Annotated in this window: 92 protein-coding genes and 2 tRNA genes; 31 read left to right on the top strand and 63 right to left on the bottom strand. The window is 56.8% G+C overall.

From position 1 onward, the window contains the following. Positions 1-262: 262 nt before the first annotated feature. The 7 genes from Q0X47_RS02970 to rpsL form a co-directional block, all read right to left on the bottom strand. Positions 263-1,249, bottom strand: a complete 987-nt coding sequence (locus tag Q0X47_RS02970) for an ABC transporter substrate-binding protein (protein WP_297722747.1) — start codon at positions 1,247-1,249, stop codon at positions 263-265. A 121-nt stretch (positions 1,250-1,370) separates the two neighbouring features. Beyond that, complete coding sequence (locus tag Q0X47_RS02975; RefSeq protein WP_297722749.1) at positions 1,371-2,996, bottom strand: aldehyde dehydrogenase family protein; 1,626 nt, start codon at positions 2,994-2,996, stop codon at positions 1,371-1,373. A 91-nt stretch (positions 2,997-3,087) separates the two neighbouring features. Beyond that, entirely contained in the window at positions 3,088-4,710 is a 1,623-nt protein-coding gene (locus Q0X47_RS02980; protein ID WP_297722751.1) for an aldehyde dehydrogenase, read from the bottom strand. Positions 4,711-4,870: 160 nt separating this feature from the next. Continuing rightward, a complete protein-coding gene (gene tuf / locus Q0X47_RS02985; protein ID WP_297722753.1) occupies positions 4,871-6,067 on the bottom strand; it encodes an elongation factor Tu in 1,197 nt (398 codons plus the stop codon). 208 nt (positions 6,068-6,275) lie between these two features. Further along, positions 6,276-8,408, bottom strand: a complete 2,133-nt coding sequence (fusA, locus tag Q0X47_RS02990) for an elongation factor G (protein WP_297722755.1) — start codon at positions 8,406-8,408, stop codon at positions 6,276-6,278. Positions 8,409-8,507: 99 nt separating this feature from the next. After that, positions 8,508-8,978 (bottom strand): 30S ribosomal protein S7, encoded by a 471-nt coding sequence (rpsG, locus tag Q0X47_RS02995; protein ID WP_296179357.1) that lies wholly within the window; start codon positions 8,976-8,978, stop codon positions 8,508-8,510. A gap of 2 nt (positions 8,979-8,980) precedes the next feature. Then, positions 8,981-9,355: a 30S ribosomal protein S12 gene (gene rpsL, locus Q0X47_RS03000; RefSeq protein WP_004008363.1), complete on the bottom strand. Its 375-nt coding sequence runs from the start codon at positions 9,353-9,355 to the stop codon at positions 8,981-8,983. Between the two features lie 289 nt (positions 9,356-9,644). Between rpsL and Q0X47_RS03005 the strand changes: the two genes are divergently transcribed. Together Q0X47_RS03005 and Q0X47_RS03010 are read left to right on the top strand one after the other, a co-directional pair. Continuing rightward, positions 9,645-10,604 carry a CPBP family intramembrane glutamic endopeptidase gene (locus tag Q0X47_RS03005; RefSeq protein WP_297722757.1) on the top strand — a complete coding sequence of 320 codons (960 nt, stop codon included), beginning with the start codon at positions 9,645-9,647 and terminating at the stop codon, positions 10,602-10,604. Between the two features lie 98 nt (positions 10,605-10,702). Further along, entirely contained in the window at positions 10,703-11,671 is a 969-nt protein-coding gene (locus tag Q0X47_RS03010) for a DUF808 domain-containing protein (RefSeq protein ID WP_297722759.1), read from the top strand. A 24-nt stretch (positions 11,672-11,695) separates the two neighbouring features. On the opposite strand, the gene disA is transcribed toward Q0X47_RS03010, so the two are convergent. Further along, entirely contained in the window at positions 11,696-12,769 is a 1,074-nt protein-coding gene (disA, locus tag Q0X47_RS03015) for a DNA integrity scanning diadenylate cyclase DisA (protein ID WP_297722761.1), read from the bottom strand. A gap of 4 nt (positions 12,770-12,773) precedes the next feature. Further along, positions 12,774-13,586, bottom strand: a complete 813-nt coding sequence (locus Q0X47_RS03020) for a hypothetical protein (RefSeq protein WP_297722763.1) — start codon at positions 13,584-13,586, stop codon at positions 12,774-12,776. A gap of 84 nt (positions 13,587-13,670) precedes the next feature. Between Q0X47_RS03020 and Q0X47_RS03025 the strand changes: the two genes are divergently transcribed. Next, the gene (locus tag Q0X47_RS03025) at positions 13,671-14,180 is read left to right on the top strand and encodes a hypothetical protein (RefSeq protein ID WP_297722765.1); all 510 of its coding nucleotides are present in this window, start codon (positions 13,671-13,673) and stop codon (positions 14,178-14,180) included. A 37-nt stretch (positions 14,181-14,217) separates the two neighbouring features. Here the strand turns inward: Q0X47_RS03025 and Q0X47_RS03030 are convergent, their stop codons facing one another. From Q0X47_RS03030 to ftsH, 5 genes are all read right to left on the bottom strand, one after another. Beyond that, a complete protein-coding gene (locus tag Q0X47_RS03030; RefSeq protein WP_297722767.1) occupies positions 14,218-14,700 on the bottom strand; it encodes a DUF3180 domain-containing protein in 483 nt (160 codons plus the stop codon). Further along, positions 14,700-16,001 carry a 2-amino-4-hydroxy-6-hydroxymethyldihydropteridine diphosphokinase gene (gene folK, locus Q0X47_RS03035; protein WP_297722769.1) on the bottom strand — a complete coding sequence of 434 codons (1,302 nt, stop codon included), beginning with the start codon at positions 15,999-16,001 and terminating at the stop codon, positions 14,700-14,702. The genes Q0X47_RS03030 and folK overlap by 1 nt, the downstream gene beginning before the upstream one ends. A 15-nt stretch (positions 16,002-16,016) precedes the next feature. Continuing rightward, positions 16,017-16,907 carry a dihydropteroate synthase gene (folP, locus tag Q0X47_RS03040; RefSeq protein WP_367178281.1) on the bottom strand — a complete coding sequence of 297 codons (891 nt, stop codon included), beginning with the start codon at positions 16,905-16,907 and terminating at the stop codon, positions 16,017-16,019. Positions 16,908-16,971: 64 nt separating this feature from the next. Continuing rightward, positions 16,972-17,547 carry a GTP cyclohydrolase I FolE gene (folE, locus tag Q0X47_RS03045; protein ID WP_297722773.1) on the bottom strand — a complete coding sequence of 192 codons (576 nt, stop codon included), beginning with the start codon at positions 17,545-17,547 and terminating at the stop codon, positions 16,972-16,974. Next, entirely contained in the window at positions 17,544-19,823 is a 2,280-nt protein-coding gene (gene ftsH, locus Q0X47_RS03050; protein ID WP_297722775.1) for an ATP-dependent zinc metalloprotease FtsH, read from the bottom strand. Before ftsH ends, folE begins: the two co-directional genes overlap by 4 nt. A 54-nt stretch (positions 19,824-19,877) precedes the next feature. On the opposite strand from ftsH, the gene Q0X47_RS03055 reads away from it, so the two are divergent. Further along, positions 19,878-21,137 carry a glycosyltransferase gene (locus Q0X47_RS03055; protein WP_297722777.1) on the top strand — a complete coding sequence of 420 codons (1,260 nt, stop codon included), beginning with the start codon at positions 19,878-19,880 and terminating at the stop codon, positions 21,135-21,137. Positions 21,138-21,145: 8 nt separating this feature from the next. Here the strand turns inward: Q0X47_RS03055 and hpt are convergent, their stop codons facing one another. The 4 genes from hpt to rho all read right to left on the bottom strand — a co-directional run bounded on the left by hpt (position 21,146) and on the right by rho (position 26,393). Then, entirely contained in the window at positions 21,146-21,700 is a 555-nt protein-coding gene (hpt, locus tag Q0X47_RS03060; protein ID WP_297722779.1) for a hypoxanthine phosphoribosyltransferase, read from the bottom strand. A 103-nt stretch (positions 21,701-21,803) separates the two neighbouring features. Next, positions 21,804-23,063: a tRNA lysidine(34) synthetase TilS gene (tilS, locus tag Q0X47_RS03065; protein WP_297722781.1), complete on the bottom strand. Its 1,260-nt coding sequence runs from the start codon at positions 23,061-23,063 to the stop codon at positions 21,804-21,806. A gap of 12 nt (positions 23,064-23,075) precedes the next feature. Further along, on the bottom strand, positions 23,076-24,437 hold the full coding sequence (locus tag Q0X47_RS03070; RefSeq protein WP_297722783.1) for an NlpC/P60 family protein: 1,362 nt from the start codon (positions 24,435-24,437) through the stop codon (positions 23,076-23,078). Positions 24,438-24,671: 234 nt separating this feature from the next. Further along, positions 24,672-26,393: a transcription termination factor Rho gene (rho, locus tag Q0X47_RS03075; RefSeq protein WP_297722785.1), complete on the bottom strand. Its 1,722-nt coding sequence runs from the start codon at positions 26,391-26,393 to the stop codon at positions 24,672-24,674. 384 nt (positions 26,394-26,777) lie between these two features. Here rho and Q0X47_RS03080 point away from each other — a divergent pair, with 384 nt between their 5' ends. The 5 genes from Q0X47_RS03080 (at position 26,778) to Q0X47_RS03100 (ending at position 32,169) form a co-directional block, all read left to right on the top strand. Continuing rightward, a complete protein-coding gene (locus Q0X47_RS03080; RefSeq protein WP_297722786.1) occupies positions 26,778-27,968 on the top strand; it encodes an ABC transporter substrate-binding protein in 1,191 nt (396 codons plus the stop codon). Positions 27,969-28,062: 94 nt separating this feature from the next. Next, the gene (locus tag Q0X47_RS03085; protein WP_297722788.1) at positions 28,063-28,947 is read left to right on the top strand and encodes a branched-chain amino acid ABC transporter permease; all 885 of its coding nucleotides are present in this window, start codon (positions 28,063-28,065) and stop codon (positions 28,945-28,947) included. A 3-nt stretch (positions 28,948-28,950) separates the two neighbouring features. After that, entirely contained in the window at positions 28,951-30,831 is a 1,881-nt protein-coding gene (locus tag Q0X47_RS03090) for an ABC transporter permease subunit (protein ID WP_297722790.1), read from the top strand. Then, positions 30,824-31,528 (top strand): ABC transporter ATP-binding protein, encoded by a 705-nt coding sequence (locus tag Q0X47_RS03095; RefSeq protein ID WP_297722792.1) that lies wholly within the window; start codon positions 30,824-30,826, stop codon positions 31,526-31,528. Before Q0X47_RS03090 ends, Q0X47_RS03095 begins: the two co-directional genes overlap by 8 nt. A gap of 20 nt (positions 31,529-31,548) precedes the next feature. Next, on the top strand, positions 31,549-32,169 hold the full coding sequence (locus Q0X47_RS03100; protein ID WP_297722794.1) for a CBS and ACT domain-containing protein: 621 nt from the start codon (positions 31,549-31,551) through the stop codon (positions 32,167-32,169). Positions 32,170-32,295: 126 nt separating this feature from the next. On the opposite strand, the gene thrB is transcribed toward Q0X47_RS03100, so the two are convergent. The 13 genes from thrB to Q0X47_RS03165 form a co-directional block, all read right to left on the bottom strand. Further along, positions 32,296-33,201, bottom strand: a complete 906-nt coding sequence (gene thrB, locus Q0X47_RS03105) for a homoserine kinase (RefSeq protein WP_297722796.1) — start codon at positions 33,199-33,201, stop codon at positions 32,296-32,298. A 69-nt stretch (positions 33,202-33,270) separates the two neighbouring features. Next, positions 33,271-34,410 carry a threonine synthase gene (gene thrC / locus Q0X47_RS03110; RefSeq protein ID WP_297722798.1) on the bottom strand — a complete coding sequence of 380 codons (1,140 nt, stop codon included), beginning with the start codon at positions 34,408-34,410 and terminating at the stop codon, positions 33,271-33,273. A gap of 87 nt (positions 34,411-34,497) precedes the next feature. Next, on the bottom strand, positions 34,498-35,802 hold the full coding sequence (locus Q0X47_RS03115) for a homoserine dehydrogenase (protein ID WP_297722800.1): 1,305 nt from the start codon (positions 35,800-35,802) through the stop codon (positions 34,498-34,500). A 24-nt stretch (positions 35,803-35,826) separates the two neighbouring features. Beyond that, positions 35,827-37,413, bottom strand: coding sequence for a diaminopimelate decarboxylase (gene lysA / locus Q0X47_RS03120; protein WP_297722802.1), 1,587 nt, complete (start codon positions 37,411-37,413; stop codon positions 35,827-35,829). 49 nt (positions 37,414-37,462) lie between these two features. Continuing rightward, positions 37,463-39,142 carry an arginine--tRNA ligase gene (gene argS / locus Q0X47_RS03125; protein ID WP_297722805.1) on the bottom strand — a complete coding sequence of 560 codons (1,680 nt, stop codon included), beginning with the start codon at positions 39,140-39,142 and terminating at the stop codon, positions 37,463-37,465. 109 nt (positions 39,143-39,251) lie between these two features. After that, positions 39,252-39,324 (bottom strand) — tRNA-Arg (locus Q0X47_RS03130). Positions 39,325-39,375: 51 nt separating this feature from the next. Then, complete coding sequence (locus tag Q0X47_RS03135) at positions 39,376-40,632, bottom strand: Nramp family divalent metal transporter (protein ID WP_297722807.1); 1,257 nt, start codon at positions 40,630-40,632, stop codon at positions 39,376-39,378. Positions 40,633-40,702: 70 nt separating this feature from the next. Next, positions 40,703-41,092 (bottom strand): hypothetical protein, encoded by a 390-nt coding sequence (locus Q0X47_RS03140; RefSeq protein WP_297722808.1) that lies wholly within the window; start codon positions 41,090-41,092, stop codon positions 40,703-40,705. 142 nt (positions 41,093-41,234) lie between these two features. Then, complete coding sequence (locus tag Q0X47_RS03145; RefSeq protein ID WP_297722810.1) at positions 41,235-42,125, bottom strand: glycerophosphodiester phosphodiesterase family protein; 891 nt, start codon at positions 42,123-42,125, stop codon at positions 41,235-41,237. Between the two features lie 84 nt (positions 42,126-42,209). Next, the gene (locus tag Q0X47_RS03150) at positions 42,210-43,034 is read right to left on the bottom strand and encodes a M23 family metallopeptidase (protein ID WP_297722812.1); all 825 of its coding nucleotides are present in this window, start codon (positions 43,032-43,034) and stop codon (positions 42,210-42,212) included. 189 nt (positions 43,035-43,223) lie between these two features. After that, positions 43,224-44,258 carry a hemolysin family protein gene (locus Q0X47_RS03155; RefSeq protein ID WP_297722814.1) on the bottom strand — a complete coding sequence of 345 codons (1,035 nt, stop codon included), beginning with the start codon at positions 44,256-44,258 and terminating at the stop codon, positions 43,224-43,226. Further along, positions 44,251-45,618 (bottom strand): hemolysin family protein, encoded by a 1,368-nt coding sequence (locus tag Q0X47_RS03160; protein WP_297722816.1) that lies wholly within the window; start codon positions 45,616-45,618, stop codon positions 44,251-44,253. The genes Q0X47_RS03155 and Q0X47_RS03160 overlap by 8 nt, the downstream gene beginning before the upstream one ends. Positions 45,619-45,736: 118 nt before the next feature. Further along, positions 45,737-46,198 carry a DoxX family protein gene (locus tag Q0X47_RS03165; RefSeq protein ID WP_297722818.1) on the bottom strand — a complete coding sequence of 154 codons (462 nt, stop codon included), beginning with the start codon at positions 46,196-46,198 and terminating at the stop codon, positions 45,737-45,739. Positions 46,199-46,405: 207 nt separating this feature from the next. On the opposite strand from Q0X47_RS03165, the gene Q0X47_RS03170 reads away from it, so the two are divergent. Both Q0X47_RS03170 and Q0X47_RS03175 read left to right on the top strand, forming a co-directional pair. Continuing rightward, on the top strand, positions 46,406-46,990 hold the full coding sequence (locus Q0X47_RS03170; protein WP_297722821.1) for a sigma-70 family RNA polymerase sigma factor: 585 nt from the start codon (positions 46,406-46,408) through the stop codon (positions 46,988-46,990). After that, positions 46,987-47,262, top strand: a complete 276-nt coding sequence (locus Q0X47_RS03175; RefSeq protein WP_297722823.1) for a zf-HC2 domain-containing protein — start codon at positions 46,987-46,989, stop codon at positions 47,260-47,262. The genes Q0X47_RS03170 and Q0X47_RS03175 overlap by 4 nt, the downstream gene beginning before the upstream one ends. A 302-nt stretch (positions 47,263-47,564) precedes the next feature. Here Q0X47_RS03175 and Q0X47_RS03180 read toward each other — a convergent pair whose 3' ends face one another. From Q0X47_RS03180 to aroA, 3 genes are all read right to left on the bottom strand, one after another. After that, positions 47,565-51,290: a multifunctional oxoglutarate decarboxylase/oxoglutarate dehydrogenase thiamine pyrophosphate-binding subunit/dihydrolipoyllysine-residue succinyltransferase subunit gene (locus Q0X47_RS03180; RefSeq protein WP_297722825.1), complete on the bottom strand. Its 3,726-nt coding sequence runs from the start codon at positions 51,288-51,290 to the stop codon at positions 47,565-47,567. A 150-nt stretch (positions 51,291-51,440) separates the two neighbouring features. Continuing rightward, positions 51,441-52,499 (bottom strand): ribosome small subunit-dependent GTPase A, encoded by a 1,059-nt coding sequence (locus Q0X47_RS03185; protein ID WP_297722826.1) that lies wholly within the window; start codon positions 52,497-52,499, stop codon positions 51,441-51,443. After that, a complete protein-coding gene (gene aroA, locus Q0X47_RS03190) occupies positions 52,496-53,881 on the bottom strand; it encodes a 3-phosphoshikimate 1-carboxyvinyltransferase (RefSeq protein WP_297722828.1) in 1,386 nt (461 codons plus the stop codon). The genes Q0X47_RS03185 and aroA overlap by 4 nt, the downstream gene beginning before the upstream one ends. A gap of 68 nt (positions 53,882-53,949) precedes the next feature. On the opposite strand from aroA, the gene Q0X47_RS03195 reads away from it, so the two are divergent. Genes Q0X47_RS03195 through Q0X47_RS03205 form a run of 3 tightly spaced genes read left to right on the top strand, consistent with a single transcriptional unit; the run spans position 53,950 to position 59,228 of the window. Then, positions 53,950-54,744 carry an inositol monophosphatase family protein gene (locus Q0X47_RS03195; RefSeq protein ID WP_297722830.1) on the top strand — a complete coding sequence of 265 codons (795 nt, stop codon included), beginning with the start codon at positions 53,950-53,952 and terminating at the stop codon, positions 54,742-54,744. A 60-nt stretch (positions 54,745-54,804) separates the two neighbouring features. Then, the gene (locus Q0X47_RS03200; protein ID WP_297722832.1) at positions 54,805-56,055 is read left to right on the top strand and encodes an exonuclease SbcCD subunit D; all 1,251 of its coding nucleotides are present in this window, start codon (positions 54,805-54,807) and stop codon (positions 56,053-56,055) included. Then, on the top strand, positions 56,052-59,228 hold the full coding sequence (locus Q0X47_RS03205; protein ID WP_297722834.1) for an SMC family ATPase: 3,177 nt from the start codon (positions 56,052-56,054) through the stop codon (positions 59,226-59,228). The genes Q0X47_RS03200 and Q0X47_RS03205 overlap by 4 nt, the downstream gene beginning before the upstream one ends. Here Q0X47_RS03205 and Q0X47_RS03210 read toward each other — a convergent pair. From Q0X47_RS03210 to Q0X47_RS03220, 3 genes are read right to left on the bottom strand one after another with little or no spacing between them, the layout of a single operon-like run. Continuing rightward, positions 59,225-59,761, bottom strand: a complete 537-nt coding sequence (locus Q0X47_RS03210; RefSeq protein WP_297722836.1) for a DUF6912 family protein — start codon at positions 59,759-59,761, stop codon at positions 59,225-59,227. The two genes, Q0X47_RS03205 and Q0X47_RS03210, sit on opposite strands and share 4 nt — an antisense overlap. Continuing rightward, positions 59,754-61,082 (bottom strand): ATPase, encoded by a 1,329-nt coding sequence (locus Q0X47_RS03215; RefSeq protein ID WP_297722838.1) that lies wholly within the window; start codon positions 61,080-61,082, stop codon positions 59,754-59,756. Before Q0X47_RS03215 ends, Q0X47_RS03210 begins: the two co-directional genes overlap by 8 nt. Continuing rightward, entirely contained in the window at positions 61,079-61,642 is a 564-nt protein-coding gene (locus tag Q0X47_RS03220; RefSeq protein ID WP_297722841.1) for an SAF domain-containing protein, read from the bottom strand. Before Q0X47_RS03220 ends, Q0X47_RS03215 begins: the two co-directional genes overlap by 4 nt. Positions 61,643-61,820: 178 nt before the next feature. On the opposite strand from Q0X47_RS03220, the gene Q0X47_RS03225 reads away from it, so the two are divergent. After that, complete coding sequence (locus Q0X47_RS03225) at positions 61,821-62,039, top strand: helix-turn-helix domain-containing protein (protein WP_297722843.1); 219 nt, start codon at positions 61,821-61,823, stop codon at positions 62,037-62,039. A 67-nt stretch (positions 62,040-62,106) separates the two neighbouring features. Here the strand turns inward: Q0X47_RS03225 and Q0X47_RS03230 are convergent, their stop codons facing one another. Then, entirely contained in the window at positions 62,107-62,616 is a 510-nt protein-coding gene (locus tag Q0X47_RS03230; RefSeq protein ID WP_297722855.1) for a hypothetical protein, read from the bottom strand. Between the two features lie 185 nt (positions 62,617-62,801). Here Q0X47_RS03230 and Q0X47_RS03235 point away from each other — a divergent pair, with 185 nt between their 5' ends. Then, on the top strand, positions 62,802-63,620 hold the full coding sequence (locus tag Q0X47_RS03235) for an Rv3235 family protein (protein ID WP_297722857.1): 819 nt from the start codon (positions 62,802-62,804) through the stop codon (positions 63,618-63,620). Positions 63,621-63,630: 10 nt separating this feature from the next. On the opposite strand, the gene secA is transcribed toward Q0X47_RS03235, so the two are convergent. The 6 genes from secA to mtrA form a co-directional block, all read right to left on the bottom strand. Then, a complete protein-coding gene (gene secA / locus Q0X47_RS03240) occupies positions 63,631-66,471 on the bottom strand; it encodes a preprotein translocase subunit SecA (RefSeq protein ID WP_297722859.1) in 2,841 nt (946 codons plus the stop codon). Positions 66,472-66,720: 249 nt separating this feature from the next. Further along, complete coding sequence (gene raiA / locus Q0X47_RS03245) at positions 66,721-67,344, bottom strand: ribosome hibernation-promoting factor, HPF/YfiA family (RefSeq protein WP_297722861.1); 624 nt, start codon at positions 67,342-67,344, stop codon at positions 66,721-66,723. Positions 67,345-67,508: 164 nt separating this feature from the next. Further along, complete coding sequence (locus Q0X47_RS03250; RefSeq protein WP_297722863.1) at positions 67,509-68,288, bottom strand: ComF family protein; 780 nt, start codon at positions 68,286-68,288, stop codon at positions 67,509-67,511. Positions 68,289-68,306: 18 nt separating this feature from the next. Beyond that, the gene (locus Q0X47_RS03255) at positions 68,307-69,983 is read right to left on the bottom strand and encodes an LpqB family beta-propeller domain-containing protein (protein WP_297722864.1); all 1,677 of its coding nucleotides are present in this window, start codon (positions 69,981-69,983) and stop codon (positions 68,307-68,309) included. Next, positions 69,977-71,641, bottom strand: coding sequence for an MtrAB system histidine kinase MtrB (gene mtrB, locus Q0X47_RS03260; RefSeq protein ID WP_367178282.1), 1,665 nt, complete (start codon positions 71,639-71,641; stop codon positions 69,977-69,979). The genes Q0X47_RS03255 and mtrB overlap by 7 nt, the downstream gene beginning before the upstream one ends. Before the next feature lie 80 nt (positions 71,642-71,721). Then, positions 71,722-72,405: an MtrAB system response regulator MtrA gene (mtrA, locus tag Q0X47_RS03265; protein WP_297722868.1), complete on the bottom strand. Its 684-nt coding sequence runs from the start codon at positions 72,403-72,405 to the stop codon at positions 71,722-71,724. Between the two features lie 139 nt (positions 72,406-72,544). Here mtrA and Q0X47_RS03270 point away from each other — a divergent pair, with 139 nt between their 5' ends. From Q0X47_RS03270 to Q0X47_RS03290, 5 genes are read left to right on the top strand one after another with little or no spacing between them, the layout of a single operon-like run. Next, entirely contained in the window at positions 72,545-73,837 is a 1,293-nt protein-coding gene (locus Q0X47_RS03270) for a hypothetical protein (RefSeq protein ID WP_297722870.1), read from the top strand. A 32-nt stretch (positions 73,838-73,869) separates the two neighbouring features. Continuing rightward, complete coding sequence (locus tag Q0X47_RS03275) at positions 73,870-74,607, top strand: DUF4129 domain-containing protein (protein ID WP_297722872.1); 738 nt, start codon at positions 73,870-73,872, stop codon at positions 74,605-74,607. Beyond that, positions 74,607-75,764: a DUF4350 domain-containing protein gene (locus Q0X47_RS03280; RefSeq protein ID WP_297722874.1), complete on the top strand. Its 1,158-nt coding sequence runs from the start codon at positions 74,607-74,609 to the stop codon at positions 75,762-75,764. Before Q0X47_RS03275 ends, Q0X47_RS03280 begins: the two co-directional genes overlap by 1 nt. Next, entirely contained in the window at positions 75,765-76,724 is a 960-nt protein-coding gene (locus tag Q0X47_RS03285; protein WP_297722876.1) for a MoxR family ATPase, read from the top strand. It begins immediately after the preceding gene. Positions 76,725-76,776: 52 nt separating this feature from the next. Next, positions 76,777-78,111 (top strand): DUF58 domain-containing protein, encoded by a 1,335-nt coding sequence (locus tag Q0X47_RS03290; protein WP_297722878.1) that lies wholly within the window; start codon positions 76,777-76,779, stop codon positions 78,109-78,111. An 8-nt stretch (positions 78,112-78,119) separates the two neighbouring features. Here the strand turns inward: Q0X47_RS03290 and Q0X47_RS03295 are convergent, their stop codons facing one another. Further along, complete coding sequence (locus tag Q0X47_RS03295) at positions 78,120-78,617, bottom strand: metallopeptidase family protein (RefSeq protein WP_297722880.1); 498 nt, start codon at positions 78,615-78,617, stop codon at positions 78,120-78,122. A 162-nt stretch (positions 78,618-78,779) separates the two neighbouring features. Here Q0X47_RS03295 and Q0X47_RS03300 point away from each other — a divergent pair, with 162 nt between their 5' ends. Beyond that, positions 78,780-79,211 (top strand): DUF3499 domain-containing protein, encoded by a 432-nt coding sequence (locus Q0X47_RS03300; RefSeq protein ID WP_297722882.1) that lies wholly within the window; start codon positions 78,780-78,782, stop codon positions 79,209-79,211. Between the two features lie 48 nt (positions 79,212-79,259). Here Q0X47_RS03300 and Q0X47_RS03305 read toward each other — a convergent pair whose 3' ends face one another. Further along, positions 79,260-79,775 carry an inorganic diphosphatase gene (locus Q0X47_RS03305; RefSeq protein WP_297722934.1) on the bottom strand — a complete coding sequence of 172 codons (516 nt, stop codon included), beginning with the start codon at positions 79,773-79,775 and terminating at the stop codon, positions 79,260-79,262. Positions 79,776-79,961: 186 nt separating this feature from the next. Here Q0X47_RS03305 and Q0X47_RS03310 point away from each other — a divergent pair, with 186 nt between their 5' ends. The 6 genes from Q0X47_RS03310 (at position 79,962) to Q0X47_RS03335 (ending at position 89,477) form a co-directional block, all read left to right on the top strand. Next, positions 79,962-81,644 (top strand): D-alanyl-D-alanine carboxypeptidase/D-alanyl-D-alanine-endopeptidase, encoded by a 1,683-nt coding sequence (locus tag Q0X47_RS03310; protein ID WP_297722884.1) that lies wholly within the window; start codon positions 79,962-79,964, stop codon positions 81,642-81,644. A gap of 231 nt (positions 81,645-81,875) precedes the next feature. After that, entirely contained in the window at positions 81,876-83,249 is a 1,374-nt protein-coding gene (locus Q0X47_RS03315; RefSeq protein WP_297722886.1) for an O-acetylhomoserine aminocarboxypropyltransferase/cysteine synthase family protein, read from the top strand. A gap of 33 nt (positions 83,250-83,282) precedes the next feature. After that, entirely contained in the window at positions 83,283-84,302 is a 1,020-nt protein-coding gene (locus tag Q0X47_RS03320) for a methylenetetrahydrofolate reductase (protein ID WP_297722888.1), read from the top strand. A gap of 90 nt (positions 84,303-84,392) precedes the next feature. Next, positions 84,393-86,708, top strand: coding sequence for a 5-methyltetrahydropteroyltriglutamate--homocysteine S-methyltransferase (gene metE / locus Q0X47_RS03325; RefSeq protein WP_297722890.1), 2,316 nt, complete (start codon positions 84,393-84,395; stop codon positions 86,706-86,708). Positions 86,709-86,738: 30 nt separating this feature from the next. Continuing rightward, entirely contained in the window at positions 86,739-87,872 is a 1,134-nt protein-coding gene (locus tag Q0X47_RS03330) for a homoserine O-acetyltransferase (RefSeq protein ID WP_297722891.1), read from the top strand. Between the two features lie 135 nt (positions 87,873-88,007). Beyond that, on the top strand, positions 88,008-89,477 hold the full coding sequence (locus Q0X47_RS03335; RefSeq protein ID WP_297722893.1) for an alpha/beta hydrolase: 1,470 nt from the start codon (positions 88,008-88,010) through the stop codon (positions 89,475-89,477). 45 nt (positions 89,478-89,522) lie between these two features. Here the strand turns inward: Q0X47_RS03335 and Q0X47_RS03340 are convergent, their stop codons facing one another. The 11 genes from Q0X47_RS03340 to Q0X47_RS03390 all read right to left on the bottom strand — a co-directional run bounded on the left by Q0X47_RS03340 (position 89,523) and on the right by Q0X47_RS03390 (position 103,934). Next, positions 89,523-89,846 (bottom strand): hypothetical protein, encoded by a 324-nt coding sequence (locus Q0X47_RS03340; protein WP_297722895.1) that lies wholly within the window; start codon positions 89,844-89,846, stop codon positions 89,523-89,525. A 9-nt stretch (positions 89,847-89,855) separates the two neighbouring features. Next, on the bottom strand, positions 89,856-92,177 hold the full coding sequence (feoB, locus tag Q0X47_RS03345; protein WP_297722897.1) for a ferrous iron transport protein B: 2,322 nt from the start codon (positions 92,175-92,177) through the stop codon (positions 89,856-89,858). A gap of 7 nt (positions 92,178-92,184) precedes the next feature. After that, positions 92,185-92,574 carry a FeoA family protein gene (locus tag Q0X47_RS03350; protein WP_297722899.1) on the bottom strand — a complete coding sequence of 130 codons (390 nt, stop codon included), beginning with the start codon at positions 92,572-92,574 and terminating at the stop codon, positions 92,185-92,187. 143 nt (positions 92,575-92,717) lie between these two features. Beyond that, positions 92,718-95,450 carry a pyruvate, phosphate dikinase gene (ppdK, locus tag Q0X47_RS03355; protein WP_297722901.1) on the bottom strand — a complete coding sequence of 911 codons (2,733 nt, stop codon included), beginning with the start codon at positions 95,448-95,450 and terminating at the stop codon, positions 92,718-92,720. A 282-nt stretch (positions 95,451-95,732) separates the two neighbouring features. Further along, on the bottom strand, positions 95,733-97,376 hold the full coding sequence (locus Q0X47_RS03360) for a hypothetical protein (protein ID WP_297722903.1): 1,644 nt from the start codon (positions 97,374-97,376) through the stop codon (positions 95,733-95,735). 155 nt (positions 97,377-97,531) lie between these two features. Beyond that, positions 97,532-98,032, bottom strand: coding sequence for an RNA polymerase sigma factor (locus tag Q0X47_RS03365; protein ID WP_297722905.1), 501 nt, complete (start codon positions 98,030-98,032; stop codon positions 97,532-97,534). A gap of 175 nt (positions 98,033-98,207) precedes the next feature. Further along, positions 98,208-100,862 carry an ATP-dependent Clp protease ATP-binding subunit gene (locus tag Q0X47_RS03370; protein ID WP_297722908.1) on the bottom strand — a complete coding sequence of 885 codons (2,655 nt, stop codon included), beginning with the start codon at positions 100,860-100,862 and terminating at the stop codon, positions 98,208-98,210. Positions 100,863-100,939: 77 nt separating this feature from the next. After that, positions 100,940-101,422, bottom strand: a complete 483-nt coding sequence (gene dtd / locus Q0X47_RS03375; RefSeq protein WP_297722910.1) for a D-aminoacyl-tRNA deacylase — start codon at positions 101,420-101,422, stop codon at positions 100,940-100,942. Between the two features lie 49 nt (positions 101,423-101,471). Beyond that, positions 101,472-101,828 carry a DUF2516 family protein gene (locus Q0X47_RS03380; RefSeq protein ID WP_297722912.1) on the bottom strand — a complete coding sequence of 119 codons (357 nt, stop codon included), beginning with the start codon at positions 101,826-101,828 and terminating at the stop codon, positions 101,472-101,474. A gap of 1 nt (position 101,829) precedes the next feature. After that, positions 101,830-102,936 (bottom strand): folate-binding protein YgfZ, encoded by a 1,107-nt coding sequence (locus Q0X47_RS03385; protein WP_297722914.1) that lies wholly within the window; start codon positions 102,934-102,936, stop codon positions 101,830-101,832. A gap of 47 nt (positions 102,937-102,983) precedes the next feature. Then, entirely contained in the window at positions 102,984-103,934 is a 951-nt protein-coding gene (locus tag Q0X47_RS03390; protein WP_297722916.1) for a beta-carotene 15,15'-monooxygenase, read from the bottom strand. Positions 103,935-104,383: 449 nt separating this feature from the next. Here Q0X47_RS03390 and Q0X47_RS03395 point away from each other — a divergent pair, with 449 nt between their 5' ends. Further along, positions 104,384-105,004 (top strand): DUF47 domain-containing protein, encoded by a 621-nt coding sequence (locus Q0X47_RS03395; protein ID WP_297722918.1) that lies wholly within the window; start codon positions 104,384-104,386, stop codon positions 105,002-105,004. A 12-nt stretch (positions 105,005-105,016) separates the two neighbouring features. After that, the gene (locus Q0X47_RS03400) at positions 105,017-106,051 is read left to right on the top strand and encodes an inorganic phosphate transporter (protein WP_297722920.1); all 1,035 of its coding nucleotides are present in this window, start codon (positions 105,017-105,019) and stop codon (positions 106,049-106,051) included. A 73-nt stretch (positions 106,052-106,124) separates the two neighbouring features. On the opposite strand, the gene Q0X47_RS03405 is transcribed toward Q0X47_RS03400, so the two are convergent. The 3 genes from Q0X47_RS03405 to Q0X47_RS03415 all read right to left on the bottom strand — a co-directional run bounded on the left by Q0X47_RS03405 (position 106,125) and on the right by Q0X47_RS03415 (position 110,450). Beyond that, on the bottom strand, positions 106,125-107,114 hold the full coding sequence (locus tag Q0X47_RS03405) for an NUDIX domain-containing protein (protein ID WP_297722922.1): 990 nt from the start codon (positions 107,112-107,114) through the stop codon (positions 106,125-106,127). Between the two features lie 118 nt (positions 107,115-107,232). Next, complete coding sequence (locus tag Q0X47_RS03410) at positions 107,233-109,719, bottom strand: RNA degradosome polyphosphate kinase (protein WP_297722924.1); 2,487 nt, start codon at positions 109,717-109,719, stop codon at positions 107,233-107,235. Between the two features lie 95 nt (positions 109,720-109,814). Continuing rightward, positions 109,815-110,450 (bottom strand): hypothetical protein, encoded by a 636-nt coding sequence (locus Q0X47_RS03415; RefSeq protein ID WP_297722926.1) that lies wholly within the window; start codon positions 110,448-110,450, stop codon positions 109,815-109,817. A 257-nt stretch (positions 110,451-110,707) separates the two neighbouring features. On the opposite strand from Q0X47_RS03415, the gene Q0X47_RS03420 reads away from it, so the two are divergent. Then, positions 110,708-110,780: transfer RNA gene (locus Q0X47_RS03420), tRNA-Lys, on the top strand. A 406-nt stretch (positions 110,781-111,186) separates the two neighbouring features. Here Q0X47_RS03420 and Q0X47_RS03425 read toward each other — a convergent pair. From Q0X47_RS03425 to Q0X47_RS03435, 3 genes are all read right to left on the bottom strand, one after another. Then, positions 111,187-111,399: a molybdopterin-binding protein gene (locus Q0X47_RS03425; RefSeq protein ID WP_297722928.1), complete on the bottom strand. Its 213-nt coding sequence runs from the start codon at positions 111,397-111,399 to the stop codon at positions 111,187-111,189. A 288-nt stretch (positions 111,400-111,687) separates the two neighbouring features. After that, positions 111,688-111,822, bottom strand: a complete 135-nt coding sequence (locus Q0X47_RS03430; RefSeq protein WP_297722930.1) for a type IIL restriction-modification enzyme MmeI — start codon at positions 111,820-111,822, stop codon at positions 111,688-111,690. A gap of 10 nt (positions 111,823-111,832) precedes the next feature. Then, positions 111,833-112,297: a DNA methyltransferase gene (locus Q0X47_RS03435; RefSeq protein WP_297722932.1), complete on the bottom strand. Its 465-nt coding sequence runs from the start codon at positions 112,295-112,297 to the stop codon at positions 111,833-111,835. Positions 112,298-112,449 lie beyond the last annotated feature (152 nt).

The raw sequence follows: 112,449 nt of genomic DNA on the forward strand, positions 1-112,449 counted from the left end.
CGAGGATTCTGAATGTGAGGTACACCCCCAAGGCCATCAGCCCATAAATCAGGCCCAGCTCCACCGCACCAATCATATTTTTTCAAATCCTTACGTGTATTCCCAAGGTTCCCCGGTTACGTTCTCGGGGTCGCTCACCCACTAATTAAAACACGAGCCTGACACCCCAGCCAAAATAGGGCCGCGGAAACCTGCGCCTTTCCAACATCGCAACAGCCCACCCCGCTTTTAGGCAGGATGGGCTGTTGTCAAAACACTTCGGTTACTGGTAAACCACCTTGTCGGCTTTAGCCGAAAGCTCAGCGGGAATCGGGTGTCCCTGCTTCTTGGCGGCCTCCGGGTTTATCACCAATAACGGAGTTTTTTGGGCTTCCACCGGCATAGTTGCGGGTTTAGCCTCGCCCTTTAAGATTTTTATCGCCATTTCTCCGGTCTGGTGGCCCAAGGTTGTGTAATCCAGACCTAGCGTCAAAGCCGCACCGTTACTGACCGAACTGGACTCACCAGCCACCGTAAGGATGCCCTTTTCCTCTGCCACCTGCAGCACGGAATCCAACGCGGCTACCACGGTGTTATCGGTAGGAATGAAAATGGCATCGACACCGGTCAGGGTCTGAGCGGCCTGCTGAACTTCGGCGGTATTGGTGATGGTTTTTTCCACCACTTCCAACCCTTGTTTCTTAGCTTCCGCTTTCGCCAATTTGACTTGTACCTGCGAGTTTACCTCTCCGGAGGAATAGATAATGCCCACCTTGTGAGCATCGGGAATCACCTGTTTAACCAGGTCAATCTGTTTAGCCACCGGATTCATATCCGTGGTGCCGGTCACATTGGAACCAGGCTCTTCGTTAGACTTCACCAGCTCCGCGGCCACCGGGTCTGTCACCGCGGTGAACAGTACCGGGGTATCGACCACGTTCTGGGCAATGGACTGAGCCATGGGGGTGGCGATAGCAAACACCAAATCATAATCGCCCGCAGCGTACTTGGAAGCGACGGAGTTCACGTTGGTCTGATCCCCTTGGGCATTGGAAGTGTCATAGGTGACATCCAATCCAGCTTCGCTCAAAGCGGCTTTAAATCCGGCTACCGCCTCGTCCAAGGGCGGGAAACTGGCGTACTGGGCAATGGCGACTTTGTATTTGCCATCGCCGCTGGCAGCACCGCCCTTGGCCCCGTCTGAAGATGAGCAACCTGCCAACGCCAAAGCGGCCATACCGACAACTATTGAGGCAATTATTCTACGCATCAGGAAAATCCTTCGTTTTGGTGAATATTGAAACTCACCATAGCGCTATTCACCTTTTGAAAAAAACTCGTCTCATATATCGAACAGCGGAATCGGCGGGAACCTGACCAGAAAGCAAAAATTACACTGGGCCGACGAATCGGTCTCGCATCCACCGGAAGATAGCCCTGATTCCATCCGCCACCACCGTGTCGGTCACGTTACGTGACATCCAAGAATAAAACCCCATAAAAGCGAAGGTCAAGCGTTCCGTCCAGTTCCCCGAGCGCCAGTCCTTAGGCACCCAGGAAATGCCCTTCAAACGTGCGGCCGAAAAGACTTGTGTATATTGCAAAATCGCTTCCATGCCGTGACGAATTCCCTGACCGCTTTCGCCTTTACCCTGAATCGGCGCTTTCCACGACATATCCATCGAGAAATATGTATCGTTGACGCTGACCGTCGCGAACTCCGCATTGTTAATCAGATTGCGCACGAAATCGATGTCGCGAGTAAAGACGGAGGCGGAGTCAATCACTCGCGACCCCGTCACCAGGCGAACCACATTCGTAACGTCTTTAAAAGGCAGCAGCGCTACGACCGGTCCATACACTTCCGTTTCCAACAGGTTCAATTCCGTGGGCAAATCCGCCACGATGGTCGGTTCAAAGAAAGTCGGGCTAATCTCGGGACGCGGATGGGAACCCGTCAGTACTCGGGCGCCGTTATCGCGAGCCAGTTTCAATACTTTTTCACAATTCTTGACTCGGTCAGGGTACATCATGGAACCCATAGTGGCGTGTGGATTGGTATATCGCCCGACCCGGATTTGTTCCTGGGTATATTGGACCAACATCTGCTCAAATGGTTCGCGCACCGCTTCATGCACAAAAATAACCTCGATAGAGTTTGTGGATTGCCCAGCACTCAGAAAAGCCGAACGGGCGCAGGCTTTCGCCGCGTCCCACAATTTTGCGTCCTCCATCACCAACGCGATTTTTTTGACTGCTCCAAAGCAAGATATGGGCACCGAGTGGCGTGCACACTCCATCGAGATTCGTTGACACATCCGGTTCGGTCCGATGGCCGTGACATAGTCAAGGGCCGGAATGAACTTCATCCCGAACTGCGAAGATTCCGAGACCACAATGCGCCACACGTCCGCCGGCATCCCCGCGTCCACCAGCACTGCTTTCATCAATAAGGCTCCCAGAGCCGCCTGGGGAGTCACAAAGTTGACCACCGCATTGCCGGCCATGATGGGGTTCAAAATATCGCAGACCATCGAAATTGGGTTGTCCGCGGAAGTGAACATTCCCACTACCCCCACCGGGCGGCACCAAATTCGATAGGTTGACCGGGGTACCGCCCCCGCACCCCGACGTGGTTTCCCCAGATACTTCAAATTCCGCTTTATGCCGCGTACCTGGGTAATCATGTAAAAATACTCTGAAGATGCATCCAGCCAGGATTTCCCACTCAACAGCTGATTGAGCCCGATAATCGGTTCGTAATGGCGTACAACTCGTTTCAAAAATCGGTACAGAATGCGCGAACGTGTGTATATGCTCTCTTGTGACCACTGCTCGCTTACGGCATGAGCCCGGAGCACGGATTGTTCCCCATCAGAGAAGGTGGAGCAATGCAGGGTTCCGAAGGGTTCCCATGTCTGGACGTTATACACCGGGGCGTCGGCACCGCTCTCGCCGCGCCCGGCAATGAGCAGGGCGGTCATGAACTTGTCGTCGATGCCCTTGGGGTATTCCATTGTCTCCTCCCTCCTCGTGTAGTCTACTGTTTCATTTCCCGAGCTCGCCCGGAACCGTTACCCTTCGGCGCGCGGTGAGACCGTTGCGGTTCTATACCGGGCCGTGAATCCGATCCCTAATGTGGTGCCTCATATTGCGCCACGCATAAGCAAATACGGTATCCGTAAGCAGAATCGAGGCAATTACCGCGGCACGGCTGGAGAAAAAGCTCCACCGTTCCATCCGGTTACCGGGCTGGAGATCGTTTGAAATCCAGGGATGACCTTCTTGCCTCGCCACGGATTGAATGCGGGAATACTGCAGAATCGACTCCACCCCGTGACGGATACCAGACCCGGTACTCCTGATACCTTGAATCGGGGCTTGCCACGTCGAATACAAACTCATGTAGGAGTCGTTGATGACTACCGTTGCGCCGTCAGCCGCGTGGATGAAATCGCGCATCGTGAACTCGGATCCGGTGTACAGATAGATACAGTAACTGTGCCGAGAGGTGCCCAAGAACCGCGACACTTCTGTTAGGTCTTGGAAAGGCTGCAGATAGATGAGGGGGCCGTGGACTTCATTCTCACAGATTGCGGCGTCTTGCGGCACTCTGGCGAGGATGGTCGGTTCAAAGAAGGACGGTCCCAAGTCTGGGGCAGCGCTGCCGCCTAAGACTAGCTCGGCTCCTCGTTGGACCGCGTCGTCCACAAGTTCTTGAATGGTTTGCGCCCGCTGCGGGGTCAGCATAGAACCCAAGGTGGTGTCAGCAGAATCCAGAGAACCAATAGTGACCTGGTCAGACACGAAATCTTTCAAAGCGAGTTTAAAGTAATCAAAAATCGATTCCTGCACCCAGATGATCTCGGCGCTGTTCACAGTTTGCCCCGCGTGCTGGAAACCGGCGCGGGCCATGGCCCGGACCGCATGATCAAAACGGCAATCGTCGCAAATTACCCCCACGTTGAGTACTTGCAGGAAACCTTTGAAAGGAATCCGGTATTCCTGGCAAACTCTTGAAATCCTGCGTCCCAGCTTTTCCGAGCCCAGAACCGAAACCATATCCAGACCAGGAATGACGGCGCGCCCCGCTTTTGAAGTGGCGTCCGGAATGATTTTCCACAAGCCGTAAGGCATCCCCGCATCCACCAGCATGGCGTGCATCAGTACAGCACCCAAGGCCGCCTGGGGAGTCACAAAGTTGACCACCGCATTGCCTGCCGCAATCGCCTGCAAGACATCGTTGACGGAAGAGAGTGGCCAGTCAGGCGAGGTGAAAATCCCCACTGTACCCAAAGGCCGGTGGTGAACACGCCACCGCGAACCAGGCAGCACTCCTCGGCCGGCCCTGCGTTTGCCCAGCTTACGGCTGCAATATTTGATGTTTTGCGCGGTGGACAGAACGTCGAGGAATTCTTCGTGGGCGTCAATCAGTGACTTGCCGCTGAGCATCTGAGCCAGGGCAACCATTTCGTTTTGGAATTTCCACACTGACTGGGAAAAACGAGCTAAAACTTTGGCGCGCCCATAGGGGCCCATTTCTGTCCAGACCACCTGTGCCGCCTGCACAGTCATCAGAGATTCCTGGGCGTCTTCGGGAGAAGCCGTAGCGACCCGGGTCAGTAACCTTCCGGATTCCACATCGACCACGTCCTTGCGGGGACCGTGCATCCAGGACAAGAATTCTGCCAAGGTGGCAAAGAATCTGTCATCCAAGACATCTGAATGCACCGCGACCCCTCTCCGTAAGTCGACCGTAAGTTACGAACAGCTCTTTGAATTATAGCTAAGACGGAAAGCCAGTATGGTCTTTGCCAAGGTTTAGGTTTAAAGCGGGGTGGGCAGGAAACCGAAGTTTCCTGCCCACCGCTGTGTAATTGACCGCAAGTGATTACGCGATAATCTTGGTCACCTTGCCGGAACCAACGGTACGGCCGCCTTCGCGGATAGCGAAGCCGAGGCCTTCTTCCATAGCGATAGGCTGAATCAATTCCACGCTGATTTCAGTGGTGTCGCCAGGCATAACCATTTCGGTGCCTTCGGGCAGGTGGATAACACCGGTCACGTCGGTGGTGCGGAAGAAGAACTGCGGGCGGTAGCCATCGTAGAAGGACTTGTGACGTCCGCCTTCATCCTTCTTCAAGATGTAGACCTTGCCCTCGAACTTGGTGTGCGGGGTCACGGAACCAGGAATGCAGACAACCTGACCGCGCTCGACCTCTTCACGCTTGGTACCGCGCAGCAGCAGACCACAGTTCTCGCCGGCGTAGGCCTCGTCCATGGACTTGTGGAACATCTCGATACCAGTGACGGTGGTCTTTTGCGTAGGACGAATACCCACGATTTCGACTTCGGCGTTCAACGGCAACTTGCCGCGCTCCACACGACCGGTTACCACGGTGCCGCGGCCGGTAATGGTGAAGACGTCTTCGATAGGCATCAAGAACGGCTTGTCGAGGTCGCGAACGGGCTCAGGAATGTAGGTGTCAACCGCCTCCATGAGCTCTTCAATCTTCTTGGTCCACTCGGCGTCGCCTTCCAGAGCCTTCAGAGCGGACACGTGGATAATCGGACAGTCCCGATCGAAGCCTTGCTTCTCCAGGTCATCGCGAATCTCGTCCTCCACGATTTCCAGCATGTCTTCGTCCACATCCGAGGAATCGCACTTGTTCAAAGCGACCAGGATGGAGGGCACGCCGACCTGCTTGGCCAACAGGATGTGCTCTTTGGTCTGAGCCATCGGGCCATCGGTGGCAGCCACCACGAGGATAGCGCCGTCCATCTGCGCAGCGCCGGTAATCATGTTCTTGATGTAGTCGGCGTGGCCAGGGGCGTCCACGTGAGCGTAATGACGGTTGGGGGTTTCGTATTCAACGTGAGAAACGTTGATGGTGATGCCGCGCTGACGTTCCTCAGGAGCGTTATCCACCTGATCGAAGGGTGTGAACTTGTTTGCGGGCAAATCCGGATACTTCTCAGCCAACACCTTGGTGATAGCTGCAGTCAAAGTAGTCTTGCCGTGGTCAACGTGACCAATGGTGCCGACGTTAACGTGCGGCTTGTCATGAGTATAAGTGCCTTGTGCCACTTCTTTCTTTCCTCCTGGACTTTAGGTAGTTTTGCTCCGTAATAAATAAGCAGATGTCAGATTACCACTATCTTACGGATTTTCCTACCTGGGTTTTTCTTGATTTTTCTTCTTGCGGATTTTGCGGCTTTTTCCTGAAGCGTTCCCGGCGCCCTTCGGGACGCACCCGGCAAACGCGCCGGGAACACTGTGAATAGGAAAAGAACCCTTATGCACCGCGGTTATTGGCGATGATTTCTTCGGAAATCGAACGCGGAACCTCGGCGTAGGAATCGAACTGCATGGTGAACACCGCACGACCCTGCGTCTTGGAACGCAGGTCGCCGATGTAACCAAACATTTCTGACAACGGCACCTTGGCACGAATAACCTTCACGCCCTGGCCGTCATTCATGGAAGCAATGTTGCCACGGCGGGAGTTCAGGTCGCCGATGACATCGCCCATGTACTCCTCAGGAGTACGGACTTCCACATCCATGATGGGTTCCAAGATGACGGGATTCGCCTTCTTGGCGCCTTCCTTGAACACCATGTTGCCGGCAATCTTGAAAGCCATTTCCGAGGAGTCGACTTCGTGGTAAGCACCGTCCTCCAACGTTGCTTTCACGTCCACCATCGGGTATCCAGCCAAAACGCCGGATTCCATAGCCTCGCGGATGCCTGCGTCAACGGAAGGAATGTATTCGCGCGGAACACGACCCCCGGTGACCTTGTCTTCGAAAGCGTAGGTGTTACCCTCGGCCCGTTCTTCCTCGCTCAACGGCTCGAACGTGACCAGCACCTTCGCGAACTGGCCGGAACCACCGGTCTGTTTCTTGTGGGTGTATTCGACCTTCTCGACCTTCTTCTTGATGGTCTCACGGTAAGCCACCATGGGTTTGCCGACGTTAGCTTCCACCTTGAACTCGCGCTTCATCCGATCCACGATGATGTCCAAGTGCAACTCGCCCATACCGCCGATAACGGTCTGTCCGGTTTCCTCGTCCAGACGCACGGTAAAGGTCGGGTCTTCCTCGGCCAGTTTCTGAATGGCAATGCCCATCTTTTCCTGGTCGGCCTTTGACTTCGGTTCCACCGCCACGTGAATCACGGGTTCGGGGAAGGTCATGGATTCCAGCACAATCGGCTTGTCGATAGCACACAGCGTGTCGCCGGTGGTGGTCTCTTTCAAACCGATAAAGGCATAGATGTGACCAGCGTGAGCGACTTCCACCGGATTCTCGTGGTTGGAGTGCATCTGGAACAGCTTGCCCACGCGCTCTTTCTTTCCCTTAGTGGAGTTGTAGATCTGGGTGCCTTGCTCGGCTTTCCCGGAGTACACGCGCACGTAGGTCAGCTTGCCGTAGAACGGGTGCACGGCCACCTTGAAAGCCAAAGCAGCAAAGGGCTCGTTCTCGTCAGGCTTGCGGGATTCGGTTTCGCCTTCCTCCTCGTGACCGGGACGGAAACCGCGAACCTCCTCAACATCCAGCGGGCAGGGCAGGTAGTCGATGACCCCATCCAAGCAGGGCTGCACACCCTTGTTCTTAAAAGCGGAGCCGCCATAGACCGGGTAAATCTCGGAACGGACGGTGCGCGCCCGGATTCCTTGCTTAATCTGGTCAACGCTCAGCTCACCGTTCTCGAGGTAGGCCTCCATCAGCTCGTCGCTGGCCTCAGCAGCCTCTTCGGTAGCGGTCTCCAGGTACTTGGCGGCCTTTTCCTGGTATTCCGCGGGAATGTCTTTGTACTCGACAACGGCGCCCTTGGTTTCGTTACCGTCAGCGTCTTTCTCGGGGAAGTACACGGCTTGCTGACGCAAAACGTCGACGACACCGACAAAGTCGGATTCCGCACCCATCGGGAAAGTCATCACTACCGGACGAGCCCCCAAGCGGTCAATGATGGTCTGAACCGAAAAGTCGAAGTCCGCACCCAGCTTGTCCATCTTGTTGATGAAGCAGATACGCGGCACGTTGTACTTGTCAGCCTGGCGCCACACGGTTTCGGACTGCGGTTCCACGCCTTCCTTACCGTCAAACACCGCTACCGCTCCGTCCAAGACGCGCAGGGAACGTTCCACCTCAACGGTGAAGTCCACGTGTCCGGGAGTGTCGATGATGTTGATTTGATTGTTGTTCCAAAAACAGGTCGTGGCCGCGGAGGTAATGGTGATACCGCGTTCTTGTTCCTGTTCCATCCAGTCCATAGTCGAAGCGCCATCGTGCGTTTCACCGATCTTGTAGTTAATACCGGTGTAGAACAGGATGCGTTCCGTCGTGGTCGTCTTACCAGCATCGATGTGTGCCATGATGCCAATGTTGCGGACCTTCTTAAGGTCAGTTAGCACGTCAAGTGCCACGGGCGTGTCCCTTCGTTAGTATTTGTTATTTCTTAGTAATTCTATAAGTCACTCGGTGCGGGTTACATCCGGAACTTACAGGCAGCGACTGCCCGGCGACTACCAGCGGTAGTGGGCAAAGGCGCGGTTAGCTTCAGCCATCTTGTGAACGTCCTCACGGCGCTTCACCGCGGCACCCAAGCCGTTGGAAGCATCCAAAATTTCGTTCATGAGCCGTTCGGTCATGGTCTTTTCACGACGCTGACGGGAGAAATCCACCAGCCAACGCAGCGCCAAAGTGGTCGCGCGAGAGGCTTTGACTTCCACCGGAACCTGGTAGGTTGCCCCACCGACACGACGGGAACGAACCTCCAAGTGCGGACGAATATTCTCCATAGCGCGCTTGAGCACCACGATGGGGTCCTGCTCGGTCTTGTGAGCCACACCTTGCAGCGCACCATAGACGATGCTCTGAGCCACGGACTTTTTCCCGTCCAACAGGACGCGATTGACGAGCTGGGTGACCAGCGGAGAGTTGTACACCGGGTCAGCAATGAGTGGGCGCTTAGGCGCCGGTCCTTTACGAGGCATTCTTACTTCTTCTCCTTCTTTGCACCGTACTTGGAGCGACCCTGTTTACGGTCGCGCACACCCTGGGTATCGAGAGCGCCGCGCACAATGTGGTAGCGCACACCCGGGAGGTCCTTCACACGGCCACCGCGCACCAGCACGATGGAGTGTTCCTGAAGGTTATGGCCAACGCCGGGAATGTAGGCGCTGACTTCGATGCCGGAAGAAAGACGCACACGAGCGACTTTGCGCAGAGCCGAGTTCGGCTTCTTCGGGGTGGTGGTGTACACACGAGTGCACACGCCACGACGCTGCGGAGAGCCTGCCAAGGCCGGGGTCTTGGACTTCGTGCGCTTGCTGGTACGTCCTTGGTGGACAAGTTGTTCAATAGTTGGCACAGTAACTCCGTTTCTTGAATTTGCTTGGAATCTAAGGCTTTGTAGCCGCCCCGCGGACATAGCTGTACCGTCCGGGGGCCGGTCCGCCTTCCTTTGGTCCTTGGTTCAAGAACGGCATTTCAGGTTGCGTCCGGAGCTCGAACGGAGCGAGCCCGCTGTTCGCGCGAGTTTCTTCGCGCGACTCTGGGTGACTAAAAACAGACACCAAAAAACCATCTTACCAAAACTGCGAACCCGCGACAAAACCAGTCGGTGCGCGGGACAAATCCGGCTGCACTAAAATGAAACCGTGAGCGAAGACCAGCCCAAACCTCAGCCCCCCGAGCCCATCGAACCCGCTGCGGACAGTCCCTTTCTGGCCGCAAGTGCCGCCAAGGAACGCCTCGCCGGGGAAAAGGGCGTGTGGATGCAAGCGACTTTGCTGCCCATGGCGCTGATTGGGGTGTACCTAGTGGTCATCGGTTTGGCAACGAATATATACGGTGCCGTGGCGGGCACCGGTAGCTCCCCCGAGAAAATTTTTGAAGCGCCCTTAGCTCTGGGGCTTTGCGGCCTGATTCTGTGCGTCGCGGAAATTGCCGCCTACCGCCTCCTGGTGGGCTTGTTTGCGAAGCGCCGGGTTACGGAGCTGGCTGCCAAGCCGGCACTGCCCGAAACCCTGGCGGGAATCGCGACGGGGGCGGGGCTGGTGAGCCTGCCGATGCTAATCCTGTGGGCCAGCGGACATTGGAATCTGACCCAGGTCAGTATCGAACCCGGCGTGGGTCTGGGCATAGCCATGGGTCTAGTGTCCTGCGTGTGGGAAGAGCTGCTGTTCCGCGGGGTGATGGTGCGGCTTTTTGACCGAGCCTGGGGGCCGGTGTGGGCCATCACCATGTCCACCGTGGTGTTCGGAGGACTGCACCTGATGAATCCCGGCATGACGGGAATGGGAGTTATCGCCCTGGCACTCAGTGGCGGGCCTCTGCTGGGAGCCGCCTACCTGTGGAAACACCGACTATGGTTCCCCATCGGACTGCATTTTGGATGGAACGCGATGCAGGGCTCCTTTTGGGGGTCGGTCGTGTCCGGTACCGGTGAGCAACACGGGCTGTTGCAAGGTACCTTTGTCGGTCCCGAATGGATTACCGGCGGCAGCGTCGGGGTGGAGGGTTCTTTCCTGACCGCCATCGTTTGCCTGGTCGCTACGACGCTCATCGTGCTACAGATGCGCCGCCACCCTGAAAACCCGGATTTGCCGCAGAAATGAGTGGATTAACTGGGATAACTCGACAGGTTAATGCTTTCACTGGTCGCGATTTTCGGGCAGTTGCGTTTAGACTGTAAACCGATTTGGGGAGGTAATTTTTGTCTGCAGGGTTGGTGGCGTTACTGGACGATGTGGCGGCTTTGGCGAAAGCCGCGGCCACTTCACTTGACGATGTGACAGGAGTGGCGGCCCGAGCCAGCGGCAAGGCGGTTGGGGTCGTGATTGACGATACCGCCGTCACTCCTCAGTACGTAGCGAGGATTGCCCCGAAGCGAGAACTTCCGGTCATCGCCAAGATTGCCCGCGGCTCAATCATCAATAAAGCCGTAATCCTGGTGGTTTCGTTGCTGTTGAATTATTTTCTGCCCGCCGCCCTGACCCCCATCTTGATGGTGGGAGGGGCATATTTGTGCTTTGAGGGTGCCGAAAAAACTTTGGGGCAGATTTTTCACCACCAGACTGGCGCTGCTCACGACACGCCAACCTCAACTAATGCCGCGGAGGAAGAAAAACGCATTGTCCGCGGCGCCACCCGCACGGATCTCATCTTGTCCACCGAAATTATGGTGGTGGCCCTAAACGAGGTCCGCACGCAGAGCCTAGCGATGCAAATCGGGGCCCTAATCGTGGTGGCTTTCCTGATAACGGCGCTGGTTTATGGGGTGGTAGCGCTACTGGTAAAGATGGATGACGTGGGCTTGGCATTGAGCCGCACCCACCACAAGGTCTCTCAGGCTACCGGACGGTTTCTGATTCGCCTGATGCCCGCTATCCTCAAGATTCTCTCCATAGTCGGGGTCGCGGCGATGTTGTGGGTGGGAGGACATCTGTTCTTTAGCGGACTAGCTGAAGTGGGGATGCCTCTCATTTTTGGATTCATGCAGGTTTGTGGTCAGGCGGTGGCGAGTTCTGTACCGGTAGCCAGCGCGGCAGGTGCTTGGCTCACGGAAACCGTATTAGCTATGTTGCTAGGATTTGTTCTCGGTGCCATGGTGACGGTAACGGTTTGGGGTATTAGCGCCATCGTAAAGCGAATCCAGCGGAAAAATCCTCCGGAAGAACTCTAGTGAGGCTCCGCCGCTACAGCGGGATTAGGAGTGCGAGGCAATCCGTTCCAGAGCCGAGTTTTCCACGACCTGTTCCAAACTGTCGTGAATAATCTGGGCGCGCCCCGGCCCAACCCCTTCGATTTCCATCAGTTCTTCGGTGGAAACCTCTAGCAGCTCGGACAAAGTCCCCCACCGGCGCGTAATCGCCTCAACAATATGGGCGGGAAGCCGCGGAATCCGCGCCAACATCCGCAAACCGCGGGCACTCAAAGGAATCTCGAGGATTTCCGAGCCCATTCCACTCACCCCGATGATGCGGGCCACCAGGCTCAAATCCAACAGTTCCGCATCATCCAGTTCGCCTAGGCGATTCACCACCTTTTCCTCTGAGTATTCATCGGGAATGTAGTCACGAATCAACAGGGAACGGTTCACCGCAAAGCCGCGCATCAGCTCTGCTTGCTGCATTTTCAATAGACGCCCATGTTCGCCCAACTGAATCAGCATATCCGACACTTCATGTCCGACCCGACGCACCATTTCTTGACGTTGCACCACCAGCGCCACGTCACGGGCGGTAACCATGTCGTCGATTTCCATAGTGGTCAGCAGGTCTGAGACTTCGTTTAAACGAATCCGATATTTTTCCAAGGTGTCAATCGCCAGAGACGCACGAGTCAGCAGGGTTTCCGGGTCTTCCAGCACGTAGCGTTTATTGCCCAGATACAGCGAAATAGCCCGTAGGGAATGCGATACGGCAATGACCGGGTTGCCGCTTTGCACCGCGACACGGTGAGCCGTGCGGTGGCGCATCCCGGATTCGGTCGTGGGAATGGAGGGGTCAGGAAGCAGCTGGACGTTTGCGCGACGAATTCGCCATTTGTTCGGGTCGATAATGACCGCGCCGTCCATTTTGCACAGTTCGCGCAGCCGTGTGGCCGAGAAATCAATGTCGAACTCAAAACCGTCGGAACAAATCCTTCTGATGTGATCCTCATAGCCCAACACCACCAAGGCACCGGCATGAGCCCGGATGACTCGGTCGAGTCCATCGCGCAGCTCGGTGCCCGGAGCCAGCATGGTAATCACTTCCCGGAATCTCTGCGCGTCGTTCATGGTTTTATCCTACTGTTTTCGTGGGGTTTTCGTGACTGGTTTCCGGCGAGCTTTCCGGCGCGGCGCTGGGGGCAGGGGGCGGCTCCTGCAGGGCAAATACTGTTTCTGGTCCGCTAACGGCTCCGTTCCATACCGCGTTGAGGCGATAGGTCCCCGCCACGGCAGCCTGGCTGGCGGGTGAACAATCCGCGTTATGCACCAGACCGTCCCAGCTCAGGTTCTGTTTCCAAGTCATGCCTCGGTCCAGCAACAGTTGCCGGGTCGGGGCGTCGACGGGCTGGCATTTGGTCGAGTTGTAAATGATTTGGTTGCCCGAAATAATCTGCATCCCCACCTTCGCGGGGTCAATCATCACGGTACAAGCAGTTTTGCCCGCGTTGTGCAGGGTCATCTCGGCTTGGTCCCCGGCCCCGACATTGATTACCGCACTGGGGTGGGTCAGTGTGATTTCCAAGGATTTGTCCGGGCAGGGCTGCGGAGCGGGGAAAGTGCGTTCTTCCATTCGAATCTGATAGGCCTTGGCTTCGGCCGCTTGGGCGGCTTGCCATCGGGTAAAAGCGGCCGCGACCTCGCGAATCACCAGCACCATTCCCACGATGGCCAGAATTACAATCGCTAGGGCAATCAGGCGATTGCGCCGAATTTGGGCCTCAGTGTACTTTGGCGGACGCGGCTTTCCATGGTTTTTCGGCGTTTTTCCGGCGGTTCCCGACTGTGTTTTACGTGCTGTGGCGGTTCCGGACTTCCCGCCGTTTCGGGACACCGTAGAACGCGGCTGTCTATCCGCGCGTTGTCTGTCTGTGTCAGTGTCCACCATGCTCCTAAGTTACGGCTTAGAAACGCAAAACCCGAAAGTCCACGCCGTTAGTTGCTAGAATTTTGTCAAAACGAAGGAGTTTTCATGAGCGCGTCGACAAGGCACCAGTCCTCCGGCAGGGGTTCACGTAGCCAGATTGTGACCCCCCACCAACTCGCAATCACCGGCATCGGTTCCCTGCTTACTTTTGCCTGGTACGCCTCTCCGGATCTTTTCACGGAAAAAAAACCGCGAGCTTTGGTGCGCTTGGGCATCATTCCCGCTTTGACAGCTTTGACCGCTTTGGTGGCGCGGGATACCGTCACCGCGGTACGCGATGACATCGCCTCGGAAAGCCCCGACCAAGAGGCTTGGGAAATGACCAGCGACAACGTGAAATTCGATCCCAAGAATCTGGATTGGCGCGTGTTGATGCTGCTGGGAGCTTTCGGAACGGTATTGCTGGGTTGCAGTATTTGGCTGGAATTCTGGCTGTTTCGCCGGGGTGAACGCCGCCGTCTGTCCGGGGTGAAACTGGCTCATACCCGCCAAGCCATCCCTATCTCCCTGCTGTTTGCCGCGGGTTACCTGGTTGACGACGCGCAGACGAACTGATTGTCAGCGCCGGTTCGAGAGGCAGTTGCCCGCCTGTCTAAGCAGCTTCCGGGGTCGCTCCAGACGAGGATTGAGATTTCGGATCCTCCGGGTCGATAGTGCAGATTTTTTCGATGATCAGCCCGGTTAGCACCATCAATGTCGCGCCGATAACCGCCACAATCTTTCTCCACAGCGTCTCTGCCAGAGCATCGTTTCCCAAGTTCACCAGTATAAAGATGGACTGCGCCCCGAAATAGCCCAGGAAAATGGCCCCGGTGTGCGACAGGGCGAGAGACAGTGCCGCCACCCGAGCGGCCCCCACCGCACTCATCCAAGTCTCCTGACGCTTCTTGAGCCTATGAACGTGCGCCGCCAACCACCCGCTCAAGAGGGAAATAATCAGGGCAACCAAACCGAATTCCACACCGTCACGCGGCAGCGAGGCGCCTTGGTTATACAGGAAGTTCAGCAACGCGGCGCTGAGGCATCCCACCACCACGGTCAGGAGCACCAGTACGACGGGTTTTGTGTGGCTCATCAGTGCCGCCGCTTCCTGACACGCTTCCACTGTGGGGCTGGGACTGCGGGCCGCACGAAGGAAAGTGAGTTCGCGGTCGGAGGGGTGGAATCTTGGCGAATAATGTCGATTTCGGTGTCGTTGTCGACCACGCGAGGCCGGGCGTCCGCGCCGGGCAGGGCGGCTTGCCAAGACGGCAGACCGAAACCGTCCCAGTCCCTGCCCTCCGGCTCGCCCCGCGGGGAGCCTTCGGGCGCGTTCGGGAAATCGGGGACAGAAGGGCGGTCCGGCGCGCTCTGTTCCGGCTTCGTTTCCGGGTCGGTCACCAGCCAATCCGTCCACAGGTTCACGATTCCGTTGGCGTCCTCCGCCCAGGCCGCGAGTTGAGAGACGGAGCGACCTTCCAGAGTCGCGTGCGGGTCAAGCTGGGACCAAGGCACCAAGACAAAAGCTCGTGCGGAGGCCCGCGGGTGGGGCAAGGTCAGGCGCGAATCGTCAGAAGTTACCCCTTCAACGTCAATCACGTCAACATCCAAAGACCGCGCTGCCCAGCGATAGGGACGCTCCCGCCCGTGAGTATCCTCGAGATGATGCGCCAAATCTAACAGCTCGACCGCAGACAAACGCGACCACACTTGCACCACCGCGTTGTAATAATCCGGTTGTGGGGCGGCGCCGGGCTGCAGCACCGGACGAGTCCTAGCTAGGGGCGAGACCTCCACCCGTTCGAACTCCGGGGCCGCCTGCAGGGCGGCCACCACCTCTCGCAGTGTTCCCAGCGGATTGCCCAAGTTCGCACCCAAAGCCAAAACTGCGGGGCGGGCCTGCTCGGGGCGTAAGGTCAGGTTGGCGGGATAATCAGCTAGGTGCGCTGCAAAATCCGCCTGCGTGCGCAAGATGCGTATCGCCACGTCTTCGAATTGCACATCCATGCAGGCATGAGGCTTATGCAAGGTGACTTGAACCGCCGCAATGCGCGAATCCTCCAGCACAGACAGGGCGATGTGTGTAGCCAGACGCTCAATCAGGGAGGCGCTTTTCCCTTCAATGACCGCGACAATCTTTTCAGCCACGACTGAGTAATCGACGGTGTGGGCGACGTCATCCGAGCTGGCGGCCCGGCGGGAATCGAACCACAGAGTTAGGTCGACCGAAAAATCCTGGGGAGCGTGATGCTCTGATTCCAAAACTCCGTGAATGCCCCGCGCGAAAATCCCGCGCAGCGTGATGGAATCAAGCCCGTCCAAACTGTCAACCACGTCAACAGAACGCCCAAGGACATCTCGCGGAGAATCTGGTCCGGGAGCATGGTGTAAAGTCATCTGTAAAACTGCCTCTCAACAGGGATGATGGTGGTCATCAAGGAGAGCCGCCGCCCTGACAGCCACCGCTGCCGGAGCCACGTTGTGTACACGCACCGCCCAAACCCTGTGCAGCGCGCAGTACATGGAAACTGCCGCGGTGGCATCGTCGCGAGGATGGCGGTCACTGGCCGCCGTCTCCAAATCCGCTAAATATCGTTTTCGTGACGGACCGATAAGCACCGGGTAGCCACGGTGTAAAAACACGTCTAGGTTCGCCAGCACCTCCCAGTCCTGCTCACCGACCTTGGAAAACCCCAGGCCGGGATCGATGATGACCCGGCGCATATCAATACCGCTGTGGCGCATGAGTTCCAGGCGCGCCTCCACCTCATGCCAGGTTTCCCCAGCCACATCGTCATAGACGGCCAACTCGTTGGCCATCTCTGGACTGCCCCGCCAGTGCTGGCAAATATAGCTCAGCTGCGGGTAGCGCAGCTGTAGCTCAGCCACCGTGGCAAACATGGAGTCGTCCACGATTCCGCCCGAGACATCGTTGATGATGCTGGCTCCCGCTTCCGCGGCCGCCTGGGCAGTTTTCGCGTGCAGGGTATCCACCGAGACAGTCACGCCGGCCGCTACCAACTTTGTGATGACCGGCAGGACACGGGTGATTTCTTCCTCAACTTCCACAGGTTTGCGACCCGGCGCGGTCGATTCGCCGCCCACGTCAACCAGGTCAGCTCCCTGCTCCGTCATTTCCAGGGCGTGAGCCACCGCCCGGCTCGAATCAAGCCATTTTCCGCCGTCCGAAAAAGAATTCGGGGTTACGTTCAAAACCCCCATCACCAGGGTGCGCTGGGGGTGCAGATAATCCGGCAACGCTGGTGCCGATGGGGCGGGCTGGGTCCCGACTGAAACAGCCATCATATGCCTCTCTCTCCCTTTTTTCTGGACCGGCCCGGGCAACCCGAACCGAGTCCACGGCGTCCTAGTCCGCAGACAAAATGAGACTCATCGCTTCAGAACGAGTTGTGCTGGAGTGTTCCATCACCCCGCGCACCGCGGAAGTCGTGGTGCGAGCCCCCGGCTTCTTTACCCCGCGCACCGTCATGCACATATGTTCGGCCTGCAGCACCACGATGACCCCCTGCGGCTGGAGCACCTGCCACACCGCGTCAGCGATTTGCTGGGTCAGGCGTTCTTGCACCTGCAAACGGTGAGCGTACCCGTCCACCAGCCGCGCTAGCTTGGACAGTCCCGTAATCCGTTTTCCCTGCGGGATATAGCCCACGTGCGCCAGGCCCACGAACGGCAGCAGGTGGTGTTCACACATAGAGTTGAACGGGATGTCTTTGACCAAAACAAGGTCGTTGTGCTCCACCGGAAACATTCGCTCCAGATGCTTACGCGGGTCCTCTCGGTAGCCTTGCAGCAGCTCCGCAAAAGAGCGGGCCATCCGGTCCGGAGTTTCACGCAAGCCCTCACGGTCGGGGTCTTCCCCCACCGCCACCAACAGATCCCGGATAGCCCGGGTCACCCCTTCGGGGTCATAGGTCGCGTTCATTCGTTTTCATCCTCACTAGGTGCTGGCACAGGTTCCTCATTCGGGTTTTCGTTCGGAGGCAGCGGGTCAGTGTCGTCGAGAATGCGCACCTCGTGCTCTATCCTGACCGGCGGAATCGGCAGGCTCAAATCAGCCGGAGTTGCGTCGTTCGGTTGTGAACCTGCCGGGTTTTCCTCGGACTTCACTTCCCCCTGCCCAAATGGCACGGTTCCCCCGAGCCCAGAATCCGCCAACGGGCGGTCGGCGCCATCCAAAGCGAAACCTTCTCCTGACTCAGCGCTGGCTTTGGCGTTACGAATTCTCACGGCTTCCGGAATCTCGATGGGTCCCCGGTCGTGAGAGGTTAGCCCTTCATAAGACTGCCAGACGGTGCGGCGCGGGGCTTTCTTAACATCTTTAAAGATAACGTCCAAGGCTTTCTCGTCCAGAGTTTCTTCCTCCAGCAAACGGCGTGCCAGCGTATCCAAAATGTCACGATTCTCGGTAATGATGGACCAGGCTTCCCGCGTGGCGGCTTCCATCAAATCTTGCACCTCCGCGTCGATAGCATGGGCGGTGGAATCGGAATACTCTTGCGCTTTACCATATTCCATGCCCACAAAAGGTTCATCGTGGGAGCTGCCGTAACGAACCGCCCCCAGCCCGGCCGACAAGCCCCAGCGGGTCACCATCTTGCGGGCGATAGCGGTGGCATTTTCAATGTCATTAGACGCCCCGGTAGAGGGATCTTGAAACACAATTTCCTCTACGACTCGCCCTCCCATAGCGTAAACCAGCTGGTCCAACAGCTGGTTACGGGTCTCGGAATAGCGATCCTCGGTGGGCATGACCATGGTGTAGCCCAAGGCATGTCCACGGGGCAGAATCGTCACTTTCGTCACGGGGTCGGAATAGTTCGATGCCGCGGCGCACAAGGCGTGACCACCCTCGTGGTAGGCAGTGACCAGTTTGTCGTGGTCGTTCATAATCCGGGAATGCTTCTGGGGCCCGGCAATAACCCGATCCACCGCTTCATCGAGATCGTGAGCGGTAATAACTTCCCGACTGTGACGTGCCGCAAGCAAAGCCGCTTCGTTCAAAACATTGGCCAAATCCGCGCCGGTGAATCCCGGGGAGCGCTTGGCCAGTGATTTCATATCCACCTCGGGAGCCAGGGGCTTGTTCTTGGAGTGAACCGCTAAAATCGCTTCGCGTCCCTTTAAATCCGGGGCTTCAACCGCCACCTGACGGTCAAAACGACCGGGGCGCAGCAAAGCCGGATCGAGCACATCGGCACGGTTCGTAGCGGCAATCATAATGACGTTGGTGCGTTCGTCGAATCCGTCCATCTCTACCAGCAGCTGGTTCAAGGTTTGTTCACGTTCATCGTGACCCCCACCCAAGCCGGTGCCGCGGTGACGACCTACCGCGTCAATCTCGTCAACAAAAATGATGGCCGGAGCCGCCGCCCGCGCCTGCTCAAACAAATCCCGCACTCGGGAGGCACCCATACCTACGAACATCTCGACGAACTCGGAACCGCTCATCGAAAAGAACGGCACCCCGGCTTCTCCGGCAACCGCGCGAGCCAACAGGGTCTTACCGGTGCCGGGAGGACCGTAGAGCAGCACCCCCTTGGGAATTTTCGCCCCGAGCTTGTGGAACTTTTCGGGCTCCGCCAGGAACTCTTTGATTTCCTCCAATTCCTCCACAGCCTCTTTGACGCCCGCAACGTCTGCGAACGTCACTTTCGTTTCGTCCTCTTTGTTGAACATTCGAGGCTTGGCTCGACCCATTCCGAGGGGACCCATCCCCCCGCCCATGCGCGAAACAAACCAGAAAAACACCACAAAGATGATAATCATCGGCACCATCAAAGTGAGCATGGACTCCCACCAGGAGGACACCGGATAGATAGAATCGAAACCCTTCTTTGGTTTCGCGTCAGCTACCGCGTTCGCAACCGTCTCCGCTTGGGGACGAACATAAGAAAAAGAAACCTTTTTACCCGCGTCCGCATTCGGTTTCATCCCGAAAGGACCGTCTTTGGGCAGATAAACCCGCGGACGTTGGTAGGACTTGGTCAACTCCATACTGACGGTCTGGGTGCCATCGTTGATAACGACTTTTTCAACGGTGCTGCCCCGCAACAACGTCAAACCTTCGTCGGTGGTAATGCGAGTGGGACCGCCTTGGGCAGAAAAAACCATGAAAGCCACAATTATTGCGATGACTACAAAGGCCGCGATGCCGCCAGAGATTTGTTTTTTCTTTGGAGTTTTATTCGTCTTGTCCATGTTCACTTTTCCGTTATCCGGTACAACACCTTAAGCCTACCAAACAGCTATAAAATGGATGCATTCCCCCAGTTTTACGCCAACTATAAAGAGAGCATCATGAAGATTGTTATCGCGGCTGATTCTTATCCCCCAGACGTGAGTGGGAATGCGATTTTTTCTCAGAACTTAGCTCGCGGGCTGCGTGCTCGGGGTCACAGCGTTCACATAATCGCTCCTTCCCCGGTTTCCCGACCGTATATCACCAACGTTGCGGGTATTTCCGAGCATCGGATGCGCTCCCACGAATTTGCCTATCTCCGGGGTCTCACGCTGAGCGTGCCTTGGGAAATTAACAGCACCGTGCGCCGGATTCTGCAGGGTATAAACCCCGATGTAGTACACGTGCAATCCCACCTCAGTGTGGGCCGGGTTGTGTGCAAATACGCCAACGAATTGGGGCTGCCGTTGGTCGTGACAAACCACTTCACCCCGGAAAACCTTCTTGACCGCATCTCTTGCTGCGTACCAAAGTTCATCGGCAAGCTGCTGGCGGATATGGCCTGGTGGGACCTGGCAAATGTGTTTCAACGAGCTGATCGCCTGGTCGCTCCCAGCCCTGCCGCTATCGCGGTCATGAAAGAACACGCACATCTGGGCGGTGGCATCTCCATCAGCAACGGGGTGAATCTGCCTGTGTACCAAGCTGCCGCTCAAAAGGCTGAAAAAGACCCAATCCCCCACCTTCTGTACGTGGGACGCCTAGAAAAACAGAAACACGTGGACGACATCATCACCGCTTTGGCCCTGCTGCAGCCCTCCACCAAACTGCACTTTGACATTGTGGGAACTGGCACGAAAAAGGAAGATTTGCGGCGGAAAGCTGCGGAACTACGGGTCATAGACCGGGTTACTTTCCATGGTTACCTGGACGACGATGCCCTCATTGAGATGTATGCACGCAGCGATATTTTTGTCAATGCCTCCACTGGGGAACTGCAGTCTTTGGCGACTTTGGAGGCACTGAGTTCGGGGATTCCGGTAATCTTGGCTAATGCGGTAGGGCTGCCGCACTTGGTGAGTCCCGGTGTCAACGGCTACCTGTTCCAGCCCGGAGATGTCGAGGCTCTCTCCGATTACCTGGAAGACCTGGCTTTGAATGAGCAAAAACGCAAGTTTATGGGCAAGATGAGCCTAGATATAGCCAAACCCCACGACTTTGAAAAAACTCTGGACAACTACGAAGCCCTGTACCGCTCTGCCCAGGAAGAAAACGCGAAAGTGCGCCAGCATCTGGACGCCATCGATCCCGACTACGTATTCCCCCAGGAATAGCCGCGCGACTACTTTTCGTAAACGTGGGGCGCTAAAAGCCCGATAAACGGCAGGTTGCGGTAGTGTTCGGCATAATCCAGGCCGTATCCGACCACGAATTCGTTGGGGATATCGAAACCGACGTAGCGCGGATTGACTACCGCTTTGGCGGCATCGGGTTTACGCAACAAAGTCGCAATATTCAGCGAGGCACACCCCCGAGTGCGCAGGTTTGCCTCCAGCCAAGACAGGGTCAAGCCGGAATCGATGATGTCCTCCACGATTAAGACGTGCCGATCTTTAATATCGGTGTCCAGATCCTTCAAAATCCGCACCACCCCGGAAGATTTCGTCCCGGAACCGTAGGAGGACACCGCCATCCAGTCCATCTGTATATGCGAGTGCAGTTTCCGCGCCAAGTCTGCCATCACCATGACCGCCCCGCGCAGCACCCCCACCAGCAGGATTTCATGGCCCGCGTAGTCTTTGTCAATGACGGCCGCCATCTGGGCGAGCCTGGTTTGAATCTGTTCCTCGGTCAATAAGACCCGTTCCATGTCTGCGCCCATGTCTGCAGCGTCCATCAGATGCCTCCCTCAAGTTGCAGGTCCATTCTAAAAGTTTTCCCGCAGGTCTGTGTCTATTTTAGGCCCTCCCCCGACATTGCCTAAATTGTCATTTTTTCGGTTAATCCGAACGGCTTTCTGGGGAGGAGCCGTCAGAGCAGTCGCTAGAACGGCCGACAAATTCCAAGAAGTTCCCCCGGCGGGTCACGGTAACCCCGGGCAAGGCGAGGGAACCTTGTCCATGCCAGTCATGAATCAGGCCCACTACGCCACGCAGGTGGGCTGCAGTGAGGGAATCCACCCTCGCCCCCGCTAACAGGCTCGCTCGGCGTACCACCCGGCGCAGGACCGGGGCGGAATAGCGGATTAGGTCGTGGGATTTGTATCCCTCAATGACCGTGAGGTCTAGTTTCACACTGTCCCCCGGTTCCCCATCGCCGGGCTCGTCGCTCAGCACTTCCCAAAAGACCTCTCCCGCGAGCATTTCCAGTATGGTGTCATCCGCGGCGGCCTGACCAGCCAGACGTGCCAAAGCGGGAGCGGGGTCTTGACCGAGCGCGGACGCGAGAGCGGGCATAACCTGTTCGCGGATGGCAGCACGAGGTAACGGCTGGCCAGCGGCAGTTTTCACGGGGCCTTCCATCCGGTTGCTCGGATCGTTGACGGCTACGAGCCCGGCCTGCTCACAAGCGGCTTGGGTGAGTTCCCGCCGGATTCCCAGCAATGGACGCGCTAGGCTCAAATCCACCGCGGCATCAGCACCGGAATCCTCCTCTCTCCAGGCAAAACGTAAGGGTAGGCCGGTTTGGCAATCCAAGGACTCAAACTCTCTCATGGCCGCAATGGAACGTAGCGAAGATCCCCGCGCCAAACGTAACAAGACGGTTTCGGCCTGGTCATCCAGCGTATGCCCGGTGAGAATAACCGCGCGCGCCTTCCCCTGGGCTTTGGCCTCGGCGAAGGCGGCTCGTGCCAGCAATCCCCAGCGCAACAGGCGAGCCTCTCCCTCCGGCCCGTTTGCGCCCCCGCCGCTTTCGCCCCGCAACACCATCGCCGAAGAAAACCCCAGATCGCGAGCGCACTGGACGGCAGCTTGCGATTCTGCGGCGGATTCGGGTCGCCAGCCGTGGTCTACCGTGAGGCAACTCACGTCCCACGGGCGCGGGTGACACAGGGCGACGCGAACCAGCGCCGCCGCTAGACTCAGCGAATCAGGACCACCCGAAAGCGCCAGGCACAGCAGAGTATCATCCGGGGAACCTATTGATTGCAGCACGCGGCGCACCGCGAGCTGAATTTCTCCTAGAGCCCCCCCGGCATCGCGCTGCCAAAGGCGCGTTTCGGCACCCTCAGGGCCAACAAAGGGCGGCAGAGAACTCATGGACGCATTCTATTAGAGGCGCGCCACGAAAGGCATAATCTTGTTCTGGTTATAGAAGTTGAAAGTGCCCACCGAGCTACCGGGTCTAGGCGCCATCAGGATGGTGTTGCCGCCGGAGTAAATCGCCACGTGGTAGACCCCGTTACCAGTTCCGTTATTGGACCAAAACACCAAATCTCCCGGCTGTTTTTGGCTGAAAGGAACATTGGCATAGGCGTTGTATTGGGCGGCGGCGGAACGCTGTACTCCTTTGCCGAGTTCTCTCATCCCCGCGTAAACCAGTCCGGAACAGTCATAACCGTTCGGTCCGGTTCCACCCCAAACGTAAGGGAGGCCCGTTTTTGTTTTGGCCCATTCCAGCAGAGCCGGCCCGTATCCCCCACTCGCGGCCCTGCTGGGGGGCGCCGCAGGCTGAGGGGCGGGAGCGGGTTGCCCTGTCGGCTGTACCGGTGCAGCGTTAGACGGCGAGACCGCATCAGACGGTTGCTCCGCGGCGGCCCGCTGGCGAGCCTGGCGATCCGCCTGCGCTCTTGCGGCCTGTTCACGGGCTTTTTGGTCTGCCGCTTGCTGGGCCGCCCGAGCCGCTGCCTGCTGGGCTGCCAGAGCCTCTTGTTCTTGACGTTTGCGCTGCGCCGCGGCTGCCAGGGCAGCTTGGCGTTCCTGCTCGACTTTTTCCTGTCGGGCTTTTTCTTCCGCAATCGTCACTTCGCGTTCCCGCGCCAGCTCGACAATGATTTTTTCCCGCTGAGATTCGAGTTTCTTTAACTCGTCCAAGGCGTCTTGGGCCTGGGCGCGAGCGGTTTTTTCGGTAGTGGCCAAGCTGGCTGCAGCATCTTTCTTAGCTTTGGCGGCGCGATTGGCCTTGTCACGCAAAACTTCGGCGACATTTTGCAGCGCCATCAAGCCCTGAGTTTGGCTGTCTGCCTGATTGCCCAGAGCATCGGTGGCGGCTTCTTTCAAAGCGGCGTCACGGAAGGCGTCGGATTCGGTAATAGCTGCCAAATCGGACAATCCACTGCTGTTTTGGCGATACATCGCCACAGCCAGCCGACCCAGCTTGGCTTTGGCCGCATCGGCTTCCCGCTTCGCCGCCTGGGCTTTTTTCGCGCTTTCGCTGGCTTTGGCAGTGGCAGCATTGAGAGCATCCGTAGCCTCGGCAAAATCTTCGGCCGTTTGGGCATAGTTTAACTGGGCTTCATCGACTTTCACCCGGTTGCGGGCAATAGCGCTTTCCAGTTGGGCTATGCGATCTGGTTTTGCGCTGGGAGCACCCACAGCCAAGGGAATTGCTCCCATCCCCAGCGTCATAGCCACAGCCACACTCATTGCCGCCAAGCGACGTTTCAATCGTCCAAACTGGTCTGCGTTATTCAAAGCCTGCCTCCCTTAACAGCTTCTCTAACTCTAACCACATCAATCGGCAGTTTTCAACAGATTTAACGATTCTAGACAAGAATCACTTCTTTCACAATAGCCTCAACTTTCACTTCGGTAACAACAGTAACATTTGTCCTGACAAATGCCGGGGGTTGTCGGCACCGCCCCACCGAAAAAAGGTTCCCCTCCCGCACAAAACGCGAGAGGGGAACCTTGTGAAAAGTGAAAAACCTATTCCGCAGGCGTCGTCTTGGCGACTGCCATCAGGAACTCGGCATTGGTCTGGGTATCTTTCAGCTTCTGGAGCACCACGCCGGCGGCTTGTTCCAGTTCCAGAGACGCCAGCACTCGACGTAGCCGCCACAGCACGCTCAGCTCCTCCTTCGTGAACAGCACTTCCTCGTGGCGAGTACCCGAAGCGTTGACATCCACCGCCGGATACAAACGTTTTTCGGCCAGTTCGCGAGACAGCCGCAATTCCATATTGCCGGTACCTTTGAATTCCTCAAAGATGACCTCATCCATCTTGGAACCAGTTTCAACCAAAGCGGTGGCGATAATCGTCAAGGAACCGCCGTTTTCAACATTGCGGGCGGCGCCAAAGAAACGCTTGGGCGGATACAGAGCAGACGCATCCACGCCGCCAGAGAGAATCCGGCCCGAAGCCGGGGCAGCCAGGTTGTAAGCACGCCCCAAACGAGTGATGGAATCCAGCAGCACCACGACGTCCCCGCCTAGCTCCACCAGGCGCTTGGCCCGCTCAATCGCGAGTTCCGCCACCGTAGTGTGTTCCGAGGCAGGACGATCGAAAGTCGAGGCAATAACCTCGCCCTTGACCGTGCGCTGCATATCGGTGACTTCCTCCGGGCGTTCGTCCACCAGAACCACCATGATGTGAACTTCGGGGTTGTTGATGGAAATCGCGTTGGCAATTTGCTGCAGGATGATGGTCTTGCCGGCCTTCGGCGGAGACACAATCAAGCCGCGCTGACCCTTGCCGATGGGAGCCATCAGGTCAATAATCCGTGGAGCCAGCACCTTCGAAGATGTCTCCAATCGCAACTGTTCATCGGGATACAGCGGGGTCAGCTTGGAAAACTCGATTCGTTGCGAAGCCTCCTCGATGCTCTGCCCGTTGATGGACTCCAGATGGACCAAAGCGTTGTGCTTGACACGACGTTCCTCGCCTTCACGAGGCTTGCGCACGGCTCCCACAATCGCGTCGCCGGGACGCAGTCCCCACCGGCGCACTTGACCCAAAGTCACGTAGACATCGTTGGGGCCGGGCAGGTATCCGGAGGTCCGCACAAAGGCGTGGTTCTCTTTCACGTCCAAGATACCGGCGATAGGCAGCAACTCTTCCGGGCTGATTTCTTCGCCGCTGTTGTTATTGTCGTTGTCATCCCGGTCGCGGCCACGGTTGCGGTTGCGATTTCGGCCGCGGCGATCGTTGCGGTTGCGCCGGTCATAGCGTTCGCTCCGGTCGTCTTGAGTCTGTTCGCGCCGGGCGCTGGCCCCTTGAGCTACCGCCTCCAACTGGGGGTTGTTCTCGGTAACAGACTCGGTGTCATCATGGCTGCGGTGGTGGCGCGAGGGCGCGGCCCCGAGGTCGTGCTCCAACGCCGCCTTCACGTCAAGAGTGGCCGTGTTTGCGGAATTTTCTTCCGCACTAGGTTCGCCCGCCGGAGCGGAAACCCGACGGTGACGACGCGCCGTACGCGCTTGACCCGCGGAGGAAGTAGTTTCTTTCTCACCGTCACGTTCCACATCCTGAGACGATTCCCGCGTCGCAGTTTTTTGGGAGGCGGGCGCGGAATCTCCAGATTTCTGTTTTTCAATAATCGCTTCAATAAGTTGCGGTTTTCGGGCCTGCGAAATGCCTTTAATGCCCAGCGACTTTGCCAGTTCGCGCAGTTCCGAAAGCTTCATAGCAGCCAGTTGATTGTCGTTCACAAGTGTCCTTATCTCAAAGGTTAATGGGTAAAACTCGCGCAACGTTCCAAATTAAGAAGGTTCGCAAGCAGACCGACTCAAGAATACGAATCGGGTTTGGCCCGGAAGATATCTACGGACCCGCGGCTAAGCCGTGTTGATAAAATCATACCTCCGCGCTAAGGTTTCAACAAAACGAGTATCAACTTCGTGAGCGTGACCCCGTCATGACCCGGACCACACAATGGTCTATCAGGAACGGAAGCTACAGCAGCAACGCAACTTCGGGGCACTAGGGAGTGGTTTCCGCCGCTTCATGCGTTATTTTCACATTCAATGCTTTTGCGGAACTGGATTTTTATCTCCCCATCCGAAAAACTTCATTATTCAAAGAAAGGCACTCTAATGAAACGCATAATTGCAGCTGCTGCAATTTCAGCACTAACCTTGGTCGGCATGACGGCCTGCACTCAGCCCAGCTCAGGACCCACTGGCGGCGGTAACGCTGCCACCGGAGACACGATTAAAATCGGCGTGAACTACGAACTTTCCGGGGCTGTAGCCACCTACGGTAAACAAAATGTTGACGGCATCCAAATGGCGGTTGATGAAATCAACGCCAAGGGCGGTGTCAAAGGTAAAAAGATTGAAATTGTAAAATACGATTCCAAGTCAGAGCCGGCCGAAGCCACCACTCTGGCCACCAAGTTGATGAGCCAGGACAAGGTCCTTACCATGATTGGTCCGGCGACCTCCGGCTCCTTCAAAGCGGTTATCCCCGCTGGTAACCAGAATAAAGTTCCGGTTATTTCCGGATCTGCCACCGCGGACGACGTGACCGTCACCGGCGGCAAGGTCCAACCATTTGCTTTCCGCACCTGCTTCTCCGATTCCTACCAGGGCGGCGTGATGGCTCAATACGCCGCTGTAAAGTTGGGAGCCAAGACCGCGGTCATTATGGGGGACACCTCCTCTGACTACGCTAAAGGCCTGGCCAAGAACTTTAAGGAAAACTTCACCAAATCTGGCGGTTCGGTCGTGGCGGAAGAAGGCTACGTGGCTGGTGACACCGATTTCAAGGCGACCTTGACCAACATCAAGGGCAAGGATTTCGATGTACTCTATATCCCCGGCTACTACCAGGAAGTCGGCCTCATCATCAAGCAGGCCCGCGAACTGGGCATTGACGCCAAGATTCTGGGAGGCGACGGCTTTGACTCCCCCACTCTGCTGGAACTGGCCGGCGCTCCGGCGTTGAACAACGTGTTCTTTACCTCGCACTACTCGGCGTTGGATACTTCCAACACGAAACTCCAAGACTTCATCAAGACCTACAAGGATAAGTTCGGCGAGGATCCGTCCTCGTTCAACGCCCTGGGTTACGACACGGCTTACTTCGTGGCCAAGGCGATTGATGAAGCGAAGGAGCTGACCGGTCCGGCTATTGCCGAAGCAATGGCTAACGCTAAAGGCTTCGAAGGCGTGACCGGTTCGTTCGACATGGATCCCAAGACCCACGACCCGATTAAGACGGCGGTCGTGGTTTCCCTGAAGGACGGTGTCCAGGACTCCGCTGAGGCCTACGCCTTAAAGTAATCGAGCGTTTCCCAAGGGCGGGGCGGCCCGTTGACCTGAATCTTCACCGGGTTCGGGGCCCCCGCCCTCGGGATCTCGAGAAAGAACACTCCTCATGGATTTGATACTGCAACAGCTGATTAACGGCCTGTCGCTGGGGAGTATCTATGCGCTCATCGCGTTGGGATACACCATGGTCTACGGCATCATTCAGCTCATCAATTTCGCTCACGGCGACGTCCTGATGGTCGGGGCCTACGTCGGTTTCGCCGGAATGGTCCTGCTGCACCTCGACCCATTCACCTCCTTGCTGGCGGCAATGATTATCTGCGCAATTCTGGGGATGCTGATTGAGCGTTTGGCCTATAAGCCGCTGCGCCACTCGACCCGAATTGCCGTGCTGATTACCGCTATCGGTATGTCCCTGCTGATTGAGTACGTAATGATGTACTTTGTCGGGGCTGAAGCCCGCGCCTACCCCGCCCAAACCGGCTGGCTGGGAGCCAGTTACCGCTTCGGTGGAGTGAGCCTGTCCATGATTCAAATCATCATCGTGGTGGTTTCCGTGGTCCTGATGATTGTCCTACAGTTCATCATTAAGAAAACCCGCATAGGTAAAGCCATGCGCGCGGTCAGTCAGGACCAAGATGCCGCCAAACTCATGGGAATCAGCGTGGATAACACGATTTCCTTCACTTTTGCCCTCGGTTCCGCTTTGGCTGGTGCCGCCGGGGTGCTGTGGGGACTGTACTACACTTCGATTACCCCGCTAATGGGCATTATGCCAGGCTTGAAAGCCTTTGTGGCCGCTGTTTTAGGCGGTATCGGGTTGATTCCAGGAGCGTTGGTGGGCGGCTACCTGGTCGGCTTTTTAGAGACGATTGTGAACTCTCTGGGTCTGTCTACATTCCGTGACGCAGCTGTGTTCATGGTGCTGATTATCGTGCTCATCTTTAAGCCTGCCGGTATCCTCGGCAAGAACGTACAGGAGAAGGTCTGAACCATGAAACCTGGAATAAAAAGTATCGTTGTACAAGCCGTCATTCTCGCGGTGCTTTGGGGGTTGGGATACGCCCTCATCGCGGTGGGGGTCATCGACTCTTACATCTTTAACACTATGGTCACCATCTGCGTGAACATCATCCTGGCGGTGTCGTTGAACCTCGTCACCGGGTTTACCGGGCAATTCTCTCTGGGCCACGCCGGATTCATGGCGGTAGGAGCCTATTCCACCGGCCTCATCGTCACCGCGATTCCTACCTACGGCGGTTTCTTCCTAGGGCTGTTCATCGGCGGACTTTTCGCCGCCGCCATCGGTTTCCTCATCGGTTTGCCGACCCTGCGTCTGAAGGGCGACTACCTGGCTATCGCCACCCTGGGGCTGGCCGAGATTATCCGCGTACTGCTGTTGAACCTGGAATTTTCCGGCGGGGCTGCCGGGCTGTTCATCCAACTGCAGTTCACGGACTGGAACATCCTGTTCATCCTCACGGCGGGCACCATCCTGCTGATTCGTAACTTCCTGAACTCCCGTCACGGTCACTCCTGCATCGCGGTACGCGAGGACGAAATCGCCGCTGAATCCCTCGGCGTTTACTCCACCCGGATTAAGACCCTGGCTTTCGTGGTCGGTTCTTTCTTTGGAGCCATCGGGGGCGGCCTGTACATCGGCAACTTCTTCTTTGTGAAGCCGGACCTGTTCAACTTCATGATGTCCATAAACATCCTGGTTATCGTGGTTTTGGGCGGTTTGGGTTCGCTGACCGGCTCGATCATCGCCGCCATCTTGCTGGCGGTGGTCTCGACCCTGCTCCAACCCTTCCCTGAAATCCGGATGATTCTCTACGCCTTGGTTTTGGTCATCCTCATGGTGTTCCGTCCTCAGGGTCTGTTGGGCACCAAGGAACTGACCTTTAAAGTTTTTGGCCGGTTGTTCCGCAAGCCAACCGGCGAGAATAAACCGGAAAATGGCAGTGCCCTGTCTTCTCCCTCAACTGCGAAGACTCCCGTGCAGACACCCCGCGCCGAGGCTAGTGCCGAAACCGGGAAAGAACCCGCCACCACCGAGCCCCCGACAGAGGAGCAACGTACTCACGCCATCTTGGACGTGCGCCGCCTGACGCGACACTTCGGTGGCCTCGCCGCACTCACGGACGTCGATATGTATCTGCAGCCCGGTGAGCTAATCGGCCTGATTGGGCCCAACGGAGCAGGGAAAACCACCGTTTTCAACCTGCTGACCGGGGTCTATCCCCCCTCCTCGGGCACCATAGCTTTCCGCCCTGACCCGCAGGGCGAGGACGTCTCTATTGCCGGCAAGAAACCCTTTGTGATTTCTCGCTGCGGCATCGCCCGCACTTTCCAAAATATCCGCTTGTTCAAGGACCTCACGGTGTTGGACAACGTGGTTTTCGCCATGGAACAGAGGGAAAAGTATTCCCTCCTGGCGTCCTTTTTCCATCTGCCGTCCTGGTCCAAGTCGCGTCAGCGCGTCTACGAAGAGTCTATGCAGCTACTGCAGATGATGGACCTCGCTGAAAAAGCCGATGAATCCGCTCGGAACCTGTCCTACGGTGAACAGCGCCACCTGGAGATTGCTCGCGCCCTAGCGACTAACCCGCAGCTGCTGCTGCTGGACGAGCCGGCGGCGGGAATGAACCCGGCCGAAACCGCCCAGCTGACCGAGTTAATTGAGATGCTGCGCCAACGCTATCACCTCACCATCTTGCTCATTGAACACGATATGTCTCTGGTGATGACCATCTGTGAGCGCCTCTACGTGCTCGATCACGGCGTGGTCATCGCTTCCGGCACGCCTCAGGAAGTTCGTAACAATCCGAAGGTTATCGAGGCCTATCTGGGCCAGGAGGTGGAAAATGTTTGAGATCAAAGACCTCAAGGTTTCCTTCGGCGGCATCCAGGCTCTCAAGGGCATTTCCCTGCGCGTGGAAGAAGGCGAAATCGTCACTCTGATTGGCGCCAACGGAGCCGGTAAAACCACGACGCTGCGTACCTCCTCCGGTCTGGAACGTCCTCTGGAAGGCTCGATTTGGCTCGACGGCAAGGAAATCACCAAGTCCCCGCCGCGTTCGCGAGTACGTCACGGCTTGGTTCACGTCCCCGAGGGCCGTCGGGTGTTCCCCGGAATGACCGTGATGGAAAACCTCGACTTGGGTGCCTACATGCGCAAAGACCGGAGCGGTACCGCCGCGGACCTGAAAATGGTTTTTGAGCGGTTCCCAGTTTTGGCTGACCGGAAAAATCAGCTGGCGGGGACCTTGAGCGGCGGCGAACAGCAGATGCTCGCTATGGGCCGCGGGCTGATGGCCAAACCGCGAGTACTGCTCTTGGACGAACCGTCTATGGGCTTGGCTCCGCTGTTTGTCCAAGAAATTTTTGACATCATCGTCAAGATTCAAGAAATGGGAACTACGATTTTATTAGTCGAGCAAAACGCCAACATGGCTTTGCAGATTGCCTCACGCGCCTACGTGATGGAAACCGGCAAGATTGTGTTGCAAGGCGATGCCGCAGAGTTGCTAACTAGTGACGAAGTTAAGCATGCCTACCTAGGAGGATAACCATGTTTGTGAAATGGCGAATGACAGCCAACCCTTTTACCATCGATTCGGGCGTCACCGTACCCGATGCCATCGAACTGATGCAGACACACAACATCACGAAGCTACCGGTATTGCGTGACGGCAAACTGTGCGGCGTCGTTTCGCAGTCGGACATCAACCGGGCCTTGCCCTCTGACGCGACTTCCCTGTCTTTTGGCGAAGTGGCCTACCTGTTGTCCAAACTGAAAATCTATAAGATTATGCAAAAGAATCCCCCCACCATCTCGGCCGATGCCATGCTGGAGGAGGCCGCCATCGTCATGCGCGACTCGAAAGTCGAGATTCTGCCGGTCATGGACGAGGACAAGGTCGTCGGGGTCATTACCGAATCTGACGTCCTCGATGCCTTTATCGACATTAACGGGGCTCGTGAGCCCGGAACCCGCCTGGTCATTGAAGCTGACGACCAGCCCGGGGTGATGAGCCGCCTAGCGCGGGTCACCGGGGAACTCGAGACCAACATCACCCATATTGCGGTGTACCGCACCGGGATGGAGAGTTCTTTCGTGCTTTTGGGCGTGAACACCGTAAATACCACCGACCTGGAAGAGGCGTTCACTAAGGCCGGATTCCAGGTGCGTTACGTCCTCAGACGCTGAAGCGTCGTTCATCTCCAAAAATCTCCCTACCCCGTCATTGCCTTTCTTGGCGGGGTAGGGTCTTGTTCACAAGTTCGGGGGTGCCTGTATCTGGGGCCGGATTGCCACTGGGGTGGTTCCCCGTGGTTACCTGACGATGATTCCCTGCGGCGCCACCGGCAATTCTCGCGGTTTCCAGCCCAGGTGTTCGAGGTCTTGGCGGGTGGCAGGGTCCAGATGGTCGAAAACTATCACGGTGGGCCCGGCACCACTGATGGCGGCGGGAGCGCCCGCAGCCCGCAGTCGGTCTACTAATTCCAGAGACTGGGGCATACCCTCACGGCGATATTCCTGATGCAGCCGATCCTCGGTAGCGAAAAACAGCAGTTCGGGATATTTCGCCAAGGCCAGGGGCAGCAGCGCAGCGCGTCCGGCGTTGAAAGCCGCGTCCCGATGTGGAACCGACTCGGGTAACAGCCCGCGTGCCTTGGAGGTGGCGAGTTCAAATTCCGGAATCAGCACAGTGAGTTGCACTTGTGGGGAAACCTCGAAATGCTGCGCATAGGCTCGCGGCGTACTCCGGTCCACACTCGGTTCCATCCAGCCCACCACGGCGCCCCCGTACACTGCCGGGGCGGCGTTGTCAGGGTGGCCTTCCATCTGGACCGCGAGTTGAAAAATAGCATCGGTATCCAAGACTCCTGGCTCCAGCAAAGCCCCGGCAGCGGCCAATCCGGAAACAAGTGCCGCGGACGATGAACCCAGCCCGCGGCCGTGCGGAACCCGGTTCACGCAATGCATCTCGATCCCAATCTGAGAGGCCCCCACAGATTCCAACCCGGCTCGCAGAGCCTGCACGACCATGTTGGTTTCATCCTCCGGTACTTTGCCGGCACCTTCGCCTTCTACAGTGACGTGAGTCGCTCCGGTGGTGGCCCGCACGCTGACTTCATCGCGCAGTTCCAAGGCGAGCCCCAAAGCGTCAAATCCCGGCCCCAGATTGGCCGAAGAGGCAGGCACGCTGACCGTTACTTCGTCACGCACAAAATTCATGGCAATTCCTTAAGTTCGGTGGTCTTGCGCCCAGTCTGTAACAACACCGGCCCGGAGGGGACGGTACTGTTACAGGCCAAGTTCCCGTACTGCGGCCTGCAGGCTGGGTTCGATTACGGACGGAGTCACGTTGCCTTTCGCTTCCATCGCGGTAGCGGTGTCTTTCAAACCGTTACCGGTCAAGGTACAGGCAATCCGCACTCCTCCAGGTACTTTGCCCTGCTCGGCCAACGCCAACAGACCCGCTATCGGGGCAGCGCTGGCCGGCTCACAAAACACTCCGACTTCCGCGGCGATAATGGACTGGGCCTGCATAATGGCTGCGTCGCTGACAGCGGTAATCAACCCGCCGGAGTCGTCACGAGCGGCGGTGGCATAGTCCCAAGACGCGGGGTTGCCAATCCGGATTGCAGTAGCGATGGTTTCGGGGTTCTCGATGGGGTGCCCCGCCACGAAAGGCGCGGCTCCGGTGGCTTGAATCCCCCACATTCGAGGCAACTTGGTGGTTTGCGGCTTCAATTTCAGCGCTGAATCCTCAATTGAAGAAGCAACTTTCCGTCCGAAATACTCGTTATATCCCATCCAATAGGCGCTGATATTTCCGGCGTTACCCACCGGCAGGCAGTGAATATCCGGAGCATCGCCCAAGGCGTCACAGATTTCAAAAGCGGCGGTCTTTTGTCCCTGCAGACGGTAGGGGTTAATCGAGTTGACCAAATCTACCGGGTACTTTTCCGTCAGTTCCCGGGTGATTCGCAAGCAGTCGTCAAAGTTTCCGTCCACGGCGATAAGCTTGGCTCCGTGCATCACGGCCTGAGTCAGCTTGCCCAGAGCAATCTTTCCGGCTGGCAAAATGACCGCGCATCCCACTCCTGCCGCGACTGAATAAGCAGCCGCGGAAGCTGAGGTGTTGCCGGTAGAAGCGCAGGCCACCATCCGGGTGCCTGCCGCCTTCACTTTCGTCATGGCCATAGTCATGCCCCGGTCTTTGAACGAACCGGTGGGGTTGGCGCCCTCAAACTTCACATAAACTTCGGTACCGGTGGTGTCTACGCCGGCTTTTTCACTCAAAGCGCCGATACGATGTTCCACGCGGCGCGCCCGAATCAAGGGGGTATTGCCCTCAAACAGGGTCACAACGGGGTCGCCTGGTTCCAAGGGAAGTCGATTCCGGTATTCTTCCAGCAGACCGCTCCACATCTGTGCCATGTTTTGGTTGCTCCTTATTCGCGGTTCCGATAACCTCAACAATTTTTCGCCATCGGCTGTGCCGGTGTCACGAAAAATTCGAGGTTCTCATTGGTCTTCCTCAATGGACATCTCTGAGGCGATTTTATGCACTAATGGTGATTTCGCCAAAGCGGCGATAATCCCATCATGCTTAGAATTCTGTGCCAGATGGGTCGAAATGACCAACGTCGCTTCATCGGGTGCGGTCTCGGTCGGTGGCTGGGTCAAAGACGCGATAGAGACTTCCCCAGCGGCAAAGATTTTGGCGATTTCCGCCAGCATCCCAATCCGGTCGGCTACCTGCAAACGTATCTGACGGCAGGTTTCCACCCGTCCCGGGTCGCAAATCGGCAGGTCCGCATACACGCTCTCGCGAGGGGCATGCCCTCCGGAGACCAGGTGGTTAGCTCCTGCCACCACATCAGAAAGTACCGCGGAGGCAGTAGGAGCTCCGCCTGCGCCCGCCCCATAAAACATGAGCCGGCCGGCAAACTCGGTTTCCAAAACTATGGCGTTGTAGGGTCCGGTGATGCCCGCCAGTGGGTGGCTCTTTGGCACCAGGGTCGGTTCCACGCCGAGGGCGATTTGTTCCTCTCCATCAACGGTGACCCTTTGGGCGCGAGCCAACAGTTTCACCGCGTACCCGGACTCTGTAGCCTGTCGAATGTCCGAGGCGCTTACCTCGGTAATTCCCTTCACCGGGACATCTTCTAGGTTCACCCGGGTGTGGAAAGCCAGAGAGGCCAAGATAGCGCACTTGGCTGCCGCATCGTGACCGCCTACGTCAGCCGTGGGATCCGCCTCGGCATAGCCGAGCTCTTGAGCCTGGTGCAGGGCCTGTTCATAAGACCAGCCCTGGGTGGTCATCTGGTCGAGAATGTAGTTGGTGGTGCCGTTGACGATACCCAGAACTTTGTTGATTCGGTCCCCGGTCAAGGATTCCCGCAGTCCATAAACCACGGGAACCGCCCCTGCCACCGCGGCTTCAAAGTACAGGTTCGCGTCGGTTTTAGCGGCGGCCTCGTACAGGTCCGGGCCGTATTGCGCGAGCACCGCTTTGTTGCCGGTCACCACGGTTTTGCCCGCTTTTAGAGTTTTCAACATGGCACTGCGAGCCGGTTCCAGGCCTCCCATTAGTTCGATGACCAGGTCGGCGGAGTCAATCACCGCGTCAATATCGGTGGTCAACAGATTTTGGTCCAAGCCCTCCCGAGCCTTGCTGGTGTCGCGGACTGCAACGCCGCTGAGCACCAGGTTCGCTCCCGCCCGAGCCGCAAGTTCCTGCTGTTGGTCACGCAAAATGCGCGCGACTTGCAGCCCCACCGTGCCAGCACCCAGCAGTCCAATCTTGACGTCTTGCTTTTGCGCCATCGTTGTTTCCCTTTCGGTGTCCATTTACACGTTCACTGTATCAGCAGACCGAGTGTCTAAAATTTTGCGGTACTCTGGGTCAAAATGAGCCAGCATCGCCTCGACAGTTTCCGGCTCCAAGAGCCATTTTGTAATGACCGTTCCAGTATTGTCTTGATTGACCCCCAGCACTCCCGGGCGCGTAAACCAGTTATAGTTCGAGCTCATGGCCCACCCATAGGCTCCTGTAGCTGGTACCGCCAGCAGGTCGCCCTCGGTCAAGTCTGTTGGCAAAGCCACGTCTTTAACCACAATGTCACCCGATTCACAGTGGGAACCCACCACGCGGCAGGCTGCCAGCGGTGCCGTCGAACGTCGGTTGGCCAAAGCAATTGTGTAGTTGGCGCCATACAGAGCGGGACGGATATTGTCGCTCATCCCGCCGTCTATCGACACGTAGCGACGATAGCGGAAGTTACCGTCTCGACCTTGGGCCACTGGCTGATCCTTGATATTGACCACTCGGTACAAAGTAATGGTGCTGGGGCCAGCAATAGCCCGTCCTGGTTCCACCGAAACCCGCGGGAAAGGCTGTTCTAACTCATCGCAGGTATTTTGTATCACTTGGTACAGTCCGGCAGCGAAGTCGGCGGCACTTGGCGCGGGATTATCGGCAGAGGTATAGGCGATGCCGTAACCGCCCCCCAGGTCAATTTCTGGAATGAGATAACCGGTGGTTTGCTTCACCAGAGACCGAAATTCCAGAATTTTCCGAGCCGCGGCACAAAAACCGTCAAGATTGACTATCTGGGAGCCGATGTGAGAATGCAGACCGCTCAGCTCCAAACGCTCGTCAGCCAAAATGGACTGCACCACGCGCAGGGCCGGAGAATCGGAGGCGGATGCTGCATAGCGGGAAGAACCGGCGGCGTCAGTCGGTTCAAAACCGTGAGCCCCGGGTGTGAGGGACAGCCCGAACTTTTGGTCTTCGTGGGCGGTAGCAATAAATTCGTGACCGCCGGCGTGAACTCCCGTGGTAATCCGCACCATCAGCGGCACCCGGCTTTGGGGCGCCGAATCGTCCAAGATGCGCTGAATCCGCCGGACTTCGGCGGGGGAATCAACGATAATCCGCCCCAGGCGCGCCTCGATTGCTCGACGCAGCAGCTCGGGGGATTTTCCGTTCCCGTGCAAACCAATCAAACTCGGTTTACAACCCGAAGCCAGCGCCAACGCCATTTCTCCGGCTGAAGCCGTATCCAAACCGAGTCCTGCCCCAGCCGCCAAGCGGGCTATTTCCACACATAGGAAGGCTTTTCCGGCATAATGTACCTGCACCTCATGCTCACCAAACGCTGCGGTGAAAGCCTCACGAAAAGCCTTGAGACGGGCTCGAAAATCCGCCATGTCCAGCACAAAAATCGGGGTTTGTCCGCCCCGACCTGCCGCCTGCGGAGCCTGACTCAACAGCTCGCTGAGGCCTCGCCCGTGCAGAGTCATTTCTCCCTGCGAGCCGCGCTTGAGCCCACTGGGCCACAAATCAGGGCTCGTCTGGGGGTCTGGGGCAGCCCAATTTTCCAAATCAGGCTCCCCAGGATGCAAACGTGCCGGGTCATCAGCCGCCAAATCCACCGTCAGTTCCTTCCTTACGTGGCGCGGCTTTCTCGAAGAACGGTGCCGCTCACATCCGTTCGGGTGCAACCACACCCAACAGGTCCAAACCGTTACGCAGGACCTGGCCAACAGCGTTGTTCAGCGCCAGCAGCGCCGCGTGCTCGGCCGTCACCGGCTCATCACCAGCGGGGGTGACACGGCGCTTGCCGTACCAAGTGTGGTAAGCCCCCGCCAGGTTCTCCAAGTAGCGAGGCACCAGGTGCGTGGCGTTTTCGGCCGCGGCCGTCGCCGCTACCGACGGGAATTGCGCCAGCACGCCGATAAGCGCCGCATCCGCCGGATCGCTGAGCTCCGCGGGGTCAAATCCTGCCTCGCAAGAAACCCCGTGTTCAGCAGCATTCTTGGCCACGTTAGCGGTGCGGGCGTGCGCATACTGAACGTAGTAAACAGGATTTTCGTTGGTATGCGAAGCCAACACATCAAGGTCGATAGCCAGCTGGGTATCCATCGAGGAACGCACCAGGGCGTAACGCGCCGCGTCAACGCCTACGGCTTCCACGAAGTCCTCCAGCGTGACAATATCTCCGGCACGCTTGCTCATACGCACCGGTTCACCGTTCTTAAACAGGTTCACCAGCTGCCCGATGATAATCTGCATATTCTCGCCCGGCTTGTCGCCGTAAGCGGCGCACATTGCCATCATGCGTCCAACGTAACCGTGGTGGTCAGCCCCAAACAGGAATACGGTGCGATCGGCTCCGCGCCGGCGCTTGTCCTGATAGTAGGCCACGTCAGAGGCGAAGTAGGAGGCATTGCCGTCAGACTTAATGACCACGCGGTCTTTATCGTCTCCGTGTTTGGTTGTCAGCAGCCAGGTCGCGCCGTCTTTTTCGGCCACCTCGCCACGCTCACGCAAGTAATCCAGCGCCTTGGTGACTGCCCCGGTTTCATAGAGGGAATTTTCGTGGAAGAACACATCGAATTCGGTACGGAAACCGCGCAGTGATTCTTTAATTTCATCGAACATCATTTCGACGCCATGAGAACGGAAGTATTCTTGGGCGGCTGCATCATCCAGAGTTACCGGATCGGGGTCGCCCGCAGCTTTCGCTTCGGCTTGGACCTTGGCCGCAATGTCTGCAATATATTGCCCGCCGTAGCCGTCTTCGGGGGTTTCCTGGCCACGAGCCGCCGCCAGCAAAGAAACCGCAAAGCGGTCGATTTGGGTACCGTGATCGTTAAAGTAGTACTCACGTGTGACTTTCGCCCCGCCAAACTTGTACAGACGCGCCAGGGAGTCCCCAACGGCGGCCCAGCGAGCGCCGCCAATGTGCAGTGGTCCGGTCGGGTTGGCCGACACATACTCCAGGTTGATATGAATTCCTTTGAGGCTTTCACCGCGCCCATATTCGTTACCGGAGGCCAGAATCTCAGCTACCAAAGCACCGGCGGCTCCGGCCTCGAGACGGATATTGATGAACCCCGGACCGGCGACTTCCGCGGAAGATACCCCGTCAATCTGAGCGATGGCGGAAGCGAAGATTTCTGCCAGTTCCCGTGGGTTCTTACCCACGGATTTGCCCAGCTGCAAGGCGATGTTCGTCGCCCAATCCCCATGGTCTCGGTTCTTGGGACGCTCCACGCGTACCTTTTCGGCCAAAACGCCGTCTGCCAAAACGATATTATTTTCCGCCGCTGCGGTGCCAAGTTGCGCAATTATGCGCTGAGTTAATTCTTCAGGAGTCACCCCACCAGCCTAACGTTTCGTCGAGAGTACATTCAAATTGGTTCGTTCGGGTGAAAATTATGGGAAACAACGCCATGTCCATTGAGTGAGCGTACCGCTCGCGATTCAGCGCCCCGGATGGGATTCGAACCCACGACCTTTTGCTCCGGAGGCAAACACTCTATCCACTGAGCTACCGGGGCATACTGTAATCAGCTCCAACAGTTTACCGCTTTGCTTCCAGAAGGTAAATTTTAGCCCCCAAAGCCCAGCACTAACAGCACCAAAAGTCCCAGGTTCAGAGCCACAATCAAGGCTGCCACCACGATGTTAATTGCCAGCAGCCATTTGGGATCAGCAAACGGTCCCATAAGGTTCTTTTTCGATGTATAGATAACCAGAGGTAGCAGCGCAAAAGGAATTCCTAGGGACAGCAGCGCCTGGCTGAGCACCAGCGCCCAGGTGGGATCAAAACCGAACGCCAAGATAGCCAATCCCGGTATCAAGGTCACCACGCGCCGCGCCAGTAGCGGAACGCGAATGTGCAGCAAACCGGCCATAATCTCTGAACCTGCATAAGCTCCCACCGAAGTGGAGGCCAATCCCGAAGCCAGCAACCCGACTGCAAACACCGTAGCCACCCCGCCACCAAGAGCGACGGCTATGACGTGGTAAGCACCCTCGATAGTGTCCGTGTCCTCCTGTCCAGTTCCGGGGCCGTGCAACGAGGCGGCAGCCAGCAGTACCAGGGCAATGTTGACCGAACCGGCCACCAGCAACGCCCAGAACACATCCAGTTTCGTCGCCCGAAGGAGTCTGCGCTTGTGGTCGTCCGTGTGCTCCGAACCGTGACGGTCTTTTGTTAGGGAAGAATGCAGGTAAATCGCGTGTGGCATCACGGTGGCGCCGAGCATGGAGGCCGCCACTAGTACCGAGTCAGCGCTAGGGAATGTAGGCCGCAGTCCCGCCACAGCAGCTTGCCAGGAGGGCGGCGCGACCACCAGTCCGCCCACGAAACCCAGGGTGATGACCAGGAGCAGAGCGATGATGACTCGTTCAAACACAATCTGACCGGAAGTATTTTGTAAAAACAGCAGCCCTAAAGACACCACACCGATTATCAAGCCGCCCACCAGCAAGGGAGTTCCAAACAACAGGTTGAGGGCGATGGCTCCGCCGATGACTTCGGCCAGGTCGGTGGCACCCGCCACAATTTCGGCTTGAATCCAAAAGGCGAGTCGCCCCGGTCGGCGCAAACGGTCGCCCAGGACCTGCGGCAGGGACCGGCCGGTGACAATTCCAAATTTTGCGCTCTCATATTGCACCAGCATGGCCATCAAGTTAGCCAGCACCAACACCCACACTAACGCGTAACCGTAGCGAGCTCCAGCAGTGATATTAGCAGCAACGTTACCCGGATCCACGTAGGCTACAGCGGCTACGAAAGCCGGCCCCATCAGGGCAACCAGAGACTTTTGAGGGGTTTTCGGTTCGTCGGAAAGGTAAGGCATACCTACACCTTACGCGAAACTGCTAGGCAGTCAAACCCCGACGAGAAACGCGGAGGTAGAGAAGGGAAACTTAGGCTTCAGTGTCCAAGGCTCGACCCACCGAGCCGTTGCCGAGCATGGCGCGCATGGAAGTAAAGGTGGCGATGCGGTCGTGTTGGCTCAGCGGCTGCGGGCGACGCATCAGGAGTTGCTGGCTTTGCGAATGGGTGGCGGAGGCAGAAACCTGGTTGACCCGAGATTCAGCCAAAGTCAGAGCAAACAGAGAGGCAGAATCAGCTCCGGGTTCGATGACCTCGCCGGTGACGGACTTAATGAGGTCACGGTCGCCGCGGGAAAGGTGGGACAGCACCCACTGAGTGTGTTCGTCGACAACGGTCTGAGCCCCACGCAACACATCGCTGCTTTGGCGCTGCTTCGCGACCACAGCTGCTAAACGAACTGCCGAGCGCTGCTGTTCCATTGCCTAACCTCTCTTTGTAAGTATGTCGATATCAGTAATCTACCAGTTACCTTCGTCAGCTCCAAGGGAATTCTTAGCTTTTTCTGATATTTATTTCAGAATTTGCTAAGTATTCCTTGTTATTTCAACCAATTTTTGGTATTTAGCTGGAAGAATCCTTAGTGCGGGTTTGGGCTAATGTACTGACAATATCGGTGTAAATCCCATCAATTCCAAGGGAAACTAAACGTCGATATGACGTAGTGTCATTCACCGTCCACACATAAACCGGACAGCCCAGGGTGTGCGCTGCCGCCACAAACCGCGGGGTCACGATGTTTATTTCCCGGATACTTTCCGGCACGGCCAGAGCGCAGTGAAAGTCTCTGAGCAGGCGCGGCACTATGCCGACGCGGTAGAGCCGTTCCAAATGACGTTTTTCCGCTAACCCCACCATTACGCGGCGCGTTTTGGCTTCAATTTGAGCCATCGTTTCGGTTCCCCGTTCCGGGGAGAAAAAAGTTTCCGGGGGAATTTCTACGCTGCGAATCTCCGGGTGGATTGGCCGCACCAAACCGGCGGCAGCTACCCCCAGGAGCCGCGCAATGTCTCGCGCTCCGGGCAAATATCCGCACACCGGCCCGAGGCACCGGGCCATTCGCCAGACTCGCCGGGCAGAAAAAGACCCTAATGCAAGACGTCCCAGGTCGCGGCGCCCCTGTAAAACGCGCAGTGCCCCCGGTACGACCGCATCGGTTTTCGCGTCGATATTTAGGTAAATTTCGGGGTAACGATCGAGGAATTCTTCCAGACTCAAAGGCTGCTCGCCGTTAGGCAGCCGGTGTCTGCACAGCTCAGCCCACGAAACTTCGGCAATAGCAATTTCCCCATCCACCGCGTGCCACAGCGGGTCGTGGCTGATTACGGGAGCCCCGTCGGTGGTGGCGTGAATATCAGTTTCCAACCCGGCAACCGCCTGGCAAGAAACAGCCCAGTCGAAGGCAGCTCGTGAATTCTCCGGAACCGAGCACCCCAGAGCCGTGCTGGCGGACACTGCCGCTCCGCGATGAGCCAACAATACTGGCCGATGGCGAGAAACGGGAAAAACAGGAGCGGGTCGCAAAATCAGGCTATAAATCTAGGAGCAAATCTGATTGATGAACCTGGCGCCATGACGCTTCATCCAACCCATAGGCTCGACGGATTCCTTGTCAGGGTTGCGAATTTCAAAATGCAAGTGAGGTCCGGTGGAACGGCCAGTCGAGCCCACGCCAGCGATAACATCTCCGGCTTTCACCTTTTCGCCCTCATGCACATAAATTCCATTGCTATACATATGCAGGTAACGAGAATAGAACACTTCGCCATCCCAAACATGCTTGACGGTAATAATGCCGGTGGAACCCTGCATTCCCGCTTCCGTCACAATTCCGTCAGCTACCGCGTGGATATTCGTACCGGTGGGGGCGGAAAGATCAACGCCCTCGTGCATCAGTCGAGTTCCCGTCACCGGATTGACTCGCATCCCCCACGGGGAAGTAAACGTGTAGCTTCCCGACAGCAGTGGCCACAGCAATAGTTCTTCCTCCGGAGCGGCGGAAGCGTCGCCGTTAGCGGAGCCCTGCGCGGCACACTGGCCCAATGCGGAGGCTTCCACCACACGGGAGCGCGAGCTGGCGGGAACCGCGTTTAAGTCGGAGTCGTAATCGGTAGCGCCGCTGGCCTTAGCCACGACGGAGAGCAAAGTCTGATTGGTGCTGAAATCAAAATTCGGAGAGGCAATGGACAGATTCGGAGAAACCATCCCGGAAAGCGGAGCGACGACGGTGATAGCCGAAACCACGCCCAGCAACACTAGGCGCGGCGCATTGAAAACTTGTGCTTCTTTACGGATGCGCGCGGACTGAGCGCGATTGCGCAATTCGCGTGCTTCCCGACGAGTGCGAGGCTTTTCGCTTACCACGGGCTACCTTCCGACTCTGGATAACAACTCGAGCTCAAGTTTATAACAAGTCGATAACGATTTGCAATTAAATTAGTGTATCAACTTTCACTTTAGTAACATTTGTTAACACTAAACGCTTTTTTACGAAAATTACCTGAAAAAATCGTGGATTTTTAGTATCAATTTCGCCGCGTAGTTTTGCGCCGCTCAGAGCAAATCCCGAACCTCACCGACCAGTTCTTCCAGGATATCTTCCAAGAAGATTACTCCGATAACTGTTCCGGGACCGTCTGGTTTGACCACCCCAGCCAGGTGAGTGCCTTGCTTTTGCATCACTCGCAGGGCATCCTCCACTTCCATCTGGGGGGTCACGGTGATTAACGAGCGAATCCGCCAGGGTTCCAATGGCTTCTCACGCGATTCTTTCTCTACCGCAATGACATCTTTGATGTGCAAGTATCCGGTAATATTCCCGGTTTCATCAATAATCGGGATACGCGAAAACCCGGTACGTGCCACGGTTTTTTCTGCCTTTACAGGAGTGATATCCGCGGGCAACGTCACCAAGTTCTCTAAACCGACCATTACCCCGGACACCACTTCCGCAGAAAACTCCAGCGTCCCGGAAAGTAGACCCAGGTCATCTTCCAAAACCCCCTGCTCGCGGGATTTCTCAACGATTGAAGACATTTCCTCGACTGTAAAACTCACCCCAACTTCATGTTGCGGTTCCATGCCAAACAACCTCACCACCGAGTTCGCAAAGCGATTCATGGCGCCGATGACGGGACGCAACGCCCTTTCTATCGCCACCATTGGGGGTGAGTAAATCAAGATGAGTCGAGTGTGGGCCGAAACCGAGGTATATTTCGGAATCATCTCACCGGCCACCACGTGCAGGTACAGAACAATCAGCAAAGCGAGAATGATAGCTAGGGAATGGGCACTGACGGCAGGCAGTCCCAGCCGTAGCGCCACCGGCAACAGCAGATGCGCAATAGCCGGTTCCGCCACCACTCCCAATCCGGTAGACGCCAACGTAATTCCCAACTGACAAACGGCGAGCATCTCGGAAACATTTTCTACCGCAATCAGTGCGGAGGCCGCCCCCCGTTTTCCCTCTTTCACTAGGGGTTCAATCTCAGCTTTGCGTGAAGCCGTTAACGAGAATTCTGCCCCGACAAAGAAAGCATTGATGGCCAGGAGTACCACCATCAAAACTAAGGCAACCCAATCACTCATGCGTCACCTCCGGAGAAGTCAGCTGCCTGCCAGGAACAGGATTGCGGGTGATGCGAACTCGGTCGATGCGCCGACCGTCCATCTGTTCGACACGCAAAAGATATCCGTTGACCAGGACTGTATCACCTTGCGAAGGAATGTGGCCCAGTTCGTTCATAATCAAGCCCCCCAAAGTTTCGTAGGGGCCTTCATCGGGCAGCTCCACTTTAGTTTGAATCAACAGTTCATCAGGACGTATCAACCCCGGAACCAGCCACTCGCCTTCCAGAGGATGATTAATCCCAGCAGCGTGCTGATCGTGTTCATCCGCGACCTCACCCACGATTTCTTCGACCGCGTCCTCCAAAGTCACGATGCCCGAAGTGCCCCCGTACTCGTCTACCACCACCGCTGTTTGACTGCCAGCATCACGCAGCAGCACCATCAAATCCGCCAGTCCCATCGTCTCGGGAACCCTGGGAACTTCATACATCAGCGACGACGAAGTGACCACGACTTCACCGCGGCGTTCATAAGGGACGGATACGGCTCGGCGCAGATTGGCGAATCCCAGGATGTCGTCCAAACCGTCCGGCCCAATCACCGGGAAACGAGAATGTCCGGTTTCCCGTGCTTTGGCGATGAGGTCGTCCGCGGTGTCATTCTGAGTCAAATAGTGCACCCGCCCGCGGTCTGTCATCACGTCTTTCGCCGCCAAACCAGAAATATGCACCGAACGGGTAAACAGGGAAGCAGTCGATAAATCCAGCAGCCCTTCTTCCGCGCTTTGCCGCACCATCGCCACGAGTTCCTGGGCGGAATGAGCCCCGGATAGTTCTTCCACAACTTCCACACCCATCCGGTCCAGCACGAAGTTCGCCGAAGCCTTGAGCACCACAATGAGAGGCTTGAAAATAAAGGTGAACGCCCGCTGCGGACGCACCACAAAGCCGGCCGTTTTCATGGGGTCTGCCAGCGCCAGGTTCTTGGGGATGAGTTCACCAAAGACCATGGAATACAGATTCGTGATGACCAGAGCGACCACCGCGCCCAGTGCCGTGGCTGCGGCCAGAGCCATCCCGGTATGTCCCAAACCGCGTGTCACCAGGTTCGCGATGGCTGTTTGGGTGGTGTAACCCACCATAATTGTGGACAGGGTAATGCCCACCTGAGTACCCGAAAGTTGGGTAGACAGATTAGAAATAGAGTCCTTCACAAGGGCGGCCCGCTTGTCGCCGTTAGCCGCGCGCCCCGCAACTCTGGCGGGGTCGACAGCTAGGAAGGCAAACTCAGTGGCTACAAAAAAAGCTGTGACCAAAGTCAGAATCAACCCCACCGCCACCAACAGCCAGTCAGCCACGACAGGACTCAACCGACCCACCGCCCTTGTGCGCCCTCATCTGAAACTAAAGCGGGACGACCGGGCTGAAACCGGAAAAGCGGGGTGGGGAACAGAAAAAAAGATAATCGCGGGATGTCTTGCAGTTTAACCACCGTACTTATTTGCCAGCTGCGGCGGCACGGACAATTTCGCGGCGGACCCGCAGAGAAGGCTGGCCGTTGCCATCGGCTAGGACCATGCCCAAGCCTCCCGCCAGCGAACCCCCAGCTACCAAGCCGCGGGTGTATTCTTTGCGTTCCTCTGAGGAATTCGCTGCCCAAACCGGATTGTTGACCACGCTGATGGGAAGGTTCACGACCGCCAAAATGAGGGCGCAAATCCGGGGGTATTTCCCCAGGGCCAGACCCAGCGCGGTCACCGCCGTAGCGGCTCCAGCCAGGCGCGACAGCAGCTTCGCATCCGAAGTCAGCATGGGCGGCAGCCCGATTTTTTCTAGGGTCGGCTCCATCTTTCGGAAACGTTCCACGTGGTCTGCGGGGTTACGCAAAGCGTCGAGGCCGTCATGAATGAACACCGCAGCCAGCAGCGGACGTGAAATAAAACGCAGTAAAGTCCTCATAACACTATTGTCCCCATTTTTTAGACCAGTTCGCACCTTTTCGAAACGTTTTTAGGCGGTGAGGAATAAAAACCACCCACTCCGGTTATAACAGGTGTGAGACAAACTTTGAAAAAACCTCTCGCCAAGCCCACTCGCGCCCGGGGCGCGACAAACCGGGCGCAATCTCTTCCACCCGCACCCTGCACAGGTCTAAACTGGGCAACGATGAGCGAAACAGTAAATTCCGTATCCCCCAGGACGCCTTCCGAATCAGAACAGCGTTTTGAAACAGAAGTCATGCCGTTTTTGAATCAGCTCTATTCCGGCGCCTTGCGTTTGACCAGGAACCCGCACGATGCCGAGGACCTAGTCCAAGAAACCTTCCTGAAAGCTTTTAAAAGTTTTGATTCTTTTCAGGAGGGAACGAACCTGTTGGCGTGGCTCTATCGCATCATGACCAACACTTTCATCAATTCTTATCGCAAGGATCAGCGTCGTCCCCGCACCGAAACTATGGCTGAGCTGACGGATTACCAACTCGCTCAGGACGACTCAAACCGAGAAGCCCATTCGGCGGAGTCTCTGGCCTTGGATCGTCTGGGGACCCAAGACATTCTCGACGCCTTGGATGCCCTACCCGATGAATACCGCGAAGCGGTGTACCTGGCTGACGTGGAAGGTCTGGCTTACAAAGAAATCGCGGAAATCCTCGATATTCCCTCCGGGACGGTCATGTCTCGTCTGCACCGCGGCCGAGCAAGGCTGCGAAAAATGCTGAAAGAACGTCTGGAAACTGAGGTGTTGGTATGAGTGAGAAAAACCTTGATCCACAGATGCCCACCGTGTCTGAATTCGACTGTGACTGCGATACCGTGACGCAGAATATGCGCGAAATCATGAACGGGGAGATGGACTTGCCCACGGCACAACGTTTCCACGAGCATCTGCGCCACTGTCCGAACTGCCATGAGGAATCCCTGCGGGTGGAACGCTACATCACGTTGTTGCGGCAATCCTGCCGCTATGAAGCCCCTGTTGAGCTGCGGGAACGCATCATGATTGAGATTCGTAAAATCTGTTAGCTACACTGTCCCTCCCGATCGGCAGTGACGCCACGGGTTTGCGGGAAGGCTGGGAATGTGTGAAAATAGGCAGGTTGATTACAAACCTGAGAAGGAGGCTGTTATGTCGAAACGCGGTCGCAAGCGTCGGGCGCGGTCCAAGAGTGCCGCTAATCACGGCAAACGCCCCAATGCTTAAAGCTTGAACGGCGGGTGCGGGATAGTGAAAACTTCCCGCACCCGCGGTGTCTTTTAGACTGAAAGACCCAAAACGCAGTTTTCCCCGGAAGAAACCAATCTTCCGGGGAAAACTATCCTTGCCCTTAGCGGGCGAAAGCGCGCGACACCAGGTCAGCAGCCTGCTTCTTGTGTACGGAAGCCAAGCCGGTGGAGGGAGCGGCCATCGCCGGGCGGGACACCACACGAATCGGACGGTCGCCGATGAAGGCATCCTGGTGCATCTTCAGGAAGGTCCAGACCCCCTGATTCTCCGGCTCGTCCTGTGCCCACACCAGTTCAGCGTTGGGGTACTGTGCCAAAATCGGCTTCAGGTCCTCGTGTAGCGGGTAGTACTGTTCCAAACGCACGATTGCGGTGGTTTTGTCCCCGGTCTTGGCACGTTCAGCCGCCAAGTCGTAATACAGTCGGCCGGTGCAGAGTAGCACGCGAGTCACCGCGTTGGGATCCAGATTGCCTTGGTCGCCGATGACCCGTTGGAACTGACCAGAGGTGAAATCTTCGACCGAAGACACCGCCGCTTTCAAACGCAGCAGCTGCTTGGGGGTAAAGACAATCAGCGGGGTTCGCGGCCGACGATAGGCCTGCTGACGCAACATATGGAAGTGGTTAGCCGGAGTGGAGGGCTGGACAATCCACATATTGTCCTGGGCGGCCAGACTCAGCCAGCGTTCGATACGCGCCGAGGAATGGTCAGGTCCTTGACCCTCAAAACCATGGGGCAGCAACAGCACCAGAGATGAGTGCTGATGCCACTTCTGTTGAGCCGAACAGATGAACTCGTCAATCATGGTCTGGCCGCCAAACGAGAAGTCGCCGAACTGTGCCTCCCAGATAGTGAGAGCTTCAGGGCGTTCCACCGAATAGCCGTACTCGAATCCCATCGGCGCGTACTCGGACAGGGACGAGTCGTAAATCATGAACTTGCCCTGTCTGTCGCTTAAGAATTCCAGCGGGGTCCATTCCTCACCGGTATTGAAGTCGTGAGCAACCGCATGACGCTGCACGAATGTCGCACGACGGGCATCTTCACCGGACATCCGAATGGGAGCACCCTCCATCAGAATCGACCCGAACGCCAACAGCTCACCGAATCCCCAGTCGATGTTGCCTTCACGAGACATCTGTTGACGCTTTTCGTAAAGCTTTTTGATCTTGGGGTGCATGGTGAAGCCTTCGGGGTAATCCACGTGGGCGTCGCCGATAGTTTCCACTACATCTCGCGGAATGGCAGAGGTCCAAGCAATCATGTCGTCGGACTGGTCGGTCTGAGCAGCGGGCAGGGTCCAATCCCAATCGTTGCCGCCCTGCTCGCCTTGCCGCGTCGGGGTGTAGCCCTTTTCCTTGGTTTCCTCGAAAATCTTTTCCAGTTTCTGGTGGTAATCCTCAACTTCCGCTTTCGCTTCCTCATCCGAGAGATCGCCACGGCCAATCAGGTTATTCATGTAAACCGTGCGGGTGGTCGGATGGGAATCAATCAGGTGATACATCACCGGTTGAGTCATCGACGGATCGTCGCCTTCGTTGTGTCCGCGGCGACGGTAACAGATCAGGTCGATGATGACGTCCTTGTGGAACTTTTGCTGGAAACGGTAGGCCAGACCAGCCACCCGCGTGACCATCTCAGGATCGTCGGCGTTCACGTGGAAAATCGGCACCTGCAAGCCCTTAGCCAAGTCAGTGCAGTAGTTCGTGGAACGGGCATTGGTCGGGGAAGTCGTGAAACCAATCTGGTTATTCACGATGATGTGCATCGTCCCGCCGGTAGTGTAGGCCTTGAGCTGGCTCATGTTCAGCGTCTCATAGACGACACCCTGACCGATGAAAGCTGCATCGCCGTGAATCAGCACGGGCAGGTAACCGTAGTCGCCCTCGATACCGACTTTATCCTGTTGCGCCCGGACAATGCCTTCGACCACCGGGTTCACGGCCTCCAAGTGGGAGGGGTTAGCCGCGATGTAGACGCTGGTGGTCTTGCCTTCGTAAGACTCGTAGATGGATTCGGTGCCCAGGTGATACTTCACGTCCCCGGAGCCCTGAACTGAACCAGGATTCATGTTGCCTTCAAATTCGGCGAAAATCTGGTTGTTGGTTTTGCCGGCCACATTCACCAGCATATTCAGCCGACCGCGGTGCGCCATCCCGATGGTCACCCCGGCCAAGCCGTCGTGGGCGGCATCGTCCATAATCCGCAGCATCAGGGGGATTAGCGATTCGCCGCCCTCCAAGCTGAAGCGCTTTTGGCCCACATACTTGGTTTGCAAAAAGTCCTCGAAGGCCTGCGCCGCGTTCAAACGGTTCATGATGGCGTGACGAACTTCTTTGCTCGGGGGTTCGTAGGGGCGCTCAATCTCATGTTGCATCCACTTGCGCTGTTCGGGGTCCTGAATGTGCATATATTCAATGCCCGCGGTACGAGTGTAGGTATCGCGCATCTGGGTCAAGATGTCGCGCAGCTTCATGTTGACGTTGTGTTTGTCACCCAGTTGTCCCACCGGGAAGTACCGATCCAAATCCCAGATAGAAAGCCCATAGGCGTCGAGTTTTAAATCTGGGTGGCGACGTACCCGATAATCCAGAGGATCGATATCCGCAATCAAGTGCCCGCGGGAACGGTAAGAGTGGATAAACCGCGCAATCCGCGCGTCCTTGGACAACTCCCCTTCCCCGCTGTAATCGTTGTTACGCGCCCAGCTAAAAGGTTCGTAAGGCACCTTCATGGAATCAAAGACTCGTTCGTAGAATCCGTCTTCACCCTTGAGTTTCTTTTCGATTAACCCCAGGAAAGAGCCGGACAAGGCCCCTTGAATGACCCGATGGTCATAGGTGGAGGACATATGCATAATCTTGCCGATACCGGCCTGAGCCAGCTGTTCCTCGGAGGCCCCGGCCCACTCTGCCGGGTAATTCGTCGCCCCGACCCCGATGATGCAACCCTGGCCCTGCACCAAACGCGGCGACGACATGAGAGTTCCCAAGGTTCCCGGATTCGTCAGCGTCACCGTGCAGCCGGAATAGTCTTCCATTCCCAGCTTGCCGTCACGAGCCTTTTTCACGAGTTCCTCGTAAGCGTGGACAAATTCTTCAAAAGACAGGGTGTCGGCATTGTGCACGACGGGCGTGACCAGCAGACGCGAACCATCGTCCTTCGGCAAGTCAATCGCCAGTCCAAAACCAACGTGCGCGAAATGGTCAATGTGCGGCTTGCCATCCTCCAGGCGATAACGCACGTTGACATCGGGGGTTTCCACCAAGGCTTCCACAATGGCGTAGCCAATCAAGTGGGTAAAGGACACTTTGCCGCCGCGCGTCCGCTTCAGGTGGTCATTAATCTGGGCACGGTTCTCGATCAGCACTTTCGCCGGAATCTGACGGTAAGACGTCGCCGTCGGCACTGACAGCGAAGCGTCCATATTCTTCGCAATCGCGGCAGAGACGCCCTTCAGCCGTTCCGAACGGTCCTCGCCCTTAGAGGCAGACCTTGCCGCATCATAGTGCTGCTTTGCCACCATTGCGGCGTAGGGCGAAGTCGGAGCGTGAACGACTGAACGCGGCAGCGGCGGGCGGTCGGAGTGTTGGGCATCAAGTCCGGCAGGACGGGATTCCTCAACAGGTTTAGCTGTTTCGCCGCCTTCTGCGTGTGCAGAGGCGGTGCCAGCGGTTGCTCCCGGCAGCAATCCCAGGCTTTCCATCTGTTGAAAATACGACTGCCATTCGGGGGGAACTGAACTTTTATCCGCGAGGTATTGGGCGTGAAGCTGAGCAATAACTTCTTCGGAGGCTGAATTATTCGACGACTGTGTCTCGGCCACTATATTTTCCCTTTCAAGGTCATTGGAAATTTTTTCCGTTGTGCTCCTAATTTAGGACTTTTAGCCTAGGAATTTCACCTTATTTCTCAGACCATGACAAAGATTTACTATAGTTCTAGTTATCCTTGGGGATTTGCGGACTTTCCCTTTTCAGTAAGCTGAGGGAATCTCGGTCAACAGGCTCCGGAAAGACGCCAAACGCAGCGCTAGTTCCGAGTGTTCATCCAGTAGGCAATCCGGAGAATCCGCAGTATGGGTGCAGCCTCGCGGACAGTCCCGGGCTATCGCGTAAAGCTCCGGAAATCCGCGCAGCAATCCCGCCGCATCAACATGAGCCAAACCAAAAGAACGCACTCCGGGAGTGTCGATGAGCCACCCTTGTGCAGCCACCGGTAGAGCGACCGCCGAAGTCGAAGTGTGCCGGCCTTTGCCAGTCACTTCGTTGACTGTCCCGGTCGCCCGATTTGCGCCCGGCACCAGCGCGTTCACCAGGGTAGATTTTCCGACCCCCGAGTGGCCTAGCAGGACTGTGATTTCACCGGCTAACTGTTTCGTGAGCGCCACCAGTCCTGGGGCGACCGGGTCAGGCGGCGGGGCCTGCGGGTTGGTCTCTCCCAGCGGTGGCGCCAGAACTACAGGTTCGTAGAGGTGTTTGTTCAGGGCAAACACTGTGATTCCAATAGCTTCGTAGTCTGCGATAAGTTCCTGGGCAGAATCCAAGTCCGTTTTCGTTACCGCCAGCAGCGGGGTGACCTTCGCGTCCAAAGCCGCCACTATCGCGCGGTCAATCATGCCGCGTTTTGGTTCCGGGTCACGCGCTGCGACCACGATTAGCATCTGGGTGGCGTTGGCAACGATGAGTTTTTCTCGCGCTCCTGCCTCGGATTCGTCAAAGCTGCGGCGCAGGACGGTTTGACGATCCTCCAAGGTGACGATGCGCGCCAAAGTGTCAGGAGTGCCGGAAGTGTCTCCTTCTACGCCCACTCGGTCCCCCACGATGACGCCCTTTCGCCCCAGCGCCCGCGCCTTAACGGCTTGCACCATGCGGTTTTCATCAATCGCTACCGTAAACCGGCCCCGGTCCACGGCGACGACCATACCGGGCTCAGCGTGTGCAAAACTGGGACGTTTCTTAGTGCGGGGGCGGCTGCCCTTCCCCGGGCGCACGTGTACTCGCGGATCATCTGTACCGATGTCGCGGCGACTCAAGAGGCTGCTCCCAACAGACGTTCCCACATTTTTGTGAAATCTGGCAGGGTTTTGGAGGTGGCGCCGATATCATCGATTTGTACCGGGTAGTACAATCCTAGGAGCGCCGCAAAAGTCGCCAGCCGATGATCCCCGTAGCTATGTAGCAGTAGCGGGGGAGATTCCGAGTCTTGGTTCACAAGCCCGGAGGGGCTGGCACCGGTAATCACGAGGTCGTCTTCCGTGGTGATTTCGCAGGGTATCCCGACGGTCGTAAGTTCGGTGCGCAGCGCTTCGAGACGATCCGTCTCGTGACCTCGCAGGTGGTGCAAACCCCGCAATCGGGAAGTTCCAGGGGCAAAAGCTGCCAAAGCCGCCACGGTGGGAACTAGCTCGCCCACCGCGGTGAAATCAGCGTCTATCGGCCACAGCGGACCCTGGCGAGAAACCGTCAACACCCCGTAGTTCCACTCCACGTGCAGACCCATTTTTGGCAAAATCTCCAACCAAGCCGCTCCTGCCTGCGTGGTGTTCGCCGGCCAAGTGGGGATAGAAATCCGCCCCCCGGCAATACCTGCCAGAGCCAAGAATGGTCCGGCGTTGGAGAGGTCCGGTTCGATGAGGACGTCCTGGCCGATAACTGGTTCTGAGGCCACGTGCCAGAAGGGATTGCCATCCTCGGAGCTGCCCGGTGTAACGGTAACTCCGTGTTGAGACAGGCACTTTAAGGTCATCTCAATGTGCGGCAGCGAAGGGAGTGCCGCAGTTTTGGAACGAACGGTACAACCATCGGGCAGCAGCGGGGCAGCCAACAACAGGGCTGATACGAACTGCGAGGAAGCCGTGGCATCTATGGTGACTTCCGCAGCGGGGCGCCCCACAGGAGGATAAATCGTACAGGGAAATACGCTCCCATCCGAGGATTCGTACTCGATATGGGCTCCGAACTGGGTCAGAGCGTCTAAGAGAGGCCGCATCGGGCGCGTATTTGCTTGTGTATCGGCGACCAACCGCACGACGCGCCCCAGCGCCACCGCCACGGCGGGGATAAAGCGCATGACGGTTCCAGCCAAACCGCAATCCACCGTAATGGGAACATTATCCCCAGAACCTCCCGGAGAAACTGTGGAAGTAGACTGCGACCACAGGTAGGGCAGAGGCGTAATCTGTACCGGTTGGTCCACAACTGGGGGCCACGGCTCGATAATCGCCCCCAATGAGCGCAATGCTTGCACCATGAGGTCCGTGTCACGAGCATACAGGACCCCCGTCAGAGAGGCCTCGGCATCACTGATGGCACCGAGCAACAATTCTCTGGCGCTCAATGACTTGGAACCCGACAGTCTCACCGCACCGAAAACGGGACCTTTCGCGCGGGGAGCCGACCAAACTGTTGCTTGCATAGGTTCAGCTTAATGGAAAAATCGCGCCGTTGACCGTTTCTAAGCACTTCAAGGGATAGGTTTAGAACATGAGTAGTCGCTGGGAAGAAGATTTACAGTTAGCACTGATTATGGCAGACCAGGTAGACGCCCTGACCACCAAGCGTTTCTTGGCTCCCGATTTGGAAGTCAGCGATAAACCGGATTTAACGCCGGTAACCGATGCGGATAAAGCTGCTGAAAAGCTCATCCGTCGGCATCTGTCACATTCGCGAACTCGGGATGCCATCGTGGGCGAGGAAGAGGGCAGCACCGGTCTGGCAGCCCGGAAATGGGTCATCGACCCGATTGACGGTACTGCGAATTTTCTCCGTGGGGCTCCGGTGTGGGCCACACTGATTGGGCTGATGGAGGACGGCAAGATGGTGATGGGGGTGGTTAGTGCGCCCGCCCTAGGGTTTCGGTGGTGGGCTGCCGTGGGCAGCGGAGCGTGGACCGGCCGGTCGCGTTCCTCGGCACGCCAGCTGCAAGTTTCACGTATCTCTAACCTGAATCAGGCTTCCTTTTCCTACGCGCTTATCGGCGAATGGGCCGAGGCTCATCGTTTGCGGGGCTTCATGAATCTCTCACAGCAGGTGTGGAGAACCCGAGCTTACGGCGATTTTTGGTCCTATATGCTGCTGGCAGAAGGCGCGGTGGACGTCGCGGCGGAACCGGACTTGAATCTGTGGGACATGGGGGCGCTCTACCCTATCGTGACCGAAGCTGGCGGTAAGTTCACGTCCCTCACCGGTGAGGATGGCGTGAACGGGCCGGGGGCAGTAGTTACTAACGGCCGTCTGCATTCCCAAGTTTTGCAGTATATCGGCTCGGAAACAGACTAATTTGCAAGGTTTTCAAAACTCTTAAATTTTCGCCTTCGGGGTTGCTCTTATGCTTGAGCCATGAAGTTTTTACACACCTCTGATTGGCATCTCGGCCGGGACTTTATGAACTATGACCTGGCCTCCTACCAGGACGACTTCCTGAGGCAAATCCTGGCGCAAATTAAAGCGCATCGTCCCGATGCTTTGCTGATTTCGGGCGACGTATTGGACAAACCCAATCCGGGAGACGCGGATTTAGACAAACTGTCCGGTTTTCTGAATGAGGCACGTCAAATGACTCGAATCATCCTCATTGCCGGAAACCACGACGGAGCCTCCCGGCTCGGTTTTGCCAAGGGTTTCACTCTGCCGGAAGTCAATATCGTGACGAAAGCTGCCCAGGTTGGCACCGCTATCGAGGTTCCGGGACCCGACGGTGAACTCGGCGCGCTGGTCTACCCCATCCCCTACCTGTCTCCCTACCAGGATCGCACGGAGCTATCCACGTGGGTTGACGATGACGGGGTTCGTCATCTCGATGACACTTTGGAGCAGCCCACCAGCAAAGACGACCCGGCACCGGTGCTCCTGGGAAAACCAGAAGTACTGTTTGGCGCGGCACTGCGTCGCATCGGGAGGGACCTGGAACGGAGGGACACGGACGTGCCGATCCTCGCGATGGCTCATGACTATCTAACACAGGTAGATCCGGATAAAGAAGTGGAACCGCTGGGAAATCTCTATCCGATTCCGGTTTCCCTTTTGGATGAGCTCGCCGGTGGACTGAAAGGAGGTCGCGGTATTGACTATCTAGCTCTGGGACACATTCACGGAGCGTATCCGGTAGATGGCACTGAAGTCACGGCCTGGTACGCGGGGTCTCCTCTGCCTTATCGGGTTAGTGAGAGCAACGAGAAATGCACCCTTTTGGTCGAGGTTCACCCCGATCACCAGGTCGAGGTCGAGAAGCTACCCTTGACAGTGCCTTATAAAGTGACAAGACTACAGGGCAGTATTGAGGACCTCACGAACCCGGACGACTCCCGCTACCAGTCCTGGCATCAGGCCTTTTGCAGCATCAACCTGACTGAAACTACCTTGCCACCTAACGCTTATAACCGACTGAAAGCGGTTTTCCCGCGAATGTTGAAGCTCACTCATTCCCAGGGCACCCTGACCGGGACGCTGCAATCTGGCGCAGAGTTTCGGGAGCTTTCTGAGTTAGAGATTGCCACCGAGTTCTTACGTACCTGTGGCATTGACGAGGAGGAAGACTTCGCTTTGCTAACCGAAATATTCGAAGACACCGTTGGGGGGACAGAGAAATGAAATTCCATAAACTTACGCTTGAAGGAGTAGGGAGTTTTTACGAGCGCACCACCTTGGACCTGGACGAACTGGCCGAGTCGGGACTGTTCTTAATTACGGGCAATACCGGATCGGGAAAGTCCACTATCCTGGACGGAATTGTCTACGCTCTGTATGGAGACGTAGCCGGTGAGAGAGATTCCACAACAGATCGTATTCTCTCCTACTACTGGGACAAAGACTATCCTCCTGAGGTAGTGCTGGTGTTCTCTGCCCACAACAAGTTTTATGAGCTGCGTCGCACGGTGACCTTTACGAAGCCAGGGCGTAAGACTGTCACTCAATCCATAGCCCAGCTTAAGGTGTCAACTACCCCGGATTTTGACAAGGTTACCGAACCCATTGCGATAGGTAGAGACGTCACGAAAGAGGTAGTGAGAATCCTCGGCCTGGAGAAATCACATTTTCTGCAGACGGTGATACTTCCCCAAGGTCAGATTCAGCAGTTCCTGACAGCAGGGGCTGCCGAACGGCATGAGGTTTTATCCAATCTTTTCGGGGCGGAAAGCTTTATTGCCATGGAAAAAGCCGCTAAGGATCGTGCCTCGAAAGGCAAGGAAACCACCAAAGAGTACACCAGGCGTCTAAGTGAGTTGCTCACAACTGTGTATGCGGATCTTTCCAACATTGAGATTACTGGTGACAATGAAACCGCTTGGAAAAAAGCTTTGGAGGAATTTGCAGCGGCAAAAGACGGGGCGGCTCAGTCGATTTCCGCCTTGGAGCAAGCCGGTGAGCCCCTCTTTGCTAGCGCCGTAAAAATTTTGCGCGAAGAAGCCGCTAAGGTTACAGACGCCGCCGAACAAGCCCAGGTGCAATCCCAAGCGGCTCAGAAAATCCTCACTGAAGCGGAAACTGAGCAGCGCATTATCTTAGAGGCGAAACAGCTGACTGAAAAACTTAAAAAACTCGTCGATAAGGAAACTGAGATTGCACAACTGGACCAGCGCAACCAGAAAGCCGTGCACGCCAACGCCGTCATGGACACCGAGAAAGCAGAGCAGAAACCTTACCGGTCAGCTGAGCACCAGCGTGGCAGTATTCTTGCTACTTTGACTCAGCTGGTCGATAACGATACGGATTTAGCCGAATTTAGGGACCAAGTATCCAAGCTGTCGGACACAAAATTGCAAACCTGGTTGGAAGGGGAGGAACCCAGTACCAAGTTGGCTGATCTGCGTGATGAGATGAGCGAAAAGATTAATGACAACCAAAAGAGACTAGAGGCCATCAAAGCCAATCTCACCCTCCAGAGTGAGAAAACTACCGCTGCCAGCAGTAAAGAAGAACAGCTGGAGTCCCTGCGCAGTCAGATTAGCCAGCTTCGTAACACCGCTGAAAAAACCGCAGAAACGTTGGACAAACAGCGCCGGATACTGAATGAAAAGAAGCAGCTTGCGGACGGGTTAGCCAGTCGGCAGACAGAGCTGAAAAATGCCCAGGAGCACCACGACAGGGCAAAATCGGCTGAAAAGTTAGCCAAGGATTTGAAAGCTGCCACTAAAAACGCTGCCTGTCTGCAAGAAAGCTACGACCGGGCACAGGAAAACGCCGAGTCCGTTTTACGAAAATGGTCTGATACCGCAGCATCTCGCTTGGCGTCACAGTTGCAAGACGGGGAGTCCTGTCCGGTCTGCGGTTCTCTGGATCACCCACATCCTGCAGTCGAAACGGCTGAAAAGACAACCTTTCAGGACTACGAAGCAGCTGCGAGCGAAGCCAAAAAGGCTCACGATAAGCTGTCTGAGGCAAACAATAAGGAAACTGAGATTAGCACCAGATTGCAAACAGTCACGGATCAGCTCCAGGGCCAGGATATAAAGTCCCTGACTGCGGCTCTCTCTGTGGCTGAGAAGGCCGTCAGTGAATCCACCACAGCGAGCAAGCAAGTACCCAAGCTGGAAAAGAAAATTTCCGAACTGGAAGAATCAAACAAACAAAACCAAACCGAGCGTGAAAAGCTCATCAAAGAGGAAGCAGGATTAAGCGCGGAGGTTGAAAACCTCCACGCGGAAATTCAGGCGTATGCTGAAAAAATTCGGGCGGAGTTGGCGGATTTTGATCCCGATTCTGACCCGCAAGACTTGTTAGATACAAACCAGCACAGTCTGGACGTGGTCAAACAGCTCGCCAAGTTTTATGATTCCTGGCTGCCAATCCGCCAAGAGTGGATTAGCGCTCACGAAGCGTTGCGCAAGTCTTTGACAGACCACGGTTTAGAATCAGTAGCCGAGGCCCAAGCCTGCGCCAAGCCCCGCCAGAAACTGGAAGCTGACCAAAAGACAGTCACTTCCTATCATGAAGACGTACATGGTCTACGCTCGCAACTGGATACCGATGCGTATCGAGACAAAGCCGCAGCCAAACTCCCCGACCTGGAGAACCTTCGTTCTGCGGCAAAAGCCAGCGAGCAGAAGTATCGCTCTCTCACCCAACAGTCGGCGTCTTTGGACAGTTCCCACCAGAATTTGTGCACCCTCAAGGAAAGGTACGAAAAGACCAAACAGGAATGGGACAAAGAAGCGCCAAAAATTGCCGGATTTGAACGCTTGTCCCAAGTGCTCAATGGAGAGAACGCGATGAAAACTACTTTGAGCGCTTACTACTTGAGCAAGCGTCTGGGACAGGTGACTTTTGTAGCTAACCAGTTGATTTCTGATGTGTCCGGGGGATACTACGAAATCAGACATAACGAAAACTATGAGTCTGACCGCAATCAGAAATATCACGGACTGGGCATCGAAATGTACAACGGCGCTCAGGACAAGGTGGTACCGCCAAAGTCGCTGTCTGGGGGCGAAAAATTCTACTGTTCACTCGCTATTGCCTTGGCTCTGTCCGAAGTCGTGCAACGAGAAAGGGGCGGCATCACCCTGGAAAACATTTTCATCGATGAAGGTTTCGGCACCTTGGACAATGACACCAGAGAGGCGGTCATGACCGCTCTGCATAGTCTGCAGAGGGAGGGAGGACGCTGCGTGGGAATCATCTCACACGTCAGTGAAATGCAACAGGAGATTCCCCTCCAGGTTCAAGTGCGAAACTATCAGAGCGGCAATACCACGGAACTGAAACCAAACGGGAAACGCAAGATTGGCTCCTACCTACAAATCAACGGTTTGGATGCGGTCTAGCTCAAGCCCAGGAATTCTCGCAGGACCTCCAGCTCGGAGCCGTCAAACCACAGCAGTTCCGGTAACTCCAAGCCCTGAGGGGACTTCCCCGTCTGCTCCGCGCTAGCGACCTGCCCCGCGCGCAACTGCGCCAGTTTTGCCACTTCTGTGCCAGCCGCTGGCTCGTCTACGTGGTAGGAAACCACTTCAGAATACTGAATCGGGCGAGTTAAGGTGTATGCCCCGGCCATTTCCGAGCGGCAGGGTTGCAGATCAGTATCCGCGACTTCCGCCACCGCCACCACCCGAAGCGGCTGGGAACTTTCGGTTTGCGCATCTAACGATTTCAAAGCGGCAGCGTGTAAAGCCTCGTCTTCCGCCACTTCTCTGTCCTCCCCATGCAGCTCGCTGGGAGCAGGAAAACCGGCAGCAGCACACCAGGCTTTGTCCACGACCGTGACCAGCGCCCCCTCCCACGTTTTGTCCTGCAGAGATTGAGGGCAAAGCGCGATGTAGGCACGAATCGTTTTCGTCCGTTGGGGGGCTTCACTCATTTTCTGGTTCCTTCTGTTCGCCACGTTTGAACTTCAACAGTTTGCTCTCCCGAATCCTGCTCCGTCCCGAGCCGCGCCGAGGAAGCAAACCGAGTTGTTTAAAAATTTCATTCTGCAGCCCTTCCAGGTCCTCCAGAACCGCAGCGCGAGGATTCGCCGTCATCACGTCACAAGCAGCCACCAGAGCACGGTCAAAATCTTCTCCGGCTTCTCGCACCACCGTCACCGGCAGGTTCGGAACCGAAGCGGACACGACACGAACTATGGAATTTCGCCAGTTCGCTCCTCCCACAGAAACCCGCCCGCGATTCACTACCGCCAACGTCGGACAGCTCCACAGTTCCTGTTCACGAGCCCAATTGTGGTTGACCAGCAGCCGGCGGATTCCCACCGGGTCGGCCAGACCGACCTCTACCACCAAGTCGGCAACGTCAAAAGCTCCCAAGGCAGCCCCGTAACGGGTCGGCCCCATCGCGGCCAGTAAATCCGACTGGTCGTCTGCACCGCTCGCCAAATCCACCAGAATCCAACGGTAGTTAATCCGAGCCATCTCTAAAAGGGCTGACAAAGAGTGCTGGCCGACCTCACGCCAACGCTCCGCCTTGGTCAGTCCAGTCAACAGGTCAACTCCGAAACCCACTCGCGTCACCAACTGCGGGAAACTTTCCGGTTTCAACTTTCCTTGTTCCGCTAGACGACATCCAGTCACCACCCCGGAAGTGTCTAAGGCAATCCCCAGCATCTGCACCAAAGACGACTCGACCGTATCGGCATCGACCAGCAGGACCCGACCATAGTTACACAAACGCGAGGCGATGTTCAAAGCTAGCGTAGACTTTCCCGGTGCTCCCACCGGACCCCAAAAAGCGATTATCTGACCTACTGAACCGGCCAAATCGGCATTTTCGGTGCCGAATTCTTCACGAGGATTGGGGGGCGGGGGAGGCATAAGGGTGGACATCATCTGCCCCAGCAGACGAGCCGCCTCGCTCTGTTCAGGTTCCTCCACTCGGGGATCCGCTTTGGCTAAAACCGAAATTCCCCCTCGACTGTTCAACTGATCCACGTCTTCCAGCGGAGCAAAAGCAATGATGGCAACGTTTTCGGCGGCTAACTCCTGGACAGTGGCACCCTCCAGTTCCAGCATCTCGGTATCCACCGCTACCAGCTGCACTAGGTGCGCCTTGGCTATCGATAACAGCTCCGTGGCATCACGGCAGCGCCGAATAACTTGCAGAGGCAGAGAATCTGACTCAATAGTTCGGATAATATCCGCTTCCAAATCCGGATTCAGGCAAGTCGCTACCCCGATGAAACTCATGATGACACCGGTATCGCCATCAGCGGGGTTTTCGTTCCGACAGCAGCGAGGATAGGCGACAAGTCCTCTTCCGGTACGCTAATTTCCACATTCGTCTGATTTTTCGATCCGAGAGCCGTTTCAGACTTTCTCTCTGCTAGAAACACGGCTTTGTTTGCCAGTTTCTGAGCATTTTCCGGCGGGGTATCCTGCTCGAACGTGCTGGCAGATTTTTCGTCAGGGAGCTGCCAAATTTCGAGATAATCGCCTTTCTTCACACTGCTTGGCAGAGGCGCGGCGAGATTGAGAACAATCCGTTTGTTGTAGGGCTTGGTTTGGCTCAGTGAGGCTTTGGGGAGCAGCTGTCCCACGGCAATAGTTTGCACGACCACAGTGCCTTCCTTCAGCTCACCTTCGCGCAAGTACTGCCCCGCCGCCCGACCTGGATTTGCTGAAATAACCTCAACATCGTCGGATTGAACGGTTTGTCCAGCAACGAGCGTTGTCTTTGCCGCCAGGTAACCCTCAAGGTGGCTGGCCAGCCGCACCGTAACGATGACCAGGATTACAGCCAGTACCATCAGGGCAATCCCCAGTATGGTACGCCGATTTATGTACCGAGATTTACTTGATATTTCCGAACCAATAGGCATACGAGACCTCCCTCGAAAACCTGCTTATAGGATTTATATCATTAAAATATAGAAGCATAGGACTGTTTTTGTGGTGGTTTTATAGCATTTGATGTACCATGATTACATGGAATATAACTTTTACACCATTGCTGATGTTGCCGATATGTTGAAAGTTTCCCACGGTGCCGTGCGTAACCTCATCAACAACGGAGAGCTCAAAGCTATCCAAATTGGCGGGCGCGGCCTCTGGCGCATCGAGGAATCCGCGATGGAGGAATACATCAAGGGACAATACGCCCAAAGTGAGGAAAAAATCGCCTCCGGGGCGGCTCTGGTGGAGTGAATCCCCTTATCTGGCAGCCCCCGAAATCAGACCCAATCAAGACAGGGGTTATTGCCAGCGATTTTCCTCAGCGCGGGCAAGATACATAGAGCAGCGCTGAGAGTGCAATGGCTTCATGGCGGCCGTGGTCGACAATATCCACGAAGTCGGCACCCACTCGCTCAATGCGGCCTTTCAGAGTCTGATTTCGGGTGGTGAACTGAATCTCACGGCGGGTGGCGGCAAACTCACGCAGTTTCACCGTGCCTGGAATTCTGGCCTCAACTAAAGTGGGCCAACGCGGAGCGGGTCCTAAGCTAGAAACGACTTCGATGGCTGGGTATCTGATAAAGATGTCCACGCGCAGCAGGCGCAAAATCAGCCAATTCGCCGCGGCGTCAGCGACTTCGCCACGCAACGACTCCCCGTTGATGAGCTGAATCTCGACCGTAGTGCCTACACTGGCTAATAAACGACCGGAAAGAGTCACTTCCGCAGCATCCGCCGCCGATAGCTCGGTAGCCTCCACTTGGCGCTGCGCTCGCAGTTTTGCAGCGAAATCAGCTGAGAGATCATCCAGAAAATCCTCGTGTTCCACGCGCTCCAGTCTAGCTCACTTGAATTGTCTACAGCAGCAAACCTTCCTACAAAGTATCAAAAATGCTGTAAATACGCTCAAAATGCCAAATATTGACAAAATAACCAGCATAGCCTTATGCTAAGGAATCAAACGTTATCAAACGTGAAACAACAAAACAGAACCCGCTATAAAAGGGAGAAACTATGGAAACCGCACTTCTTGAACCTAACGCTGCTGAAACTACTGCCTCTGCCGAGGCAACTCACGCAGAACTCAACGCATCACCCACCTCCGAACCCACAACGCCACTCCCTGCTGGCGCACCCTCACAACTGACCGCCGGAGCCACCGAGAACCTGCTAATGGAAACTGAACGAGGATTCCAACAGGAAGTCAAGCGTCATCAGCCTGATTCGCATGATCTGAAGCACGCTGCCGCACTCGTGACGAACCAGCGGCCTCAACCGATAGCGGGTCCCGCCTGGAAACGCCGTCAGGTCGCCAAGCCGTCTCTGCGGAGCTTGGTTCAGGCAACTTATGCGCAACAGGGTAAGACAGTGCAATCAGTGACACCACAGCGCCAAACGGAAAAATCGGGGAACACCAGGACCAATCTGTCCGACCAAACCCACGCCAGTTCCCGGGAAAACTCTTCCATCGAAGACGTCCAACATTCCCCTCGCGTCTGGGCCGCCCAAATGGCTCGGTGCGGGCTGGAAATCATCGAGGGAATCCGTCCATTGTCCCAGATGACCCGCTGGGCCTCACCGCAGGCTTATCGCTACCTCGAACAGCGGCGAAACGCTATTGGCTCTAAACAAAAGCCACAGCCCGGACTGATTGGAGGCAAAACGCGCCGGGTTCCACCGGTGAGGGTGCTCAGTGCCCACAGCCGGGCGACCTCAGCGACAACGCACGAGGCAGTCATCGTGCTAAACGATGGTCAGCGCACTCGTGCCGCCGCGCTAACCTTAGAAAACCGCTGCGAGCAGTGGATTATTGCCGCGATTCGCTTGGGCTGAACTGAGAAACTCAGCCCCGCCGTTTTGCCGCGCGGCGCTGTGCTCGGTTGCCCTGCGGGGCTGACTCAACTGTGCCATCACTGGAATAGGAAATTTGGGTGTTCATCGCCTGATGACCGGTATCTCCCATAACCGTGCGATTCGCTGATACCGATTTCAGACCGGCTCTGCGCCCAGATTTCTTAAAGTTGCGGGCTTTCTTTTTTGCCGCGCTCTTAGAGATAGGCTCTTCCTTGGCCGGTGTTGGTTCTTCTGCCGCCTGCGCCTGGCCTTCCCCGTCCCCTGAGGCTTCCTCAGCTGCCGCCCGCTGCATAGCGTCAACAAAGGCCTTGACATACCCAAACACATTCTGGACGGTCTCTTCCTTGATACGTCCCATCATGGCGCTAAACATGAGGTAGCCCTCAGTTTTATACTCCACCAGGGGGTTGCGCTGGCCCATCGCCCGCAGCCCGATACCTTCCTTCAGGTAATCCATTTCGTACAGGTGCTCGCGCCACAACCGATCCACCACCGAGAGCAGAACTCGCCGCTCCAACTCTTTCATCGGCTCATCGCCCAGCTGGGCTTGCGCAATGGGATTATCCGCCAAAGACTTGCCGGCTAACTCATATTGCAGCTTGGCGTCGTCAACCAATTGTTCGGTGATGAAATCCGTGGTCAAAGCCGATTTCCCGCCGACCGCATTTTCTAAGTCTTCTACCGAAAGCGACACCGGGTACAGATTCTTTAATCCCGCCCACAAGGTCTTTAAATCCCATTCGCTGGTATCGGGAAGGTCTGTGGCCTGCGCAACCGCGTCCGCAATAGTGCCCTCGATGAAAGAGTCAACCGTGGCCGAAAGATCCTCCCCACGCAGCACTCGTCCCCGTTCTCCGTAGACAGTTTCGCGCTGCTCAGTCATCACATCGTCGTACTTCAAAACGTTTTTGCGGATTTCCGCGTTGCGGCCCTCCACCTGGGTTTGCGCCGAACGAATCGCGCCGGAAACCATCTTAAACTCCATGGGAATATCCTCGGGCAGCCCCGAACGCATCATGTTGCCCAGCCAACCCTGGTTGGCAAACCGCATCAGCTCGTCTTCCATAGACAGGTAGAAACGGGAGCGACCGGGGTCGCCCTGACGCCCCGCACGGCCTCGCAGCTGGTTGTCGATACGGCGTGATTCGTGGCGTTCCGTTCCCAAGACATAGAGCCCGCCAAGTTCCACAACTTCGTCATGCTCCTGAGCTACCTTGGCTTTGGCATCTTTCAAGGCTTGGGGCCAGGCGGCCTCGTATTCTTCGGAGTTTTCCTCCGGGTCCAGCCCGCGGTCCTTCAAATCCTGTACCGCCAGGAATTCGGCGTTGCCGCCCAGCATAATATCGGTACCGCGCCCTGCCATGTTGGTCGCGACCGTGACCTGGCCCTTTCGGCCAGCCATCGCCACAACTGCAGCTTCACGTTCGTGCTGTTTCGCGTTCAACACCTGGTGGGGAATCTTCCGCTGGTTCAGCAAGTGCGAGAGGTATTCGGATTTCTCCACCGAGGTGGTGCCGACCAGGACAGGCTGACCGCGGTGATAGTTTTCTTCGATGTCCTCAACGACCGCGTTGAATTTCGCTTCGGCGGTTTTGTACACCACATCGTCTTTGTCCTCGCGAATCATGGGTTTGTGCGTGGGAATCGGCACCACGCCCATCTTGTAAACATCGTTAAATTCGGCGGCCTCAGTCTCAGCGGTACCGGTCATGCCGGCACGCGAGCCCTTCGGGTAGAGACGCACATAGTTCTGCAGGGTAATCGTGGCCAAAGTTTGGTTTTCCGCCTTAATCTCCACGCCCTCTTTGGCTTCAATCGCCTGGTGCATCCCTTCGTTGTAGCGCCTTCCCGGCAGGACACGCCCGGTGTGCTCATCCACAATCAGCACTTCGCCTTCCGGGGTCACAATGTAGTCTTTGTCCAGCTTAAACAGCTCTTTAGCCTTGATGGCGTTATTCAAAAACCCAATCAGGGGCGTGTTGGCAACCTCGTAGAGATTGTCGATACCCAGGTAGTCCTCAACTTTGTCAATACCCGGTTCCAAGACCCCCACGGTGCGTTTCTTTTGGTCCACCTCGTAATCTTCGCCGGCATGTAAATCTTGGACAATCTTGGCGAAATCCGTGTACCAGTGGTTGACGTCGCCCTGGGCGGGACCGGAAATAATCAGAGGGGTACGGGCTTCGTCGATGAGGATGGAGTCCACCTCGTCGACGATGATGTAGTTGTGTTCCCGCTGCACCAGGTCTTCGACTCGCTGCGCCATATTGTCACGCAAGTAGTCAAAGCCGAACTCGTTGTTGGTGCCGTAGGTGATGTCGCAGTTGTACTGTTTGCGGCGTTCCTCCGGATCCATCTGAGCCATGATAATGCCAGTGCTCAAGCCCAAGTAACGGTACACGCGACCCATTAATTCGCCCTGGTAAGACGCCAGGTAATCGTTCACGGTCACGACGTGTACGCCTTTGCCGCTCAGAGCCCGCAAGTAGCACGGCAACGTAGCTACCAGGGTCTTGCCTTCACCGGTTTTCATTTCGGCAATGTTGCCCCAATGCAAGGCCGCCCCGCCCATAATTTGTTCCCGGAAGTGACGCAGTCCGAGCACCCGATCTGAGGCTTCACGCACCGTTGCGAAAGCTTCAACCATGAGGTCGTCGAGTTTCTCTCCCTCTTCTAGGCGCTGCCTAAACTCGTCGGTCTTCGCCTTTAGCTCGCTGTCGCTCAGCTCGCGGTATTCATCTTCAAGCTGGTCCACCGCATCAGCAACTTTCACCAGCTTTTTGAGAACTTTACCTTCACCGATACGCATGAACTTATCAAGTAAGGACACGTTTTGCCTTCCTTTTCAGGTCTTTAGGATTGCCTTACAGGCCTATCCATTGAGGTCAACAGCCTTTTATCCACGATTGTCAAGAGTTTGACCCAATCGTGATGACTCAGCCTTGACTATTTTAGTTGAAAGCGCCTAGCTTCGCGAAAGCGAGGCGCGAAGCTCCGGTTCTTGGGGGCAGTTGCTTTGGCTCACCGGAGATAAATAAAGAGGGACCCTGGGACTGCGTCCCAGGGTCCGGCCTTAAACTTAGTCGTTCAGCTTGCAGGTTGCGTCTAGGCGAATCACGCCATAGGTCCAGCCTTTCCGGTGGTAAACCACTGCTGGCTGCTTCGTCTCGGAGTCAATGAACAGGTAGAACGGGTGACCCACCAATTCCATCTCATCCAGAGCTTCTTCGACGCTCATGGCTCGGCTCTCGTGCAACTTTTCGCGCACGATGACAGGGGAATCACCCAACTGTTCCTCACGAGACTCGCCCAGTTTCAAAGGCGGTTTCGCGGCGGGAGCCGGGTCGGTTCCCGGAAGCTGCACGTCCAGTTCCACATCCGGGGGAATCTCATACTTGCGGTGGTCCTTGGCCCGATCCCGAGCTCTGCGCAGACGCTCAAAAAGTTTCCCGGCGGCGATGTCCACAGCGGCGTACCGGTCTGACGAAGATGCCTCCGCCCGCACCACGGGTCCTTTGCCGAGAACAGTCAGTTCGATGCGTTCCGCAGTATCAGCTTGTCGCGGATTCTTTTCATGCGTCAATTCCACATCGACACGCTGCGTACGGGGAGCCAGCTGCTCCACCTTGGCCATTTTTTCCTCGATGTATTCCCGAAAATTCGGGTGGATTTCAGCATTACGTGCTTTCACGGTGATTTCCATGAGGGCCTCCTTAGGCTAAGAATTGGGTTCCAACTATCATTTGCTGGGACGGAGTGTTCGGTTCTCACCTCTTTCTCACGCGGGCGCACTCCGGTGTGTCACCTGCGATTTTTGCGTGTGCTTTATATTTTAGAGCACACGGCAGAGCCGTGCAGGACTTCCACTTATTTTTCGGAATTCTGTGGGGGTGTTGAGGGCATTTCACGCCGAGATGAAGCGAAAACCAGCCCCGCGAGCACTTCAGCATCTAAGCCTGACAAAACGCGAATCATTTCTCTGAGTGTCGCTCCGGTGGCGCTAACATCATCGATTATCAGCAGGGCCTTACCGGCAAGTTCTTGTTTCGCCACCGCCGCACTGCCGCGAATCTGCATTTTGCCGTGCCGGTTCAGGTTACGGGCCTCCCATCCCAAATCGGCCTGGGTCGTCGAGCCTGCCGCCAGTTCCAGGATTTCCAGCACGGATGCCTGACGGCACAGTCCCGCGCGGACCGCTCCCCGCGCCGCGCCCTGGGCAAAGGCGGCGGCAACCTCAGACGGATCTCGGGGATGGGTGGATGGAGCCGGAACCACAAACATTTCCCCCCTGATTGTACCGTCCGTTCCAGATTCGTCCCTAACTAGCAGCCCCTCTGACACTAGGCCCTGCACTGCCGATTGGCCAGCCGCTGTGAAATATCGGCGTAAATCCCGCCGTTTATCATGCTTACCAGTCAGAACCACGCGCCGCATCGGACCGTCATATTTGGCGATGGCAAATATTGGAACGTCTGTTACATTATCTTCGTTCTCGCTGATTTCCAACGGGAACGGACGCCCCAGCATCTGCGCCAAACAGTTGTCACAGATTTCTTCGTCCCAAGCTCCACAACCCACGCATTCCGTAGGCAGCAGCACCTTTCCCAGTTCCCCTGCGGCATCCCATAAACTCGAAAAACCCACCATAACACGTCCCTAACGAGGCTATCCGGGGTAACTCGGGTCGGCGACTCCGTTTAGAACTTGCTGCCAGTTTCTGCCGGAGCGCTTGTATAAATCACCGCCCGCGGTAACCAGATAAATCTGATTTTCTTCCTCACCAGCAGCCAAATCCACCGCGTTCTTAACCCCCGGCAATGTTGATATCGGTCCGAACAGCGGAGCGATTCGGACGGTGGTGCTGTCTCCCGTGCCGGTCAGCAACACCAGAGAATCTCCTTGCAGCCACGCTATTGCGGAAACAACTTCGTTTCCGGCCTGCAAAGCCACGGGTGCGGAAAAAGATTTGGGAGTCCCCGTCCCGTCCCGGATTACCACCGCTACACTGACAATGTCGGCCTGACCTACGTGGTGTACGAAAGCGATCCGCGTCCCGTCCGGGCTGACGGTGAAAGCATGGACGGGGTCTCCGGTCTCCCACGGCACTTCCAAATTCACCCTGGTTCCATCGGGACGCAGCGCGACAACTTGGCGCGGATTTGCTGTATCCAGGGTCCAAATCCAGCCGTTTCGATCGATGGCAGCAGCCAGCAGTTCTCGCCCGCTATACAGCTGCGTCGCCGCCCCACGCGCCCACAGATAGAGTCGGCGATAACTGGAGTCTGTAAAGGCGATTTCGTCACCGGCAGTGGAAATAGCCGGGTTCGTGATGACACCGGAAGTCACCACCCCGGCAGGAACCAGGACTTCGGTGGCACCAGAATTCAGACGCACTACGTTGCCGTCCTTTACCATGATGGGGAATTGCGGCGTGGTGCTTTGCGTGATGGGATTCGTATTTTCCAAAGGAACTTTGCCGATGCTCAAACTGACGGTAGAAATTCCCGAAACGTCGCGCAGGGTCGATTCCATCTGCCAGTACGCCAAATTAATCGTGGTAGGGTCATTGAGAGTATCCGGAACATTTAAAGACACGTTAGCGACCCCGTCAAAAACATCCACCGCTCCCCCAGCCAAAGTGCTGCCGGTGGGGAACGCGGAACGAACCGCCCCTTTGAAAGCGTTTTGCGGCCCGGCCAAGAGTGCATTAACCAGGTAGGTTGGCAGCCGTCGGCGCGGATACCAACGTAAATCCGGAACCAAGGCTCCCGCGTCCATGGTGAGGAAATACACCGGAGCCGAAGCGTAAATCGAGCTGAAAGCTGATTGGGAAAGCATCACCCCGTCCTCTAGAGCCGCGATACGCCACTGGTTGTCAGCGGGCTTCACCAGGGAAAACAAGGTGCGGACCCGTTCGGTCGGACCCGCCACGGTATAGTTTCCGTGTTCGTCGACACTTCCTAGCGCGCGGGCGGTCACTTCGACAGAGCCATCGCCCAGCTGACGGGTTTCCAAGGCAGAATCCGTGTCAAAAATCTCTACTTGGGCATCAGGGCGCCAATCCATCGCCGCTTTGGGAGCCAGGAACGAACGCGCCACGGTGAAATCATCAGAGTACCCCGCAGAGCAGGCGCGAATAAAACCGGTCACGATTTGTTCCACGGTTGCATTCGGGACCGGTCCGGGGGCGCTTAAACCTAAGAGCGGCTGATTGGAACCGACTCTCACCTGTGAATCATTGACCGGTCCGGCAGTCGGCAGTGCGGCGCAGCCGACCAGACTGAGGGTGGAAATCCCCACAAGGACAGCTCCCCACCACCGGGTTCGACGTTTGTTTAGCATGGCTCCTCCCCATTCTTCCCAAGCGTCCGGGTCGCGTTCGTCGAGGTTTCTGGCTGCTCCGGGGCGGCCTGGGGGGGAACGTAACTGTCTAGAGTCGGTTCCACGTAATCGGTGACGTCCAGCGGTGACGCCCCCATCTCCATGTCGTGACGTCGCGGCAGGGTCAGCAGGAAAGACGAGCCATAACCGGTCTTGCCCCACGCCTGCAGGGTGCCTCCGGACAGGCGAGCGTCCTCCAGAGAAATAGCCAAGCCTAACCCGGTACCGCCCGTGGTCCGCGCTCGTGCCGGGTCAGCACGATAGAAACGGTCAAACACGCGGCTGGTCACTTCCGGTGACATCCCCACCCCGTGATCAGACACCCGCAGAGCCACGGCGGTTTCACTGGAATCGGTAGTAATTACTACCGGATTTCCCTCGGAATGCTCGATGGCGTTTACCAGCAGATTACGCACGATACGCGTCACTCGGCGAGCATCGAGCTCGGCTGCGCAAGGGTACTTTGGCGGGTTTAAGATAACCCGACAACCCACCTTTTCAGCCAAAGCGGCGTTATCCTCCACGACTTGTTCAGCGAGTTTGTTCAGGTCCACCATCTCAAAATCGAGCCGGGCAGATCCAGAGTCGATACGCGAAATTTCGAGCAAATCCGCCAGCATGGCATCAAAGCGATCAATCTGGTCATGCAGCAGTTCCGCACTTCTCAAGGCGGCGGGGTCGAGTTCTTCGCGCGCATCATAGATGACGTCGTCAGCAATCCGCATCGTGGTTAGCGGGGTGCGCAGCTCGTGAGACACATCGGAAACAAATCGCTGCTGCAGCCGGGACATCTGCCCCAAAGTATTAATTTTAGACTGCAAAGAATCCGCCATCTTATTGAAAGAATCGGCCAGTTGTGCGGTTTCATCTTGGCCTTGTGAGAGTACGCGCGCGTTCAAGTCCCCGGCCGCCAAACGTTCCGTGGTGCGCACCGTACGGCGTACCGGCACCAGCACGGAATAGACTACCACCCAGGTCATGCCCGCCACCAGCACCAGAACGGCGATACCGCCACCGCCTAAAACCCCCATCACCAGGTTGATTGCGGATTGCTCGTCAGCCAAGGAATACACCAAGTAAAGTTCGTGAGCCCCCGCCAGCGGCAGGCTCACGGCAGTTCCTACCGCGATACCGGGATGCCGCTTGCCCTGCACGTCCGTAATCTCGATGGACTGCCAATGTTGGCCGGACTTTTGCTGCACCGCTTCGCGCAACTGGGAAGTAATGACTTCCCGCATATTTTGGGTGGCGATTTCGTTAATCACAAAGGAAGAAGTCTCGCTGGGGTTACGTAAAATCAGCACGGCAGGGGCGCTGGAACCGGAAGTGAGGGTGGAGATTGAGGTGACCACGTCCTGAGCGAGAGACTGTACCTGTTCCACGGTCGAGGCCGGAGCCTGGTCGAAACGATTTTGCGCCGACCGCGCTTGGGTGGCCGACTCCTCTAACACCTGATTCAACCGTTCTTGAAAGATACCGTTTTTGATGGCTGTGGAAGCATAAATCCCTACCGCGAACAGAATCACTAACGTCGCGACCAGCATGATACTGGCCATCCGCAGAGCCAGTGAACGCCGGAGCCGTTCCGGCACCCAAGCAGATTGGGTGAACCCAACCAAATAGCGGGTGGCGCTGCCGAAGAACTGCGAGATTCTTCGCTGTCGGCGCGTCCGGCGAAACGTCAGAGATTGCGGGGAACTCACTGAGGTTCAGTCCCAATCCGATAGCCCACCCCGCGTACCGTGCGAATCACAGTCGGGTTGTCCGGATCCAGCTCGATCTTGGCCCGCAGCCGTTGCACGTGCACGTTAACCAAACGCGTGTCGGAGGCGTGGCGCAGTCCCCAGACCTGTTCCAGCAGTTCTTCACGGGAAAACACCCGTCCTGGTTTAGTGGCGAGGGCGACCAAAAGGTCGTACTCCAAGGGGGTGAGGTTCAAAGATTTTCCGTCCCGACTCACTTGATGGGAGGCTAGGTTGATTTCTACCCCCGCTGCTTTCAGGACGTCATGTTCAGCGGCTTCTAAACTGCGCAGCCGCGCGGCGACCCGTGCCAGCAGCTCCTTGGGCTTGAAAGGCTTGGGAATGTAGTCATCCGCTCCCGCTTCCAGACCCGCCACCACGTCGGTGGTGTCGGATTTTGCGGTCAGCATGATGATGGGGACATTAGAGAACTCGCGGATTTTGCGACAAATCTCGATGCCGTCCATTCCCGGCAGCATCAGGTCGAGCAGCACCAGGTCAGGTTCAACTTCGCGGAACTTGTCCACGGCTTTCGCGCCATCGGCACAAAAACTTGGTTCGTAGGCGGATGATTCCAAAATAATACCAATCATCTCGCTCAAGGCTTGGTCATCGTCTACTACCAGGATTTTTGCACTCATACTCCTATTTTGACACGATTTCACAATTTGCGGGGAGACCCGCAGCGAAGCTCGGCATTAAAAGGGTTTTTCGGTTTGAACGAGCGCATCTGCGCCGTGTCGTGGCAATATTAAGTGAACCATGTATTGGAAAGGCATCATGAGCGACAACTCTTATTCCTCTCAAGACACTCCTCTCGGAAACAACCCCGGCGAAACCGCTCCGGTACCGAGCCAAGGCAGCCCGTTGCCGCAACAACCTCCATTTACACCGCCGACCGCGGCTGCCCCGGGCAGTTTCGACGCCGGCTCGTGGACGCTGACCCCGGAGGACAGCACCAGCAAACCGCAGTCTTTCCCAAATCCCCTCCCGACCCCGTACCCTGCTGCGGCTGCCCCGCAAACCCCCGCCCCGAACTTTGGAACGAGCGGTACAAACAGCTTCAACGGTACAAACCCGGCAAACAACACCGGATTCGACCCTTATGGTTTGAACTATCAGCAGGTCCAGCCCGGAATTATCCCGCTGCGTCCACTGAGTCTTGGCGATATTTACAACGGAGCTTTCTCTGCAATCCGTCAGGCCCCTTCTGTCATGTTCGGTCTGGTCTTGGCTCTCTGGGCGGTACTTGGAGGGGTTATGGGAGCGCTGTTTTATTTACTCACTCCCGACATCAACACCTACCTTTCCAACGACTTCAATTTTGACAGCACGGAAGCCTCGTTGGACGGTTTGCTGGAGTTTACGGAATCAACGATGCTCATAAGTGTCATCACGAGTCTGCTCCAGATGTTTGTCCTCTTTTTGACCTTGGGAGTTTGCGTGGCTGGATTGGGGCCGTTGGTTTTGGGTCGCCGCCCCTCGGTGGCTGATGCGTGGCAAACTTTGAAAGGCCACGTCTGGGGGATCGTCGGCTATTCTCTGTTGCTCATCTTGGGGTCAGCCCTGTTGCTGGGGCTGGGACTGCTTCCGCTGGGTGGGTTTTTCCTGATTAACATCAAAGATCTCGGGGCATCTCTAGGCTTGCTGGGTCTCACTTTTCTCACCCTCGCAGCCGTCGCGGTATTCTCAGCTTGGTTCTATATCAAGCTAGCTTTTACTATCCCCACTGCCGTCATGGAAGATATCGGCATCATCCCGGCATTGAAGCGCTCTTGGAAGCTGACCAAGGGCAGCTTCTGGAAGATTTTTGGTGTCATCTTGCTAACTTCCCTCATTGTTTCGTTCCTGACCTACGGAATGAATGCTGTAATCAGCTTGATTATCTCAGCGGCCATGATGGTTAGTCGGAATTTCTCGGTAATGATGTCTCTCTCCGCCATTTTAGGCACCATCATTACCGGGCTGGCGATGCCGTTCTATGGAGCAGTTTTAGGTCTGCTCTATGTTGATACGCGGATGCGTCGCGAGGGTCTGGCAGTAAGCCTGCTCCAGGCGGCTCAGCAGGGCTGACGGCAGCACTGCAGAAAGGACTTTGGGTAGGGATGCTGAACATTTCAACGCAACTGGGGAGCTTATGGCTCCATCATGTTGATTTGTTCAGCCAAGTGTTGGCGGATGTGTCAGACCGGGAGGGGCGCGACAAGCTCGAAGATGAGCTGTCCAAACCGGTATACCAGGAACGCCCCTCCCTGCTGAAAAAAATCGTGGAGTGGTTCGCCGACAATTTTTCATCCGCAAACGTCAATCCCATCTTGCCTTCTTGGCTGTGGCTGATTGCCGCTCTGATAGTGGCGGTGCTGGTCATCGTCATCATGATTTTGTTCACTGGAAACTGGAGGTTCCACGAGCAAATCAAGCCGACCCTCGCTGATGAGGCTGCGGTTTTCGAGGATGACCGCAACGCGGTGCAGTACCTGGCGGCAGCCAAAAATGCTCTCTCACGCGGAGACTACTCGACGGCTTTCTTGGAGCAATTCCGCCACCTGTTGCGTCTTTGTGAAGCCAACGAACTGCTGGTAATCACCCCCGGACTCACCGCCGGGGAAGGCAGCACCGCTCTCAGCCGGGCAGTTCCTGCAGAATCGGAGGAATTGTCTTGGGCAGCCAGCGTGTTCAATGCGCTACGGTATGGGCGACGACAGTCGGACAACGCCCAGGTGCAGAGGCTTATTTCCCTAGATTCTCGCCTGGATTCTTTCGTTTCTAATCGTTCCCACGCCCGCGGTGGCGTCGTCGTCTCGCCGCAGGAAGCTTTGGCACCGGCGGGAGGTGCAGTCTGATGAGTAGCGCGACCCCGCCTACAGCCACCCCGCGTATCTCGGAAGCGATTTTTCGGGGTCGCTGGGTTATCGGCGGTTTGGTATTGCTGGCAGTTTTTTCCTTTCTCAGCGCTGTGCTGCGCGCGCCTACCGATGATGTCAATCTCTCGATCCGCAATCCGAAGGGCAGCGGGACGATGGCTCTGGCCGAAGTACTGCGCCACCAAGGTGTGCTGGTCAGTGACGTGTATTCGGTGCGTGACCTCGAGTCCTACAGCGCCAAGGACACTGTAGTCATCACCAATACCAACCAAATCGACGATGCCACCCTGCGAGAAATCCTGCACACTCCCACAAATCTGTTGATTATAGGAACCTTGGCGCAAGGAAAACGTTTCGACCCCTATGTGCAATCCGTACCCGCGGGATCTCCCAAGGAAATCAAGGCTCAATGTGATTTCCCCGGCGCAAAGGCAGCCCGCACCATTTCTTCCAGCCGTGGCTCGCTCCGCCCTCTGCGCCAGCCCGAAGCCGCGTGCTTTCCGCTGCAGGACAACGCTTTTGCCTATGTATCGTTTAAACGTCCCGAAGGTTTCCGCCTGGCTTTGCTTTCCGAGGATAGCCTGGCGCGCAACGACACCATCACCGCTGCCGGTAATGCCGCTTTGCTGTTGAATCTGTTGAGTTCCAGCCCGCGGGTCGGTTGGGTCAACGGCACCACGTTCCAGCAGGGTGTTGACCAGAACGGTAAGGCTCAGCCCCTCCTTCCCGATTTCTTCCTCAGTTCCCTGGTGTATTTATTCGTGGCAGCATTCGTGTTTACGTTGGCACAAGGGCGCCGCTTGGGTCGCGTAGTTCCCGAAGAGTTACCGGTCGTGGTGCATGGCGCCGAGGCGGTTTACGGTCGCGGACACCTGTACGAAAAATCCGGGGCTGTGGCAGTGGCGGCCCACAAGGCTCGGGAATACACCGCCCGACGTCTAGGCACGGCTTTGCACATACCGACCCCGACAACCCCGCCAGTCATGGTGCGGGAAGTGTCGCAATACACCGGGGTTGACGAATCTCAGGTCTATGACCTTCTCTACGGTGAGGTGCCTGTCACCGCCCGTGGGCTGGGAAGCTTATTACACGACTTATACTTACTCACCAAAACAAATCCGCGAAAGGAAAGCTAAATGGATATCCAAGATCCGACTTTGCGCAAGCTCATCGCGTTGCGTACCGAAATCAACAAGGTGGTGAAAGGCCAGGATGCGGTGGTAACCGGGCTGGTTATCGCCTTGTTGGCGGAAGGGCACGTGCTGTTGGAAGGCGTCCCCGGCGTCGCTAAGACCCTGCTGGTGCGAACTTTGGCGAAGTCGCTGGACCTGAACCACAAGCGGGTTCAGTTCACTCCGGATTTGATGCCCGGGGACTTGACCGGTTCACTGATTTTCAATGCCCAAGAGTCTTCGTTTACTTTCAGGGAAGGTCCCATCTTCACGAACTTGCTGCTAGCGGATGAAATCAACCGCACCCCTCCGAAAACTCAAGCTGCCTTACTGGAAGCCATGGAGGAACACCAAGTCACCACCGACGGAGTGAGCCGCTCTCTGCCAGAACCTTTTACGGTCATCGCGACCCAGAACCCGGTGGAATACGAAGGTACCTATCCCCTTCCCGAAGCTCAGCTGGACCGGTTTTTGCTGAAACTCGATGTGCCCCTGCCAGCACGGGAAACCGAGTTGGAGGTATTACAGCTGCACCTAAGCGGTTTCAACACTCACGACCTCGATGCCGCGGGGGTGAACGTGGCGGCCAACGCGACGGACATCGCGGCGGCTCGCCAGGCTGTCAAGGAAGTTAAGGCCAGCAGGGAGGTGCTGGGCTACATCGTCGACTTAGTCCGAGCCACTCGGGTGTTACCGCAGGTGGAGTTGGGGGTGTCACCGCGTGGCGCGACGGCGCTGCTGTCGACTTCCCGGGCTTGGGCCTGGCTGTCGGGACGCGACTACGTCACCCCAGACGATGTCAAGTCTCTGGTTTTGCCCACGTTCCGCCACCGTTTGCGGCTGCGTCCCGAAGCCGAAATGGAGGGCGTCAACGCCAAGACCGTCCTGGACAGCGTCCTGGCCACGACCCCGGTACCGCGCTAAACGCAGCGTAACCCGGTTTGTGCAGTCGAAAAAGATAAAGGGGAGGCGAAAAATGGCGGTTTCCAAACGCCTGGCGTTCTTGATAGCGCTGGGTATTCCGCTGGTGCTGCTGACTCACTGGAAAACTGGCGCCTTTTTCTGGCTGCTGGTGTGCCTGCTGGTGTGGCTGTTTGACGTCATCGCTGCCCCCAGTCCCCGCCACCTGGAGATCACCCGCTCCCTGCCCCACACGCTGCGTCAACGCACCGAAACGCCCTACACCGTGAGCGTGAAAAATCCCACCAAACGCAAATTCCGGGCCGAGATGCGTGACGCGTGGCCGCCCTCGCTCCAAGCCCTGCCACGCCGGCAACATTTGGTGCTGGACGCACAAAGCTCTACCACTTTACAGGCCAGCTTCACCCCCCAACGCAAAGGCACTTTGCACAGCGATGCCGTCACTGTGCGCTCTTATGGACCCTTGGGGCTGGGCGCCCGGCAGTTCTCCGCCCCTATCGTGCAGGAAGTAAAAGTCCTGCCGGAGTTTCGCAGTGCCAAGTACCTACCCTCCCGCCTGAAAACGTTACGCCGTTTGGAGGGCAACTCCCTGGTGATGCAACGCGGGCAAGGTTCAGAGTTCGATTCCCTGCGGGAATACGTCCCCGGCGACGACGTGCGCGACATCGAGTGGCATTCTTCCGCGCGGCTACGCACCCCGGTGGTAAAGACTTGGCGCCCTGAACGCGACCGCAACGTCATCATCTGCCTGGATTCTTCGCGCAGTGCCGCGGTGCGGCTTGATAAATACCCCCGGCTGGATGCCTCTATGGAGGCGGCTCTGCTGCTCGGGGCATTGGCTGGCAGTGCCGGGGACCGGGTACATCTCATCGCGTTCGACAATCAGATTCGTTTCCATATCCAACCGGCTCGAGGTGTCGGACTCATCACCGAGATGGCTCAAGCCTTGGCTGATTTGCAGGTTTCGCTCACCGAAGCGAACTGGTCAGGGCTCAGTCACACTTTACTTTCCGGGTTGCGGCAACGTTCTTTGGTTGTGATTTTGACAGGTTTGGAAGGCGGGGCGGAACGTTCCGGCTTGATGCCGATGGTAGAGGCGCTGTCCTCCCGTCATCACGTCCTGGTGGCGAACTCTTTAGATCCCGAGTTGACCCGTTTGGCTCAACTGCCCGGCCAATGGAACCTCGATGATGCCAAGCAATCGCTGGGTCGGTTCAATCCCGCTGACGCTTTCTTGGCGGCAGCGGCGATGGCGGAGCTGAACGAGCACGAGGAAGCCGGGAACCTGTTGCCTCTGCTAGGAGGGCATTTGTTGAACGCCACCCCGGAAAAACTGCCTCCCGACTTGGCGGATGCCTACATTTCGTTAAAACGCCGCGGACAGATTTGAGACGCTGTTTACCAATACGGGTCGATGTCTTCGGGATGTTTGCCGATGAGCTGGGAAGATTCCTCCAACACTACCCCGTGAATGAGGGAACGCAAATTATCCGTGGAGCGGGCGCGCTGCTCTAGAGGACGGCGATACACCACAACTTGGGCGGGCAAACTTTTGCCTGGGTCAGCGCCGAATCCTCGACCTAGGACAACTGACTCGCTCTCCCAAGGTGCCGGGTCCGAAGGGGGGACGTCCTCCACTCCGTACTGGATAGTGGCTAGTTCCGGGCAGACTGCCACCAGGGAACGAACTTCCTGAATGACCAGTTCGTCAAAGGTTTCCCGACGAGTTCGGTAACGTGGCAGCATCGCCGGAACTAAAACTCCGCGATTGCCCCGGCCGTGCCGATCACGGCGCACATAGGAACGCCGCAGCCGCGGTCCGCTGCTGACATCCCAGCGAATCTCACCGCCCAAATCCAAAACACGAACCCGATTGGTTCCAGCTTTTTCACTCATCGCCTCTAGCTTATCCCGCGGCGACAACAGGGTCGAGGATGTCCCGTAAAAATCGCGAATACTCTGAGCTGAGCTCGCAATCCCGGCTCTATCCCGGCCCGGAATCGGTGTCAGCAAGCGAGCCTGAGTGCCCCCGACCCCTGGGGGCAGTATGCTGGAAAGGTGACTTATACGCGCCGTTGTTCCAAACCGAGCTGCCCTAACCCAGCGGTAGCGACGATGACTTTTGACTATCGAGAACGCAGCGCATTCATTGGCCCACTCAGCGCCCATCGGAATCCCGGAGCATACGATTTTTGCCGTGAACACGCCGAAAAACTGACGGCACCACGGGGCTGGGAGGTCGTCCATTTAACGAATTCCTTTACGCCCCCGCCGCCCAACGATGAGGAACTGATGGCTTTGGCTAATGCGGTGAAGGCAGCGGCGCAGAATCCCGTCCCCCGCCAAACTGTGCATCCAGAAGGCTATCGCGGTCCCCTAGGGAAGGAACCTCAGCTGGGGTTGGGCGATACCGCACCCGGAACGCCCGACACCCCAGGGAAACGCCACGGTCATCTAACTTTGGTGCCGCCCCCGAAACAAGTTAGCTAAAACATTAGACCGGCCAACAAACTGTTGACCGGTCTTAGCGCGATTCATTCACAGGTGAATGTAGGTGTGCGCGTCGGGGCCTTCCTTGTCACGGAAACGCTTCCACGAGGCTTGAATTTCTTTCTCGGCCTCTTCCCGGCCGACCCAGTTAGCCCCTTCCACTGACTTGCCGGGTTCCAGGTCTTTGTAAACCTCAAAAAAATGCTGGATTTCCAGGCGATGGAACTCCGAAACATCCTCCAGCTCGGTACGCCACGCGGCTCGCTGGTCAGTAGCGGGGACGCACAAGACTTTGTCATCGCCGCCGTGTTCGTCAGTCATGCGGAACATCCCCAGCGCCCGGCACTTGATGACACATCCGGGGAACGTTGGTTCTTCCAGCAGAACCAGGGCATCGAGCGGGTCGCCATCCATGCCTAGGGAATCATCGATGAAACCGTAGTCATCGGGGTAGCGAGTTGAGGTAAACAGCATTCGATCCAAAACAATACGACCGGTCTCGTGATCGACTTCGTATTTATTTCGGTTCCCCTTCGGAATCTCAATGGTCACATTGAACGTCAAAAAATCTTCAGCCATTATTTTCTTCGGCATCCTTACTTTTTGTGCCACCGGTGTCTCCGGATTGGCGTTGCTTTGCACCGATGTCACCTGCTTTGGTGAACATCGCTGTAAACTATTGTGCCACACCCGCACCCCTAAGCGACATCTTCTATACTAGATAGGGTTGTTTCCAGATAACAGAACCGTGTGACGGGGGGGTCGGTGCGCACCAAGGGACGCGTAAACGCAGCAATAATCGCAGGTGCCTTAGTTCTCAGCGGCGCTTATGTTGGTGCTGACGGAGCGGACTTGGTGCCGGGGTTTCTGACCTTCAAAGCCCCCCTACCGCGAGTGGTTCCTTTCCCTGACTCTCCCACCGTGAGCCCCGAACCTGCCGAAATTCCGCTTTTTGCCAAATCCACCAACTTCGACGCCAATACGTATAAAGCCCTAGTGCGCGAGTTTGCCACGGATTACCGCCTCGCAAACGCGAAACTGTCCTTTTGGGTAGGCGACCGGGACGGCGTGGAACTGGCATCTCATGAACCCCAAAGCGCCCTGACTGCCGCTTCTACGACAAAACTGCTCACCGCGGTGGCGGCATTGCACGAATTCGGCCCGGAAGCGCGGGCCCGCACGGTCGTGGCCTGGGACAACGATAAGCGGAAACTATACTTAATCGCCGGCGGGGATGTGCTGCTGGGGTCGGGAGCGGACGCGCCGCGTTCCATCAAAGGCTACGCCGGTCTAGACACTCTCGCGGCGGACACCATAGTGGCACTTTCTTCCCAAACTCCAGGGGAATCTGAGCAAGCCAGCGCAAGTCATCAGCCCTCCCCCACCAAGGAACGAAAAACCTCTGCTCCCAAAGCACCAGCCTCTCGAGACAAATCCCCTACGGGCAGCCTGCTGAACGGCAAACCCTACACGTTGGTATTGGACACCTCCTGGTTTGGCTCTGAAACAGCCTCTCCTTTCTGGCGTGAGGGGGACGACCGCTGGGTCGGTCCCCTCCAAGGCATGGCCATCGATACCGGTCTGATTGATCCGAACGCTAATAAGGGATACTACCCGGACGCGGCCGGGGTCGCGGGCCAGGCTTTTGCGCAAGCCTTGGGCCGTTTAGGCGGGGCGGGACCAGCCAAAGTCGAGGTGGGGAAATCGGGACTGGCCTCGAAGAAACTCCTCGACCCGCTCTCTGCCCTACCGGAAGTGAACACAGAGGCTGCCACCAGTCACGGTCCGATCCCGATTGCCTACGCACAAGGGGCCCCGCTTGCCCAGGTGGAGCGGCAAATGTTAAAGATTTCGGATAATACTTTGGCAGAGAACCTCGGTCGGCTGGTAGCGTTGCACCGCAACGCAAAACCGACTTTTGCCGCCTCTGGAACAGCGGTTATGGAGTCGCTGCGGGAGTTGGGCTTGGACTTGGGCAAAACTGAACTGAAAGGCTGCTCGGGGCTGGCTTATGACACGCGGATACCTGCCCGAGTCCTTGCGGATGTGGTGCGGTTGTCAATGAGTAAAGACCACCCCGAACTGCACTCTGTTGCCGCCAACGTCCCCGTGGCGGGGACAGATGGCACTTTGGAGCACGCTTACCAGGGAACCCTCGCTGCGGGCGTGGTTCGCGGTAAAACCGGCACGTTGGGAATTACGAATTCTCTGGCCGGGACATTCGTGCGCAATAACCAGGAGTTTATTTATGCCCTGGTCATCTCCGGTTATCCCGACTCTCAGGGCGGGCCCAGTATCCAAGCAAAACAGATGTTCATGAACGGTTTACTCGGCGCAAAAACCTCTTTCTCTAACGTCGACCCGAAGAGCCAACCTCCCACTACCCCTCCCGCTGGCGCCGCACCACCGAATCAGGAAGCTCCCGCCAACTAGAATTGCCCGATTTCACATCTTGAAACACCGGTTTAGCTTTTTGGTCGTGGGGTTGCTACAATCACAGCATGACTAAACGAATGCCTCGCTGACGTGCACGTCAGCCTCTAAACGTCCAGTACCGCGTCCGGTACTGAGCATTCGTATCTCCATGTTCCTGCGTGCCCGTCAGAGCCAAAAATCTTTTGGGGACAAGTTTGTACAGCTATAACTCACGCAAAGGAAACTACGATGTCTAAAACCACTATTGGACCCAACTGGGTCGACCACCCCGAATGGGGCTTCGATACTCTGCAAATTCATGCCGGCTACACTGGCGATCCGACCACGGGCACGCAAACGGTGCCGATTTATGCCACGAACGCGTTTCACTTCCCGAGTGTGGAATCGGCGGCTGCCCGTTTTGCTTTGCAAGAGCTGGGGCCGATTTATTCTCGCTTGGGCAACCCCACCAACGATGCTTTAGAAGCCCGGATTGCCGCACTGGAAGGCGGGGTCGGGGCGATTGCCACCGGGTCGGGGCAAGCTGCCATCACGCTAGCTATTTTGACTTTGGCATCGAAAGGTCAAAATGTGGTGGCTTCAAACTCGATTTACGGGGGCACGTTCAACCTGTTGGGCCACACTTTGGACCGCCTGGGTATCGAGGTACGTTTTGTTGATAATCCTCGTGACATTAGCCAGTGGGCGGCCCGCACCGACGCGAACACGGCGGCTTACTACGGGGAGCTGGTGCCCAATCCGCAGGGCGACGTGCTGGACTTGGAGCCCTTGGCTCAAACCGCGCACCAAGCCGGGGTTCCACTCGTTGTCGACAATACGGTTCCCACCCCTTACCTGTGCCGTCCCATCGAGTTCGGGGCGGATATCGTGGTGCACTCCGCCACCAAGTATCTGGGCGGGCACGGTTCAGCCATGCTCGGTATCGTGGTTGATTCCGGCCGTTTCGATTATGCCGCAGCGAAAGCGGCTCCGCGTTTCCCGGGTTTTAACGCTCCCGATCCCTCCTATCACGGCGTTGTTTATGCCCGTGATTTCGGTGTTCAAGGGGAGTTGGGGGCGAATCTGGCGTTTATTTTGAAGGCGCGGGTTGAAGGCCAGCGGGATCTCGGCTTCGTAGCTTCGCCTTTCGCGGTGTGGACGGTAGGACTGGGAGTTGATACGTTGAGCTTGCGGATGGAACGCCACATTGCCAACACTCGTCGGATTGCTGAATTCCTGGAGTCTCAGGTCGGCGGTGGCTTAGTGGAGACGGTACGGTGGTCATCGCTGCCCTCCTCCCCCTTCTATGCCTTGGCGCAAAAATATACCCCGAAGGGGTGCGGTTCCCTGCTGAACTTTGACCTGGCAGGCGGTCTGGAAGCCGGTAAAGCATTTATCAATTCCCTGGAATTGCTGGCAAATGTCGCTAATATCGGAGACGTGCGCTCCCTCGCGATTCACCCGGCCTCAACGACTCACGCCCAGCTGACTACAGCTGAGCTGCTGGCACAGGGCATTACCCCCGGCACCGTCAGGCTGTCGATTGGCATTGAAGACCCCAAGGATATTTTGGCTGACATTGAGCGCGGTCTGGCCGCGGCACGGCAGGCGAATGCCGCGTAACCGGATAAAACTATCACTCACTTAGGAAAACCGATGACTATCAAAGACCTCTATGCGGCACCGCACCCCGCGCTGTCGCATCCTCGGGGGAACAGCGCTGCGCCTCACGAGGCCGGGTCAGGGCGTGATCTGCGGGTGTCGTATGAGCTGTATCCGCCGCGCAATGCCCGACCGACTTCCCAGGCATGGGCAGGCATAGACCGGCTGTTAGATTCTCGTCCCGATTACGTCTCGGTCACGTTTGGAACGAGCGGTACATCACCAGATGCTTCACAATCTGTCCTGTGGCACGCTTTAAAGCGTTCGGGGCGGCCCGTCTTGGCTCATCTGACCTGCGTAGGAAAGACCCGAGCGAAACTGGTAGGAATCATCCGGGACATGATGGACTTGGGAGTACGTGATTTCCTCGCGCTGCGCGGGGACGATATACCCGAGGATGAGCCAGGAAAAACGGAACCAGACGAATTTGACCGAGCATTCCAACTCGTGCAGCTGATTCGAGAAGTTTCCGCCGATTACCTCGGGGACGCGCAAGCCGTCAGTATCGCGGTGGCCGCCTATCCGGCAGGCAGTATCCAGACCCGCACGGATGCGGTTCAGGCTCTGGTGGAAAAACAGGCGGCTGGCGCCGATTTTGCTATCACTCAGGTGTTTTACCGAGCCCAGGACTATGCCGAGTTGGTTCAGTCGGCAACGTACCAGGGCGTGACGATACCCATCGTTCCGGGAATTATTCCGTTTACAGATGTCAGCCGCCTCCAGCGGCTGGAGGGCCTCACCGGGGTCCCGGTACCGGAAAGGATTATGACCATAGCGAATATCGCCGATCCTGCCGAGAGAATCTTGGAGAGCCTAGGCGCCACCCTGGATTTCGTCAACGACCTCATCGAAGCCAACGCACCCGGCATTCACTTCTATACTTTCAATCGGCCCCGGCCGGTCTTGGACTTGGTGGAGCACCTGCGTTCTCGCGGTTTTGCCCACGTGGACCAGGAGGATTCACATAACCTGCTCGGCCTGATGAACGCCGCCATGCACCGCATCTCTCCTTGAGGCCCTCGCCCGAAGAACCTGATGAAACCAACCGAACCGAACTTAACAAAGAAAACACACGTTAGAACCTACTGAAGGGAATTTTAGAAAATGACTGAAAAGCAAGCTTTTCCCGCCGCGACTGTTGCGGGTTATCCCCGGATTGGCGCGAACCGCGAACTGAAGCGGAGCCTGGAGCACTATTGGGCTCAAAAAATCGACCGCGCCACTTTCGATGCCCAGATAAAGCAACAGTTGGCGACTCGAATCAACCATCTGAAAGACTCGGGGTTGAACGAACCGGGGTCAAATCCCGCGGACTTCGTGCTCTATGACCAGGTTTTGACCCTGACTTGCGCCCTGGGAGCCGTCCCCCAGCGTTTTGGCAACCTGGTACGCCCCGACGGTTCCTTGGACGTGGACGGAGAGTTCACCTTGGCGCGGGGTATTGATGATAAGCCCGCTTTGGAAATGACCAAGTGGTTCGACACAAATTATCACTACCTGGTTCCTGAAATCGGCCCCTACACTCAGATTTCCGCCGTAGCTAATCCGTGGTTGGAACAGGTCAAGGCTGGGGGCCCTGCGCTGCGTCCGGTTCTCATCGGTCCGGTTACCTATCTGTTGGGCGCCAAAGCCAGTGCGGACGCTCCGGCACATTTCCACCCCCTGCAGCGACTGGACGCGGTGTTGGCTGGATTCGAGGTTTTCCTCAGCCAGTTCGCGGCGGCCGGAGTGACTTGGGTGCAGCTTGATGAGCCGGCTTTGGTGTGTGACACCTGGTCCACTTCCCGCGAGGAAGTGCTGGCGGCGGCTCGTAAGACTTACGAATTCCTGAGTAAACTGACCAATCGCCCCCAAATTTTTGTAAACGCCCCCTACGGGCCGCTGGGTCTCGATGGGCTGGACGTGCTGAGTGCCACCGATGTGGAAGCCATCGGTTTGGATCTGGTTGCCGGTCCGGTTCCGAACCCTGAGGACCTTAAAACCATCGGGAATAAAACCCTGGTGGCGGGCATCGTTTCGGGTCGCAACGTGTGGCGTACCGACTTGCGCCAGGCTCTCGAGACTTTACAGACGATTCACCAGGTAGTCCCGAGCCTCAGCGTGTCCACCTCGACTTCGCTGCAGCACGTCCCCCACGATGCGGCCAGAGAAACGTCCTTGGATCCGCAAGTGCGTTCCTGGTTGGCTTTTGCGGACCAAAAGATTGCCGAGGTACAGACTTTGGCGCGAGGCTTGGCGGATCCCAGTTCTATCGCCGCTGAGTTGGCGGAAAATGCCGAAATCTTGGCTTCCCGCGCCAACCATCCGGGAGTGAAACGTGCCGAGGTGCGTCAGGCTACCGCGGCCGTGACGGCGGCCGATCGGACGCGTGCCCCCTATCCGCAGCGTTTGGCGGCACAAGCGGAGATTCTGCAGTTGCCGTTGCTGCCCACCACCACGATTGGTTCTTTCCCGCAAACCACCGAGATTCGCCAGGCACGGGCTGCGTTCCGCCGCCACGAAATCGACGAGGCTCAATACGATGAGGAAATCCGCAATGAGATTGCTCGGGTCGTGAAGCTGCAGGAAGATCTCGGTTTGGATGTGCTGGTACACGGGGAAGCTGAACGCAACGACATGGTGCAGTTCTTTGCCGAAAACCTGGAAGGTTTCGCCACTACGGAACACGGCTGGGTGCAGTCCTACGGTTCGCGCTGCACTCGACCCTCGATTCTGTGGGGGGACGTCACGCGTTCCCACCCCATGACAGTCGAGTGGTCGACTTATGCCCAATCCCTCACCGCAAAGCCGATGAAAGGGATGCTGACCGGCCCCGTCACCATCATGGCGTGGTCTTTTGTTCGCGACGACGAGTCTCGTGCGGAGGTTGCGGATCAGCTGGGGTTGGCGCTGCGCGCTGAAATCGCCGACCTCAATGCGGCTGGCATCAAAATCGTGCAGGTGGATGAACCGGCCATCCGCGAGCTGTTGCCGCTGCGCGCAGCCGGACGGGAGAATTATTTGCAATGGTCCGTGGGGGCTTTCCGCTTAGCCACCGGCGGGGCACCAAAAGAGCTGCAAATCCACACCCACCTGTGCTATTCCGAGTTCAACGTGGTGGTGGACGCGATTGATCACCTGGATGCGGACGTCACCTCGATTGAGGCCAGCCGCTCCAAGATGGACATTTTGCCGGCAGTGCACGAGCACGGTTTCGAGCGCGGGCTGGGGCCGGGGATTTGGGATATTCACTCGCCGCGGGTGCCGAAACTCGATGAGGAAGTGGGGCTGCTGGAAAAGGCTGTCGCCGCTTTGGACCCCCACCAAGTTTGGGTCAACCCAGACTGCGGTTTGAAAACCCGCGCCTACCCCGAAACGGTGGCCACCTTAGAGAACCTGGTCGGAGCCGCGAAGGCGGTGCGCGCGAAACTCGAAGCCTGAACCTGAAAACCGTCGAGCCTAAGGATAGCGATGCCCGAAACGAGTGAGTTGATGCCGATCAGTGGAGCTTGGAAACCCACTGACCCCAAAGGAAACCGTCAGTTCGCCGCTCTGGGGATGCTGAAGCTCGAGGGTGGATCAGCCCTGCCGGGCGCCCGGCTCGCCTTTGAAACTTTCGGCACTTTGAATGCGGACAAATCCAACGCTATCCTCATCAATCACGCCCTCACCGGAGATTCTCATGTATACGGTGAAGCCGGGCCGGGCCACGTCACACCAGGATGGTGGAACGAGGTCGTCGGGCCCGGTGCCGCGGTGGATACGAATCGGTGGTTTGTGGTTTGTCCCAACGTGTTAGGCGGTTGTCAAGGTTCGACCGGTCCCGCCAGCTTGGCTCCGAACGGGCGCGCCTGGGGGTCGCGTTTCCCCCTCCTGACGACCCGCGATCAGGTGGCGGCGGAAAAAATCCTCATGGACCAGCTCGGTATTCCTCGCTGGTTTGCGGTCATCGGCTGTTCGCACGGGGGACACCGGGCTCTGGAGTGGGCGGTGACTTATCCCGAACAGGTGGAGCGGCTGGTGGCTGTGGCTACCGGCTGCGCCACCACCGCTGAACAAGCCGCTTGGTGCCATGTACAGATGCACGTGCTGGAACTGGACACGAATTTTCGCAACGGCGACTATTACGATAATCCTCCCGGTCAAGGGCCATTCCGTGGGCTAGCTTTAGCGCGGGAAGTGGCGCACACTACGTACCGTTCACCCAAGGAACTGCAGGAGCGGTTCGGGCGCGATCCAGGCTATCGTGAGGATCCACTTTCGGGAGGCCGTTTAGCTGTGCAGTCTTACCTGGACTATCACGGGGTGAAGTTGGCGAAACGCTTTGATGCCGGGTCCTACCTGGCGCTGACTCGCTCGATGCTGACTCACGACGTGGGGCGAGGCCGGGGCGGTTTAGAAGTCGCGCTCTCTCGGGTGCAGGCTCGCGTCCTGGCCTTGGGAGTTGACTCTGACCGGCTGTTTTACCCTTCCCAAACGCAGCAGCTGGCGCGTCTGACTCGTCGCAGCCAGGCGGTCATCATTCATTCCGATTCCGGTCATGATGGTTTCTTGATTGAAAACGAATCTGTCGGCCAGGCTATCGGTGAGTTCCTCGCCGCTTAGGTCACTCCTCTGGCTAATGATGGCCTGACTCAGCGCCCTGTCAGCTAACGCTTCGGACCCGATGCGTTAGCGCCATAGCCTTGAGAAATCAGCCATTCTCCCGCCGCGCCACACCGGTCGCGTTAGAATTTGAGAATGCGATACCTGCCTGACGTACTGGGATCCGGATTTGGCGCCGCTAAACTCCAGTTAGAACCTGATCAGATTTCCCCGCGCTCTGCTACCTTGGTGCGCTACACTCCCGCTGAGGATCCAAAATCACAGTTGCCCGACCGTGTAGTTCCGGTTAACGTGAAACCAGGTGGGGGTCCCAATCAAGGCAGTTTCCGGATCCTCCCGCCCTCAGCTAGCCCGCAGCAGCGTGCCGGGAGCTGCCTCAATCATTTTGACGCGGCGGCACAGTGGGACGATTCACCCGCTCAAAACCTGCATTACCTGCAGGATTACCTATCTTCCGAGCTGCGGGGTCGCGAAATTGAAGCTGTTGACGAGCTTGATGCACCCTCAGCTCCGCAATTTATTGCCGTCTATGTCCACGGCTGGAATGACTATTTTTATCAAGCCCACCTGGCCCGCATGATGGCCCATCTAGGTGCCGCGTTTTACGCGATTGACCTGCACCGTTACGGTCGCAATATGCCACGTCAGTCGGGCCTTATTCCCTTCAACTGTTACGAGGACGATTACACCACCTACGACCGGGAGTTGGAATGGGCCATTGCCACCGCCCGTCAGGAGCATCCTGATTTGCCTCTAGTCGTGATGGGCCATTCCAACGGTGGTGCTGTGGTTTCCGGGTGGGCATCCCGGCACCACGATGCCTATGACGGTCTTATCTTTATATCTCCCTGGGTGGTGCAAGATGTGTCGGGAATTCCCGCCGGGAACACTGTGCGCAACGTCATTGCGAAGTATCTGCGGGGACTGCACATACCGATGCTTGGCCCCGGGTCTACGGTTTACCAAGATTCTTTGGTCGGCTATGCCACTATCGGTTCTCCCCTGCCCCGGCGCTTGGTGCCGTTTGGCAACGATCCGGCGGTGCACGGTTGGGTCACGAACTCGCAATGGCGCATTAACAACGGAGCGCCCATTCTATTTGGTTGGCTCTCTGCCATCCTCAGCGCCCAGCAGTGGTTGGTGGAACATGCTCGTTTCTCCAACCAGCCAGTGTTGTGTCTCACAGCCGCGCATGACCCGGACGATTTTTATCATCCTGAGATTGCCCGGGTTGACCATCTCATGGCTCAAAAACGGAAATCTGCCAGAATGTCAGCTCTGCGTCAGAACCTGTTAAAACACCGAATCTATTGGTCAACCATGTCAAAGTCTATTCTGAGCAATAGCAATGCTTCTGAGCAGGAAACCCCCTATGAAACTGCACTTGTGGACTGGAGTGAGGCGGCGCGCCACACCGACACGGTATTGAATGGCAATCTCATCGAAGAACGGATTAATACCCTTTACGGTCAGGTGGGCGGCGGATTAACGCTGTGGCAAATGTCCGGTTTGCATGACCTGACCCTGTCCCAACCCTTGGAACGCGCCGAGTTTTTCGCGGAAGTCGCGGCCTGGATAGCTCGCTCCGGCATCCTCAATAAATAAGCAAATCTGCACCCAAATGCTTACTACCTGAATTTATACCCTTATTTAAAGCCGACTTAGAGGGCAGCCGACACAGTGAAGGCGCTGTTGCTCGCTCACGGAGGACACGTCCCCCGGCGTGCAAGCCCCGTGCACACAAGACACGTTTAGCGAGTTATTTCGGTCTGCCAACAGTCCTGCGCGACGCAAGTGTTCCAAGAGCAGCTGCCCGTGTTCTCTGCTCAGCCCACTGCGTCCCACCGCGGCTAGGAACGTGGAACCTTGGCACAGGGAGTCGATAAAGATTGCGGCACGAGATTCACCGGGGGCGCTCCGCGGCGCTCCGCCCGCCGCGGGCGTTGGGGATTTAGGGCCATCAGAGCTGTTCATAAGCTCACCTCAGACAAAAATGCGGCCAACTTGGAACACTGATACCGCGAGCAGCCAGGCGATGGCCAGTTGTCCTCCTACCGCCGCAAGGACGCGTCTCGCCCCGAGCTGACGCCACTGTTCGGCGACAGTAGCCAGGCAGGGGGTATAGGTCAAAACAAAAATCAGGAAGGCTAGGGCGGCCACGGGAGCCGCCGCCGCGCTGCCCGCGGAATCGATGAACGTTTCGCGGGTCAGTTCACGCATAGTCGGAGTGGGACTCCCCTCATCTTGAGCGGCGTCTACGTCTTGTTCGGAAATATCCGCATCGGTGTAGGTGGCCGCTAGTGCGCCCAGCATGGTTTCTTTCGCGACAAATCCGGTTATCAGCGATCCCGCTAAATGCCAGTCGCCAAAACCAGCGGGAGCAAAAACTGGGGCTATTGCCGAAGCCGCCACTCCGTAGGCAGATTCGTTGGCCGGCAGGGAATCCCCGAAGCGGCCCTCGCCAGTAACGGGCGTAACCATCAGGAACCAAATCACGATAGTCATCACTACGATGACCTTGCCCGCGCCCTTGATAAAAGCCCAGGTGCGCTGCAGGGCCGAACGAGCCAAGATGATGCCTCGAGGAGTCTGGTAGGCGGGAAGAACCAGCATCAGCGGCGCACCGGTAGAGTCGCGCATGAACAGCGGACGCAGTAGCAGCCCTCCCAAGACCATCATGACTATGGAAAGGAAGTACATCAACCACACCACTTCGGTGGCATGAGTACCAAAGAACACCTGCGCGATGAACATATAGACAATCATGCGTGCCGAACAGGTGATATAGGGGGTGAGGATGACCGCCATCATGCGCTGGCGGGAATCCGGAACGATACGCAAGGCTGCCAAAGTCGGAAGGTTACAGCCAAAGCCCACGATGAAGGGCATGATGACGCGGCCATCTAAACCAATGGCACGCATCATGCGGTCGCCCAGGAAAGCAACACGAGCCATATAGCCGGAGTCTTCCATTACCGCTATGGCGGCGAACATAACCAGCATCAGCGGGGCGAAAGACAATACGACCCCTACACCTGTAAACAGTCCGTTTATCAAAATACCCTGCAGAAGCGGGTTATCCCAATCCATCCACGTCAACCAAGTCAACACTCCATCGGCTAGAGAAGGCGCATGGAATACCGTGATGTCCTGTCCGGGAACTCCGATAGAGGAAAATGGCAGCTTTAGGAGTCGGGCAGGAATCGTGAAGTCCCAACCGCCGACAGCATCGAAAATCCCCTCCAGGGGGTCTTGGAAAATCGCGGCAAACGTATTAGCCAGCCAGAACACCACGTACATAGCCAACATGAAAAGTAGCGTTCCAGATAAAGGATTGAGCAGCACTCGATCGACTTTGTCCGAACGTGTCGCCCGCGGCACCTCGATACGTTCTTGACGTAGACCGGATTCAATATTTTCAATCCAGTCGAACAGCAAAGCCGCCCGCTGAGTTTCTTCCATCGATTCGGTGATTAGCTCTGGGAGCAGGCGACCCGAAGGTTCACCCGGTTGACAATTTGTCCCGCCGCAGGGATTAGAGAGGTTCGCGACCGACAAGCCACTTTCCGCATTGGCCTCAACCGGCTCGGAAGTCTGGGACAGCGAGGCTTTGGCTGCTACAACCGCAGCCGGGTTATAACCGGGGGCGTTTTCATCCCAAGGCAACCCGCTGAGGTAAGTTGGGTTCTGTAACGCCAACGCAATCAGCTGCGTCGCGTCACGCAGGCCTTCACCGGTACGCGGGTTCACCGTCGCCACGGGGACTCCCAGCAGGCAGGAAAGATTATCCGCATCTATAGCCTCGTCGCTCTGAGCAGCGACGTCCTGCATGGTCAGGATGACCGCAACCGGCAGACCGGTTTGGGCTACCTGAGCCAACAGGTACAAGGAGCGCGACAACGCGCTGGCATCTAAGAGGGTCACGACTAGGTCGATTCCTCCATCGTCGCGTCCGATGTCGGTTATCGAACCGGGCTGTCCCGCCAAAGTTTGTACCACCACGGACTCGTCAGGAGAGTTGGGCACCAGCGAGTACGTTCCGGGGGTGTCGATAAACCGCACCCCCAACGACTTATTGAAACCGGTAAAGACTTCCACCGTGGTTCCGGGTGCATTCACGACCGTTTGATGCATTCCGGTCAGGGCATTAAACAGCGAAGATTTCCCCACGTTGGGGTTTCCTACCAAGACCACGTTGGTGGTGTCGCGCTTGGGCAGGTAGACGCGATGTGTCTGCGCCGCGGCCGTAGTAGTTGAACCATCAGCAGATTCGGGCGGCAGCGGATTACATTTGGGGCAGCTCATCGGATGTTTACTCTCCGTTTTCTGCCACTAGAGTATCTTTCGGGGAATCTTCGAGGTGCGCCGTGATACCGCAGACCGCCAAACGTGGCTCGAACTGCGGTGAAAGGTCGTGGAGAGCCAACGCGGCCTCGAGGGCGGCCTTTTCCTGATCCAAACCGAGCTTCTGCGCAAACTGGATACAAGGCCGCACCAAGGCGGACCGGGCAAAACCACGGTCTACCGCCAACCGAGTTCCGCGTACGAACAAAACACGACCCCCAAAAGCCCCCTTTTGCGTGACCGTAAAACGCGTCCCCGGACGCAGACCCAGCTCGTGAATCCGTCCACAGAATCTGGCATCGCACCCCAAATTCACCATAATCATGGGAACCCCAACAGGGCATTCACACAATTTCACGAAACTAAGCCTAACCTAGCTAAAATCTTTTTTCAACAATTGTCTTGCGTTATTAAAACCCGTCCTCCCTAAAACCGCTGGTGCCGGGCCCTTGACGGAACCCGGCACCAAAAATGCGGTTTATTTAAAAGGGATGCTACGGACTACTCGACGCCCTGTGTAGCGGACTCGTCCCACTTCAGATGCTCCGCGGCAGCACGACCCGCCTCGAGGCGCGCCACCGGTACCCGGAACGGCGAACAGGACACGTAATCCAGTCCGACCTGGTGGAAGAAGTGAATCGAAATCGGATCGCCACCGTGCTCACCACAGATACCCATCGGCAGATTCGGTTTGGTGGAACGTCCACGCTTCACGCCTTCGGCGACAACGCGACCCACCCCGTGGGTGTCGATAGATTCGAATGGGGAGACCCCGAAAATTCCGGCTTCCACGTACTGCGGGAAGAACACGCCTTCCACATCGTCACGGCTGAATCCCCAGGTGGTTTGGGTCAGGTCGTTGGTACCGAAGCTAAAGAATTCGGCTTCCTTGGCGATGGTGTCAGCGGTCATGGCGGCGCGCGGCAGCTCAATCATGCAGCCCACCGGAACATCAAAGGTCACACCGTATTCGCCCTGAACCTGGGCAATGATTTCCTCGGCTTCATCGCGCACCAGCTGGAGCTCACGAATGGAACCGATCAGCGGAACCATAATCTCGGGATGCGGATTCAAGCCGTCCTTCTTCAGCTCGCAAGCCGCCGAAACCAGCGCCTTCATCTGCATCTTAAACAATCCCGGCAGGTAAATACCCAGGCGGACACCGCGCAGACCCAGCATCGGATTTTCCTCATGCATCCGGCGCACGGCCTCCAGCATATGCTGGTCTTCCTCCGAGAGCGCCCCGCCCTGAGCTTTCGCCACCGCGTTCTTAATTTCCAGAGTCGTCAAGTCCGGCAGGAACTCGTGCAGCGGCGGGTCAATGAGGCGAACGGTCATATGCTTGCCGTCCATAATCTTAAGCATTTCCTTAAAGTCGCCCTTTTGCAGCGGCTCCAAGGCGTCCAGAGCACGTTGACGTTCTTCGGACCCTTCGGGGGAGAGAATGAGTTTTTCTACCAGGGGACGACGATCGCCGAGGAACATATGTTCGGTACGGCACAAGCCGATACCTTCCGCACCAAAGTCCAAAGCCCGCTGCGTGTCCGCGGGAGTGTCGGCGTTAGTGCGCACCACCAGGCGACGAACCTCGTCAGCGTGGGTCATCAACCGATCGACCGCCTTAATCAAGTCCTTCTCATCTTCGGTGGCAGAAGCATCCAAGCCAGCCTGCAGACCGTGAGAAAGGTAAGTGGTGACAGGGGAATCCTGCACCGGGACCGCGCCGAGGAACACCTCGCCGGTACCGCCGTCAATGGAGATTTCATCCCCCTCGTGCAGGACAGTATCCCCCACGGTGGCGGTCTTGGCGGCTTGGTCAACCACGATGGTTTCCGCCCCGACCACACAGGTCTTGCCCATACCGCGAGCCACTACAGCGGCGTGGGAAGTCTTGCCACCGCGGCTGGTCAAAACGCCCACAGCCGCAACCATGCCCCGCAGGTCATCGGGGTTCGTTTCGCGGCGCACCAAGATACACGGCACTCCCGCGTCAGCGGAGGCCTCAGCAGCATCGTTATCAAACACAATCTTGCCCACCGCGGCGCCGGGGGACGCGGCCATACCCTTGGTGAACACCTCCGGCTTGCCAGACATATCAAACATCGGGAACATCAGGTTTTGCAGCTGTTCGCCAGTGACTCGCAGCAGGGCTTCATCGGTGGTAATCAAGCCTTCGTCAACCAGCTGCGTGGCGATTCGGAAAGCCGCGGCCGGGGTACGTTTACCCACGCGCACCTGCAGCATCCACAACTTGCCGCGTTCGATGGTGAACTCGATATCACACATGTCCTCGTAGTGGGTTTCGAGCTTCCGCATGATACCCAACAGTTCGTCATAGGACTTTTTGTCGTGTCCCTCCAGGTCTTTCAGGGTTTCGGTGTTGCGGATACCGGCCACCACGTCTTCGCCCTGAGCGTTCATGAGGATATCGCCGTACACCCCCGGACGACCCGAAGAGGGGTCACGGGTGAAGCACACCCCGGTGCCAGAATCCGCGCCCATATTGCCAAACACCATGGTCACAATGTTGACGGCGGTGCCCAAGTCGTGAGGAATCCGCTCGCGGCGACGGTAGATACGGGCGCGTTCAGAGTTCCAGGAACGGAACACGGCTTCAATAGCCATGTCCATCTGCGTGCGCGGATCTTGCGGGAAAGGTTTGCCGGTTTGCTCCTTAACGATTTCTTTGAACTGCGCGGTGAGTTCTTTCAGGTCGCTGGCATTCAAATCCGTGTCGGCCTTAGCTCCGCGGTTCTTTTTCATGTTATCCAGCGCATCAGAGAACAGGTCTCCATCGATGTCCTGCACGGTTTTGCCGAACATTTGAATCAAACGACGGTAGGAGTCCCAAGCGAAACGGTCGCTACCGGCTATCTTTGCCAAGCCTTCCACAGATTTGTCATTCAGACCGACGTTCAAAACGGTTTCCATCATGCCGGGCATAGAGAACTTTGCGCCGGAACGCACCGACACCAGCAGCGGATCTTCCGGCGCTCCCAACTCGCGTCCAACGGTTTCTTCCACCTCACGCAAAGCCTTGGTGACCTGCACGGTAGTTTCCTCCGGAACTTTACCTTCCTTCAGGTAAGCCCGGCAGGCATCGGTAGTAATGGTAAATCCCGGGGGCACCGGCAACCCGAGGTTGCTCATCTCCGCCAGGTTTGCACCCTTGCCACCCAACAGGTCCTTTTGATCCTTATTGCCTTCTGCAAAACGGTAAACGAATTTGGGCATGTGTTAAGCCTCCAACTTTTTCGAAACAATCTGCGCACCACGCGCCAAAACTATCCTAGCAATATTTCGTTCCTCGCTCACACCGCCCTATTTTGCGTCCCTTCACGGGTATTAGCCGTATTCCGAGCCCGGGTACAAAGCCACGTCCTCACCGCTCTAATCGCTCCCCTTAGCCGTGCTATGAAACGGGGACACGGGAAAACACAGCAGGTTCCCCTCCCGCAAAACGGTAGAGGAACCTGCTGAATGAAAGGAACAGAAATAAAAGATTCTGTAGGGGGCCTATTCCGCCACTGCCGAGACGGTCCAGACCCGTCCTTGGGAGTCGGTCAACAGATAGACCGGCATATCCAGGATAGAGCCGTCCTTTTGCTTGACTGGCTGGCTAATCAGCCTCGCGCTGACCAAGTCGATGCGGCCATCAATCTTAGCTGGCAGCCCCTTCTGATTGCGCACATCCAAAGGACCATACTTCGGGTCGTTGAGGCGCTGCACAGCCTGAGCCTCCGAGATGACCTTGTACTCGCCAATCTTCGTTTCTTTACCCAGATTGGCACGAATCGAAGCCACTCCGGTTTCTGAAACCACAGCTTTCCAATTTTGGGCTTGTGTTTGACCAGGCATCTTAACCGGGACACTCACCGTGGTCAGACCGTCTTTCTGAGTGGTTCCCGCCGCACGGCTCATCACGGTGGCTCCCAAGGAAGCCGCCACCTTCTCAACTTGGGCGATAGCTTTCTCAGAAGAGGGCGCGTTTCCTGCCACTTTCATCACACAAGGAGTTGGATCCGGCGAGGGGTTCTGGGTTGCCTGCGGTTGCACGGATTCTGTCGGCGAAGACTCGGAAGGATCCGTGGTTTCGGTCACAATCAGCAACAATTGCAGCTGACCAATCTCGACCACTGTACCAGGCAAATCGGTAGTGTTAGAGGTGTCTACATTGTGTGTAGCGCCCGTTGGATTGGAGTGGCTCTGTTCTGGACTGTCCGGTCGCACCGCCGGAGGAACAGTCTCGGTCGGGGTCTGAGTTGGGGTCGGGGTCCACTTCGGAGTCGGCGTCGAGGTCGGCTCAGTCGGGTCACTAGGTTCCGACGGAGTGGTGCTGGGAGTAGTCGGGGTATTCGGAGCCGGCGATTGACCGGAGTTGGAACTAGGGTTACCGGTCGGATTTTGGGTCGCGTCGGGATTGGGCAACTCCACCGTGCCGTCTCCGGGTTTCACCGGCACGCATTCCATCCGCACTGCGGAAGGGTTATCAAAGCTCAAAGAGGTCAGCTGGCCCACAGTGACCGTCAAAATTGCCCCTTTGGTATCGGTGACGGTAAACCCGGAGCTGTTCCTTTTAACGGAACCTCGCATACCTAATGAATTCGCGACCTTCTGGACTTGATCAGCGGAAACGTTGGCTCCCTTATCCAACCGTAAAATCGGGGCTTTGGTAGGAGCAGTGGAAAAATTGCCTGCCGCTACAAACTCAACATCGCCGACCTTTTCCAAACGCTGACTAGCTCCGGGCACCATAATCTCTGAACCCGCGGCGGTAATAATCGGCCCATCCGCAATCACGACACCATCGCCCTGATTGGGCAATTCACCCGGTTCGCCGGGGGAAAGCACGCTCCACCCGGTGAAACCAACCACCGTCGCAGCCGCGGCCGCGCTCAAACCAACCAGCCAGTTGCGCCGCACTGCCAGCGTGTGACGACGCACTGCCAGAGACACGACTTCCGCCACCGGGGCTTGGGTATCCGCAGTTTCCACCGCAACCACGTGCGCAGGCGGCTGAGTCTCAAAAGCCAACCCTTCGGATTCCATCTGAGCAGCGACTTTAGCGCGCAGAGAATCCAAATCTACGGGCAGATTTTGGGCAGGGTCGAGTGAACGCAGAGCTTCCAGCCCGCTCATCTCGATTTTGTGGTTTTCCACTTCCCTGTCCTTCTTCTGGGCGGTAATCGATGTAATTACCGCGCTTAGTCGTTCTTATTTATTAAAACTTGGCTGGTCGAAACCGTCCTCAGGCCCGGCGCAGTTTCGACCTTGCAACATATACATGTAACCGGCCTGGCGTTTCTTACACTTTCCTAAGAAGTATTTTTTTCAATCGCTTCCTCCAGTCGTTTCCTCGCCCGCGACAACGCCGCATCCGCGGCCGAACGGCTCACTCCCAGGTACTGTGCCAGATCATTACCGCTCAAACCTTCCCAAGCAACCGCCAAGAGAATCTCGCGATCGCGCTCGCTGAGGCTCAGCAGAGCCGCTCGCATCCCATGATCCTCCACGACGAGTTGAGCCGGATCGGAAAAATCGGTGGAGTCCAGGTTTTCCTGGTTATCTCCCATGGGCAAGGATTTCTTTTTGCGGTACCAGTTCGCCAAAGTCAAGCCCGCGGTTTTGTATAGCCAGGGCAGTTCAGCGCCATCGGGAACCTCGGTTTTTTTCTTCCACATCACGGTGAAAACTTCCGCGGCTAGGTCCTCGGCGTCGCTATAGGCCCCGCGTCGATAAAGGAACCGCACTATAGCCGTGCTGTGTTCAGCAAATACCCGCTCAAACCACTGTTCATCGTGGATAGCGGTGGACATAGGTTCGGCCTCTCCTTTGACGCGGCGCGATAAAATTGCTAACTCATACGAATATACCCCGTAATGCGCACAACCATGAACCCATCGCTAAATCTGAACAGGATCAGGCCTAGAGTTGTGGCTAAATGCTTCGCGAGCCCGCCGAGGCGGACCCGCGAGTTGGTTTCGAAAGTGTCTAGGAAGCAGGTTCCTTTTCCGGGGATTCTTCCGCTTCCTTGGCAGCCAGTTCAGCTTCCCGAATCGTTGCCGCGGTCACGTCTTCGAGCTTGCGGCGCTGTTGTGCCCGCCCTTCGGGCAGACCGTCCTCGCCGGTAAACTTAAACTCGGCGTCGTCAGTGAACTCCCAATCCGTCCCGTTGACCTTGTCAGCAGATTCGTGCTTGATGAACTTCGGTTCGACGTCAACCGTTACGGTCTGACCTTCGCGCAGTTCAGAGAACAAAATCTTTTCAGACAGGACATCTTCGATTTCACGCTGTACCGCCCGACGCAACGGACGAGCCCCCAGCGTCTTGTCGAAGCCCTTGTGCGCCAGCAGAGCTCGCGCCGCGGGAGTCAGCTGCAAAGCCATGCCCTGATCCAGCATCCGGTCGTCGAGCTTAGCGACCATCAAATCAACAATCTGGAGGATTTCGCCCTTCTCAAGCTGCGGGAACACTACGATTTCATCCACACGGTTGAGGAACTCGGGCCGGAAGTGCTGTTTCAACTCTTCCTGAACCTTGCCCTTCATCCGCTGATAGTCCGTGGACAGCTCACCGCTGGCCTGGAAACCGGTCAGCACACCCTTGTTGATTTCACGAGTGCCGAGGTTCGTGGTCATGATGATAATGGTGTTCTTAAAGTCGACCAGGCGACCTTGCGAATCGGTGAGGTGGCCCTCCTCCAACACCTGCAACAAGCTGTTAAAGATGTCCGGGTGGGCCTTTTCCACTTCGTCGAACAGCACTACGCTGAAGGGCTTGCGACGCACCTTTTCGGTAAGCTGACCGCCCTCGTCGTAGCCGACATAGCCCGGAGGTGAACCGAACAACCGAGAGGCCGTATGTTTCTCCGAGAATTCGGACATATCCAGTTGGACCAGGGCGTTCTCGTCTCCAAAGAGGAACTCCGCCAGTGCTTTGGCGAGCTCGGTTTTGCCCACCCCAGTCGGACCGGCGAACACAAACGAGCCGCCAGGACGCTTCGGATCTTTCAAACCAGCGCGGGTCCGGCGAATGGACTGAGACACCGCCTTGACTGCCTCGTCCTGACCTATGATGCGCTTGTGCAGTTCATCTTCCATCCGCAGCAGCTTCGAGGATTCTGCCTGAGTGAGTTTGAACACCGGAATGCCGGTGGCCATCGCCAAAACCTCGGCGATTTGTTCCTCGTCAACTACTGACTCGGAGGTGTCTTCGCCTTGGCGCCACTGGGATTCCTTCGCCGCGCGTTCTTCGGTCAGATTCTTTTCCTCGTCACGCAGCTGGGCAGCCTTTTCGAAGTCCTGGGCGTCAATGGCGGCCTCTTTCGCTTGACGAGCCTTGGCGATTTTCTCGTCAACTTCTTTCAGTTCCGGAGGTGCCGTCATCCGCTTGATGCGTAGGCGCGCCCCAGCTTCGTCAACCAGGTCAATTGCCTTATCCGGTAAGAACCTGTCAGACACATAGCGGTCAGCAAGCTGCGCCGCGGCAGCGAGAGCCGCGTCAGTAATCATGACGCGGTGGTGGGACTCGTAGCGATCCCGCAGCCCCTTGAGGATAGCAACGGTTTCTTCCACACTGGGTTCTTCGACTTTCACCGGCTGGAAACGGCGTTCCAGAGCGGAGTCTTTTTCAATGTACTTGCGATACTCGTCAATGGTGGTGGCGCCGATAGTCTGCAGCTCACCTCGCGCTAACATCGGCTTCAAAATCGAGGCAGCGTCAATCGCGCCCTCCGCCGCGCCCGCACCAACCAGGGTGTGAATCTCATCGATGAACAAGATGATGTCCCCGCGGGTGCGGATTTCCTTCAGCACCTTCTTGAGACGCTCTTCGAAGTCGCCGCGGTAGCGCGAGCCCGCCACCAAGGAGCCCATATCCAAGGAATAAAGCTGTTTATCTTTCAAAGTTTCCGGGACGTCGCCGCGGACAATGCCCTGAGCCAGGCCCTCCACCACGGCGGTTTTGCCCACCCCGGGTTCGCCGACCAAGACCGGATTGTTTTTGGTGCGCCGGGAAAGGATTTGCATGACGCGTTCCATTTCCTTGGTGCGCCCGATGACCGGATCAAGTTTGGATTCACGCGCTGCCTGGGTGAGGTTGCGTCCGAACTGGTCCAAAATCGCCGAGTTACCCCCGGCGTTGGGGTTATCCGCTCGTCCGCCACCGACACCCACAGTATCGCGGCCGCTCTGTTGAGTCTGACCGCCTTGGTAACCGGAGAGCAGTTCAATGACGGTCTGGCGCACATTGTTCAGGTCAGCACCGAGTTTGATGAGGACTTGGGCGGCGACCCCGTCGCCTTCCCGCAGCAGTCCCAGCAGGATATGTTCGGTACCGATGTAGTTGTGCCCCAGCTGCAGCGCCTCGCGCATCGAAAACTCCAGCACCTTGCGGGCGCGGGGAGTAAAGGGGATGTGGCCGGTGGTAGGCTGTTCGCCCTCACCGATAATCTCAATGACCTGAGCGCGCACGGCCTCCAGCGAGATACCCATCGTTTCCAAAGCTCGCGCTGCGATACCGTCGCCCTCGTGGATGAGACCCAGCAGCAGGTGCTCGGTACCGATGTAGTTTTGGTTCAACCGGCGGGCTTCGTCTTGGGCTAACACCACCACCCGGCGGGCTCGGTCGGTAAATCTTTCAAACATACGTACTCCCTTTTATACTCGCTACCAATTTATGCCCCTGCACCGCGAAAACGCGACCGTGTTCACTACCGGCTAATTCACACTTCCAACAGAATCGTGAAAGGCCCGTCATTGGTGAAGCTCACTTTCATGTCCGCCCCGAAAATTCCCTGTTCAACCCGCATACCCTGGTCCTGCAGCGCTGCCCCCACCGCATCAACCAGCGGTTGAGCCACCTCTCCCGGCGCCGCCTCCACCCACGAGGGCCGATTACCCTTGCGAGCGTCTCCGTAGAGCGTGAACTGGCTAATCAGCAGCACCGGTAGACCTAGCTGGACCGCAGACACTTCCGCCCCACGCGCTTGTGAAAGTTTCTCAGACCCACCAGCTGCATCGTAGGCACCTGGTGCGTCAAAAATGCGCAGATTCGCAATCTTGCGCGCCATTTTTTCGACCTGTGCCGAGCCATCGGTATGCGTTACTCCCAATAACACCACCAGCCCAGGGCCCGCAAATTCACCGGTAACATCCCCGTTGACCACACACTTTGCGCCCGTAACACGCTGAATCACTGCCCGCATCAATTGTCCCTTTCCTGTTCTGTGTCGTTTTGGCCGGTCTGTCCCGAGTTCACCAGGGCGTGGGGGGACGTTGGCCGGTTCCTCGCGAGTTCTTGCCCCGCCGGCGCCACGAAGCCACGGCGGGACGCACATCGGCCAGGTAAACGGCCGGAATGATTAGCGCCATCATCACCCCGAACAAACCGACGAAAGCGTTAGGCGTAAGCCCCAGGAACGAAATCACCAGTGCCAGTAGGTTCAGCAGAGCCCAGAAGTTGCGAGTTCGTTTGCCTTCCGTTGGGAAAGCCTGGGCCGGGGTGGTTAGGGCGTGTATCAAGGCATACAGGCTCATTCCCACCACAACCAGGACCAATCCCAGCACCAGTAAGGTTTGCACCGAGTTTATAGCCGCGAAAACTGTCGACATTCTATTGTTTCCTCGCTTTCAATCCCAGTAAACCGCCCAGCTGGCTGTCGTCTAGGCGGCGCGGATTTTCCCCGCTCGGATCCACGATGACGCTCGGGGCGGCACGCAGCCCCTCCACGAGTAACATTTCCGCGGGGTCAACCTGGCGTTTGACCAAGCCCAGACCGATTTGACCGTCCGTGGGGTGGTACGCCACTGAGGTTAACACCCCGACTTCGGAGCCGTCAGACTCCAGGGTGAGGGAGGAACCTATGGCCGGCAGCTCCTCACGCGACCCATCTAGGTCCAAGAACGTGAGTCGGCGCGGGGGACGCCCCCGGTTGGTCAGTTTTGCCACGGTTTCTTGACCGGGATAGCACCCCTTTTGCAAACTGACGGCGACACGCAGCCAGTCCAACTCATGAGGGAGGGTTCCCGGTTTGCCCTCGCGGCCCAGGCGAGGACGCCACAGGGAAATTCTCACGGCTTCCCAAGCTCCCAAATCGGCTTTTACCAGACCGCTCGCTGCGGCTGTGGCTTCAAGCGCCGGCAAGTCCAGGCGCGAAACTACCGCCAGTTCGCGGTGCGGGGCGGCGGGGTCGTCCCCCGGATGACTCGTGCCCGCAACGGTAAAGACGGTCGTGTTCCCCACCGGTCCGGGCCACGGATCAGCCCAGGTCACGCGGCTGTGTTCGCTCCAGAATCGGGCTGCCGGAGAGATAACATCGCTGGTTTTCAGATATCCCAAGACCGCGAAGTCTGCGCTCGCATCAGCAATCTCAATGCGGGAACGAAACCGCATCGAGCGGAAAAACTCAGCGGCACCCCCCGGTTCTTCAGTCAAAATCCACACTGAGCTGCCATCATCGACAGCGAAAAAGCTCAACTCAATGTGTCCGGTGGGGTCGAGGATGAGGGCTTCACGCGGCGCGGCAGGCTCCCAGTTGGAAAAGTCCTGGGTGCTGACAGAGTTTAGCCAAGCCCAGCGATCCGGCCCGGAAACTTTCAGCACTCCCAAGGGAATCGTGGCGTAGCCGCGGCCTTCGAGCAGTTCGGGGCCATGATTCCAGCCCGCGTCTATCGCCGCTCCCGGCCAAATTCTGTCGATACTCGGATAGGTCACCTGCATTTTTACCCCCTATTCACCACTTTGGACGCAAACGTGAGAAACATCCTTCAAGCAAGTGTAGGGCCCTCCCCCACTAAAAGCCGCGCCAGAATATAGAGCGGGACAGACGCAGCCAGGACCGGGATGAAAGCCTGACTCACCGCGGCCGAAACTGTTGACGGAGCCAAATCGCCGCTGAAAACTACGGTCAGTGATGCGAACGCGATTCCGTACACCACTCCCAACAGCAGACCGGAAACCAGAGCCACGGTCAGGCTGGGGAGGTGTCCTCCCGCGAAAAGCACCATCTGATCTCGCGCGGTTCCTTCCATCACGAGGATGGCCGCCCCGGCCGCCAAACCGAAAATTACCGAGAACAGGATTCCCGTGAAAACTCTCCATTTCAGCTGCCAGTTGGCGCTCATCGCCATGCCGATACAGCCTCCGATGAGGGTGACTGCTCCGGGCACCAACAGGAAATACCACAGCGCTTCCGACTCCAGCATGACCCAAGCCCCGGCGGTGGAGACGATGAGGATTCCGGCCGCGTTACCCGCTGCTGAGTTCAGTAAGTTTTCCCTGGGGTTACGCAGCATTTCCGCGATGAAGACCCCAATAACTCCCAAACCTACGACTTCAGCCACTATCGAGAAATCTTCAAAAATTCTTCCCGTCAGTAAAGCCAACACCCCGAAGATGGTCAACAGGATGAAAGACGCCCGCGGGGCGGGAAGATGCGCCAGGTGCGCCCAGCCGAAAGCGAAACACACTACCGCAATGGCCGCAGCTACGGTCAGGAAATCCGAGGGGAGTGCAAAAATCAAGGACATCCCCAGCGCAGCCAGAGCGGTAATAATCTCGGGGTGGGCACAGATGACCCGCCCTATCAGGGACTCGGGAACTTTCGGTAGCTTTTCAATCTTTTCGGCCTGGTGTTCCTCCCGCCGCACGCGGCGCGTAATTTTTACCGTATCGGTCAACGAAGGGTCCGGTATTTCCGCGTTGGGCTGGGAAGTCATGTTCCGATTCTCTCATAAGTTCGGCAGTTCTCAGGAACAGACCGTTTCACCGGTTCCGAGAGAGTTAAACTTTGAAGGCTCCGACGTGCGGAGCCTTCAACGACACCGAAACCGTAAAGCGCCTGTCGGCGCGAAGGCCGCTCGTAGCGGCAGTATATGGAGCCCGGGGCTTCTACGGACATCGATGTCTTATATTTAAGTTACCACACCGGCGAGACGTTGTCTCTAGATTTTACTTAAATTAATTTTTAACTTCCCTTTAACCTGACAAAGTTCCTGGCACCGCCGTTCACGACCCTGACTTTACCCCAGAATTAACACCGTTTTTACAATGTAGGTTCCAAACGGATAGAGTAAACAGAGGTAACCAGAAAGGCTCCGCCGGGACTATTTAAACCGGCTCTCCGAGCCGCCAGGTTTGCCGAATCCATCACTAAGAAGGGTGAAAAATGGGCCTGTTCCATCGCGCCAAGGACGAGAGATTTTTCGAGCAGCTCACCGAAATTGCCGGTAACCTGATAGAAGGTGCCGATATCTTGGCAAAGTTGATAGCGCTCCCGCCCGAACAGCGCGACGCCGAGCGCAACAACTTACACGCGGTAGAGAATTCCTCCGATGATTTGACCCACGCGTTCATGAACAAAATTAACCAGACTTTCGTCACCCCCTTGGATCGTGACGACCTCAGCGAACTGGCTTACCGACTCGATGACTGCATGGATTTGATTGATGAAGCCGGGAACCTCATCGTGGTTTATCAGCTGCAAGAAATCCCCGAATGCTTGCTCAAACAGGCAGCTATTCTCCAAAAGTGTGCCGCGGTTACAGCCAAAGCCATGCCTCGGCTGAAAACCTTGGACGCGTTACGAGAATACTGGGTGGAAGTCAACCGCTTAGAGAATCAAGCCGACCAGATTTATATGCACTGCCTGTCCGACATTGTCAATCACAATCCTGACCCGATAGCGGTTATCAAATTGAAAGACGTCACCGAGCGGCTTGAGGATGCCTGCGATGCCTTCGAGCATCTGGCTGCTCTGGTCGAAGGTATCGCAATCAAGGAATCTTGAGGGTGCTCCCGGATGGACATTTCTCTGATACTGGTTGTTTGTGTCGTTATCATCGCAGTTGTCTTTGATTTCACTAATGGTTTCCACGATGCTGCTAACGCCATTGCCACCGCTATTTCCACGCGGGCTTGGGCACCGCGCGCCGCTTTAGCTATGGCTGCGGTCATGAACTTGGTGGGGTCACTGCTGGGAACTGAAGTGGCGAAAACCATCGGTTCTGGGATCATTGATATGTCAGGATACGCTACGGCGGTTTCCCACGCCGATAGGGCCCACGGCCTGTTGATTATTCTCGGAGGCCTCATCGGGGCAATTTGCTGGAATGTTATTACCTGGTATTTCGGGCTGCCTTCCTCGTCCTCACACGCACTGATTGGTGGCCTAGCGGGGGCAGGTTTGGCCGCGGGCGTCACGGTGAACTGGGCGACGATTACTTCTCACGTCCTGATTCCGATGGTGGTTTCCCCGCTCATCGGTTTCACTTTTGCTTATGTGCTGATGAGCTTGGTCATGGTGTCTATGAAAAACCTGGCTTACCGCCGGACCATGCGTAAATTTCGGATTGGTCAAAAGTTTTCTTCTGCCGCACTAGCCTTGGGTCACGGTTTGCAGGATGCTCAAAAGACCATGGGGGTCATTTTCATTGCTCTGGTAGCTTCCGGTCACGTCGACTTGGACGACCCGATTCCTCTGTGGGTCAAGTTGGCGGCAGCTACGGCCATTGCGGCCGGCACCTTCGTAGGGGGATTTCGTATCATGAAAACCTTGGGTTCGAGGGTGATTCATGTCGATCCGGCCAACGGTTTTGTCTCCGAGACGGTGGCCGCAGGGGTGCTGTATTTCACGGCTTTCATCTGGCACGCCCCGATTTCCACCACCCATACCGTGACCACCGCCATCATGGGAGTGGGCGCGACCCGCAGGCTTTCCGCAGTACGCTGGGGAACGGCCGGAAACATTGTGGTGGCTTGGGTTCTGACTCTTCCCGCCGCCGCCGCGGTAGCTGCCGCGGTATACACCCTGTTGGAATTCCTGTTCCGGATTTAGACAGCGCCACCCACCGACAACCGCACGAACCCGAAAACCGGGCGGGCGGACTCGTGATTACCAAAAAATCACATTAATCCAGCACGTACCCGACGGGGGGCTCGGCGCCCGCACGCTCGGCAGCAATGAGTTTCGGGCTGCCCTCGGCGTCTGAGATTACGTGAACGATCAAGGATTCCCCGGTTTCCAAAGGTATCAGGGTTTCTTCTAAGAAATCGTTCCCCAAAGCCCGAATCAGCGGAATCAGAACCGGGGAATGGGAACACAGGGCGGTCGGACCTTCTGCGGGCGCCGCCTGGAGCTGTGCGCGCAACAGTTCCAGCCCGCCATAAGGATTAGCGGCGAAACCCTCTTCGCTCAACACATCGGGGTATTCACACCTAATCCCGCTGGCTTTCAAGTACGGGCGTATCGTTTGCTCGCAACGTTTCCACGGCGAACAGAACAGTCGGGAAATCCCGAAAGCGCTCAAGGTGGAGGCCAGCGCCACAGCCTGGCGCTTGCCGCGTTTTTTCAAAGGACGCAGCGAATCATCGGTCTTCCACTTCAGACGATTCTTGGCTTTTCCGTGGCGCACCAACATAACTGGAGTCGAGTCACCCCAACCCTGTCGCAGGTATTGCTCAGCTTGTGTCACCAGATTGCGGTCATATTCTTGGGTTAAGAGTTCCTGCGCTTGGGCCTGGTTGACCCAACGAATCTCGTTTATCTCATGTGGTGAGGCCGGTTCCACGTAGGGCCGAGCCAGTATCGCCGCACTGTGGCGCACCTGAGCCAGCCAGTACGTGACCTGTTTCTCGACACCCTCCACCGGGTAAGTCGTGAGACCGAGCTGGGGCCCCAGGCACACTTGCACCCCGGTTTCTTCGGCAATTTCCCGCACCGCACAGGCCGGCAGCAGCTCGCCGGGTTCCAGTTTTCCCTTCGGCAGGGACCAGTCATCGTACTTTGGCCGGTGGACGACCAAAAATTCATAAGGGGTTTGGGTGGGCGCGCCCTCCAAGGCCGGACGTAGTTCCCCGCCTCGCCAAACCACCCCGCCGGCAGCCAGAACTCTACTCATTACCTTCCCTTTTCTGTGTACTCAACTCTGTAAACCTCACCGACCGGGCTGATGTGTGCCATATCGAGGCGGCCGCGACCGGCTCGGTGCCTCACTCGAATGCCGTGGCACGTCGGCCTCAATGTCGGGAGACGCCGCCGCGTCCCGACACGCGCGAAGAGGCGCGATTCATCAAGGTTTCCTGGATGTCCTCCAGACGCAGCCCGGCCTCGTTTGTGTTGACCCGCACCCACTGCTGGTCAGGCATCAACCGCCACGAGGAGGTGGTGTCTGCCATGCCGCGTTTGACTAGATCAACCAGATATTGGATCTGCTCCGGGTCCACGATTTTCACCAGCGCTTCAACGCGGCGATCCAAGTTACGATGCATCAGGTCCGCGGAACCAATCCAGACTTCCGGATCCCCATCGTTCTTAAAGGCATAGACTCGCGAGTGCTCCAAGAATCGTCCCAGGATAGAAACGACCCGAATGTTATCGCTGAGACCGGGGATACCTGGCTTAATGGAACAAATGCCGCGGACCTGGACCATCACCGGAACCCCCGCTTGGGAAGCCCGATAAAGTGCATCCGTCAAACGCTCATCCACAATCGAGTTGATTTTGAACAGGATTCCCGCTTTCTTGCCCGCTTTCTTGTTAGCAATTTCGCGGTTTATCCGCTCAATCAAGCCATCACGAATAGAGCGGGGCGCGACCAGCAAACGGTGGAACGTCGAACGCGGCGCGTATCCGCTGAGCTGGTTGAACAGGCGGGTCAGGTCCTGGGCGACCTCGCGGTCATCGGTCAGCAGGCCCAGGTCCTCGTAGCCGCGAGCGGTCTTCGGGTGGTAGTTACCGGTGCCGACGTGGCAGTAGCGATGCATCCCATCGGGTTCTTGACGTACCACCAGACACAGCTTGCAGTGCGTCTTGAGGCCGACCAGGCCGTAAACCACGTGAACCCCGACGCGTTCCATCTTGCGGGCCCAGCCGATGTTGGCTTCCTCATCGAAACGCGCCTTGATTTCAACGATGGCCACGACCTGTTTCCCGGCACGGGCCGCGTCAATCAGGGCCTGGACGATTGGGGAATCGCCCGAAGTTCGGTACAGGGTCTGTTTGATTGCCAAAACGTTCGGATCTTGAGCTGCTTGCACGATGAATTGTTGCACCGAGGTGGCGAAAGAATCGTAAGGCAGGTGTATCAGCACGTCGTGGTCGCGAATGGAGCTGAAAATATCCGCGGTTTTCGATGATTCTTTTTCGGCCAGCCCGCTCGGGGTCACGGGAACATACGGAGGGTATTTGAGCTGGGGAATATCCAGGTCATGCAGGTCATTAAGACCTCGCAAGTCCAGCGGCGCGGGCAGGCGGAACACGTCGGAAGTCCCGATTTCGAGGTTTTCTTTTAAGAAATCCAGCAGGAACGCCGGCATGGATTCCGCCACTTCCAGACGCACCGCCGGCCCGAAACGCCGTTTCGCGAGTTCGGATTCCATCGCGGTCAAAATATTTTCCGCGTCATCCTCCTCGACTTCCAGATCTTCGTTACGGGTCACCCTAAACTCGTGGGCTTCTTTGATTTCCATACCGGGGAACAGGTGATCGAGGTGTGCGGAAATTATCTGTTCAATAGGGACAAAGTTAACCTTTTCCCCCGCCAAAATTACGCTCGAGGGGTCGTTTTCGACCCCGTTTTCGGTCACTGCCACAAAACGCGGCAGGATGGGTGGCACCTTGATACGCGCAAAGTGTTCTTTGCCAGTGTTGGGGTTGCGCACAATTATCGCCAGGTTCAGCGACAGTCCAGTGATGTAGGGGAAGGGGTGGGATGGGTCTACTGCCAACGGCGACAGGATGGGAAACACCTGGTTGCGGAAGTACCGGTGCAGGATTTCGTGATGGGTTTCGTTCAGGCTATCCCAGTCGGTGATGATCAAACCGGCCTTATCCAGGGCCGGGCGGATTTCATCTTGAAAATAACGGTAAACATTACCGGTCATCTCGTGAGAGCGACGGCTGATTTCGCCTTCCAGCTGACGCGGCGTCAACCCGGAAGCGGAAACTGTCGCGAACCCAGCGGCGATACGGCGCTTCAGACCCGCGACCCGCACCATATAGAACTCGTCCAAGTTGGAACAATAGATAGTCAGGAACCAGGCCCGTTCCAATAGCTGGAGGCGCGGGTCTTGTGCCTGTTCAAAGACACGCTGGTTAAAAGCGAGCCAGGAAAGTTCCCGGTCGGCGAAGCGGCCTTTGGGTAGTTTCGGCAGTCCGTCTGGGGTCAGTCCGTCTTCTTTCTTTAGAGAAAGGGGCTTGTGGTCGGATTTCTTTGAGGATTTGTTCTTTTTCACCTTCGAGCCCAAGCCGTCCGCACGGGCAATCACTACCGGGTCAGGCAGATGGTCGGGCAGTTTTTCCTCCCGGGACGTATCCGGTTCCGTGAAGTCCGCGTCATCGTATTCTTGGGAGCCGCCGGGATCCAAATCTTTTTTCGGGAACATTTCCTCCGCGGTAGCGCCCGCAAAGAGGGATTTCTTTTCTGCACCGGGCAAGGGAGGCGGAGCGGGAACTTCTGTCCCATCGTTTTCGGTTTTATCTTTGTTTTTCTGGTTATCAGACACCTTCATGTCCCCTCAACTATTTGGTTAGTGTTGCTCGCGTATTGCTTTATGTGCAGTTTGCTGTCCCGTGCCGGGTGCGGCGAGAGGCGCGGTCGTCAGTCCAAGCGGCCTTCGCGATACATGGTCGCTGCATCGAGCAGTTCGTTCGCGGTAGCCAGCAAGGCGTTATCCCGCAGGGTCACTGCATTGGCCAGTGGATCCTTGGAGTCTTTCTTCATCCAAACCGATTCACTGGCTGCTAACACCCGCAGCACGGCTTGGGAAGTATCCAGAAAATCGGCGAAATTATCGTCGAAACTGCCTCCCAGGATTTGTCCCAGCTGCTTTTTCCATTCGTGAAAATCCAGGGAATGAGCCCCATCAATATCAAGATACTCCGAGAGCCGGGGAGAATTCAGTCCTTGCTTGAAGCGCGTATTTACACCTTCCGGGTAGCGCCTCACCCACTGGTCTATCAGCAGCAGCCTCCACAAAACGCCCGGCAAGGTATTGACCGGGGAACGTGACCACAGCTCGGCCAGTTCGTCTACACCGTTTTCCTGCATATGTTTCAACAGGCGTTCCTTGGTCTCCGGATCTGGGTCAGACCACTCCCCATTGGGGGATTTCACCAAAATCCGAGCCGAGGTATGGGCTGATTCGCTGGACAGTGCCGGGTCTTCCTCGCCTTCCAAGTATTCCAAGGTTTCTGGTTCGATAATGGCCGGGCGTCGCGGTTTCCTGGTTTCCATGGTTCCTCCTGTTCGATTTACCTTAATTATCCCCGTTCACCCGGGATTTTGTGTGGACTTGGGAATGTGGGAGTTGTTCGGCGTTGAATCTGGCCAACGAAGTCAGGCACTCAGCGCCCACCGGTTGGGGTGGCGGGTGGTCTGAGGGGGGTTGGGAGCAAAACCTCGTGGACAGGTATCTGGGGATTTCGCCCGAGCGGAGCAGCTCAGCCATTCAATTGCGGTTAAGCAGACTTTTTACCTATAATCTTTCCTACGGGCCTATAGCTCAGTTGGTAGAGCAGCGGACTTTTAATCCGTGGGTCGGGGGTTCGAGCCCCCCTGGGCCTACCTTTGTGGGGTCGAACCCGCGCGCTGGCAGCGACCGCAGGGAGCATGAGCCAGCGCGAAAACGGTGAAGGCGGCATAAAAGCAATGCCCAGCGGGCATTGCGCCGCCGAAGCACCAAACAGAAAAGGCAGCAGCCGAAGGCTGCATGAGCCAGCGCGAAAACGGTGAAGGCGGCATAAAAGCAATGCCCAGTGGGCATTGCGCCGCCGAAACACCAAACAGAAAAAGTCCCCCTGGGCCTACCAGCACCCCAGAATTCAGGCAATCAGCAACATTTGTGCCTCATTTTACCGGTGTCCCGTTAGTGAACGTTTCTAATCGGTGATTAAACGGGGGTAGGTGGCCATATAGACCAGCAACCCCGATTTAATCACCGATTTACTACGCGATTAACCTCGAACCAAGATTAAGCGTCAACGCCCACCATTACAGAGGATGCTTTCACGATGGCGTAAGCATCTGAGCCTTCGGTGAGCCCCAGATTATCAACCGAAGCGTTGGTAATGGACGCTGCGAAGCAAACCCCCGGAGCGATTTCGATTTCAACGATTGAATTGACTGCGCCCCGTTCAATGTTCTTTACCTTGCCCTTGAACTGGTTGCGTGCAGAAATTTTCATGTTCTTACCTCTTCTTATTTTCTCTGTCCCAACCATCTGCGGGACACCATCGACTTCCAGGCAGTACGCTCCTGGATTCACCCCATTTTATCATGGCGCTATCTCCACATTTGCTTGCAAATACAGCGTTTTAAGCCTCTGGTGCTGCCTCTACCTGCCGGCATCAAGCCAGAATCATAGAGTGGATGCGTCAACCTTTTCCGGCGAGGATTTTTCCGGTGCCAGGGGTAGCTTTAATCCCAGCGCCTGCATGATTTTGGTTGCCCAGAACTCGGATACATGCCGAGGCTAGCAGGTTTTGGCGGCATAGAGAGCAAATAGGTGCGAGACGATGTCTGCCTCATCACTATCGGACGGCAGGCCGTAGGCTGCCTCGACCGCGCAATCGTTTTCGCGGTGTGCCGCCCGCAACTCAGCTGGCATCAGGTCGGGGTCATAGAGCGTGGCGAGGGAAGCGTCCGAGTAATGCGCACGCGCCTCCGACCTTACCGAAAATCACCAGCCGGTCAGCCTTTTGTGATTCATCCAGGCGCGAATACCCGATAAACGGCGGATTTCCCAAGACGTAACTGCATTGGTCAGCTGGCAGTACCGTATTCCAATCCAAGGTGAGCGCATTGGCTTGCACGATGTGGGCGCTTTCCCGCAAGGGGAAATCATCATCCCCCAGAGCCAGCAGCATCGCCGTCTCGCCGTTGGCTTTTAGTCGTGAAATCCACAGCGCCGCCTCGGAAACTTTCGCAGAGAAATCGTTGATTTCGATGACGTAAAACTGGTCCAAGGACACCCTGGCGATGCTCGCCCCCGCCTCCGCGAGGCTAAATGCTGTTTGACCGGCATTGAGCCGGCTCAACACCGCGTCCTCCAGGTGGCGCAGCTGCAGGTACGTCTCGGTCAAAAAGTTTCCTGACCCGCTGGGGGTCTATTCTGACACTGTATTTGATACAATTTAACGCTGGTGTGTAAGTCATGTGTTTATCCTCGAAATCCTTTGTTTTACAGGGATTTTCGCCTTTCTGCGGAGCTTCCGTCACTGCTTTCCGTGGCGGT

The organism is uncultured Mobiluncus sp. (assembly GCF_947254095.1).
Taxonomy (GTDB): Bacteria; Actinomycetota; Actinomycetes; order Actinomycetales; family Actinomycetaceae; genus Mobiluncus.

Bases quoted from the DNA above. Each gene is read 5' to 3' on its own strand.
- Q0X47_RS03030 (WP_297722767.1), bottom strand. From the start codon at position 14,700: ATGAGCCACACAAAACCCGTCGTACTGGTGCTCCTGACCGTGGTGGTG.
- Q0X47_RS03315 (WP_297722886.1), top strand. From the start codon at position 81,876: ATGTCTAAAACCACTATTGGACCCAACTGGGTCGACCACCCCGAATGG.
- Q0X47_RS03210 (WP_297722836.1), bottom strand. From the start codon at position 59,761: ATGAGTGAAGCCCCCCAACGGACGAAAACGATTCGTGCCTACATCGCG.
- Q0X47_RS02975 (WP_297722749.1), bottom strand. From the start codon at position 2,996: ATGGAATACCCCAAGGGCATCGACGACAAGTTCATGACCGCCCTGCTC.
- disA (WP_297722761.1), bottom strand. From the start codon at position 12,769: ATGAACGACGCGCAGAGATTCCGGGAAGTGATTACCATGCTGGCTCCG.
- Q0X47_RS03390 (WP_297722916.1), bottom strand. From the start codon at position 103,934: ATGACTTCCCAGCCCAACGCGGAAATACCGGACCCTTCGTTGACCGAT.
- Q0X47_RS03365 (WP_297722905.1), bottom strand. From the start codon at position 98,032: ATGTCCACCGCTATCCACGATGAACAGTGGTTTGAGCGGGTATTTGCT.
- feoB (WP_297722897.1), bottom strand. From the start codon at position 92,177: ATGAGCTGCCCCAAATGTAATCCGCTGCCGCCCGAATCTGCTGATGGT.
- Q0X47_RS03100 (WP_297722794.1), top strand. From the start codon at position 31,549: ATGACAGCCAACCCTTTTACCATCGATTCGGGCGTCACCGTACCCGAT.
- Q0X47_RS03225 (WP_297722843.1), top strand. From the start codon at position 61,821: ATGGAATATAACTTTTACACCATTGCTGATGTTGCCGATATGTTGAAA.
- folE (WP_297722773.1), bottom strand. From the start codon at position 17,547: ATGAACGCGACCTATGACCCCGAAGGGGTGACCCGGGCTATCCGGGAT.
- Q0X47_RS03255 (WP_297722864.1), bottom strand. From the start codon at position 69,983: ATGCTAAACAAACGTCGAACCCGGTGGTGGGGAGCTGTCCTTGTGGGG.
- Q0X47_RS03400 (WP_297722920.1), top strand. From the start codon at position 105,017: ATGGACATTTCTCTGATACTGGTTGTTTGTGTCGTTATCATCGCAGTT.
- Q0X47_RS03280 (WP_297722874.1), top strand. From the start codon at position 74,607: ATGAGTAGCGCGACCCCGCCTACAGCCACCCCGCGTATCTCGGAAGCG.
- Q0X47_RS03320 (WP_297722888.1), top strand. From the start codon at position 83,283: ATGACTATCAAAGACCTCTATGCGGCACCGCACCCCGCGCTGTCGCAT.
- Q0X47_RS03135 (WP_297722807.1), bottom strand. From the start codon at position 40,632: ATGCCTTACCTTTCCGACGAACCGAAAACCCCTCAAAAGTCTCTGGTT.
- Q0X47_RS03395 (WP_297722918.1), top strand. From the start codon at position 104,384: ATGGGCCTGTTCCATCGCGCCAAGGACGAGAGATTTTTCGAGCAGCTC.
- Q0X47_RS03025 (WP_297722765.1), top strand. From the start codon at position 13,671: ATGAGCGCGTCGACAAGGCACCAGTCCTCCGGCAGGGGTTCACGTAGC.
- Q0X47_RS03335 (WP_297722893.1), top strand. From the start codon at position 88,008: ATGCGATACCTGCCTGACGTACTGGGATCCGGATTTGGCGCCGCTAAA.
- Q0X47_RS03270 (WP_297722870.1), top strand. From the start codon at position 72,545: ATGAGCGACAACTCTTATTCCTCTCAAGACACTCCTCTCGGAAACAAC.
- folP (WP_367178281.1), bottom strand. From the start codon at position 16,907: ATGGCTGTTTCAGTCGGGACCCAGCCCGCCCCATCGGCACCAGCGTTG.
- Q0X47_RS03370 (WP_297722908.1), bottom strand. From the start codon at position 100,862: ATGTTTGAAAGATTTACCGACCGAGCCCGCCGGGTGGTGGTGTTAGCC.
- Q0X47_RS03055 (WP_297722777.1), top strand. From the start codon at position 19,878: ATGGATGCATTCCCCCAGTTTTACGCCAACTATAAAGAGAGCATCATG.
- Q0X47_RS03235 (WP_297722857.1), top strand. From the start codon at position 62,802: ATGGAAACCGCACTTCTTGAACCTAACGCTGCTGAAACTACTGCCTCT.
- folK (WP_297722769.1), bottom strand. From the start codon at position 16,001: ATGACTTTACACCATGCTCCCGGACCAGATTCTCCGCGAGATGTCCTT.
- aroA (WP_297722828.1), bottom strand. From the start codon at position 53,881: ATGCAAGCAACAGTTTGGTCGGCTCCCCGCGCGAAAGGTCCCGTTTTC.
- Q0X47_RS03170 (WP_297722821.1), top strand. From the start codon at position 46,406: ATGAGCGAAACAGTAAATTCCGTATCCCCCAGGACGCCTTCCGAATCA.
- Q0X47_RS03285 (WP_297722876.1), top strand. From the start codon at position 75,765: ATGGATATCCAAGATCCGACTTTGCGCAAGCTCATCGCGTTGCGTACC.
- Q0X47_RS03205 (WP_297722834.1), top strand. From the start codon at position 56,052: ATGAAATTCCATAAACTTACGCTTGAAGGAGTAGGGAGTTTTTACGAG.
- ftsH (WP_297722775.1), bottom strand. From the start codon at position 19,823: ATGGACAAGACGAATAAAACTCCAAAGAAAAAACAAATCTCTGGCGGC.
- Q0X47_RS03165 (WP_297722818.1), bottom strand. From the start codon at position 46,198: ATGAGGACTTTACTGCGTTTTATTTCACGTCCGCTGCTGGCTGCGGTG.
- Q0X47_RS03340 (WP_297722895.1), bottom strand. From the start codon at position 89,846: ATGAACAGCTCTGATGGCCCTAAATCCCCAACGCCCGCGGCGGGCGGA.
- Q0X47_RS03385 (WP_297722914.1), bottom strand. From the start codon at position 102,936: ATGCAGGTGACCTATCCGAGTATCGACAGAATTTGGCCGGGAGCGGCG.
- Q0X47_RS03195 (WP_297722830.1), top strand. From the start codon at position 53,950: ATGAGTAGTCGCTGGGAAGAAGATTTACAGTTAGCACTGATTATGGCA.
- Q0X47_RS02970 (WP_297722747.1), bottom strand. From the start codon at position 1,249: ATGCGTAGAATAATTGCCTCAATAGTTGTCGGTATGGCCGCTTTGGCG.
- Q0X47_RS03175 (WP_297722823.1), top strand. From the start codon at position 46,987: ATGAGTGAGAAAAACCTTGATCCACAGATGCCCACCGTGTCTGAATTC.
- hpt (WP_297722779.1), bottom strand. From the start codon at position 21,700: ATGGACGCTGCAGACATGGGCGCAGACATGGAACGGGTCTTATTGACC.
- rpsG (WP_296179357.1), bottom strand. From the start codon at position 8,978: ATGCCTCGTAAAGGACCGGCGCCTAAGCGCCCACTCATTGCTGACCCG.
- Q0X47_RS03295 (WP_297722880.1), bottom strand. From the start codon at position 78,617: ATGAGTGAAAAAGCTGGAACCAATCGGGTTCGTGTTTTGGATTTGGGC.
- Q0X47_RS03330 (WP_297722891.1), top strand. From the start codon at position 86,739: ATGCCCGAAACGAGTGAGTTGATGCCGATCAGTGGAGCTTGGAAACCC.
- metE (WP_297722890.1), top strand. From the start codon at position 84,393: ATGACTGAAAAGCAAGCTTTTCCCGCCGCGACTGTTGCGGGTTATCCC.
- ppdK (WP_297722901.1), bottom strand. From the start codon at position 95,450: ATGCCCAAATTCGTTTACCGTTTTGCAGAAGGCAATAAGGATCAAAAG.
- Q0X47_RS03250 (WP_297722863.1), bottom strand. From the start codon at position 68,288: ATGGTGGGTTTTTCGAGTTTATGGGATGCCGCAGGGGAACTGGGAAAG.
- Q0X47_RS03080 (WP_297722786.1), top strand. From the start codon at position 26,778: ATGAAACGCATAATTGCAGCTGCTGCAATTTCAGCACTAACCTTGGTC.
- Q0X47_RS03115 (WP_297722800.1), bottom strand. From the start codon at position 35,802: ATGGCGCAAAAGCAAGACGTCAAGATTGGACTGCTGGGTGCTGGCACG.
- Q0X47_RS03140 (WP_297722808.1), bottom strand. From the start codon at position 41,092: ATGGAACAGCAGCGCTCGGCAGTTCGTTTAGCAGCTGTGGTCGCGAAG.
- Q0X47_RS03220 (WP_297722841.1), bottom strand. From the start codon at position 61,642: ATGGTACTGGCTGTAATCCTGGTCATCGTTACGGTGCGGCTGGCCAGC.
- dtd (WP_297722910.1), bottom strand. From the start codon at position 101,422: ATGCGGGCAGTGATTCAGCGTGTTACGGGCGCAAAGTGTGTGGTCAAC.
- thrC (WP_297722798.1), bottom strand. From the start codon at position 34,410: ATGGCACAGATGTGGAGCGGTCTGCTGGAAGAATACCGGAATCGACTT.
- Q0X47_RS03155 (WP_297722814.1), bottom strand. From the start codon at position 44,258: ATGAGTGATTGGGTTGCCTTAGTTTTGATGGTGGTACTCCTGGCCATC.
- Q0X47_RS03200 (WP_297722832.1), top strand. From the start codon at position 54,805: ATGAAGTTTTTACACACCTCTGATTGGCATCTCGGCCGGGACTTTATG.
- Q0X47_RS03095 (WP_297722792.1), top strand. From the start codon at position 30,824: ATGTTTGAGATCAAAGACCTCAAGGTTTCCTTCGGCGGCATCCAGGCT.
- Q0X47_RS03020 (WP_297722763.1), bottom strand. From the start codon at position 13,586: ATGGTGGACACTGACACAGACAGACAACGCGCGGATAGACAGCCGCGT.
- Q0X47_RS03215 (WP_297722838.1), bottom strand. From the start codon at position 61,082: ATGAGTTTCATCGGGGTAGCGACTTGCCTGAATCCGGATTTGGAAGCG.
- mtrA (WP_297722868.1), bottom strand. From the start codon at position 72,405: ATGAGTGCAAAAATCCTGGTAGTAGACGATGACCAAGCCTTGAGCGAG.
- Q0X47_RS03405 (WP_297722922.1), bottom strand. From the start codon at position 107,114: ATGAGTAGAGTTCTGGCTGCCGGCGGGGTGGTTTGGCGAGGCGGGGAA.
- Q0X47_RS03380 (WP_297722912.1), bottom strand. From the start codon at position 101,828: ATGTCGACAGTTTTCGCGGCTATAAACTCGGTGCAAACCTTACTGGTG.
- tilS (WP_297722781.1), bottom strand. From the start codon at position 23,063: ATGAGTTCTCTGCCGCCCTTTGTTGGCCCTGAGGGTGCCGAAACGCGC.
- Q0X47_RS03275 (WP_297722872.1), top strand. From the start codon at position 73,870: ATGCTGAACATTTCAACGCAACTGGGGAGCTTATGGCTCCATCATGTT.
- thrB (WP_297722796.1), bottom strand. From the start codon at position 33,201: ATGAATTTTGTGCGTGACGAAGTAACGGTCAGCGTGCCTGCCTCTTCG.
- raiA (WP_297722861.1), bottom strand. From the start codon at position 67,344: ATGGAAATCACCGTGAAAGCACGTAATGCTGAAATCCACCCGAATTTT.
- Q0X47_RS03290 (WP_297722878.1), top strand. From the start codon at position 76,777: ATGGCGGTTTCCAAACGCCTGGCGTTCTTGATAGCGCTGGGTATTCCG.
- Q0X47_RS03085 (WP_297722788.1), top strand. From the start codon at position 28,063: ATGGATTTGATACTGCAACAGCTGATTAACGGCCTGTCGCTGGGGAGT.
- Q0X47_RS03415 (WP_297722926.1), bottom strand. From the start codon at position 110,450: ATGGAAACCAGGAAACCGCGACGCCCGGCCATTATCGAACCAGAAACC.
- Q0X47_RS03430 (WP_297722930.1), bottom strand. From the start codon at position 111,822: ATGCCAGCTGAGTTGCGGGCGGCACACCGCGAAAACGATTGCGCGGTC.
- Q0X47_RS03425 (WP_297722928.1), bottom strand. From the start codon at position 111,399: ATGAAAATTTCTGCACGCAACCAGTTCAAGGGCAAGGTAAAGAACATT.
- Q0X47_RS03090 (WP_297722790.1), top strand. From the start codon at position 28,951: ATGAAACCTGGAATAAAAAGTATCGTTGTACAAGCCGTCATTCTCGCG.